Annotated in this window: 103 protein-coding genes, 4 tRNA genes and 2 pseudogenes (2 of these 109 running past the window's edge); 26 read left to right on the top strand and 83 right to left on the bottom strand. The window is 72.0% G+C overall.

Annotation, left to right across the window (positions count from 1 at the left end):
* The 46 genes and pseudogenes from gltB to ASG83_RS10755 form a co-directional block, all read right to left on the bottom strand.
* Positions 1-2,097, bottom strand: the start of a protein-coding gene (gltB, locus tag ASG83_RS10970) for a glutamate synthase large subunit (protein ID WP_055861215.1). The gene continues 2,487 nt to the left of window position 1, outside the view; 2,097 of the gene's 4,584 nt are visible here — the first part of the coding sequence; the start codon lies at positions 2,095-2,097; the stop codon falls past the left edge of the window.
* A gap of 115 nt (positions 2,098-2,212) precedes the next feature.
* On the bottom strand, positions 2,213-3,229 hold the full coding sequence (gene lgt, locus ASG83_RS10965) for a prolipoprotein diacylglyceryl transferase (protein WP_369813393.1): 1,017 nt from the start codon (positions 3,227-3,229) through the stop codon (positions 2,213-2,215).
* Between the two features lie 78 nt (positions 3,230-3,307).
* Positions 3,308-4,093 (bottom strand): tryptophan synthase subunit alpha, encoded by a 786-nt coding sequence (trpA, locus tag ASG83_RS10960; protein WP_055861212.1) that lies wholly within the window; start codon positions 4,091-4,093, stop codon positions 3,308-3,310.
* Entirely contained in the window at positions 4,090-5,349 is a 1,260-nt protein-coding gene (gene trpB, locus ASG83_RS10955) for a tryptophan synthase subunit beta (RefSeq protein ID WP_055861209.1), read from the bottom strand. Before trpB ends, trpA begins: the two co-directional genes overlap by 4 nt.
* Positions 5,346-6,122 carry an indole-3-glycerol phosphate synthase TrpC gene (trpC, locus tag ASG83_RS10950; protein WP_055861205.1) on the bottom strand — a complete coding sequence of 259 codons (777 nt, stop codon included), beginning with the start codon at positions 6,120-6,122 and terminating at the stop codon, positions 5,346-5,348. Before trpC ends, trpB begins: the two co-directional genes overlap by 4 nt.
* A 1-nt stretch (position 6,123) precedes the next feature.
* Positions 6,124-6,354 carry a DUF6704 family protein gene (locus ASG83_RS10945; protein WP_055861202.1) on the bottom strand — a complete coding sequence of 77 codons (231 nt, stop codon included), beginning with the start codon at positions 6,352-6,354 and terminating at the stop codon, positions 6,124-6,126.
* Between the two features lie 69 nt (positions 6,355-6,423).
* Positions 6,424-7,017, bottom strand: a complete 594-nt coding sequence (locus ASG83_RS10940) for a Trp biosynthesis-associated membrane protein (protein ID WP_055861199.1) — start codon at positions 7,015-7,017, stop codon at positions 6,424-6,426.
* A complete protein-coding gene (locus tag ASG83_RS10935; RefSeq protein ID WP_055861196.1) occupies positions 7,014-8,534 on the bottom strand; it encodes an anthranilate synthase component I in 1,521 nt (506 codons plus the stop codon). The genes ASG83_RS10940 and ASG83_RS10935 overlap by 4 nt, the downstream gene beginning before the upstream one ends.
* Positions 8,531-8,911 (bottom strand): phosphoribosyl-AMP cyclohydrolase, encoded by a 381-nt coding sequence (gene hisI / locus ASG83_RS10930; protein WP_055862101.1) that lies wholly within the window; start codon positions 8,909-8,911, stop codon positions 8,531-8,533. The genes ASG83_RS10935 and hisI overlap by 4 nt, the downstream gene beginning before the upstream one ends.
* A gap of 38 nt (positions 8,912-8,949) precedes the next feature.
* Positions 8,950-9,711, bottom strand: a complete 762-nt coding sequence (gene hisF, locus ASG83_RS10925; RefSeq protein ID WP_055861194.1) for an imidazole glycerol phosphate synthase subunit HisF — start codon at positions 9,709-9,711, stop codon at positions 8,950-8,952.
* Positions 9,711-10,550, bottom strand: a complete 840-nt coding sequence (gene hisG, locus ASG83_RS10920) for an ATP phosphoribosyltransferase (protein WP_055861191.1) — start codon at positions 10,548-10,550, stop codon at positions 9,711-9,713. The genes hisF and hisG overlap by 1 nt, the downstream gene beginning before the upstream one ends.
* A 92-nt stretch (positions 10,551-10,642) precedes the next feature.
* Positions 10,643-10,906 carry a phosphoribosyl-ATP diphosphatase gene (locus ASG83_RS10915; RefSeq protein WP_055861187.1) on the bottom strand — a complete coding sequence of 88 codons (264 nt, stop codon included), beginning with the start codon at positions 10,904-10,906 and terminating at the stop codon, positions 10,643-10,645.
* A 52-nt stretch (positions 10,907-10,958) separates the two neighbouring features.
* The gene (locus ASG83_RS10910; RefSeq protein ID WP_055861184.1) at positions 10,959-11,327 is read right to left on the bottom strand and encodes an FKBP-type peptidyl-prolyl cis-trans isomerase; all 369 of its coding nucleotides are present in this window, start codon (positions 11,325-11,327) and stop codon (positions 10,959-10,961) included.
* 46 nt (positions 11,328-11,373) lie between these two features.
* A complete protein-coding gene (gene rpe, locus ASG83_RS10905) occupies positions 11,374-12,036 on the bottom strand; it encodes a ribulose-phosphate 3-epimerase (protein WP_055861180.1) in 663 nt (220 codons plus the stop codon).
* The gene (locus ASG83_RS10900; protein ID WP_055861178.1) at positions 12,033-13,406 is read right to left on the bottom strand and encodes an RsmB/NOP family class I SAM-dependent RNA methyltransferase; all 1,374 of its coding nucleotides are present in this window, start codon (positions 13,404-13,406) and stop codon (positions 12,033-12,035) included. Before ASG83_RS10900 ends, rpe begins: the two co-directional genes overlap by 4 nt.
* A gap of 200 nt (positions 13,407-13,606) precedes the next feature.
* Positions 13,607-14,210, bottom strand: a pseudogene (locus tag ASG83_RS13260) (methionyl-tRNA formyltransferase); the annotation flags it as partial.
* 1 nt (position 14,211) lies between these two features.
* The coding region (locus ASG83_RS13255; protein WP_304437685.1) for a methionyl-tRNA formyltransferase at positions 14,212-14,540 on the bottom strand (329 nt) is incomplete at its 3' end.
* 5 nt (positions 14,541-14,545) lie between these two features.
* Positions 14,546-16,726, bottom strand: coding sequence for a primosomal protein N' (locus ASG83_RS10890; RefSeq protein WP_156711092.1), 2,181 nt, complete (start codon positions 16,724-16,726; stop codon positions 14,546-14,548).
* Positions 16,727-16,773: 47 nt separating this feature from the next.
* Positions 16,774-17,967: a methionine adenosyltransferase gene (gene metK, locus ASG83_RS10885; RefSeq protein WP_055861175.1), complete on the bottom strand. Its 1,194-nt coding sequence runs from the start codon at positions 17,965-17,967 to the stop codon at positions 16,774-16,776.
* Between the two features lie 61 nt (positions 17,968-18,028).
* Entirely contained in the window at positions 18,029-19,237 is a 1,209-nt protein-coding gene (gene coaBC, locus ASG83_RS10880; protein WP_055861172.1) for a bifunctional phosphopantothenoylcysteine decarboxylase/phosphopantothenate--cysteine ligase CoaBC, read from the bottom strand.
* 10 nt (positions 19,238-19,247) lie between these two features.
* Positions 19,248-19,505, bottom strand: coding sequence for a DNA-directed RNA polymerase subunit omega (gene rpoZ, locus ASG83_RS10875; protein ID WP_055861168.1), 258 nt, complete (start codon positions 19,503-19,505; stop codon positions 19,248-19,250).
* Between the two features lie 87 nt (positions 19,506-19,592).
* The gene (gene gmk, locus ASG83_RS10870; RefSeq protein ID WP_055861165.1) at positions 19,593-20,501 is read right to left on the bottom strand and encodes a guanylate kinase; all 909 of its coding nucleotides are present in this window, start codon (positions 20,499-20,501) and stop codon (positions 19,593-19,595) included.
* Complete coding sequence (gene pyrF, locus ASG83_RS10865; RefSeq protein WP_055861161.1) at positions 20,498-21,331, bottom strand: orotidine-5'-phosphate decarboxylase; 834 nt, start codon at positions 21,329-21,331, stop codon at positions 20,498-20,500. Before pyrF ends, gmk begins: the two co-directional genes overlap by 4 nt.
* Entirely contained in the window at positions 21,328-24,624 is a 3,297-nt protein-coding gene (gene carB, locus ASG83_RS10860) for a carbamoyl-phosphate synthase large subunit (RefSeq protein WP_055861159.1), read from the bottom strand. Before carB ends, pyrF begins: the two co-directional genes overlap by 4 nt.
* Before the next feature lie 3 nt (positions 24,625-24,627).
* On the bottom strand, positions 24,628-25,791 hold the full coding sequence (gene carA, locus ASG83_RS10855) for a glutamine-hydrolyzing carbamoyl-phosphate synthase small subunit (RefSeq protein ID WP_055861156.1): 1,164 nt from the start codon (positions 25,789-25,791) through the stop codon (positions 24,628-24,630).
* Positions 25,788-26,339, bottom strand: coding sequence for a hypothetical protein (locus tag ASG83_RS10850; protein WP_055861153.1), 552 nt, complete (start codon positions 26,337-26,339; stop codon positions 25,788-25,790). The genes carA and ASG83_RS10850 overlap by 4 nt, the downstream gene beginning before the upstream one ends.
* Complete coding sequence (locus ASG83_RS10845; RefSeq protein ID WP_055861150.1) at positions 26,332-27,672, bottom strand: dihydroorotase; 1,341 nt, start codon at positions 27,670-27,672, stop codon at positions 26,332-26,334. The genes ASG83_RS10850 and ASG83_RS10845 overlap by 8 nt, the downstream gene beginning before the upstream one ends.
* Positions 27,669-28,622 (bottom strand): aspartate carbamoyltransferase catalytic subunit, encoded by a 954-nt coding sequence (locus ASG83_RS10840; RefSeq protein WP_055861147.1) that lies wholly within the window; start codon positions 28,620-28,622, stop codon positions 27,669-27,671. The genes ASG83_RS10845 and ASG83_RS10840 overlap by 4 nt, the downstream gene beginning before the upstream one ends.
* A complete protein-coding gene (gene pyrR / locus ASG83_RS10835) occupies positions 28,619-29,149 on the bottom strand; it encodes a bifunctional pyr operon transcriptional regulator/uracil phosphoribosyltransferase PyrR (protein WP_055861144.1) in 531 nt (176 codons plus the stop codon). Before pyrR ends, ASG83_RS10840 begins: the two co-directional genes overlap by 4 nt.
* 67 nt (positions 29,150-29,216) lie before the next feature.
* Positions 29,217-30,158, bottom strand: a complete 942-nt coding sequence (locus ASG83_RS10830; protein ID WP_055861140.1) for an ABC transporter permease — start codon at positions 30,156-30,158, stop codon at positions 29,217-29,219.
* Between the two features lie 2 nt (positions 30,159-30,160).
* Positions 30,161-31,189, bottom strand: coding sequence for an aliphatic sulfonate ABC transporter substrate-binding protein (locus tag ASG83_RS10825; protein ID WP_055861136.1), 1,029 nt, complete (start codon positions 31,187-31,189; stop codon positions 30,161-30,163).
* Between the two features lie 72 nt (positions 31,190-31,261).
* Positions 31,262-32,077, bottom strand: a complete 816-nt coding sequence (locus ASG83_RS10820; protein ID WP_055861133.1) for an ABC transporter ATP-binding protein — start codon at positions 32,075-32,077, stop codon at positions 31,262-31,264.
* Between the two features lie 148 nt (positions 32,078-32,225).
* Complete coding sequence (gene nusB / locus ASG83_RS10815; RefSeq protein ID WP_055861130.1) at positions 32,226-32,651, bottom strand: transcription antitermination factor NusB; 426 nt, start codon at positions 32,649-32,651, stop codon at positions 32,226-32,228.
* On the bottom strand, positions 32,652-33,215 hold the full coding sequence (efp, locus tag ASG83_RS10810) for an elongation factor P (protein WP_055861127.1): 564 nt from the start codon (positions 33,213-33,215) through the stop codon (positions 32,652-32,654).
* A gap of 71 nt (positions 33,216-33,286) precedes the next feature.
* Positions 33,287-33,745: a type II 3-dehydroquinate dehydratase gene (aroQ, locus tag ASG83_RS10805; protein WP_055861124.1), complete on the bottom strand. Its 459-nt coding sequence runs from the start codon at positions 33,743-33,745 to the stop codon at positions 33,287-33,289.
* Positions 33,746-33,785: 40 nt separating this feature from the next.
* Positions 33,786-34,176 (bottom strand): annotated as a pseudogene (locus ASG83_RS13250) (3-dehydroquinate synthase); the annotation flags it as partial.
* A 1-nt stretch (position 34,177) separates the two neighbouring features.
* On the bottom strand, positions 34,178-34,814 hold a 637-nt coding region (locus ASG83_RS13245; protein WP_235460182.1), incomplete at its 3' end, for a 3-dehydroquinate synthase.
* Entirely contained in the window at positions 34,811-35,359 is a 549-nt protein-coding gene (locus tag ASG83_RS10795; protein WP_235451460.1) for a shikimate kinase, read from the bottom strand. The genes ASG83_RS13245 and ASG83_RS10795, both read right to left, overlap by 4 nt.
* A gap of 6 nt (positions 35,360-35,365) precedes the next feature.
* Positions 35,366-36,568, bottom strand: coding sequence for a chorismate synthase (gene aroC / locus ASG83_RS10790; protein ID WP_055861117.1), 1,203 nt, complete (start codon positions 36,566-36,568; stop codon positions 35,366-35,368).
* Positions 36,569-36,603: 35 nt separating this feature from the next.
* Positions 36,604-37,437, bottom strand: a complete 834-nt coding sequence (locus ASG83_RS10785; RefSeq protein WP_055861113.1) for a shikimate dehydrogenase — start codon at positions 37,435-37,437, stop codon at positions 36,604-36,606.
* 3 nt (positions 37,438-37,440) lie between these two features.
* Positions 37,441-38,676, bottom strand: a complete 1,236-nt coding sequence (mltG, locus tag ASG83_RS10780) for an endolytic transglycosylase MltG (protein WP_082599212.1) — start codon at positions 38,674-38,676, stop codon at positions 37,441-37,443.
* Positions 38,673-39,146 carry a Holliday junction resolvase RuvX gene (gene ruvX, locus ASG83_RS10775; RefSeq protein ID WP_082515057.1) on the bottom strand — a complete coding sequence of 158 codons (474 nt, stop codon included), beginning with the start codon at positions 39,144-39,146 and terminating at the stop codon, positions 38,673-38,675. The genes mltG and ruvX overlap by 4 nt, the downstream gene beginning before the upstream one ends.
* A 2-nt stretch (positions 39,147-39,148) precedes the next feature.
* The gene (alaS, locus tag ASG83_RS10770; RefSeq protein ID WP_055861109.1) at positions 39,149-41,806 is read right to left on the bottom strand and encodes an alanine--tRNA ligase; all 2,658 of its coding nucleotides are present in this window, start codon (positions 41,804-41,806) and stop codon (positions 39,149-39,151) included.
* Positions 41,807-41,898: 92 nt separating this feature from the next.
* Positions 41,899-42,123, bottom strand: a complete 225-nt coding sequence (locus ASG83_RS10765) for a hypothetical protein (protein WP_055861105.1) — start codon at positions 42,121-42,123, stop codon at positions 41,899-41,901.
* A gap of 137 nt (positions 42,124-42,260) precedes the next feature.
* Positions 42,261-42,890, bottom strand: a complete 630-nt coding sequence (gene rpsD, locus ASG83_RS10760) for a 30S ribosomal protein S4 (RefSeq protein ID WP_055861102.1) — start codon at positions 42,888-42,890, stop codon at positions 42,261-42,263.
* A gap of 153 nt (positions 42,891-43,043) precedes the next feature.
* On the bottom strand, positions 43,044-44,408 hold the full coding sequence (locus ASG83_RS10755; RefSeq protein WP_082599211.1) for a replication-associated recombination protein A: 1,365 nt from the start codon (positions 44,406-44,408) through the stop codon (positions 43,044-43,046).
* A gap of 108 nt (positions 44,409-44,516) precedes the next feature.
* Between ASG83_RS10755 and ASG83_RS10750 the strand changes: the two genes are divergently transcribed.
* From ASG83_RS10750 to ASG83_RS10740, 3 genes are all read left to right on the top strand, one after another.
* Complete coding sequence (locus ASG83_RS10750) at positions 44,517-45,308, top strand: peptidylprolyl isomerase (RefSeq protein WP_055861100.1); 792 nt, start codon at positions 44,517-44,519, stop codon at positions 45,306-45,308.
* A gap of 111 nt (positions 45,309-45,419) precedes the next feature.
* Positions 45,420-46,655 carry a DUF349 domain-containing protein gene (locus ASG83_RS10745; RefSeq protein ID WP_055861097.1) on the top strand — a complete coding sequence of 412 codons (1,236 nt, stop codon included), beginning with the start codon at positions 45,420-45,422 and terminating at the stop codon, positions 46,653-46,655.
* 97 nt (positions 46,656-46,752) lie between these two features.
* The gene (locus ASG83_RS10740; protein WP_055861094.1) at positions 46,753-47,349 is read left to right on the top strand and encodes a hypothetical protein; all 597 of its coding nucleotides are present in this window, start codon (positions 46,753-46,755) and stop codon (positions 47,347-47,349) included.
* Here the strand turns inward: ASG83_RS10740 and ASG83_RS10735 are convergent.
* The 11 genes from ASG83_RS10735 to pdxS all read right to left on the bottom strand — a co-directional run bounded on the left by ASG83_RS10735 (position 47,336) and on the right by pdxS (position 58,074).
* Positions 47,336-49,585, bottom strand: a complete 2,250-nt coding sequence (locus ASG83_RS10735; protein WP_055861091.1) for a bifunctional (p)ppGpp synthetase/guanosine-3',5'-bis(diphosphate) 3'-pyrophosphohydrolase — start codon at positions 49,583-49,585, stop codon at positions 47,336-47,338. The genes ASG83_RS10740 and ASG83_RS10735 overlap by 14 nt on opposite strands.
* A 37-nt stretch (positions 49,586-49,622) precedes the next feature.
* A complete protein-coding gene (gene secF / locus ASG83_RS10730; RefSeq protein ID WP_055861088.1) occupies positions 49,623-50,633 on the bottom strand; it encodes a protein translocase subunit SecF in 1,011 nt (336 codons plus the stop codon).
* On the bottom strand, positions 50,630-52,360 hold the full coding sequence (secD, locus tag ASG83_RS10725; RefSeq protein ID WP_055861086.1) for a protein translocase subunit SecD: 1,731 nt from the start codon (positions 52,358-52,360) through the stop codon (positions 50,630-50,632). The genes secF and secD overlap by 4 nt, the downstream gene beginning before the upstream one ends.
* A gap of 75 nt (positions 52,361-52,435) precedes the next feature.
* The gene (gene yajC, locus ASG83_RS10720; RefSeq protein ID WP_055861083.1) at positions 52,436-52,798 is read right to left on the bottom strand and encodes a preprotein translocase subunit YajC; all 363 of its coding nucleotides are present in this window, start codon (positions 52,796-52,798) and stop codon (positions 52,436-52,438) included.
* A gap of 88 nt (positions 52,799-52,886) precedes the next feature.
* The gene (gene ruvB, locus ASG83_RS10715) at positions 52,887-53,903 is read right to left on the bottom strand and encodes a Holliday junction branch migration DNA helicase RuvB (RefSeq protein WP_055861079.1); all 1,017 of its coding nucleotides are present in this window, start codon (positions 53,901-53,903) and stop codon (positions 52,887-52,889) included.
* A complete protein-coding gene (ruvA, locus tag ASG83_RS10710; protein WP_055861076.1) occupies positions 53,900-54,544 on the bottom strand; it encodes a Holliday junction branch migration protein RuvA in 645 nt (214 codons plus the stop codon). The genes ruvB and ruvA overlap by 4 nt, the downstream gene beginning before the upstream one ends.
* Positions 54,541-55,119: a crossover junction endodeoxyribonuclease RuvC gene (ruvC, locus tag ASG83_RS10705; RefSeq protein ID WP_055861073.1), complete on the bottom strand. Its 579-nt coding sequence runs from the start codon at positions 55,117-55,119 to the stop codon at positions 54,541-54,543. Before ruvC ends, ruvA begins: the two co-directional genes overlap by 4 nt.
* Positions 55,120-55,129: 10 nt before the next feature.
* Positions 55,130-55,894 (bottom strand): YebC/PmpR family DNA-binding transcriptional regulator, encoded by a 765-nt coding sequence (locus ASG83_RS10700; RefSeq protein ID WP_055861072.1) that lies wholly within the window; start codon positions 55,892-55,894, stop codon positions 55,130-55,132.
* 36 nt (positions 55,895-55,930) lie between these two features.
* Complete coding sequence (locus ASG83_RS10695; protein WP_055861069.1) at positions 55,931-56,554, bottom strand: hypothetical protein; 624 nt, start codon at positions 56,552-56,554, stop codon at positions 55,931-55,933.
* Between the two features lie 25 nt (positions 56,555-56,579).
* Complete coding sequence (gene pdxT, locus ASG83_RS10690) at positions 56,580-57,194, bottom strand: pyridoxal 5'-phosphate synthase glutaminase subunit PdxT (RefSeq protein ID WP_055861066.1); 615 nt, start codon at positions 57,192-57,194, stop codon at positions 56,580-56,582.
* Positions 57,184-58,074, bottom strand: a complete 891-nt coding sequence (pdxS, locus tag ASG83_RS10685) for a pyridoxal 5'-phosphate synthase lyase subunit PdxS (protein ID WP_055861063.1) — start codon at positions 58,072-58,074, stop codon at positions 57,184-57,186. The genes pdxT and pdxS overlap by 11 nt, the downstream gene beginning before the upstream one ends.
* 124 nt (positions 58,075-58,198) lie before the next feature.
* Here pdxS and ASG83_RS10680 point away from each other — a divergent pair, with 124 nt between their 5' ends.
* Positions 58,199-59,530: an aminotransferase class I/II-fold pyridoxal phosphate-dependent enzyme gene (locus tag ASG83_RS10680; RefSeq protein ID WP_055861060.1), complete on the top strand. Its 1,332-nt coding sequence runs from the start codon at positions 58,199-58,201 to the stop codon at positions 59,528-59,530.
* A gap of 16 nt (positions 59,531-59,546) precedes the next feature.
* Positions 59,547-60,398, top strand: coding sequence for a pyridoxal kinase PdxY (gene pdxY / locus ASG83_RS10675; protein ID WP_055861057.1), 852 nt, complete (start codon positions 59,547-59,549; stop codon positions 60,396-60,398).
* Between the two features lie 10 nt (positions 60,399-60,408).
* Here pdxY and ASG83_RS10670 read toward each other — a convergent pair whose 3' ends face one another.
* The 5 genes from ASG83_RS10670 to ASG83_RS10650 form a co-directional block, all read right to left on the bottom strand.
* Positions 60,409-60,984 carry an HIT domain-containing protein gene (locus ASG83_RS10670; RefSeq protein WP_055861054.1) on the bottom strand — a complete coding sequence of 192 codons (576 nt, stop codon included), beginning with the start codon at positions 60,982-60,984 and terminating at the stop codon, positions 60,409-60,411.
* Positions 60,985-60,998: 14 nt separating this feature from the next.
* A complete protein-coding gene (thrS, locus tag ASG83_RS10665; protein ID WP_055862084.1) occupies positions 60,999-62,906 on the bottom strand; it encodes a threonine--tRNA ligase in 1,908 nt (635 codons plus the stop codon).
* Positions 62,907-63,108: 202 nt separating this feature from the next.
* Positions 63,109-63,183, bottom strand: a tRNA-Val gene (locus ASG83_RS10660).
* 49 nt (positions 63,184-63,232) lie between these two features.
* A tRNA-Cys gene (locus tag ASG83_RS10655) sits at positions 63,233-63,303 on the bottom strand.
* Between the two features lie 36 nt (positions 63,304-63,339).
* Positions 63,340-63,411: transfer RNA gene (locus ASG83_RS10650), tRNA-Gly, on the bottom strand.
* Positions 63,412-63,563: 152 nt separating this feature from the next.
* Between ASG83_RS10650 and ASG83_RS10645 the strand changes: the two genes are divergently transcribed.
* Positions 63,564-63,639 (top strand) — tRNA-Val (locus ASG83_RS10645).
* Between the two features lie 8 nt (positions 63,640-63,647).
* Here the strand turns inward: ASG83_RS10645 and ASG83_RS10640 are convergent.
* The 4 genes from ASG83_RS10640 to zapE form a co-directional block, all read right to left on the bottom strand.
* A complete protein-coding gene (locus tag ASG83_RS10640; protein WP_055861050.1) occupies positions 63,648-64,712 on the bottom strand; it encodes an ammonium transporter in 1,065 nt (354 codons plus the stop codon).
* Between the two features lie 102 nt (positions 64,713-64,814).
* A complete protein-coding gene (locus tag ASG83_RS10635) occupies positions 64,815-66,083 on the bottom strand; it encodes an ammonium transporter (protein ID WP_055861047.1) in 1,269 nt (422 codons plus the stop codon).
* A gap of 206 nt (positions 66,084-66,289) precedes the next feature.
* Complete coding sequence (gene nhaA / locus ASG83_RS10630) at positions 66,290-67,645, bottom strand: Na+/H+ antiporter NhaA (RefSeq protein WP_055861044.1); 1,356 nt, start codon at positions 67,643-67,645, stop codon at positions 66,290-66,292.
* A 115-nt stretch (positions 67,646-67,760) separates the two neighbouring features.
* Complete coding sequence (gene zapE, locus ASG83_RS10625; RefSeq protein WP_055861042.1) at positions 67,761-68,789, bottom strand: cell division protein ZapE; 1,029 nt, start codon at positions 68,787-68,789, stop codon at positions 67,761-67,763.
* Between the two features lie 206 nt (positions 68,790-68,995).
* On the opposite strand from zapE, the gene ASG83_RS10620 reads away from it, so the two are divergent.
* The 3 genes from ASG83_RS10620 to ASG83_RS10610 are packed head-to-tail and all read left to right on the top strand — an operon-like array spanning position 68,996 to position 71,080.
* The gene (locus ASG83_RS10620; protein ID WP_055861039.1) at positions 68,996-69,895 is read left to right on the top strand and encodes a sulfurtransferase; all 900 of its coding nucleotides are present in this window, start codon (positions 68,996-68,998) and stop codon (positions 69,893-69,895) included.
* A gap of 10 nt (positions 69,896-69,905) precedes the next feature.
* Positions 69,906-70,352: a SufE family protein gene (locus tag ASG83_RS10615; RefSeq protein WP_055861037.1), complete on the top strand. Its 447-nt coding sequence runs from the start codon at positions 69,906-69,908 to the stop codon at positions 70,350-70,352.
* Positions 70,349-71,080, top strand: a complete 732-nt coding sequence (locus tag ASG83_RS10610) for a dihydrofolate reductase family protein (RefSeq protein WP_055861034.1) — start codon at positions 70,349-70,351, stop codon at positions 71,078-71,080. Before ASG83_RS10615 ends, ASG83_RS10610 begins: the two co-directional genes overlap by 4 nt.
* Here the strand turns inward: ASG83_RS10610 and ASG83_RS10605 are convergent.
* Entirely contained in the window at positions 71,001-72,290 is a 1,290-nt protein-coding gene (locus ASG83_RS10605) for a S9 family peptidase (RefSeq protein WP_235460179.1), read from the bottom strand. The two genes, ASG83_RS10610 and ASG83_RS10605, sit on opposite strands and share 80 nt — an antisense overlap.
* A gap of 35 nt (positions 72,291-72,325) precedes the next feature.
* On the opposite strand from ASG83_RS10605, the gene ASG83_RS10600 reads away from it, so the two are divergent.
* The 5 genes from ASG83_RS10600 (at position 72,326) to ASG83_RS10580 (ending at position 78,316) form a co-directional block, all read left to right on the top strand.
* Positions 72,326-72,916, top strand: coding sequence for a DUF3000 domain-containing protein (locus ASG83_RS10600; protein WP_055861031.1), 591 nt, complete (start codon positions 72,326-72,328; stop codon positions 72,914-72,916).
* A 97-nt stretch (positions 72,917-73,013) separates the two neighbouring features.
* On the top strand, positions 73,014-74,195 hold the full coding sequence (locus ASG83_RS10595) for an HRDC domain-containing protein (RefSeq protein ID WP_082515118.1): 1,182 nt from the start codon (positions 73,014-73,016) through the stop codon (positions 74,193-74,195).
* 97 nt (positions 74,196-74,292) lie between these two features.
* On the top strand, positions 74,293-75,477 hold the full coding sequence (locus tag ASG83_RS10590; RefSeq protein WP_369813330.1) for an acetyl-CoA C-acyltransferase: 1,185 nt from the start codon (positions 74,293-74,295) through the stop codon (positions 75,475-75,477).
* A complete protein-coding gene (locus tag ASG83_RS10585) occupies positions 75,478-77,637 on the top strand; it encodes a 3-hydroxyacyl-CoA dehydrogenase NAD-binding domain-containing protein (RefSeq protein ID WP_055861025.1) in 2,160 nt (719 codons plus the stop codon). It abuts the gene before it with no gap.
* A 136-nt stretch (positions 77,638-77,773) separates the two neighbouring features.
* Entirely contained in the window at positions 77,774-78,316 is a 543-nt protein-coding gene (locus tag ASG83_RS10580) for a dihydrofolate reductase family protein (RefSeq protein ID WP_055861022.1), read from the top strand.
* Here the strand turns inward: ASG83_RS10580 and dxs are convergent.
* The 5 genes from dxs to dut all read right to left on the bottom strand — a co-directional run bounded on the left by dxs (position 78,292) and on the right by dut (position 85,270).
* Positions 78,292-80,247 (bottom strand): 1-deoxy-D-xylulose-5-phosphate synthase, encoded by a 1,956-nt coding sequence (gene dxs / locus ASG83_RS10575; protein ID WP_055861020.1) that lies wholly within the window; start codon positions 80,245-80,247, stop codon positions 78,292-78,294. The two genes, ASG83_RS10580 and dxs, sit on opposite strands and share 25 nt — an antisense overlap.
* A gap of 162 nt (positions 80,248-80,409) precedes the next feature.
* Positions 80,410-83,223, bottom strand: a complete 2,814-nt coding sequence (locus ASG83_RS10570; protein ID WP_055861017.1) for an aconitate hydratase — start codon at positions 83,221-83,223, stop codon at positions 80,410-80,412.
* A 180-nt stretch (positions 83,224-83,403) separates the two neighbouring features.
* Positions 83,404-84,171 carry a DUF3159 domain-containing protein gene (locus ASG83_RS10565; protein WP_055861014.1) on the bottom strand — a complete coding sequence of 256 codons (768 nt, stop codon included), beginning with the start codon at positions 84,169-84,171 and terminating at the stop codon, positions 83,404-83,406.
* Complete coding sequence (locus ASG83_RS10560) at positions 84,168-84,806, bottom strand: DUF3710 domain-containing protein (RefSeq protein WP_055861011.1); 639 nt, start codon at positions 84,804-84,806, stop codon at positions 84,168-84,170. The genes ASG83_RS10565 and ASG83_RS10560 overlap by 4 nt, the downstream gene beginning before the upstream one ends.
* Positions 84,803-85,270 carry a dUTP diphosphatase gene (gene dut, locus ASG83_RS10555; RefSeq protein ID WP_055861008.1) on the bottom strand — a complete coding sequence of 156 codons (468 nt, stop codon included), beginning with the start codon at positions 85,268-85,270 and terminating at the stop codon, positions 84,803-84,805. Before dut ends, ASG83_RS10560 begins: the two co-directional genes overlap by 4 nt.
* A 32-nt stretch (positions 85,271-85,302) precedes the next feature.
* Between dut and ASG83_RS10550 the strand changes: the two genes are divergently transcribed.
* A complete protein-coding gene (locus ASG83_RS10550) occupies positions 85,303-85,761 on the top strand; it encodes a DUF3093 domain-containing protein (protein WP_055861005.1) in 459 nt (152 codons plus the stop codon).
* An 80-nt stretch (positions 85,762-85,841) separates the two neighbouring features.
* On the opposite strand, the gene ASG83_RS10545 is transcribed toward ASG83_RS10550, so the two are convergent.
* Positions 85,842-86,132: a DUF4193 domain-containing protein gene (locus ASG83_RS10545; RefSeq protein ID WP_055861003.1), complete on the bottom strand. Its 291-nt coding sequence runs from the start codon at positions 86,130-86,132 to the stop codon at positions 85,842-85,844.
* A 204-nt stretch (positions 86,133-86,336) separates the two neighbouring features.
* On the opposite strand from ASG83_RS10545, the gene sepH reads away from it, so the two are divergent.
* Positions 86,337-87,446, top strand: a complete 1,110-nt coding sequence (gene sepH, locus ASG83_RS10540) for a septation protein SepH (RefSeq protein ID WP_055861000.1) — start codon at positions 86,337-86,339, stop codon at positions 87,444-87,446.
* A gap of 4 nt (positions 87,447-87,450) precedes the next feature.
* Here the strand turns inward: sepH and ASG83_RS10535 are convergent, their stop codons facing one another.
* Complete coding sequence (locus ASG83_RS10535) at positions 87,451-88,581, bottom strand: alkaline phosphatase family protein (RefSeq protein WP_235451457.1); 1,131 nt, start codon at positions 88,579-88,581, stop codon at positions 87,451-87,453.
* Positions 88,582-88,593: 12 nt separating this feature from the next.
* Between ASG83_RS10535 and ASG83_RS10530 the strand changes: the two genes are divergently transcribed.
* On the top strand, positions 88,594-91,056 hold the full coding sequence (locus ASG83_RS10530) for a DNA topoisomerase (ATP-hydrolyzing) subunit A (RefSeq protein ID WP_055860994.1): 2,463 nt from the start codon (positions 88,594-88,596) through the stop codon (positions 91,054-91,056).
* 51 nt (positions 91,057-91,107) lie between these two features.
* Here the strand turns inward: ASG83_RS10530 and ASG83_RS10525 are convergent, their stop codons facing one another.
* The gene (locus ASG83_RS10525) at positions 91,108-93,189 is read right to left on the bottom strand and encodes a type IIA DNA topoisomerase subunit B (protein WP_055860991.1); all 2,082 of its coding nucleotides are present in this window, start codon (positions 93,187-93,189) and stop codon (positions 91,108-91,110) included.
* Between the two features lie 252 nt (positions 93,190-93,441).
* Here ASG83_RS10525 and ASG83_RS10520 point away from each other — a divergent pair, with 252 nt between their 5' ends.
* Together ASG83_RS10520 and ASG83_RS10515 are read left to right on the top strand one after the other, a co-directional pair.
* On the top strand, positions 93,442-93,663 hold the full coding sequence (locus ASG83_RS10520) for a hypothetical protein (protein WP_055860988.1): 222 nt from the start codon (positions 93,442-93,444) through the stop codon (positions 93,661-93,663).
* A 6-nt stretch (positions 93,664-93,669) separates the two neighbouring features.
* Positions 93,670-94,689, top strand: coding sequence for a sugar-transfer associated ATP-grasp domain-containing protein (locus ASG83_RS10515; protein WP_055860985.1), 1,020 nt, complete (start codon positions 93,670-93,672; stop codon positions 94,687-94,689).
* Between the two features lie 24 nt (positions 94,690-94,713).
* Here the strand turns inward: ASG83_RS10515 and ASG83_RS10510 are convergent, their stop codons facing one another.
* From ASG83_RS10510 to ASG83_RS10495, 4 genes are all read right to left on the bottom strand, one after another.
* Entirely contained in the window at positions 94,714-95,415 is a 702-nt protein-coding gene (locus tag ASG83_RS10510) for a coenzyme F420-0:L-glutamate ligase (RefSeq protein WP_055860982.1), read from the bottom strand.
* Positions 95,416-95,467: 52 nt separating this feature from the next.
* Positions 95,468-96,922, bottom strand: a complete 1,455-nt coding sequence (locus ASG83_RS10505; RefSeq protein WP_235460220.1) for an RNA polymerase sigma factor — start codon at positions 96,920-96,922, stop codon at positions 95,468-95,470.
* Positions 96,923-97,042: 120 nt separating this feature from the next.
* The gene (locus ASG83_RS10500; RefSeq protein ID WP_055860972.1) at positions 97,043-98,368 is read right to left on the bottom strand and encodes a nitrate/nitrite transporter; all 1,326 of its coding nucleotides are present in this window, start codon (positions 98,366-98,368) and stop codon (positions 97,043-97,045) included.
* Between the two features lie 70 nt (positions 98,369-98,438).
* Positions 98,439-99,365, bottom strand: a complete 927-nt coding sequence (locus tag ASG83_RS10495) for a proteasome assembly chaperone family protein (protein ID WP_055860969.1) — start codon at positions 99,363-99,365, stop codon at positions 98,439-98,441.
* A gap of 115 nt (positions 99,366-99,480) precedes the next feature.
* Between ASG83_RS10495 and ASG83_RS10490 the strand changes: the two genes are divergently transcribed.
* From ASG83_RS10490 to sucB, 3 genes are all read left to right on the top strand, one after another.
* The gene (locus ASG83_RS10490) at positions 99,481-100,974 is read left to right on the top strand and encodes a leucyl aminopeptidase (protein WP_055860965.1); all 1,494 of its coding nucleotides are present in this window, start codon (positions 99,481-99,483) and stop codon (positions 100,972-100,974) included.
* A gap of 96 nt (positions 100,975-101,070) precedes the next feature.
* Positions 101,071-102,444 (top strand): dihydrolipoyl dehydrogenase, encoded by a 1,374-nt coding sequence (gene lpdA / locus ASG83_RS10485; RefSeq protein ID WP_055860962.1) that lies wholly within the window; start codon positions 101,071-101,073, stop codon positions 102,442-102,444.
* A gap of 47 nt (positions 102,445-102,491) precedes the next feature.
* A complete protein-coding gene (sucB, locus tag ASG83_RS10480; RefSeq protein ID WP_055860959.1) occupies positions 102,492-104,051 on the top strand; it encodes a 2-oxoglutarate dehydrogenase, E2 component, dihydrolipoamide succinyltransferase in 1,560 nt (519 codons plus the stop codon).
* Between the two features lie 15 nt (positions 104,052-104,066).
* Here the strand turns inward: sucB and ASG83_RS10475 are convergent, their stop codons facing one another.
* A complete protein-coding gene (locus ASG83_RS10475; RefSeq protein WP_055860957.1) occupies positions 104,067-105,674 on the bottom strand; it encodes a hypothetical protein in 1,608 nt (535 codons plus the stop codon).
* A gap of 113 nt (positions 105,675-105,787) precedes the next feature.
* On the opposite strand from ASG83_RS10475, the gene ASG83_RS10470 reads away from it, so the two are divergent.
* On the top strand, positions 105,788-106,495 hold the full coding sequence (locus tag ASG83_RS10470) for a DUF4191 domain-containing protein (RefSeq protein WP_055860954.1): 708 nt from the start codon (positions 105,788-105,790) through the stop codon (positions 106,493-106,495).
* A 3-nt stretch (positions 106,496-106,498) separates the two neighbouring features.
* Here ASG83_RS10470 and ASG83_RS10465 read toward each other — a convergent pair whose 3' ends face one another.
* The gene (locus ASG83_RS10465; protein WP_055860951.1) at positions 106,499-106,903 is read right to left on the bottom strand and encodes a transporter; all 405 of its coding nucleotides are present in this window, start codon (positions 106,901-106,903) and stop codon (positions 106,499-106,501) included.
* A gap of 99 nt (positions 106,904-107,002) precedes the next feature.
* Between ASG83_RS10465 and lipB the strand changes: the two genes are divergently transcribed.
* The 3 genes from lipB (at position 107,003) to glnA (ending at position 110,246) form a co-directional block, all read left to right on the top strand.
* On the top strand, positions 107,003-107,668 hold the full coding sequence (gene lipB, locus ASG83_RS10460) for a lipoyl(octanoyl) transferase LipB (protein ID WP_055860949.1): 666 nt from the start codon (positions 107,003-107,005) through the stop codon (positions 107,666-107,668).
* Positions 107,665-108,681: a lipoyl synthase gene (gene lipA, locus ASG83_RS10455; protein ID WP_235451455.1), complete on the top strand. Its 1,017-nt coding sequence runs from the start codon at positions 107,665-107,667 to the stop codon at positions 108,679-108,681. Before lipB ends, lipA begins: the two co-directional genes overlap by 4 nt.
* A 140-nt stretch (positions 108,682-108,821) precedes the next feature.
* Positions 108,822-110,246: a type I glutamate--ammonia ligase gene (gene glnA, locus ASG83_RS10450; RefSeq protein WP_055860947.1), complete on the top strand. Its 1,425-nt coding sequence runs from the start codon at positions 108,822-108,824 to the stop codon at positions 110,244-110,246.
* A gap of 90 nt (positions 110,247-110,336) precedes the next feature.
* On the opposite strand, the gene ASG83_RS10445 is transcribed toward glnA, so the two are convergent.
* Entirely contained in the window at positions 110,337-113,255 is a 2,919-nt protein-coding gene (locus ASG83_RS10445; RefSeq protein WP_055860946.1) for a bifunctional [glutamine synthetase] adenylyltransferase/[glutamine synthetase]-adenylyl-L-tyrosine phosphorylase, read from the bottom strand.
* Between the two features lie 30 nt (positions 113,256-113,285).
* Positions 113,286-114,524 carry the 3' portion of a glutamine synthetase family protein gene (locus ASG83_RS10440; protein ID WP_055860943.1) on the bottom strand. Its footprint extends 99 nt past the window's final position, so only the last 1,239 of its 1,338 coding nucleotides appear in the window; its start codon lies off the right edge, out of view; the stop codon is at positions 113,286-113,288.

The following is a 114,524-nucleotide window of genomic DNA, read 5'->3' as shown; positions in this document are numbered from 1 at the left end:
CTCCATCGCGAGGTAGGGGTTGATCGCCGACGCGCCGTAGCCGATCAGCACGGCGCAGTGGTGGACCTCGCGGACGTCGCCCGCTTCGACGATAAGGCCGACCTGCATGCGCTTCTCGGTGCGGATGAGGTGGTGGTGCACTGCGGCGAGCATGAGCAGCGAGGGCACGGGGGCGAGATCGGCGGTCGAGTCGCGGTCGCTCAGCACGATGAACTCGGCGCCGTCGGCGATCGCCTCGTCGACCTCCGCGCACATCGCGGCGATGCGCTTCTCGAGGGCCTTCGGGCCCTTGTCGACGCGGTAGAGGCCCTTGATCGTCGTCGTGAGCGAGCTGCCGGGTCGCGAGTCGATGTGCTGGATCTTCGCGAGCTCGTCGTTGTCGATGATCGGGAAGTCGAGCACGACCTGCCGCGCGTGCCGCGGAGTCGCCGTGAGCAGGTTGCGCTCGGGCCCGAGGCCGAGCCGCATGGAGGTCACGACCTCCTCGCGGATCGAGTCGAGCGGCGGGTTCGTGACCTGCGCGAACTGCTGAGTGAAGTAGTCGAAGATCAGGCGCGGTCGCTCGGAGAGCACGGCTATCGGCGTGTCGGAGCCCATCGCGCCGAGCGGCTCGGCCCCCGCCGATGCCATGGGCGCCAGGAGGACGCGCACCTCCTCCTCCGTGTAGCCGAAGGTGCGCTGGCGGCGGACGATCGAGGCGGGGGTGTGCACGATGTGCTCCCGCTCCGGGAGGTCGCGCAGGTTGATGCGCTGAGCGTCGAGCCACTCGCCCCACGGCTCGGCGGAGGCGAGCTGCGACTTGATCTCGTCGTCCTCGATGAGACGGCCCTCGACCGTGTCGACGAGGAACATCTTCCCCGGGCGCAGGCGGCCCTTGCGGACGATGCGACTCGGCTCGATGTCGAGCACGCCGATCTCGGACGCGAGCACGACGAGGCCGTCATCGGTGACGAGGAAGCGCCCGGGGCGCAGTCCGTTGCGGTCGAGCGTCGCGCCGACGAGGGACCCGTCGGTGAAGACGAGCGCCGCGGGGCCGTCCCACGGCTCCATGAGCATGCCGTGGTACTCGTAGAAGTCGCGCAGAGCCGGGTCGATGTCGGTCTGGTTCTCCCACGCCTCCGGCACCATCATCATGATCGCGTGCGGGAGGCTGCGCCCGCCGAGGGTCAGCAGCTCCACGACCTCGTCGAAGGAGGCCGAGTCGCTCGCGCCCGGGGTGACGATGGGGAAGACGTCGCGGAGGTCGCCGAAGACCTCGCTCTCCAGCTGCGACTGCCGGGCGCGCATCCAGTTGCGGTTGCCCTGCACGGTGTTGATCTCGCCGTTGTGGGCGATCAAGCGGAAGGGCTGCGCGAGCGGCCACGAGGGGAAGGTGTTCGTGGAGTAGCGCGAGTGGACGAGCGCGAGCCGGGACGTGAAGCGCTCGTCGCTCAGGTCGGGGTAGAACGGCTCGAGCTGGAGGGTCGTGACCATGCCCTTGTAGACGAGGGTGCGGCACGACAGCGACGGGAAGTAGGAGCCGAGCTCGCGCTCGGCGCGCTTGCGAAGCCGGAAGGTCTGCAGATCCAGCGCGACGCCCGAGAACGGCTGACCGTCGGCGGTCGATCGCGTGGAGCGCACGAAGAGCTGCTCGAAGGCCGGCATCGCGGCGCGGGCGAGGTTGCCGATGTGCGAGGCGTCGACGGGCACCTCTCGCCAGCCGATGACCGCAAGCCCCTCCTGCTCGGCGATCGCCTCGATCCCCTCCTTCTCGCGAGCGCGCTCGGTGTCATCGATGGGGAGGAAGGCCGTTCCGACGGCGTAGCGACCGGCGGCGGGGAGCTCGAACGGCGCGACGGCGCGCAGGAAGGCATCGGGGATCTGCGTGATGATGCCGGCGCCGTCACCCGTTCCCGCGTCGGACCCGACCGCACCGCGGTGCTCGAGGTTGCGCAGTGCGTCGAGCGCGGCCTGGATGATGTCGTGCCCGGCCGTGCCGCGCAGCGTCGCGACCATGGCGAGGCCGCAGGCGTCGCGCTCGCGCTCGGGGTCGTAGAGACCCTGGGCGGCGGGAACACCCGAGAACCGCTGGTAGGGCTGCTGCTGGATGCGATCCATGGGGAACCGTCCTCACGTGGTGCTGGGGAGGCGGGACGTCATCGGCCCGATGGAAGAGGTGCGCGCGGTGCGCGGCGCGGCTGCGGGAGCCCGGGGGTCGTCAGGGTGCGGGCTCCTACGACCGAGTGGTGGCTTCGCTTGTGGCGCGTGACGATCCGGTGGTGGCGGAGACGAGCGCGGCGCCATTGCCGTCGTCGTCGGTCTCTGTGTAGACGTCTTCGGAGTCTACCCCAGCATCTTCCGTCCACTCGCGACCGGCGACGTAGGGGCTGGGCTCCGCTCCCGGGTGCCGGCGGCGCTGCACGATCACGATCACGATGCCGATCACGACGGCCAGCCAGGCGGCCCAGACGTTCACCCGGATCCCGAGGAAGAGCTCGCTGGGGTCGAGGCGGATCGACTCGAAGACGCTGCGGCCGACGCCGTACCAGATCAGGTAGCCGCCGAGAAGCTTGCCCCAGTGCACGCGGAGCCGGGCATCCAGCAGCAGCAGGACGGCGACGCCCGCGAGGTTCCAGATGATCTCGTACAGGAAGGTCGGGTGGAAGAGAGTGGACTCGGGCAGACCGATCGGGATGGCGTCGTTGGGGCGGTCGATCTCCAGGCCCCACGGCAGGTCGGTCGGCAGGCCGTAGAGCTCTTGGTTGAACCAGTTGCCCAGCCGCCCGAAGGCCTGCGCGAGGAGGAGCCCCGGCGCGAGGGCGTCGGCGAAGGACCAGAAGCGGATGCCCGTGACGCGGCAGCCGATCCAGACGCCGATCGCGCCTCCGATCAGCGCCCCGAAGATGGCCATGCCTCCCTCCCAGATGCGCAGCGTCGCCCAGAGGTCGGCCCCCTCGAAGAAGTAGTCGTCCGGGTGGGTGAGCACGTGGTACACCCGGCCGCCGATGATGCCGAGCGGAACGGCGAAGAGCGCGATGTCGAGCGTGATCCACGGCTCGGCGCCGCGACGCGAGAGCCGGTGGTTGGTCAGCATCGTGGCGGCCACGATGCCGAGGAGGATGCACAGCGCGTAGGCGTAGATCGAGACGTCCCAGGAGAACCAGGTCAGACCGAGGTCGCGCAGCCACTGGCCGAGGTTGAAGACCTGCCACTCGTCGCTCGGGCTGGGGATGCTGAGGGGGTGGATCACAGTGGGAGGACCTTTCCAGGTGGGAGGACGCGCATCAGCCTAGCGGCGCGCTCCGCGGGGGTTCGGCGACGGGGAGGGCTAGTCCTTGCCCGTCGCGAGCTCGGCGGCGATCGCGGCCACGGCGGGCACGCCGCCGTCGGCGAGAGCGGAGACCAGGCGCGACCCCACGATGGCGCCGTCGGCGTAGGTGAGCACATCGGCGACCTGCTCGGGCGTGGAGATGCCGAGCCCGACGCAGGCGCTCGTCGCCCCCGCCTCGCGGAGACGGGAGATGACGCTGCGGGCGGCGGCGTCGACGTCGGAGCGGGCGCCGGTGATGCCCATCGTGGAGACGGCGTAGACGAAGCCGCGGCTCGACTCGACCGCCTGCGTCATGCGAGCGGGGCTCGAGGAGGGCGCGGCGAGGAAGACGCGGTCCAGGTCATGGGCGTCGGAGGCGGTCAGCCACTCGGCGGCCTCGTCGGGGATGAGGTCGGGCGTGATGAGGCCCGCTCCCCCGGCGCTCTCGAGGTCGGCCGCGAAGCGCTCGACGCCGTACTGGATCACGGGGTTCCAGTAGGTCATCACCAGGAGGGGCGCGTCGACGCGGGAGCGGATGCGCTCGACCGCCTCGAAGCCCTGCTTGAGCGTGAAGCCGCCCTGGAGCGCCGCCTGCGTGGCGCGCTGGATGACGAGGCCGTCCATCACGGGGTCGCTGTACGGCAGGCCGAGCTCGACGATGTCGACGCCGTTCTCGATGAGGGCGACGGCCGCGTCGACGCTCGTGTCGAGATCGGGGAAGCCGACGGGCAGGTAGCCGATGAGGGCGCCCGAGCCCGCGTCGACGCGGGTGCGGATGACGGACTCGACGGGGCTCGTGGTCATGACTGCGCATCCTCCGCGGCGGTGGGGTGGGCGTCCTTCTCGGCGGCGCGCTCGGCGGCCTGAGCGTCGAGGAGGCCGAAGTAGCGGGCGGCCGTCTCCATGTCCTTGTCGCCGCGGCCCGAGAGGTTCACGAGGATGATCGCCTCCGGGCCCAGCTCGCGGCCGAGCTCGAGGGCGCCGTGGAGAGCGTGCGCCGTCTCGATGGCGGGGATGATGCCCTCGGTGCGGCTCAGCAGGCGCAGGGCATCCATCGCCTCGGCGTCGGTCACCCCGCGGTACTCGGCACGGCCGATCTCGTCGAGCCACGCGTGCTCGGGGCCGACGCCCGGGTAGTCGAGACCCGCCGAGATCGAGTGCGACTCGAGCGTCTGGCCGTCCTCGTCCTGCAGCATGAGGCTGCGGGCGCCGTGGAGGACACCCGGGCGCCCCTTGGAGATCGTCGCGGCGTGGAAGAGCGTGTCGATGCCGTCGCCCGCCGCCTCGAGGCCGACGAGGCGGACGCCCTCATCGTCGAGGAAGGGATGGAAGATGCCCATCGCGTTGCTGCCGCCGCCGACGCACGCGGCGATGACGTCGGGGAGGCGCCCGGTCAGGGCGAGCACCTGCTCGCGCGCCTCGATGCCGATGACCGAGTGGAAGTCGCGCACCATCGCGGGGAACGGGTGGGGGCCGGCGACCGTGCCGAGGAGGTAGTGCGTGGTGTCGACGTTCGCGACCCAGTCGCGCAGCGCCTCGTTGATCGCGTCCTTGAGCGTGCGCGAGCCGACCGTGACGGGCACGACATCGGCGCCGAGGAGCTTCATGCGTGCGACGTTGAGCGCCTGCCGCTCGGTGTCGACCTCGCCCATGTAGACCACGCACTCGAGGCCGAAGAGCGCCGCGGCCGTCGCGCTCGCGACGCCGTGCTGGCCGGCGCCCGTCTCGGCGATGATGCGGGTCTTGCCGAGGCGCTTGGCGAGCAGTGCCTGGCCGAGCACGTTGTTGATCTTGTGCGAGCCCGTGTGGTTGAGGTCCTCGCGCTTGAGCAGGATGCGGGCGCCGCCCGCGTGCTCGGCGAAGCGCTTGGCCTCGGTGATGATCGACGGGCGACCCGTGTACGTCCGGTGGAGCTCGGCGAGCTCCTCCTGGAACGCCGGGTCCTTCTTCGCCGCGGTGTACGCATCGTCGAGCTCGTCGAGTGCGGCGATGAGGGACTCGGGCACGAAGCGGCCGCCGAAGCTGCCGAAGTAGGGCCCGGTCATGCTGCGCAGGCTCATGAGACCTCCCGGAATCGTTGGAGTGCCGTGCGGGGGTTCCCGCCCGTCACGAGTGCTTCGCCGACGAGCACGGCGTCGGCTCCGGATCGGCGGTAGTGGACGACGTCGTCGATCCCGAGCACGGCCGACTCGGCGATCCTGACGGTGCCCGCGGGGATGAGGGGCGCGAGGCGGCCGAACAGGTCGCGGTCGAGCTCGAAGGTCGACAGGTTGCGGGCATTGACCCCGATGACGGAGGCGCCCAGGTCGACGGCGCGGCGGACCTCGTCGGCATCGTGCGTCTCCACGAGCGGCGTCATGCCGAGGTCCGTGATGAGCGCGTGGAGGCTCGCGAGGCTCGCGTCGTCGAGGGCCGCGACGATCAGGAGCACGAGATCGGCGCCCGCGGCGCGCGCCTCGAGCACCTGGTACGGCTCCGCGATGAAGTCCTTGCGCAGGAGCGGCGTGTCGACCGCGGCGCGCACCGCGACGAGATCGTCGAGGCTGCCGCCGAAGCGGCGCTCCTCCGTCAGGACGCTGATCGCGCTCGCGCCACCGGCGGCGTACTCCGCGGCGAGGGCCGCCGGGTCGGGGATGGCGGCGAGTGCACCGCGCGAGGGGCTCGCGCGCTTGACCTCGGCGATGACCTTGATGCGGTCGGCGGGAGCGAGCGCCGCGAGGGCGTCGCGCGCCGCGGGCGCCGCGAGGGCATCCGCCTCGACGGTCGCGAGCGGTCGCTGCTCGCGCCGGCGAGCGGCGTCGGCGAGGGCTCCGGCGACGAGGTCGCCGAGCACGTTAGTGGTGCGCCTTCGGCGAGTACCGCGGGCCCTTGACGCCGTAGCCCGCGCGCGCCATGAGGGCGCCCACGACGAGGCCGACGACGACGAGACCGGCGCTGGCCCAGACGAGGACGGGGACCTCGAACCAGAAGGCGAGGGTGCCGATCGCGAAGGCGATGAGGATGATCGTGACGGCCGTCCAGGCGGCGGGCGAGTGTCCGTGGCCGGGGTCGGACTGCGCGTTCATGGTTCTCCTCGAGCGTCGAGTTCTGGCGGGGATGCTCCCCGGTATGACGCTACGGGAGGCCTCCTGAGTCTACCCTGCCGTCGGGTCGCGGCCGTCGCTCAGGGCGTCCCACGCGTCGAGACGATCGGCGCGGCCCTCGCTCGCGGGATCCTCCGCGGGTGATGCTCGGACGGCGTCGTACTTGCGCACCCGATCGGGCCAGCGGCGCGCGGTCGCGGCGACGCCGACCCCCGCGAGAATCCCGACGATGCCCGCGAGGAGCGCCACGGGCGGCCAGACGGTGAGCACCGCCGCCTCCACGATCGCCCGCACCGATTCCTCCCCGTCGACGCCGCTCAGCTCGGTCACCGCGGCGGAGGCGGCTCCGACGGGATCCCCGAGAGCGATCGCCGCTGAAGTGAGGATGGCGGAGGAGAGCAGGGCGAGCAGGATGCCGAGCACGACGCGGAACACGGGACCGGAGAGCGCGAGGGCGGCGACGAGGGCGAGCGCGGCCAGGGCGAGGGCGGGCAGCGCCGGCGCTGCGACATCGCCCGCCGCCGTCACGGAGCGGTCGCCGTCGAGCACGGCATCGACCCACGGCTGGGTCCAGGCGAGCAGCGTGAGGGCAGCGACGACGAGCGGCGCGAGGAGGGCGAGAGCGCGGACGCGGCGCGGCGTCACGTCGTCGCCGCCCGCAGCGCGTTCGCGATCGCGACCGCGCGCAGCGGCGCCGCTGCCTTGTTCACGGCCTCCTGGTGCTCGGTCGCGGGGTCGGAGTCGGCGACGAGCCCCGCCCCGGCCTGCACGCGGGCGACGCCGTCGCGCAGGAAGGCCGTGCGGATCGCGATCGCGAGGTCGACGTCGCCGGAGAACGAGAAGTAGCCGACCACTCCCCCGTACACGCCGCGGCGGGCCGGCTCGAGCTCGTCGATGATCTGGAGCGCCCGCGGCTTCGGCGCCCCGCTGAGCGTCCCGGCGGGGAAGGTCGCCCGGAAGACGTCGATCGGCGAGGCGGTGGGCCGGATGTCGCCCTCCACGCTCGAGACGAGGTGCATGATGTGGCTGAAGCGCTCGACCTGCATGAACTCGGTGACCTCGATCGTGCCGGCGCGGCACACCTTCGAGAGGTCGTTGCGGGCGAGGTCGACGAGCATGAGGTGCTCCGCCTGCTCCTTCGCGTCGGCGAGCAGCTCCTCCGCGAGCTCCTGGTCGGCCTCGGGCGTCGCGCCGCGCGGGCGCGAGCCGGCGATGGGGTGCGAGTAGACGCGGCCGTCGGTGACCTTCACGAGAGCCTCGGGCGACGACCCGACGATCGCGTAGGGCTCGCCCGCGGCGGTCGTGAGCGTGAGCGCGTACATGTACGGCGAGGGGTTCAGGGCGCGCAGCACGCGGTAGACGTCGAGCGCGGATGCCGTGAGCGGGTGATCGAAGCGCTGCGCGATCACGACCTGGAACACGTCGCCATCGCGGATGAACCCCTTCGAGGCCTCCACGGCGGCCCGGTACTCCTCCGGGGTCGACCGCGGCTGCGGCGCGGGCGTCGTCGTGAGGTCGATGTGCGCGGGCTCGGTGCGGGCGGGGCGGCCGAGCTCGGCCTCGAGCGCGTCCAGGCGCTGCTGGGCGTGCGACCACATGGCGTCGGGCTCGTCGACGCCGTCGGCGAGCACCGACACGACGAGCGAGACGGTGCCCTGGCGGTGGTCCATCACGAGCAGCTCGCTGACGAAGGCGAAGGCGAGCTCGGGGCACGGGAAGTCGCTCGGAGGGGCATCCGGCAGATTCTCGACCTGCCGCACCGCGTCCCACCCGATGAAGCCGACGAGGCCGCCGGTGAGCGGCGGGTGGCTGGCGTCGCGCGGCGAGGCCCAGCGCGCGTAGAGGGCGTCGAGCGCGTCGAGGGTGCGCTCGGGGGCCTCGCCGCCGAAGGCGCGCTCAGCGGCCAGACCGTAGTCGAGCCAGGCGGTGCGGCCCTCGTTCTCGGTCAGCACGCCGAACGATCGCACGCCGATGAACGAGTAGCGCGACCAGATGCCGCCCTGCTCGGCGGACTCGAGCAGGAACCCGCCCGGTCGGTCCTCCGCGAGTGAGCGGTACAGGCCGACCGGGGTGAGGGCGTCGGCGAAGAGCTCGCGCACGACGGGCACGACGCGGGCGCCGCTCAGCTGGCGGTCGAAGTCGACGCGCGTCGTGGTGGTCATCGGGCGTCCTCCTCCGGGCGCGGCTGGGCGGTGAGCGGCAGGAACGGGTCGACGTCGAAGCACCGCTGGGCACCCGTGTGGCAGGCCGGGCCGATCTGGTCGACCTGCACGAGCAGCGTGTCGGCGTCGCAGTCGAGCTCGGCGGCGCGCAGCAGCTGGATGTTCCCGCTCGTGTCGCCCTTGCGCCAGTACTCCTGGCGCGAGCGGCTCCAGTACGTGACGCGGCCCGAGGTCAGCGTGCGTCGCAGCGCCTCGGCGTCCATGTAGCCGAGCATGAGCACCTCGCGCGAGTCCCACTGCTGGACGACGGCGGGCAGGAGACCGCGGTCGTCGAAGTGCGCGCGCGCCACGACGGCGGCCGCGGCATCCTCGTCGATCGTCACGGGAGCGCCGTGATCGTGGGCGGTCCGCTCGCTCACCGCACCATCACCCCCTCGGCCCTCAGGGCGTCCTTGACCTGGCCGACCGTGAGCTCGGCGTTGTGGAAGACGCTCGCGGCGAGCACGGCGTCGGCGCCGGCGCCGATCGCCGGGGCGAAGTGCTCCAGGGCCCCCGCGCCTCCCGAGGCGATCACCGGGACGACGGCGATCTCGTGCATCGCCGCGATGAGCTCGGTGTCGAAGCCCGCCTTGGTCCCGTCGGCGTCGATCGAGTTGACGAGCAGCTCGCCCGCGCCGCGCTCCATGGCCTCGCGCGCCCACGCGAGTGCGTCGATGCTCGTGCGGGTGCGGCCGCCGTGGGTCGTGACGACGAAGCCGCTCTCGGCGCTCGCGTCGCGCGTCACGTCGAGGGAGAGCACGCACACCTGCGCGCCGAACCGGTCGGCGATCTCATCGATGAGGCCGGGGCGCGCGATCGCGGCGCTGTTGACGCCGATCTTGTCGGCGCCGTGCGCGAGGAGCTTGGCGACGTCCTCGGTCGAGCGGACTCCCCCGCCGACGGTGAGCGGGATGAACACCTGCTCCGCCGTGGCCTGCACGACGTCGAACATCGTGTCGCGGTTGTCGACGGTGGCCTTGACGTCGAGGAAGGTGATCTCGTCGGCGCCCTGCTCGTAGTACCGGCGCGCGAGCTCGATCGGATCGCCCGCGTCGCGCAGGTTCAGGAAGTTCACGCCCTTGACGACGCGCCCGGCCGCGACGTCGAGGCAGGGGATGACCCGGACGGCGACGCTCATCAGATGCGGGCGGCGTGGATCGGCGTGACGAGGATGGCGCGCGCGCCGATGTCGTACAGCGCGTCCATGACGTGGTTGGTCTCGTGGCGCGGGACCATGGCCCGGACCGCGACCCAGTCGGGGTCGGCGAGCGGGCTCACGGTCGGCGACTCGAGGCCGGGCGTGACCGCCTGCGCCCGGGTGAGCAGCTCGCGCGGCAGGTCGTAGTCGATGAGCACGTACTGGCGCGCGACGAGCACCCCCTGGAGGCGGCGCTGCAGGGTCGCGATGCCGGGCAGCTCGGGCTTCGCCGAGATGAGCACCGCGGTCGACTCGAGGATGACGGGCCCCACGATCTCGAGCCCCTGCGCTCGCAGCGTCGACCCGGTCGAGACGACGTCGGCCACCGCGTCGGCGACCCCGAGCCGGACGGCCGACTCGACCGCGCCGTCGAGGCGGATGAGCTGGGCGGTCACGCCGTGGGCGGCGAGGAAGGAGCCGACGAGACCCGGGTAGCTCGTCGCGATGCGGAGACCCTGCAGGTCGGAGAGCTCGCGGACCGTGCCGGGGACGGCCGCGAAGCGGAAGGTCGAGTCGCCGAAGTCGAGCGACTGGATCTCGACGGCCTCCGACCCGGAGTCCAGGAGCAGGTCGCGGCCGGTGATGCCGACGTCGAGCGCGCCGGAGCCGACGTAGGTGGCGATGTCGCGCGGGCGGAGGTAGAAGAACTCGACCCCGTTGCGCGGGTCGGAGACGGTGAGGGCGCGCGGGTCGCGACGGCCGACGTAACCGGCCTCGACGAGCATCTCGACGGCGGTCTCGGAGAGGGAGCCCTTGTTGGGCACCGCGATTCTCAGCATGGGGGTCTCTTCGTCGGCCGCGGAGCGGGCTGCGGGGTGGTGAGGGGCTGCGGGGTGGAGGCGTGCTGCGGGGCGGCGGCGGTCATCGCGGCCTAGAGGTGCTTGTAGACGTCGTCGAGGGTCAGGCCCTTCGCGAGCATGAGCACCTGCAGGTGGTAGATCAGCTGCGAGATCTCCTCCGCGGTCGCCTCGTCGCTCTCGTACTCGGCCGCCATCCAGACCTCGGCGGCCTCCTCGACGATCTTCTTCCCGATCGCATGGACGCCCGCGTCCAGTCGCTCGACCGTGCCGGAGCCGGCCGGTCGCGTGCGTGCGGTCTCGCCGAGCTCGGCGAAGAGGGCGTCGAAGGTCTTCACGATCGACCAGGGTACCGGGCGGCGCTGGGCCTTCCGCGCCGCCCGGTGCGGCTCAGCTGACGCCGAGCAGGTCGATCACGAAGACGAGGGTCTTGCCCGAGAGCCGGTGACCGCCGCCGGCGGGGCCGTAGGCGAGGTGGGGCGGGCAGACGAGCTGACGACGGCCGCCGACCTTCATGCCGGGGATGCCCTGCTGCCAGCCGGCGATGAGGCTGCCCAGGGGGAAGTTGATCGACGATCCGCGGTTCCACGACGCGTCGAATTCCTCGCCGGAGTCGAACTCGACGCCCACGTAGTGGACGTCGACGGTCGAGCCGGGCGCGGCCTCCTGACCGTCGCCGACGACGAGGTCGGTGATGACGAGCTCCTGCGGAGCAGGGCCCTCGAAGAAGTCGATTTCGGGCTTGGTGAGTTCGCTCATGACTCCATCCAACCAGACGGTCAGGGGGCGGATGCCCGGCTCGGGCTCAGTGCGCGTGCGCGGCCGCCGCGGCCCGCAGCTCGGCGATCGCGCGCTCGACGTCGTCGGCTCCGTAGACGCTCGACCCCGCGACGAAGGTGTCGGCGCCCGCCTCGGCCGCGATGCCGATGGTGTCGACCGTGATGCCGCCGTCGACCTGCAGCCACACGTCGAGCCCGTCGGCCTCGACGACCTGCTTGAGCGCGCGAAGCTTGGGCATCATGTCGCCCATGAACGACTGGCCGCCGAAGCCCGGCTCGACCGTCATCACGAGCACCTGGTCGAACTCCGGGAGCAGGTCGAGGTAGCCCTCGACGGGCGTGCCCGGCTTCACGGCGAGGCCGGCGCGCGCGCCCCGCGCACGGATCGCGCGGGCGGTGGCCACGGCATCCGTCGCCGCCTCGGCGTGGAAGGTGACGGAGAACGCGCCGATCTCGGCGTACCCGGGCGCCCAGCGGTCGGCGTCGCTGATCATGAGGTGGACGTCGAGCGGGACGGGCGAGACCGCCTGGATGCGCTGCACCATCTGCGGGCCGAAGGTCAGGTTCGGGACGAAGTGGTTGTCCATGACGTCGACGTGCACGAGGTCGGCGGTGCCGATGCGCTCGAGGTCGCGCTGCATGTTGACGAAGTCGGCGGAGAGGATGCTCGGGTTGATGCGCACGGTCACGCGGGAAGCGTACCGAGCGCGGACGCCGTTCCCGGCGCGGGACGCTCGATGAGCTGGATGAACATCGCGTCGCCGCCGTGCCGGTGCGGCCAGAGCTGCACGGCCCCGTCGAGGTCGCCGAGATCGAGCGGCTCGCGCACGACGCCCGCGAGCACGCGGCCCGTGTCGACGCGGCGCACCCCCGTGGCCGCCGCGGCGTCGCCCGCGAGCACGCGATCGACGACGGCCGTGGTCTCATCGGGATGCGGCGAGCACGTCACGTAGGCGAGCAGGCCGCCGGGGCGCAGCGCTCCGATCGCGGCGTCGAGCAGCTCGGCCTGCAGCGCCGCGAGGCTCGGCACGTCGGTCTCGGTCTTGCGCCAGCGGGCCTCGGGTCGGCGACGCAGGGCGCCGAGACCCGTGCACGGGGCGTCGAGGAGGATGCGGTCGAAGCCATCCGGGTCGGTGCTGTCGATCGTGCGCCCGTCGCCCGTCCGGACTTCGATGCCGTCGCCGAGCGGCGCGAGGGCCTTGCGGACGAGATCGGCGCGCGCGGGCACGACCTCGTTCGCGACGAGGGTCGCGCCGCCCGCGATCGCCTCGGCCGCGAGGAGCGCGGCCTTGCCGCCGGGCCCGGCGCACAGGTCGAGCCAGCGCTCCCCCGCGACGACGGGGCGGGCCCGGCTGAGCGCGAGAGCGGCGAGCTGGCTCCCCTCGTCCTGCACGCGCACGCGGCCCGCGGCGACCTCGGGGTCAGCCGCCGGGTCGCCGCTCGGCGACAGATACCCGAGAGGCGAGTGGTGCGTGCGCGAGCCCTCGAGCTCGGGCGGGATGCCCGCGAGACCGGGCAGGGCGACGAGCGTCACGCGCGGGGAGACGTTGTCGGCCGCCAGGAGGTCGGGCAGCTCGTCACCGCGGCCCTCGCGCTCGAGCGCGGATCGGAGTGCGGAGACCACCCAGACGGGATGCGCGGTCGCGATCGCGAGGCGGGCATCCGGATCGGTCTCAGCGGTGAGCAGAGTGTCGATCCACTCCTGCTCGGAGCGCTGGGCGATGCGTCGCAGGACGGCGTTGATGAAGCCCGTCGCGCGGTGGGCGCCGATCGTCCGGCTGAGCTCGACGGTCTCGCCGACGGCGGCGTGCGCGGGGATGCGCATGGCCAGGAGCTGGTGCGCACCGAGGCGCAGGACGTCGAGCGCGTCGGCGTCGATGCGGTCGACCGCGCGCCCGGAGGCTTCGACGATGATCGCGTCGTACAGTCCGCGGCGGCGCAGCGTGCCGTACGCGAGCTCGGTCGCGAGTCCGGAGTCGGCCGGGCCGAGGCGGGCGCGCCGGATCGCCACGGGCAGCAGGAGGTTGGCGTAGGCGTCGTCGCGGGCGACCGCCCGCACGACCTCGAGGGCGACGCCGCGGGCGGTCGCGGGCGGGCGGAATCGTCGGGCCGATCGCTCCGCGGGAGCGCCCGCACCCGTCGGCGTCGGGCTTCCGCTCCTGCCGGCGCCGCTCCCGCGAGCCGCGCCGCCGCCCCGAGCAGCACCGCCCCCGGGGGCCGCGCCTCCGCTGCGGGGGCCTCCCCCGCCGCGCACGTTCCTCACGAGAGCGCCGGCAGTGCGTCGGGTCCGAGTCCGCGCGCCCAGTCGCCCGCGCTCATCGCCGAGCGGCCGGCGGGCTGCACGCGGAGGAGCTCGAGCGGCGCGCTGGCCGTGCCGACCAGCACGCGCCTGCCCTCGAGAGCGCAGACGCCCGGCGCGAGGGGGCGCGCGTCGCGCGCGGGCGCCGCCTCGAGGATCTTGAGCACGGCGCTGTCGGCGCCGGCGGAGAACGCGCCCGGCTCGGGCGTCACGCCGCGGATGCGCGCGTGCACGGCCTCGACGGGCTCGCCCCAGCGGATCCGGGCGTCGTCGCGCGCGAGCTTGGGGGCGAAGGTCGGCTCGCCCTCCTGCGGTCGCGCGGTCAGCGCGCCGACGGCGAGGCCGTCGACGACGCGACGGGTGAGAGCGGCGCCCGACACGCTGAGGGCATCCAGCAGCGCGCCGGCCGTGCGATGCGCGCCGATCGTCTCGCGCTCCTGCGCGAACCAGTCGCCCTCGTCGAGCCCGGGCGTGAGCTGGAAGACCGTCGCCCCCGTGACCTCGTCACCCGCGATGATCGCGTGCTGGACGGGCGCCGCGCCGCGCCAGCGCGGGAGGAGGGAGNGGGAGGAGGGAGAAGTGCAGGTTGACCCCCCCGAGCCGCGGCCAGCTCAGCAGCGGCTCGCGGACGAGCCCGCCGTAGGCGACGATGACGCCGAGGTCGACCTCGAGCGGCAGCAGCTCGGGCTCGAGCTCTGCCAGTCGCGTCGTCTCGAGGACGGGAAGACCGAGCTCGGTCGCGCGCGCGGCGACGGGCGTGGGCGTGAGGACGCGCTTGCGGCCGAGCGGCGCCGGCGGTCGCGTGATGACGCGGACGATCTCGTGCTCGCTCTCGGCGAGTGCGTCGAGGGTGGGCACGGCGGCCGGGGGGCTGCCGGCGACGACGAGGCGCAGGGCGGTCATCCCTCCATCCTCCCGGACGTGGCGCTGGTGCGGGCGCCGGGCGGTGCTCCGCCGGGATCGTCGAAGGGCTCCTGGTCGTCGAACCGCACGCGGAGCGGCACGGTGCGGCGCCGCGGAGGCGACCCGGGGATGCGCGGCGCCCGGCTCGTGGCCGCCCTGACGAGAGCGGCCTTGAGCAGCCGGGCGACCTCGTCGCCGCGCGCGTAGTCGAAGCGCACGATCGCCCGCACGCGGTCGTCGCCCAGCTCCACGGGGCCGAGCACGTCGACGCCCTCGAGCGCGGCGACCTCGGCCGAGGCGCGCGCGACCGCCGCGGGCTCGCCCGCGATCGCCGCGACGCGCACGGCGGGCGGGAAGCGGAGCGTGCGCCGATCGGCGAGCTCGGCCGCGGCGACGCGCTCGGGCTCGCCGAGCGCGAGCGCCTGCGCGACCGACCCTCCGACGCCCACGAGCAGGACGGGGGCGTCGGGCGCGGCGAGGGCGGCGGCGGTGCACCACCAGCGGACGCAGTCCTCCACGACGCGGAGAGACTCGCGCGCGAGCATCCGCTCGCCGTCGAGGAGCAGGACCGCGCGGTAGCCGCCCTCCGCGACCGGCTCGGCCCCGCGCGTCGCGACGACGACCGTGCGGCCGGATGCGACGCTCTGCACGGGCGTGTCGCCGTCGGAGACGACGATGCGCGCGCCGGGGAAGGCGCGCCCGAGCTCGTCTGCGGTGCGGGCCGAGCCGCGACCGACCGTCCGCCAGCGCGTCGACTCGCACGTCGAGCAGGCCCAATCGACCGCGAGGGCGCCGCACCACTGGCAGGACGGCGCGGTGCCGCTGCGGCGCAGCGCGAGCGGGCCGCGGCACGACCGGCAGCGCGCCGTCTCGCCGCACTCGGTGCACGCGAGCCGCGGTGCGTACCCGGGGCGCGAGACCTGCACGAGCACGGGCCCGGTGTCCAGGGCATCCCGCACGGCCCGCCAGGCGGTCGAGGGGATGCGGGCCTGCGCGGCAGGCCCGTCGGCGCCCACCTGCTGCGCGGTCGGCGTGATGCGCCGCCGATGCCGGCCGGCCGGAGCGACGGCGCGCACGTAGCCGACCTCCAAGAGCCGCTGCACCTCGGTGCTGCGAGCGTGCGCGGCGAGCACGAGAGCGCAGCCCGCGTCGGACTGCCGCAGGAGCGCGAGGTCGCGCGCGTGCACGCCCGGCGCGTGCTGCTCGGCCATGAGCGCGTCGCCGTCGTCCCACAGGGCGATGAGACCGAGCGCGTGGGCGGGGGCGGCGGGCGCCGCGCGCGTGCCGAGGATCGCGAGCGGACGAACCTCGAGGGTGCGCAGGAATCCGCGGTAGCGGTCGGCGGAGGACTGGCCGGCGTCGACGCGCGCGATGTCCTCCGGTGGCAGGAGCGCCGCGAGCGCGTGGGCGACGTGCTCGACGTCGCGGTAGTCGGGCACGGAGATGATCGCCGAGCGGCCGGAGGCGACGCAGGCGGCGGCGAGCTCGGCGAGCGTGCGGGCCGCGGCGGGCATCCAGCGCCCCGCGACCTCGACGGGGTGCGCGATCGCGGTCAGCGCGATGCGGCGATCGGGCTCGGGCGCGTCAGGGTCGAGGAGCCGCGCGAGGGCCTCGGGGGCGTAGCCGGTGAGGGCGCGGCCGGCGGGTTCAGCGGGTGCGGCGGTGGGCTGGGCCGCGGCCGCCTGGGCTGCCGCTTCCTGGGCCGCGGTCGCCTGCGCCGCGAGCCACGCCTTCTCGACGCGCACCTGCCGGGAGGGGATCACGAGCCGCGCGAGGTCGCTCGCGGTGCCGGAGGCGCGATCGGCGGCGCGGCGGATGAGGCGGTAGACCGCCGGATCGAGGACGCGCGCGTCGGAGACGACGTCGCCGAGCTCGCTGAGGACGCCCTCGAACGACTGCGCCTCCGCGATCTCGACGATGTATCCGGCCGCCTGTCGTCCCGCGGCCCGCAGCGGCACGGTGACGCGGACGCCCGGGACGGCGCGCTCGCGCAGGTTCTCGGGAACGCGGTAGTCGAACAGCCGGTCGAGCTGCGGGAGCGGGGAGTCGAGCAGCACGCGCGCGATGCGCTGCGGGCCCCCGATGACGCCTGGCGGCGGGGTCGGCGACGGCGACCCGGCGCGCGCGGAGGTCGGTGCGGCGGGCGCGAGCCCGAGGCCGTCGAGCTCCGCGCTCATCCCCCCGCTCCTCTCGCCCGGGTCGTCGCCGGCGCCGATCGGCGCGTTCAGAGCCCCGCGGCGGCGCGGAGGTCGTCGACGCGGTCGGTGCGCTCCCATGTGAAGCCGGGCAGCTCGCGCCCGAAGTGCCCGTAGGTGGAGGTCTGGGCGTAGATCGGACGCAGCAGGTCGAGGTCTCGGATGATCGCCCCGGGGCGCAGATCGAACACCTCGCGGATCGCGCCGATGATGCGGCTCTCCGGCACGTGGTGCGTGCCGAAGGTCTCGACGTAGAGGCCCACGGGCGCGGCGGTGCCGATCGCGTAGGCGACCTGGACCTCGAGCCGGTCGGCGAGACCGGCGGCGACGGCGTTCTTCGCGACCCAGCGCATCGCGTAGGCGGCCGAGCGGTCGACCTTGGACGGGTCCTTCCCCGAGAAGGCACCGCCGCCGTGACGGGCGGCGCCGCCGTAGGTGTCGACGATGATCTTGCGGCCGGTGAGGCCCGCGTCCCCCTGAGGGCCGCCGATCACGAAGCGACCGGTGGGGTTGATGAGAACCCGCGGCGCGTGGTCGCCGAAGCCGTGCTCCTCGAGCACGGGACGGATCACGCGGGCCTCGACCTCATCGCGCAGCTGCGCGGTGGAGACGCGCTCGGCGTGCTGCGTCGAGAGCACGACGGTCTCGATCGTCCGAGGGGTGTGGCCCTCGTAGCCGACGGTCACCTGCGTCTTGCCGTCGGGGGCGAGGTAGTCGAGCTCGCCCGTCTTGCGCACCGCCGCGAGGCGCTCGGCGAGGCGGTGGGCCAGCCAGATCGGCAGCGGCATGAGCTGCGGGGTCTCGCGCACCGCGTAGCCGAACATGATGCCCTGGTCGCCCGCGCCCTGAGCGTCGCCCGCGTCGGCGCTCGACTGCTCGCGGTGCTCGAACGCGTCGTCGACGCCCTGCGCGATGTCGGGCGACTGGCCGCCGATCGAGATCGAGACGCCGCATGAGCGCCCGTCGAACCAGACGTCGGAGGAGGTGTAGCCGATGTCGGTGACGCGCTTGCGGACGATGCCGGGGATGTCGACGTAGCCGGAGGTCGTGACCTCCCCCGCGACGTGCACGAGGCCCGTCGTGACGAGCGTCTCGACGGCGACCCGGGCGTTCTCATCCACCGCGAGGAGCGCGTCGAGGATCGAGTCGGAGACCTGGTCGCAGATCTTGTCGGGGTGCCCCTCCGTGACGGATTCGGAGGTGAAGAGGCGGAGATCGGACATACCGAGATGGTCCCGTCGTGTGTCGAGGAGGATGGTGGGGTGCCGCGCCCTGCGCGGCGATTCAGTCGAGCGCGTCGAGGATACGGTCGGCCACCGACAGCTTGTCGCCCGAGGCTGTGGAGACCACGCTACCGGCCGCGTCGAGGATCATGACGTCGTTGGTCGTGGTGCCGAAGCCCTCGCTCCAGCCGACGCGGTTGACCACGAGGAGGTCGACGCCCTTGCGCGCGGCCTTCGCCGCCCCGAGAGCCCGCAGGGCCTCGGCATCCGCCTCGGTCTCGGCCGCGAAGCCGACGATGCGCTGGCCGGCCGCCCGCTGGGAGGAGAGTGTCTGCAGGACGTCGGGCGTGCGCTCGAGCGCGAGCGTGAGCGTCTCGCCGATCGCGTCCTTCTTGAGCTTGCCCTCGGCCACCTCGCGGGGCCGGAAGTCGGCGACCGCGGCCGCCATGATGATCGTGTCGTGCGCGGGCGCGAGCCGGCGCATGGTCGCGAGCAGCTCCTCCGTCGTGCTGACCGCCTCGACGATCGCGCCGTGCGGCGCGTCGACCTCGAGGTGCGCGGCGACGAGGGTGACCTCGGCCCCGCGGGCGAGCGCAGCCTGCGCGAGCGCGACGCCCTGCCGGCCGCTGGAGCGGTTGCCGATGAAGCGCACGGGATCGAGGGGCTCGCGCGTGCCCCCGGCCGAGATGAGGATGCGGCGGCCGGCGAGATCGCGCGGGCCCGCCGCGCGCAGGGCGACGGCCACGATCTCGTCGGGCTCGCTCATGCGGCCCGCGCCGGAGTCCTGGCCCGTCAGCTGGCCGGAGGCGGGGCCGACGATCACGACGCCGCGCGAGCGCAGCGTCTCGATGCTCGCGCGCGTCGCCGCGTTCTCCCACATCTCCGTGTGCATCGCGGGCGCCACGACGAGCGGGGCGCGGGAGGCGAGGACGGTCGTGCCCAGCAGGTCGCCGGCGAGGCCGGCGGCGAGCGATGCGAGGGTGTGCGCCGTCGCCGGAGCGATGACGATGAGGTCGGCGCGCTGGCCCAGGGCCACGTGCCGCACCTCCGCGACGCCCTCGTAGAGGTCGGTGTGCACCGGGTTGCGGCTGATCGCCTCGAGGGTCGGGCGCCCGACGAAGCGCAGAGCGCCCTCTGTGGCGACGACGTGGACGTCGTGCCCCGCGAGCACGAGAGCGCGGACGACGCCGACGGCCTTGTAGGCCGCGATGCCGCCGGTGATGCCGACGACGATCGTGAGGCGCCGCGCGGCGCCCTCGACCGCGGTCACGCGATCAGCCTCAGTCGGCCAGGCGGGTGAGGACGAGCTTGTCCTCGCTGATCTCGTGGAGCGCGACGGAGAGCGGCTTGTCGTCGACGGTCGAGTCGACGAGCGGGCCGACGTTGTCGAACAGGCTGCCCTCGTGGAGGTCAGCGTAGTAGTCGTTGATCTGGCGCGCGCGCTTCGAGGCGAAGATCACGAGCTGGTACTTCGAGTCGACCTTCGAGAGGAGCTCGTCGATGGGCGGGTCGATGATTCCCTTGGACTTGTCAGCCATGTCTGCTCCGTAGATCGTTCGTTCCGTGGCGTGCCGCTGGCCTCGTGGGCCGGTCGGCGGTGCTGCCGAGGGGCGGCGTGCGAGCGCTCAGGCGCGCGACGGCGCTCCGGGCACTGCGAGCAAGTCTACGACCTCTGCGGCCGCGCGGCGCACATCGTCGTTCACGACGAGCACGTCGAACTCGTCCTGGGCGGCGAGCTCGACGCGCGCGGTCTGAAGTCGACGGGCCTGCTCCTCCGGGCTCTCGGTGCCGCGACCGACCAGTCGGCGCACCAGCTCCTCCCAGCTCGGCGGCAGCAGGAACACCAGTGTCGCCTCCGGCATCGCAGCCCGCACCTGCCTGGCGCCGTCGAGATCGATCTCCAGGAGCACGCTGCGGCCGCTCGTGAGGGCCTCCTGCACGGGCCCGCGCGGCGTGCCGTAGCGCGAGAGGTTGTGCACGACGGCCCACTCGAGGAACTCGCCGCCGTCGACCATGGCGTCGAATCGGTCGTCGTCGACGAAGAAGTAGTGCACGCCGTCGACCTCGCCGGGGCGCGGACGGCGGGTCGTCGCCGACACGCTCAGGTGCACCTCGGGGAAGTTCTCACGGATGAACGTCGACACCGTGCCCTTGCCGACCGCGGTCGGGCCCGCGAGCACCACGAGCCGGCCGTGGCCGGGCACGGCCGAGCGCTGCTTGAGCCACGCGCGCAGCGCCGCGCGCTGACGATGGCCGAGTCCGCCCAGGCGCTTCACGGGCGCGATTCCCAGTCGGTCGAGGACCGTGAGCGTGCGGGCGGGGCCGAGGCCCTTGAGAGTGCCGAGGAGGTCGCGGACGCGCATCCCCCCCTCGACGCCGCTCGGATCGCGCCAGGCCGCCTCCGCGACATCGAGCGCGGAGCGGCGGGCGGCACGGACGTCGTCCTTGACCCCGGCGCGCGCCCGTCGCGCGGCCACCGCCGCGCGCGAGGCGGCGGCGCGGTCGACCTCGGGCATGCCGTCGGCGGCGCTCATGCTGCGAGCTCCGAGCGGTGAGCGTCGATCGCGGTGGCGACCCCGTCGGGGCCGGCGGCGAGCACGCTGCGGGAGACGCTCGGGATGACCGTCCCGGCGGCCGCGCCGAAGATCGAGCGGATGTCCGCGAGCCGGGCGCCCTGCGCGCCGAAGCCGGGGGCGAGGATCGGGGTCGAGGAGAGATCGACCCCGTCGATGCCGGAGTCGCCGAGCGGGCGCGTGGCGCCGATGACGAGGCCGATGTCGCCCCACTCCCCCGCGTCGGCCGAAGGCGCGTTGCGCCGGGACGCCTCGAGCGCGATCGCCGCGGCGACCGTGCCGCCCTCGCTCGTGCGAGCGGACTGGATCGCGACGCCCTCGGGGTTCGAGGTCGAGGCGAGGACGAACACGCCGTTGCCGGCCTCCTGCGCGATCCGGATGAGCGGGTCGAGCGCGCCGAGGCCGAGGTAGGGCGCGACCGTCAGCGCGTCGCTCTCGAGCGGGGCGCCGGGGGCGAGCCACGCGGCCGCGTACCCCTCGGCGGTCGAGCCGATGTCGCCGCGCTTGGCGTCGCCGATCACGATGAGGCCCGCGGCGCGCGCCGAGCGGATGACCTCCTCCAGCACGGCGATGCCCGCCGAGCCGAAGCGCTCGAAGAACGCCGCCTGCGGCTTGACGATGCCGATGCGCGGCGCGGCGGCGTCCACGACCCTCAGGGCGAGCTCGCGCGCGCCCGCGGCGGTGTCGGGCAGACCCCAGGCGCGCAGGAGGGCGGCGTGCGGGTCGATGCCCACGCACAGCGCGCCCCGCGCATCCGTCGCCGCCCGCAGGCGCGCCCCGAGACCGATCATGCGCGCGCGGCCCGGGCGATCGCGTAGTCCTGCAGGCTCGTGACGGTGATCGGCTCGTCGCCGCTCTCGAGCGAGGCGACGGCCGCGCCGACCTGCGCGATCGTCGTGAACAGCGGGCGGTCGGCCGCGACGGTCGCGGTGCGGATCTCGAAGCCGTCGGCGCGCGCGCTGCGGCCGCTGGGCGTGTTGATGACGATGTCGACCTCGCCGGCGTTGATGAGGTCGACGACCGACGGCTCGGCGCCCTCGGGCGCCTGCTGGCCCTCGAAGTGCTTGCGCACGACGCGCGTGGCGATGCCGTAGCGCGCGAGGACCTCCGCGGTGCCCTCGGTCGCCCAGATCGCGAAGCCGCGCTGGGCGAGCCGCAGGACGGGCAGCACGATCGCGCGCTTGTCCCGGTCGGCGACCGACACGAACACGACACCCGAGTCGGGCAGGCCCCCGTAGGCGGCAATCTGGCTCTTCGCGAACGCCCGCGGGAAGTCGCGGTCGATGCCCATGACCTCGCCGGTCGAGCGCATCTCGGGGCCGAGCACGCTGTCGACGATGCGACCCTCGGCGGTGCGGAACCGCTTGAACGGGAGCACGGCCTCCTTGACGGCGACGGGCGAGTCGAGCGGGACGACCGAGCCGTCCGTCTCGGGCAGCAGACCTGAATCGATGAGCGAGCGGATGCTCGATCCGGCCATCACGAGGCTCGCAGCCTTGGCCAGGGGGATCCCGAGGGCCTTCGACACGAAGGGCACGGTGCGCGAGGCGCGCGGGTTCGCCTCGAGGACGTAGAGGACGCCCGCGCCGATCGCGAACTGCACGTTGAGGAGGCCCCGCACCCCGATGCCCTCGGCGATCGCCTGGGTCGCCTCGCGGACGCGGTCGATGATGCCGCGGCCGAGCGTCACGGGCGGGAGGGTGCACGCGGAGTCGCCGGAGTGGACCCCGGCCTCCTCGATGTGCTCCATGATGCCGCCGACGTAGAGCCGCTCGCCGTCGTAGAGCGCATCGACGTCGATCTCGACCGCGTCGTCCAGGAAGCGGTCGACGAGCAGCGGCATGCCGGGGCCGATGATGGCCTGGTCGCGCACGCGATCGAAGTAGTCCACGAGGGAGCCGGAGTCGTAGACGATCTCCATGCCGCGGCCACCGAGCACGAAGCTCGGGCGGACGAGGACCGGGTAGCCGATCTGCTCGGCGACGGCGACCGCCGAGTCGACGTCGGTCGCGGTGCCGTTGCGCGGGGCGATGAGTCCCGCCTCGTCGAGGATGCGCGAGAAGGCGCCGCGCTCCTCCGCGAGGTCGATCGCGTCGGGGCTCGTGCCGAGGATGGGGATGCCGGCGTCGGCGAGGCCGTGCGCGAGTCCGAGCGCTGTCTGACCGCCCAGCTGCACGATCACTCCCACGAGCTCGCCGCTCTGCGACTCGGCGTGGATGACCTCCAGGACGTCCTCGAGCGCGAGCGGCTCGAAGTAGAGCCGGTCGGAGGTGTCGTAATCGGTCGACACCGTCTCGGGGTTGCAGTTGATCATGATCGTCTCGAAGCCCGCGTCGCGCAGCGCGAAGCTCGCGTGCACGCACGAGTAGTCGAACTCGATGCCCTGGCCGATGCGGTTGGGGCCGGAGCCGAGAATGACGACCTTGCGGGCCTCGCTCGGGGCGACCTCCGTCTCGAGGTCGTAGCTCGAGTAGTGGTACGGCGTGAGAGCGGGGAACTCGCCCGCGCACGTGTCGACGGTCTTGAACACCGGGCGGAGTCCGCTCGCGTGGCGGATGGCGCGGATGTCGCGCTCGGTCAGGCCGCGCAGCTCGGCGAGCTGGGCGTCGCTGAAGCCCTGCTCCTTCGCCTCCCGCATGAGCTCGGGGTCGAGGGCGTCGGCGGTGCGGACCACCTCCGCGAGCTCGTTGATCGCGACGATCTGGTCGACGAACCACGGGTCGATGCCCGTGGACTCGAAGACCTCGTCGATGGTCGCCCCCGCGCGAAGCGCCTGCTGGACGGTGACGATGCGGCCGTCGGTGGGCGTCGCGGCGATCGCGAGCAGCTCGTCCTTGTCGCCGGGCTCGCCGGCCCAGTGGAAGCTGCTGCCGCGCTTCTCGAGCGAGCGGAGCGCCTTCTGCAGCGCGGTCGCGTAATTGCGACCGATCGCCATGGCCTCGCCGACGCTCTTCATGGTCGTCGTGAGGCCCGCGTCGGCGGCCGGGAACTTCTCGAACGCGAACCGCGGCACCTTCACCACGACGTAGTCCAGGGTGGGCTCGAAGCTCGCCGGGGTGACCTTCGTGATGTCGTTGGGGATCTCGTCGAGGCGGTAGCCGATCGCGAGCTTCGCGGCGATCTTCGCGATCGGGAAGCCCGTGGCCTTGGAGGCCAGCGCGCTCGAGCGCGAGACGCGCGGATTCATCTCGATGACGATGATGCGGCCAGTGGCGGGATCGACGGCGAACTGCACGTTGCAGCCGCCGGTGTCGACGCCCACGTCGCGGATGATGCGGATGCCGATGTCGCGCAGCTTCTGGTACTCGCGGTCGGTGAGGGTGAGCGCCGGCGCGACCGTGATCGAGTCGCCCGTGTGCACTCCGACGGGGTCGACGTTCTCGATCGAGCAGACGACGACCGTGTTGTCGGCGCGGTCGCGCATGAGCTCGAGCTCGTACTCCTTCCAGCCGAGGATCGACTCCTCGAGGAGGACCTCGGTCGTGGGCGACTGGTGGAGGCCGTCGGCGACCATGCGCTCGAGCTGCTCGCGGTCGTAGGCGAAGCCCGAGCCGAGGCCGCCCATCGTGAACGAGGGGCGGATCACGAGGGGGTAGCCGAGGTCCTCGGCGAAGCCGATCGCCTCGTCGACCGTGTGCGCGATGTGGCTGCGCGCGACATCGGCGCCGGCGTCGAGGACGAGCTGCTTGAAGAGCTGGCGGTCCTCCGCCTTGTGGATGGCGTCGAAGGAGGCGCCGATGAGCTCGACGCCGTACTTCTCGAGGATGCCGCGGTCGTGCAGGGCGATCGCGGCGTTGAGGGCCGTCTGGCCGCCCAGCGTGGGGAGGACCGCGTCGGGCTTCTCCTTGGCGATGATCGCCTCGATCACCTCGGGGGTGATGGGCTCGATGTAGGTCGCGTCGGCGAAGTCGGGGTCGGTCATGATCGTCGCCGGGTTCGAGTTGACCAGGATGACGCGGATGCCCTCGGCTCGCAGTACGCGGCAGGCCTGAGTCCCGGAGTAGTCGAACTCGGCCGCCTGGCCGATGACGATCGGCCCGGAGCCGATCACGAGCACGGAGGTGATGTCGTCGCGCTTGGGCATGTCTCAGGCGTCCTTCTGGTCGTCGCGCTCCGCCGCGCGGCCGACGTGCTCGAGCACGACCTCGCGGAAGCGGTCGAAGAGGTAGGTGGAGTCGTGCGGGCCGGCGGCCGCCTCGGGGTGGTATTGCACCGAGAAGGCCGGGATGTCGAGCGCCCGCAGGCCCTCGACCACCTGGTCGTTGAGGCCCACGTGGCTCACCTCGACGCGGCCGAAGCCGGCGGGGCTGTCCACGACGCCCTCGACGGGCGCGTCGACGGCGAAGCCGTGGTTGTGGGCGGTGATCTCGATGCGGCCGGTCTGCTTGTCGAGCACCGGCTGATTGATGCCGCGGTGGCCGAAGGGCAGCTTGTAGGTGCCGAAGCCGAGGGCGCGGCCGAGCAGCTGGTTGCCGAAGCAGATGCCGAAGAAGGGCGTCCCGTCCTTCAGGACGTCCTGCAGCAGGCTCACGTGGGCGTCGCTCGCGGCGGGGTCGCCGGGGCCGTTGGAGTAGAACACCGCGACGGGGTCCAGGGCGCGCAGCTCGTCGATCGTCGTCGACTGCGGCAGCACGTGCACCTCGAAGCCGCGCTCGGCGAGGTGGCGCAGCGTCGAGGCCTTCACGCCCAGGTCGAGCACCGCGAGGCGCCCGATGCTCTCGCCGACGGCGGGCACGACCATCGCCTCGTCGACCGAGACCTCCGCCGACAGGCTGCGGCCGCTCATCGCCGCGCTCGCGCGGACCTCCGCGAGCTGGGCGTCGGGGTCGAGGGCCGCGTCGTCGCCGGAGAAGATCCCCGCGCGCATGACGCCCGCATCCCGCAGTCGGCGCGTCAGCGCGCGCGTGTCGATGCCGCTGATGCCCACGATGCCCTGGGCCTCGAGCTCGTCGTCGAGGCTGCGCTGCGCGCGGTGGTTCGAGACGATGCGCGAGGGGTCGCGGACGACGTAGCCGTCGACCCAGATGCGGCGGCTCTCCGGGTCCTCGTCGTTCATTCCCGTGTTGCCGATGTGCGGCGCGGTCTGCACGACGATCTGGCCGGCGTAGCTGGGGTCGGTCAGGGTCTCCTGGTAGCCGCTCATGCCGGTCGCGAAGACGGCCTCGCCGAGCGCGCGGCCGCGGGCGCCGTACGCGCGGCCCCGGTAGCGGGTGCCGTCCTCGAGCACGAGGTAGGCGGGAGCGTGGGTCACGAGGGGTGCCTTTCTGTCGGGGCGGGCGTCTCCGGCGATTCCTCGGGCGGGATGCTCGGCGCGAGCGTCGCCAGGGCGGCGAGCAGCTCGTCCGTGGCGTCGATCGCCCGAGCGTCGGTGACGCGGAAGTAGCTGTCGACCTCGGCGTCGCCGAGGCGCCAGGCGAGCATGACGAGCCCGCCCTCCTCGACGACTCGGTCGATGGTCCAGGTGGCGCGGCCCGAGCCGCGGACGTCCGCTCGGGCGACGAGCCAGGGCTCGCGACCGTCGATGGCGATGACGGCGCCCTCGGGGTGCACGGCGACCTCGCCGCGCGCGCGGAACCCGAGACCGTGCACCGCGACGCGGTCGAGCGGGTCGCCCGCGCGCGTCGTCGCGACGTACAGAACGGGCACGCGGATGCTCGCCTCGCCGATCGTCGCAGGAACGGGCCGCGGCGCGCCGATGTCGCCCTGCCGGGCCGCGCGCCGCCGCCAGCCGAGCAGCATGAGCGCGAGCGCCAGGAGGATGATGGCGACGATGATCGCGGTCGAGACGCCTCTATCCACGGGCGTCCTCCCGGAGGCCGGCCCAGGCGGCGACGACCTCGTCGGCGGGGCGGAGGTCGCCGTCGAGCACCGTGGCGACTCCCCCGTGGACGGTCGCGACGATGGTGCCGGCGAGCTCGACGCCCGTGTACGGCGTGTTCCTCGAGCGGCCGCGCAGATCGTCGGTCGACCAGGTGCGTCGGGCGGCGGGATCGACGAGCGTCACGTTCGCCGGCGCGCCCTCGGTGAGCGGGTCGGCGTAGCCGTCGAGGCGCCCGATGGCCGCGGGAGCGCTCGACATGACGCGGGCGAGATCCTCCCAGCCGAGCATCCCCGTCTCGATCATGGTCGTCTGCAGGACGGGCACGGCCGATTCCAGGCCGACCATGCCGAAGGCCGCCTCAGCCCACGTGCACTCCTTCGCCTCGGCGGGGTGCGGGGCGTGGTCGGTCGCGACGATGTCGATCGTGCCGTCGGCGAGCGCCTCGCGCAGGGCGCGCACGTCGTCGTCGCGGCGCAGCGGCGGGTTGACCTTGAAGCGGGCGTCGTAGCCGCGCGCGAGGTCCTCGGTGAGCAGCAGGTGGTGCGGGGTGACCTCCGCGGTCACGGCGATGCCGCGGGCCTTCGCCCAGCGGATCACCTCGACGCTGCCCGCGGTCGAGAGGTGGCAGACGTGCAGGCGCGCTCCCGTGTGCTGGGCGAGGAGGACGTCGCGGGCGATGATCGACTCCTCGGCGACGGCGGGCCAGCCGGCGAGGCCGAGCTCGCCCGAGAGCGCGCCCTCGTTCATCTGGGCGCCCTCGGTCAGGCGGGGCTCCTGCGCGTGCTGGGCGATGACGCCGTCGAAGGTCGCGACGTACTCGAGCGCGCGGCGCATGAGGAGCGCGTCGTGGACGCACCTCCCGTCGTCGCTGAAGACGCGCACGCTCGCGCGCGACCGCGCCATCGCGCCGATCTCGCTCAGCCGCTCGCCCTCGAGGCCGACGGTGACCGCGCCGATCGGGCGCACGGTCGCGTACCCGTGCTGCAGGCCCAGAGCGTGCACCTGCTCGACGACGCCCGCGGTGTCGGCGACGGGCGAGGTGTTCGCCATCGCGAAGACGGCGGTGAAGCCGCCCGCGGCCGCGGCTCGGGTTCCGGTGAGCACCGTCTCGCTGGCCTCGCCCCCGGGCTCGCGCAGGTGGGTGTGGAGGTCGACGAGGCCGGGGAGCGCGACGAGGCCGTCGGCGTCGATCACGCGCTCGTCGAGCTCGGGGGTCAGGCGGCCCGTCGCGGCGATCCGGCCGCCGCGGATCCGGATATCCTCCCGCGTCTCGCCCAGGAGGGTCGCGCCGCGGATCAGCAGACCGGTCATGCCCGCTCCTCCGACGATCCGGCGACGAGGAGGTAGAGCACTGCCATGCGGATGAACACCCCGTTCGTGACTTGAGCGAGCACCGTCGACGCCGAAGAGTCGGCGGCCGCGGACGAGATCTCCAGCCCCCGATTCATCGGGCCGGGGTGCATCACCATCGTATCGGGGCCGAGGAGGGCGAACCGCTCGGCCGTGAGCCCCCACTCGCGCGCGTACTCGCGGCCGGAGGGGAAGAAGGCGGCGTGCATGCGCTCCTGCTGGATGCGCAGCATCATGACGACGTCGGGGCCGAGCGCGAGCGCCGGCTCGAGGTGCTCGTGCACCGTGACGGGCCAGGTCTCGACGCCGCTCGGCAGGAGCGTGCGGGGCGCGACGAGGTGCACCTCGGCGCCGAGCGTCGACAGCAGCCACACGTTCGAGCGCGCGACCCGCGAGTGCACGACGTCGCCGACGATGACGACGCGTATCCCGGCGAGGTCGCGCTCGCGGGAGTCGGCGCCGTAACGCCGCTGCCGCATCGTGAAGGCGTCGAGGAGCGCCTGCGTCGGGTGCTCGTGCGTGCCGTCGCCGGCGTTGAGCACGTGCGCGTCGATCCAACCGGCGTGGGCGAGCAGGTGGGCGGCGCCCGAGCCGTGGTGCCGCACGACGATCGCGTCGGCGCCCATCGCCTGCAGCGTCTGCGCGGTGTCCTTGAGGCTCTCGCCCTTGGAGACGCTCGAGCCCTTCGCGCTGAAGGTGATGACGTCGGCGCTCAGGCGTTTGGCGGCCGACTCGAACGACAGGCGCGTGCGCGTGGAGTCCTCGAAGAACAGGTTGACGACCGTCTTCCCGCGCAGAGTCGGCAGCTTGCGCACCTCGCGGTCGGCGGTCCGTGCCATGTCCTCCGCGATGTCGAGGATGCTCACGGCCGTCGCGCGGTCGAGGTCGCGAGTGCTCAGAAGATGCTTCACGGCTCGATCGTCACCTCCTCGACGCCGTCGACGTCGGCGAGTCTCACGCTCACGCGCTCGCTCATCGAGCTCGGGAGGTTCTTGCCGACGAAGTCGGCGCGGATGGGCAGCTCCCGGTGGCCGCGGTCGACGAGAACCGCGAGGCGCACGGCCCGGGGCCGGCCGTGGTCGGCGAGGGCGTCGAGCGCGGCGCGCACGGTGCGGCCCGAGTAGAGCACGTCGTCCACGAGGACGACGATCGCGTCGTCGATGCCCTCGTCGGGGATGCGCGTCGGTGCGGGCGCCCGCGTCGGCGTGCGGGCGAGGTCGTCGCGGTAGAGCGTGATGTCGAGCGAGCCGACGCTCGAGGTGCCCGGCTCGATCTCATCGACGATTCGCTGGATCCGCTCGGCGAGAACCGTGCCTCGCGTCGGGATGCCGAGGAAGACGAGCCGGCCATCGCCCCGCCGGGATTCCAGCACCTCATGGGCGATGCGGCGCAGAGCGCGCGTGATGTCAGCGTCGTGGAGCACGATGCGTGCTGTCACTCCTGACCTCCTTCCCCGACTCACAGGACGGTGCTTAAAGCAGGTCGAACGTGCTCAGTCTAGCGGGTCAGCTCCAGCGCTTGAGCAGGGCCCTCTCCCCCAGACCGACGAGGGCGTCGGAGGTCTTGCCGAGGATCGCCAGGAGCAGGATCGCGAGGAAGATGCGGTCGGTGCGACCGTTGTTCGCCGAGTCGGTGAGCAGGAAGCCGAGACCCATCGAGGAGGCCAGCAGCTCGGCCGCCACGAGGAACAGCCACGCCTGCGCGAGAGCGAGCCGCAGACCGGAGATGACGGACGGCACGACGGCCGGCAGCTGCACCGTCGTCAGGAGCGACAGACGTCCGAGCCCGAAAGCGCGCCCGGCCTCGACGAGGTGGGGGTCCACGTGACGGAGCGCGGCCGAGACCGTCGTGTAGACGGGGAACGCGGCGCCGATCGCGATGAGCGTGATCTTGGGCGTCTCGAAGATGCCGAGGAACACCGTGAGCAGCGGCAGCCACGCGAGCGACGGCACGGCTCGGATCGCGCCGAGCGTGGGCGCGAGCATCCGGTCGGCGACCCCCGAGAGCCCGACGACCGCACCGAGCGCGAGACCGATGCTCGCGCCGATCGCGAAGCCCAGGAGCACGCGCTGGAGCGAGATGAGGATGTACGTGCCGAGCAGGCCCTGATTCGCGAGCTCGACCCCTGCACCCACGACCTGCGCGGGCGACGGCAGGAGGTAGTCGGGGATCGGCGTCAGCTCGGACGCGAGCAGCCAGACGAGGAGAAGGACGCCCGGAACCACGAGTCCGAGCAGGACGGTGCCGACGCTCACGCGACCGGCCCCTCCACGGCCCAGGCCCGTCCCCGCGGCGGAGAACCCTTCGAATCCGGCCCAGCCGAACAGCGTCACCCGACGGCCGGCGTTCGCACGTTCCCCGTCGGCCGGTTCTCGCGACGCGGCTTCGCGCCCCTCCGTGGTGGAGGGGCGCGAGACCGGAGCGCCGCCGCGCTCGTCGAAGCTCATGCTCAGCCGACCTCGTCCGGGTCGGCGGCCGTGGCGAACTCGTCGTTGAAGAGCGACTCGAGCGCCGCATCGATCTGCTCCTGGCCGGCGACGTCGCCGCTCTCGACGAAGATCGGGCCGATGATCTCGAGAACGTCGCGCTGAGCGTCGCCGGGGACGTTGTCGATATCGATCACGGTGCGCTCGATCGTGGCTTCGGCGATCGCGACGTCGATGCCCGCGACCTCGGCGAGGATCGCCGCGGTCTCCTCCGGGTTCTCCAGCGCCCAGGCGCGCGCCTTCTCGTAGGCGTTCACGACGAGCTGCGCGAGGTCGGGGTGGTTGGTGATGAAGTCCTCTGTGGCGTTGAGGAAGCCGTAGGAGTTGAAGTCGACGTTGTCGTAGATGATCTCGGCGGCGCCGTTCGCGACGGAGGTCGACAGCAACGGGTCGAGGCCCGACCACGCCTCGACGGCGCCGGTCTCGAGGGCCGTCTTGCCGTCGGCGTGCTGCAGGTTCTGCAGGTTGATGTCGGAGAGCGACAGGCCCGCCTCCTGCAGCGCCTGCAGGAGGAAGAAGTACGGGTCGGTGCCCTTCGTGGCGGCGACCGTGCGGCCGGCGAGGTCGGAGACCTCATCGATGTCGGAGCCGGTCGGCACGAGGATCGCGGACCAGTTGGGCTGCGTGTAGATGTCGATCACCTGGATGGGGCTGCCGTTCGACCGCGCGAGGAGCGCGGCCGAGCCGGCGGTCGAGCCGACGTCGATGGCGCCGGCGCGCAGCGCCTCGTTGGCCTTGTTCGAGCCGGCCGACTGGACCCACGTGACGGTGACGTCGTCGCCGAGCTGGTCCTCCAGCCAGCCCTGCTCCTTGATGATGAGGCTCAGCGGGTTGTAGGTCGCGAAGTCGAGCGTCAGCTCGGTCGATGACCACTCTGCGCCCTCGGTCGGCCCAGGAGCAGCGGCCCCCTCCCCCGCGACGCAGCCGGTCATGGCCATGGCCGCCGCGGCGAGCGTCGCGGTGAGCAGGGTCAGACGGGAGCGGGTGGTCATCGTGGTGCCTTTCGGTTGTCGGTCGAGCGACCGGCGGTGGTGGTGTGGGGTGGGATGGTGCGGTCGTGCGGTCTAGCGGTCGTGGTGGCTCGGGACCCCGAGGGCGTCGAGCAGCTGCGCCCGGAGGCGCGCGAGCACCGTCGAGGCGCGGTCGCGCGGGCGCGTGCCGGGGACCTCGAGGATGCGGCTGATGGTCGCGCCCGGGCGGTCGAAGCGCGTGCCCAGGAGGACGATGCGATCGGCGAGGGTGAGCGCCTCGTCGACGTCGTGCGTCACCAGCACGATGGTCGTGGGCTCGGCGCGGTGGATGTCCACGAGGAGGTCCTGCATCGTCAGGCGCGTGAGCGCGTCGAGGGCGCCGAACGGCTCGTCGAGCAGGAGGACCCCCGGGTTGCGGGCGAGCGCGCGGGCGAGGGAGACGCGCTGGGCCATGCCGCCGGAGATCTGGCGAGGCTTCAGGTCGGCGGCGTGCGAGAGCTGGACGAGCTCGAGTAGCTGGGCGACGCGGGCGCGACCGACGGCGCGGTCGGTGCCGCGCGGGAGACCCAGCTCGATGTTGCGAGCGACGGTGCGCCACGGCAGAAGCCGGGGCTCCTGGAACGCGACGGCGCAGCGCTGGTCGGCGGCGGCGATCCGCGTGCCGTCGATCGTGAGCGTGCCCGACGTCGGGCGGTCGAGACCGGAGATCTGCCGCAGCAGCGTGGACTTGCCGCAACCGGAGGGACCGAGGAGCGCGACGATCTCACCGGGGGCGATCTTCAGCTCGACGTCGCGCAGCACGAGCCTCTCGGGCTCGCCCGGCGCTCCCGGGAAGGAGCGGCCGACGCCGTTGAGCGACACCGGCAGGGCCGGGGTCGTCTGCGCGGGAGCGATCGCGGTCGAGGTCATGCGTTTCACGGTACGGATGCCTCGTGACCGTGACAAAGGCGGTCGCAACGCGGGGAAACGCGACGACACACGGCGTCACATTCCGTCGCGATGACGCCCCGCGGATCCGCCCCGGTGGCAGTGCCCCCGTCGCGTCGCGGGCGCGCCGCTAGGAGGCCGAGCGGTGCAGGTCGTCGGCGATCGCGCCGAGCACGCCGTTGACGAAGCCCGACGACTCGTCGGTGGAGAGCACGGTCGCGAACTCCACCGCCTCGTCGATCGCGACCGCCGCGGGCACGTCGGGGTTGTGCACGAGCTCCCACACCGCGACGCGCAGGATGGCGCGGTCGACGGCGGGCATGCGGCCGAGGGTCCATCCGACGGCGTGCGATTCGATCAGCCGGTCGATCGCGACCGCGTTGTCGGCGACGCCGCGCACGATGTCATAGGCGTACGGCCAGCTCGACGAGCGCTGCGGCTGGGCGGCCGCCCGCTCGCCCTCCTCGCGGAGGATCTCGTCGAGCGACGACTGCCGGACGTCGGCGATGAAGAGCATGTCGAGGGCCCGCTTGCGGGCCTTCGTGCGGGCGCCCACCTACTCGGTGACGCGGCCGAGGTAGTCCCCGGATCGCGTGTCGACCTTGACCTTGGTGCCGGTCTCGAGGAAGAGGGGCACCTGGATCTCATAGCCGGTCTCGACCGTCGCGGGCTTGGTGCCGCCGGTCGAGCGGTCGCCCTGCAGGCCCGGCTCGGTGTAGGTCACCTCGAGCACGACCGAGGCGGGCAGCTCGACGTAGAGCGCCTCGCCCTCGTGCATCGCGATCGTGACCATCTGATTCTCGAGCATGAAGTTCTTGGCGTCGCCGACGATCGCGGCCGGAACCGTGACCTGGTCGTAGTCCGTGGTGTCCATGAAGACGAAGTCGGCGCCGTCCTGGTACAGGTACTGGTAGTCGCCGCGATCGACGGTCGCGAAGTCGACCTTGAGTCCGGCGTTGAAGGTCTTGTCGACGAGCTTGCCCGAGCGGACGTTGCGCATCTTGGTGCGCACGAACGCGCCCCCCTTGCCGGGCTTGACGTGCTGGAACTCGACCACGTTCCAGAGCTGCCCGTCGATGCTGAGAACGCTGCCGTTCTTGATGTCGTTCGTCGTGGCCATGAGCGTTGGGGTATCCGTTTCCGTGCTGGTCTCGACGTGGGTGCACGCCGACGTGGAAGTCTAGTCGAGACCTAGAGCGCGCCGGTGATGCGGGCGAGAGCGAGGCGGTACGAGCCGAATCCGAAGCCCGCGATGACGCCCGTCGCGACGCCCGAGATGACGCTCGTGTGCCGGAACTCCTCGCGGGAGTGCGGGTTCGACAGGTGGACCTCGATGAGCGGGAGCCCCGCCTTCGTCACGAGCGCGGCCGCGTCGCGCAGCGCGTACGAGTAGTGCGTGAAGGCCGCGGGGTTGAGAATGACGGCGCTGCCGGTGTCGACGGCCTCGTGCAGCCAGCCGATCAGCTCGGCCTCGTCGTTCGTCTGCCGTAGGTCCAGGGCGACCCCCTCGGGCGCGGCGCCCGCGAGCTCGGCGCGCAGGTCGTCGAGCGTCCCGGTGCCGTACACGTCGGGCTCGCGCGTGCCGAGCCGGTTGAGGTTCGGCCCGTTGAGCACGAGCACGCGACCGGGGCGGGGGGCGGGGTCGGTCATGCGCTCACTGTACCGAGCAGCGAGGCCGGGGGACGCCCGGTCACTCCCCCACCTCCTGGTAGGCGGCGAACAGCATCGACTCGTCGGTGCCGTTGAGCACGCGGGGCCGCCCGATGTCGTCGAGGATGATGAAGCGCAGCATCCCGGCGCGGGCCTTCTTGTCGCGCTGCATCGTGGCGAGGAGCGTCTTCCAGCGCCCGAGCGGGTAGCTCGTCGGCAGCGTGAGCGAGGCGAGGATGCGCCGCGTGCGGTCGACGGCCTCCGCCGGCAGCGAGCCGGCGAGGTGCGAGAGCTCGGCGGCGAAGACCATCCCGATCGCGATCGCGGCGCCGTGCCGCCAGCGGTAGCGCTCCGCGTGCTCGATCGCGTGCCCGAGCGTGTGGCCGTAGTTCAGGATCTCGCGGAGGCCCTGCTCGGTGAAGTCGTCGCTCNCGGTCGCGATCGTCACATCGGCCTCGAGCAGATCGAGGATGACGGGGTCGGCGATGAACCCCGCCTTCGCGACCTCGGCGAACCCGGCGAGGATCTCGTTCTGCGGCAGGCCGTCCAGGAGGTCGAGATCGACGATGACGGCGCGCGGCGCGTAGAAGGCGCCGACGAGGTTCTTGCCCTCCGCGGTGTTGATGCCGGTCTTCCCGCCGACGGCGGCGTCGACCATGCCGAGCACGGTCGTGGGAACCTGGATGAGCGGGACGCCGCGCAGCCACGTGGCGGCCACGAACCCGGCGAGGTCGGTGGTCGCGCCGCCGCCGAGCCCGAGCACGGCATCCGTTCTCGTGAAATCGGTCTGGCCCATGACCTGCCAGCAGAAGGCGGCGACCTCGACGCGCTTGGCGCCCTCGGCGTCGGGGACCTCGGCGAGGAGCACTTCGATGCGCCCCGCGAGCTGCTCACGCAGGCGCTCGGCGACGGGCGCGAGCGGCGGGGCGTGCACGACGAGTATCTTCGCGACGGTCGGCGGCAGGTGCGCGTCGATCGTGCCGATGAGCCCGCGGCCGACCGTGATCGCGTAGGGGTCGACGCCCGCGACCTCGATGACGGTGGGGGCGGTGCCGGTGTCGGTGCTCATGCGGGGTCTCCTGCGGGGTCGGGATTCTCGCGCACGGTCGCCCAGTCGGCGATCTCCGCGGCGATGCGGTCGATGGGGCGGGTCGAGGTGTCCCAGACGGCTGCGGCGAGCCGCTCGTACACGGGGCGGCGCCGCTCGACGAGCGCGACCCAGGCCTCCACGCTCGCGCTGAGCGGCCGGGAGCTCTTCTCGAGGCGCCCGGCGACGGCGTCGGGCGTCGCGGTGAGAAGGACGACCGGGAGCCCGGAGAGCTGCGCCTGCGTGTCGGGGTCGAGCACGGCTCCCCCGCCGAGCGAGACGACGGCGCGGTGCCGGAGGGCGTCGGCGACAGCGGCGCGCTCGAGCGCGCGGAAGTGCGGCTCGCCGTGCTCGGCGAAGATCTCGGGGATGGGCCCGTGCGCGGCCGCCACGACCTTGTCGGTGTCGATCACCGGCAGGTCGAGGATGCGCGCGACGCGCCGGCCGACGCGGGACTTGCCGGCGGCCGGCGGTCCGATGAGCACGACGGCGGGCACGCCGGGGGCGGCGCCGACGCTCTCAATCACGCGGCTTCACTCCCCCGTGCTGACGGCGGTCGCGAGGTTCCCGGGCATCGCGGCGAGGTAGCCCTCGAGGTTGCGGCGGGTCTCGGCGACGGAGTCGCCGCCGAACTTCTCCAGCACGGCCTCGGCGACGACGAGCGCGACCATGGCCTCGGCCACGACGCCGGCCGCGGGCACGGCGCACACGTCGGAGCGCTGGTGATGGGCGGGGGCGGCGTCGCCCGTCGCGACGTCGATCGTGCGCAGGGCGTGGGGCACCGTCGCGATCGGCTTCATGCCCGCGCGGACGCGGAGCACCGTGCCGGTGGACATGCCGCCCTCCGTGCCGCCGGCGCGGTCGCTCACGCGCTCGATGAGGCCGTCGCCGACGACGAGCTCGTCGTGGGCCGCCGAGCCGCGGCGCCGGGTGGTCTCGAAGCCGTCGCCGACCTCGACGCCCTTGATGGCCTGGATGCCCATGAGCGCGGCGGCGAGCCTCGCATCGAGTCGGCGGTCCCAGTGGACGTACGATCCGAGACCCGGGGGCACTCCGTAGGCGAGCACCTCGACGACGCCGCCGAGCGTGTCGCCGGTCTTGTGGGCGTCGTCGACCTCGGCGACCATCCGCTCGCTCGTCTCGGGATGCAGGCAGCGCAGCGGGTCGGCATCGAGGCGGTCGACGTCGTCGGGCCGCGGCAGCGGCGCGCCGTCGGGCACCCGGACGGGGCCGATCGAGAGCGTGTGGCTCACGAGACGGATTCCGAGCTCGCCGAGGAACGCGCGCGCGACGGCCCCGAGGGCGACGCGGGCGGCGGTCTCGCGCGCGCTCGCGCGCTCGAGGACGGGGCGCGCCTCGTCGAAGCCGTACTTCTGCATGCCGACGAGGTCGGCGTGGCCGGGCCGGGGGCGCGTGAGCGGCGCGCCGCGCCCGCCCGAGAGCTCGGCCGGGTCGACCGGGTCGGGGCTCATGACGGTCGTCCACTTGGGCCACTCGGTGTTGCCGATGCGCAGTGCGACGGGGCTGCCCATCGTGCGGCCGTGCCGCACGCCGCCGGAGATCGAGAGCTCGTCCTGCTCGAACTTCATGCGCGCGCCGCGGCCGTACCCGAGCTTGCGGCGCTGCAGGTCGGTCTGGATGGCCTCGCGCGTCACCGGAACATCGGCGGGCAGGCCCTCGATGACGGCGATGAGCTCGGGTCCGTGGGATTCTCCGGCGGTCAACCAGCGCAGCATGGCTCCATCCTCCCACGCAGCGGATGGGGCTCCGGTCACGCGAGCGCGGCCGCCATCGCGGTCTCGACCTCCGCCTCGCGGTCGAGCGGATGCTCGGTCTGACCCGAGACGAAGAACCGCACCTGGCGCACCGCCTGGTGCAGCAGCATGTCGCGGCCCGAGGCGACGCGACCTCCGGCCTCGAGCCACTGCGCCGCGAGCGGGCCCGGCCAGGGGTGGTAGGTCACGTCGAGCGCAACGGCCTCGCGCCGCGCGCTCTCCGGAAGGTCATCCGTGAGCTCGACGCCGTTGGGGAGCGTCCAGGCCACGACGTCGGCGCCCTCGACGACGTACGCCAGCTGGTCGAGTCGCACGGCGTCCAGCTCGAGCATCAGCTCCTCCGCGAGGTCGCGCAGCCCGCCCGCTCGCGCGGGCTCGCGGACCGCGACGGTGACCGAGCGGAGGCCGAGCCCGTCGAGCGCGACGAGCACCGAGCGTGCGGTGGCTCCGGCGCCCGCGATCACGGCGTGCTCGGCCCTCTCGAGGCCGGCGTCGCGCAGCGCGCGCTCGACCCCGGCGACGTCGGTGTTGCGCACGATGCGCCGTCCGTCGTCCGCGAGCAGCAGCGTGTTGGCGGCGCCCGTGAGTGCGACGATCCGGTCGCACTCGTCCGCCAGGCGCGCCAGCTCGTCCTTGAGCGGCATCGTCGCCGAGATGCCGCGCCACGAGCCATCGAGTCCGTCGACGAAGCCGCGCAGCTCGTGCTCGCGCACCTCGTGCCGCTCGTAGACCCAGTCGAGCCCGAGCGCCCGGTAGGCGGCGGCGTGCAGCGCTGGGGAGAGGGAGTGCGCGATCGGCGAGCCGACGACGGCGAGACGGCGGATGCTCATCCGCTAGTCGCAGTACACGGTGCGGTTCTCCTCCGAGGAGTTGCACCACTCCTGCAGCTGACGCACGGCCGCCTCGTGCTGCGCGAGCGTCTCGGAGAAGACCGTCTCGCCGGTGGCGAGATTCACGGTCACGAAGTAGAGCCAGTCCCCCTCGGGCGGGGCGGCGGCGGCCTCGAGCGCGGCGTCGCCGGGGGCGCCGATCGGTCCGACGGGCAGTCCGGGGTTGGCGTAGGTGTTGTAGGGGTTCGACGCGTCGGCCCGCTCGGCGTCGGTCGTGAAGACCGAGTCGAAGTCCTGCGTGCCGTAGTGCACGGTCGCGTCGCTCTGGAGGAGCATCCCCTCGTCGATGCGGTTCGTGAACACGCGCGCGACCCGACCGAAGTCCTCCAGGTCGCCGCCCGCTTCGCGCTGCACGACCGATGCGAGCGTGAGCACGCGGTACCGGTCCTCCGGCGCGACGCCCAGGGCGTCCAGCCGCGCCGTCATCTCACTCACGAGGCGCTCGATGACCTGCTCGGCCGTGACCCCGGGGTCGAAGGTGTAGGTGGCCGGGAACAGGTAGCCCTCGATCGACGGCGCCTCCGCCGGCACGCCGTAGCGCGTCGGGTCGGCCACCGCGGCCTGGAAGTCCTCCACCGGCAGGCCCGTCCCGAGAGCCAGCAGCTCGAGCGTGCTGCTCAGCACCTCGCCCTCGCGGATCAGGACCGTGCTCTCCACCCGGTTGGCGGGGTCGAGGAGCGCATCGAGAGCCGACTGCGCCGACATCTCGCCCTGCAGCGCGTAGGTGCCGGGCTGGAAGGCGATGGACGAGTCGGCCAGGAGGAGGTCGTAGAAGGCGCTGAAGCTCATCGTGACGCCCGCGTCCTGCAGGGTGAGCGCGATGTCCTCGCCGATGTCGCCGGGCCGGATGGTGACGAGGACCTCCTCCCCGTTCCCCTCGCCCTCGTAGTCGTCGGGCAGCTCGATGCCGAGCACCTCGCGGATCTGCGGCTCGAAGTTCGACCACGCGAACCATGCGGAGCCGGCGCCGAGGCCCAGCAGGAGGGCGATGATGCCGATGACGACAGGAGCGCGACCGCTGCGACGGCGGGCGGGGCGATCGAAGCCGGAGCGCCGGGCGCGCCGGGTGGCGGGTGCAGCGTCGGGCTCGGGAGCGGTGGCGGAGCGGGCGCCGCGGCGGTCGGAGTCGGGCTGGGTGGCGAAGATCTCGGCCCAGGTGTCGTCGTCGTTGTTCGTCACGGTGCGGGGGGACCTCCGTCGGGATCCACGATCGTGCCGGGAGCCTCGCCCCGCGACTTCTCGTGGTCGAGCGCGTGCTGGAGCAGGATAACAGCGGCCACCTGGTCCACGACGGACCGCGAGTTCCTCGCATTCCTGCCGGAGTCGCGCAGCGCGCGCGCGGCCGTGACGGTCGTGAGCCTCTCGTCGACGAGCCGCACGGGAGTCTCGGGCATCGCGGTCGCGAGCTGCGCCGCGACCTGCCTCGAGTCCTCCGTCGAGGCGGTGTCGGCGCCGCTCAGCGACAGCGGGAGGCCGACGACCACCTCGATCGCCTCGTGCTCGAGAACGAGGCGGCGGATGCTCTCCACGACGTCGTCGCGGCGCGCGAGCGTCTCAACAGGCGTCGCGAGGATCCCGTGGTGATCGCTGCGGGCGACCCCCACTCGCGCCTTCCCGACGTCGACGCCCAGGCGCACCCCCACCCGCACGATCAGCCGCGGAGCTCGCGCAGCACGGCCTCGAGCGCCGCGGGGATCGCCGACGGGTCGGTTCCGCCGCCCTGGGCGAGGTCGTCCTTGCCGCCGCCTCCGCCGCCGAGCACGCCGGAGGCGGTGCGGGCGAGCGCGCCCGCCTTCGCTCCGGCCTCGCGCGCGGCCGGCGTGGTGGCGACGATGACGGTCGCCTTGCCGCCGACCTCGGCCGCGAGCACGACGACGGCCGGCTGCGCGGCGAGCCGCTCGCGCACGCTCGTCGCGAGCGAGCGCACGTCGTCGGCGGAGCCGAGCGCGCCGAGGTGCTCGGCCACCACGGTGTACGCGCCGACGCTCGTGGCCGACTGGGCCAGGGCGGGGACGCGCTCGCTGAGGCGGCTGGCTTCGAACTGGGCGATCTTCTTCTCGGCGGACTTCAGCTGCGCGCTCAGGTCGGCGATGCGCTCGGCGAGCTGATCGCGCGGGGTCTTGAGGCTGCTCGTGAGCTGCTGGACGAGCGCGCGCTCGGCCGCGAGCTCGCGGAAGGCCTCGAGGCCGACGAGCGCCTCGACGCGGCGGTTGGTCGATCCGACGCTCGACTCGCTCACGAGGCTGATCATGCCGATCTCGGCCGAGGCGCCGACGTGGGTGCCCGCGCAGAGCTCGCGCGACCAGGGGCCGCCGATGTCGACGACGCGCACGGTGTCGCCGTACTTCTCGCCGAAGAGCGCCATCGCCCCGAGCGACTTCGCCTCGTCGAGCGCCATGATGCGGGTGTCGACCGGGAGGTTGTCCCGCACGGCGATGTTGCTGATCTCCTCGATCTCGCTGCGCGTGGCGGCGCTGAGGGCCTGGTTCCAGCTGAAGTCCAGTCGCATGTAGCCGGCCTTGTTGTACGAGCCCGACTGGTGGGCGTCGTGCCCGAGCGTCTGGCGCAGCGCGGCGTGGATCACGTGCGTCGCGGAGTGCGCCTGCGTCGCCGAGCGGCGGTAGACGGGGTCGACCTGGGTGCGCGCAGGGTCGCCGACGTGCACCTCGCCCGAGCGCACCTGCACGGTGTGGCTGATGAGGCCCTTGACGGGCTTCTGCACGTCGAGCACCTCGAGGTCGAAGCCGGTGCCGACGATCGCGCCCTCGTCGCTGTCCTGTCCGCCCGACTCCGCGTACAGGGTGGTCTCGGCGAGGATGACCTCGGCGATGTCGCCCGCCTGAGCGAGGGGCACGCTCTGGCCGCCGACGAGGATGCCGAGCACGGTCGTCTCGGTCTCGAGCTCGTCGTAGCCGAGGAAGGCCGTCTCGCCGGCCGCACGGAACGCGCCGTAGACGCTCAGATCGGCGAGGGCGCCCTTCTTCGACTTGGCGTCGAGCTTCGCGCGCGTGCGCTGCTCGGTCATGAGCCGGTCGAACTCGGCGCGGTCGACGGTGAGGCCGTTCTCCTCCGCCATCTCCAGCGTGAGATCGAGCGGGAAGCCGAAGGTGTCGTGCAGCTGGAAGACCGTGTCGCCCGGCAGGGTGCTCGCGCCTGCCGCGGTGGTCTGCGCGACGGCGAGGTCGAGGATCGTCGTGCCGGCCGCGAGCGTGCGCAGGAAGGCCTCCTCCTCGCCGAGCGCGAGGCGCGAGACGCGGTCGTAGTGCTCCGTGATCTCCGGGTAGGCGGCGCTCATCGCGTCGCGCGAGGCGGCGAAGAGCACCTCGAAGCTCGGCGCGTCGACCCCGAGAAGGCGCATGGCGCGGATGCTCCTTCGGAGCAGGCGGCGCAGGATGTACCCCCGCCCCTCGTTGCCGGGTGCGACGCCATCGGTCATGAGCATGAGGCTCGAGCGCACGTGGTCGGCGATGACGCGCATCCGCACGTCGTCGCCGTGGTCGGCGCCGTATCGGCGACCGGACATGGCGGATGCCGCGTCGAGGACGGGTCGCACCTGGTCGATCTCGTACATGTTCTCGACGCCCTGGGTGAGGAAGGCGACGCGCTCCATGCCCATGCCGGTGTCGATGTTCTTGTTCGGCAGCTCGCCGAGGATCTCGAAGTCGTTCTTGCCGGTGCCCTCGCCGCGGAGGTACTGCATGAAGACGAGATTCCAGATCTCGACGTAGCGGTCGTCGTCGGTCGCGGGGCCGCCGTCGACGCCGTAGGCGGGGCCGCGGTCGAAGAAGATCTCCGAGCACGGGCCGGCGGGGCCGGGCTGCCCGGTCGACCAGTAGTTGGTGTCCATGTCGAGCCGCTGGATGCGCTCGTCGGGCAGGCCCGCGATCTTCTTCCAGAGCGCGATCGCCTCGTCGTCGTCCTTGTAGACGGTGACCCACAGGTCCTTCTCCTGGAAGCCCAGGCCGCCATCGCTCTGCGAGGTCGTCAGCAGCTCCCAGGCGTAGCCGATCGCTCCCTCCTTGAAGTAGTCGCCGAACGAGAAGTTGCCGTTCATCTGGAAGAACGTGCCGTGGCGAGGGGTCTTCCCGACCTCCTCGATGTCGTTCGTCCGGATGCATTTCTGCACGCTCGTTGCCCGCGGGTACGGCGCGGGCACGACCCCGGTGAGGTACGGCACGAACGGCACCATGCCGGCGACCGTGAAGAGGAGCGTCGGGTCGTCGCTGACGAGCGAGGCGGAGGGGACGACGGTGTGGCCGCGAGTTCCGAAGAAGTCGAGCCAGCGGCGCTGGATGTCGGCGGTCTGCATGGAGGTTCGAGGAGTCCTGTGATCAGTGGGGCGTGAACGTGCCGGGTACGGCGCGTCGCCCCGATGGGGGGCGCGGATGCCCGGCGAGGGTCTTAGGAGCGGCGCTCGAGGTCGGCGATCGTCGCCTCGGCCTCGGCGACGGCCGCGCGGAGCTCGGCCTCGCGCTGCCGGTACCCGTCGAGGACGGCCTCACCGAACCCGCGCGCCTTCGCGTCGACCTCGTCGAGGAACTGGCGGCCCTGGGGCGACTTCTCGACCCGGTGGGCGGCGAAGAATCCGATGGTGATGCCGATGACGAGCCAGACGGCGTTTCTCATGGGGGTCTCCCTCAACTGCGGCGGCGGCGGCCCGGGGTGCCGGGCGCGGTTCCACCTTAGCGCCGGTGCCGGAACGCCGAACGGGGGCCCGGCGTGCGCCGGACCCCCGTTCGTTCGCTCCTGCGGAGCGGCCGGTTCTATCGAGCCGCGTAGTACTCGACGACGAGCTGGACCTCGCAGGTCACGGGGACCTCGGAGCGCTTCGGGCGGCGCACGAGGCGCGCCTGGAGCTTGTCGAGCTCGACATCCAGGTAGGCCGGGACCTTGGGGAGGACGTCGACGTGACCGCCGGCCGCGGCGACCTGGAACGGCTCCATCGACTCGCTCTTGGGCTTGACGTGGATGAGCTGCTCGGGCTTCACGCGGAAGGACGGGCGGTCGACGATCTTGCCGTCGACGAGGATGTGGCGGTGCACGACCATCTGGCGGGCCTGCGCCGTGGTGCGGGCGAAGCCGGCGCGCAGGACGAGGGCGTCGAGACGCATCTCGAGGAGCTCGACGAGGTTCTCACCGGTCAGGCCGGCGGTGCGGCGGGCCTCCTGGAAGATGATGCGCAGCTGGGCCTCGCGGATGCCGTACTGGGCGCGGAGACGCTGCTTCTCGCGAAGACGGACGGCGTAGTCGCTGTCGGCCTTGCGCTTGGTGCGGCCGTGCTCGCCCGGAGCGTAGGGGCGCTTCTCGAGGTACTTGGCGGCCTTCGGGGTGAGGGCGATGCCGAGCGCGCGGGAGAGGCGGGTCTTGCTGCGGGTGCGTGACTTGGTGGACACGTTTTCCTTCCATGCTCGTGGCCGCGACTGTCACGGCTCACGGACGTACACCGCTCCGTCCGGTCCGAAACGCACGCCGAGGCGTTCCGGTGGAGACTGCGAGGGAGGGTGTGCCCATATCTGACGGGCCGGTAGAGCTTAGCAGACGGCCGCTCAGTCGCCCGAGCCGCGGCGTCCGCGGAGGATCGCGCGGAGTTTCTCCAGGCGCGCCGAGATCTCCCGCTCGTGACCGCGCTCGCTCGGCCGGTAGTACTCGGTACCGGCGAGCGGGTCGGGCAGGTGCTGCTGCTCGACGACGCCGATGGGCTCGTCGTGCGGGTAGACGTAGCCCTTCCCGTGGCCGAGGCGCTTCGCCCCGGGGTAGTGCGCGTCGCGCAGCGGCTTCGGGACGCGACCGATGCGGCCCGATCGGACATCCGCGATCGCCTCGTCGATGCCGCGGTACGCGGCGTTCGACTTCGGCGCGGTCGCGAGGTACACGACGGCCTCGGCGAGCGGGATGCGCCCCTCCGGCATGCCGATGAGCTGGACGGCCTGAGCGGCGGCGACCGCGATCGGCAGGGCCTGCGGGTCGGCGAGGCCGATGTCCTCCGAGGCCGAGATGATGACGCGGCGAGCGATGAAGCGCGGGTCCTCCCCCGCCTCGATCATGCGCGCGAGGTAGTGCAGCGCCGCATCGGGGTCGCTGCCCCTGATCGACTTGATGAAGGCGCTGATGACGTCGTAGTGCTCATCGCCGTTCTTGTCGTAGCGCAGGAGGGCGCGGTCGACGGCGGCGGCGACGATCTCCGCCGTGATGACCGGATGCTCGGCCGCGGTCGCGCCCTCGCTCGAGCCGCGATCGCTGGCCGCTGACTGCGCGGCCGCCTCGAGCGCGGTGAGGGCGCGACGGGCATCCCCCGAGGCCAGGCGGACGATCGCCTCCCGGGCCGCCGGCTCGAGGGCGACGGCACCCTTGAGCCCCCGCGGGTCGGCGACGGCGCGGTCGACGAGGGTGCCGAGGTCGTCGTCGGAGAGCTGCTCGAGGGTCAGCAGGAGCGAGCGGCTCAGCAGCGGCGCGATCACGGAGAACGACGGATTCTCGGTCGTCGCGGCGATGAGGATGACCCAGCCGTTCTCCACGCCCGGCAGGAGCGCATCCTGCTGCGCCTTCGTGAAGCGGTGGATCTCGTCGAGGAAGAGCACGGTGGAGGAGCCGTACAGGTCGCGGTCGGCGAGGGCCCGCTCCATGACCTCGCGCACGTCGCGCACGCCCGCGGTGATGGCCGACAGCTCGACGAAGCGGCGGCCCGACTGCCGGGCGATCGCCTGGGCGAGAGTCGTCTTGCCGGTGCCGGGCGGGCCCCAGAGGATCACCGAGACCGCGCTCGGGGCGCGGCCGTCGTCGCGGGCGAGGCTCACGAGCGGAGAGCCCGGCCCCAGGAGGTGCGACTGGCCCGCGACCTCGTCGAGGCGCGTCGGACGCATGCGCACCGCGAGGGGGACGGCGGCGGAGCCGAGCCCGGGGCGAGCATCCATGCGAAGGAGACTAGCGCCGCCCCCGGACAGCGAGTCGCCGCGGACGTCGGGCGGCGGAGTCGCGCTCGGCTAGAGTTCCCCACGGAAATCGACCTCGAGGAGGCCCGAGTGGCACGCAGCACGTCGACGAGCGAGCGCGAGGCGCGCGAGCGCCTGCGCCGGTACCAGGCGCGGCAGACCCTGCACGAGTCCCGCACCGCTCGCCGAGTGCGCGACAACATCGGCGCCGTGATCGCGCTCGTCGTGGTGGCCGCGGTCGCCACGATCGGCCAGATCGTCTACTTCAGCGCGGGTCCCGGTGCCCCGGAGCCCGTCGCGAGCGCCTCGCCCTCTCCCTCGTCCGGCGCGAGCGATGAGGCGGAGGGGGCCCAGCCGCCCTCCCCCGAGGTGAGCGAGTTCCGCGAGTGGTCGGGGACGATGACGATCAACGAGAGCATCCCTCTCGAGCTCACCCTCGACGGCATGGCGGCCCCGCAGGCCGTCGCGTCGTTCGTGCAGCTGACCCAGGACGGCTTCTACGACGGCCTCACCTGCCACCGGCTGACGACCTCGGGGATCTTCGTCCTGCAGTGCGGCGACCCCGTCGGCGACGGCACCGGGGGCCCCGACTACCGCTACGGCCCGATCGAGAACGCCCCGGCCGACGACGTCTACCCCGCAGGCACCCTCGCGATGGCGCGCCAGGGCGGCGACGGCGCGAGCATGGGCAGCCAGTTCTTCATCGTCTACGAGGAGTCCACGATCCCCTCCGACGCCGCGGGCGGATACACGGTCCTCGGCGAGATCACGGGCGGGCTCGAGGCCCTCATCGACGAGGTCGTCGCGGGCGGCGTCGAGGGCGGGGCGACGGATGGCCGCCCCGCGACCGCGGCGACGATCACCTCCATCACGATCGAGTAAGAATCACCGATCAGCGTCCGACCGCCTGATGGCCGGTCGGCCCGGTGCAATATGCTGAACAGCCGTCCGACCACCGAGGCCGTCGGACGCAGTCGATGAGGATGATGCGCCGTGGCAGTGAATGAGCAGACGACCGTGTGGGGCCGGGTCGATAAGACCGGCACCGTGTACGTGACCGATCGCGGCGTGGAGCGCGCCGTCGGGCAGTACCCCGACGGCTCGGCCGAGGAGGCTCTCGCCTACTTCACGCGCAAGTTCTCGGAGCTCGAGGGCCAGGTCCGGCTCGTGGAGCAGCGGGCCAAGGGCGGCGCCCCCGCCGCCGACGTCGCGAAGACCGTCGCGCACCTGACGCACGCGCTCGAGGAGGCGGCCGCGGTCGGCGACCTCGAGGCCCTCCGGACCCGACTCGCCGCGCTCAGCGGCACCGTCGAGAAGCTCACGGAGGAGCAGCAGGCCGAGCAGCGCGCGGCCGTGGCCGCCGCCGTCGAGCAGCGCACCGCGATCGTGACCGCCGCCGAGGCGATCGCCGCGAAGGATCCGCAGTCGCTGCAGTGGAAGCAGGTGTCGGCGACGCTCGACGACCTCTTCGCCCAGTGGAAGGACCACCAGCAGAACGGCCCGCGACTGCCGAAGAAGGAGGCGGACGAGCTCTGGAAGCGCTTCCGCACCGCTCGGAGCGCGGTCGAGGGCCACCGCCGGGCGTTCTTCGCCGGGCTCGACGCCGAGCACAAGGAGGCGAAGACGCGCAAGCAGCAGCTCGTCTCCCAGGCCGAGGCTCTCGCCGGACAGGGCACCGCGGGGATCCCGGCGTACCGGCGCCTGCTCGACGAGTGGAAGCTCGCCGGCCGCGCCGGCAAGAAGGTCGACGACGCCCTGTGGGCGGCGTTCAAGGCCGCGGGCGACGTGCTCTACGCCGCCAAGGCCGAGGTCGACGCGCGCGAGAACGAGGAGTTCGCCGGCAACCTCGAGGCCAAGCTCGCACTCCTCACCGAGGCCGAGCCGCTGCTGAAGGCGACCGACCGCGTCGTGGCGCGCAACACGCTCACCAACATCCAGCGCCGCTGGGACGCGATCGGGAAGGTCCCGCGCGACCAGGTCAAGGTCGTGGAGGATCGACTGCGCCGCATCGAGCAGGCCGTCAAGGCGCTCGAGGAGGAGCACTGGCAGAAGAACGACCCCGAGAAGAAGGCGCGCTCGCAGGGCCTCGCCGCCCAGCTGCACGACGCGATCGCCGCTCTCGAGGCCGAGATCGAGACCGCGCGCGGAGCGAAGGACTCGGCGCGCGTCGCCGAGCTCGAGGAGTCGCTTCAGGCCAGGAAGGCGTGGCTCGCGGCCGTCGACCGCTGAGCCGCCGTTCTCCCCAGCCCGGGCGGCGCTGCGGGTTCTCCACCGTTCCGCGCTGCGACGGCGCGGGGGGTGACTGACTGGGTCCATGCTCCCCCGCATGACTCCGCGACTGCCCCTCATCCTCGATGACCGCGATCTCCCCGCCGTCGAGCTGCGTGCCGCCCAGCTCGACGGCGAGCTCGACGCGCTCGGCGAGGCGTTCCTCGTCACCGATTCCCCCGTCACGCCGGTCGCCCGGGCGGCGAGCCTGGCGACGCGCATCCCCGACCGCACCATCCTGCACGGCCGCAGCGCCGCGTGGGTGTGGGGCTGGTCGCCGGAGCCGGCGCCCCTGGCTCTCTGCGTGCCTCTGACCGCGCGCATCGGCTCGGCGACGAGGCGCGCACTGAGGGTGCGGGAGGTCTCGATCGACCGGGACGAGGTGCACGAGCTCGCGGGCGTCGCGGTCACGAGCCCGGAGCGGACCCTCATCGACCTCGCCCGCTTCGACGAGAGCGACGGCATCGTGCAGCTGCTCGCCGCCGGCATGGTGATCGGCCGCATGACCGACGACGTCGTCGCTGCCGCGCTCGACCGTCGGCCGGCCTCGGCCGGCCGTCGTCGCGCCCGGGAGCGACTCCGGACGGCGCGCGCGCTGCTCGAGCGCGGCGGGGCCGGGGCGATCGGGGCTCTGGGCGGGGCTAGCCGTTGCTGACGCGGTAGACGTCGTACACGGCGTCGATGCGGCGGACGGCGTTGAGCACGCGATCGAGGTGCGTGACGTCGCCCATCTCGAAGACGAAGCGGCTGAGAGCCAGGCGGTCGCGGGAGGTGTTCACGCTCGCGGACAGAATGTTGACGTGGTGCTCCGACAGCACGCGCGTCACGTCCGAGAGCAGACCGCTGCGGTCGAGCGCCTCGACCTGGATCTGCACGAGGAACAGGCTCTTGGAGGTCGGAGCCCACTCGACCTCGATCATGCGATCCGGCTCCGCGAGCAGGGACTGGACGTTCGTGCAGTCGGCGCGGTGCACGCTCACGCCCGTCCCGCGGGTGACGAAGCCCACGATCTCGTCGCCGGGAACGGGCGTGCAGCACTTCGCGAGCTTGACCAGGATGTCGGGCGCGCCGCGGACGAGCACGCCCGAATCGCTCGTCCGCACCGGGGTGCGGCCGCGCGTGGGGACGACGAAGGGCTCATCGTCGCTCTCGGCATCGACGTGGAGGCCCGCGACGATCTTCTCGATGACCGACTGCGTGGACACGTGGCCCTCGCCGACGGCGGCGTAGAGGGCGTCGACGGTCTCGTAGCGCAGCTGCGAGGCGACCTCGGCGACGGAGTCCTGGGTCATCAGCCGCTGGAGCGGCAGATTCTGCTTGCGCATCGCGCGCGCGATCGCGTCGCGTCCCTGCTCGATCGCTTCGTCGCGGCGCTCCTTCGTGAACCACTGGCGGATCTTCGAGCGGGCGCGCGTGCTCGTGACGAAGTTGAGCCAGTCCTGGCTCGGCCCCGCATCGGGGTTCTTGGAGGTGAACACCTCGACGGAGTCGCCCGAGTTGAGCACGCTCTCCAGCGGGACGAGGCGCCCGTTGACCTTGGCCCCCATCGTCCGATGGCCGATCTCGGTGTGGACGGCGTAGGCGAAGTCGACCGGCGTCGCGCCGGCGGGCAGGCCGATCACCTTGCCCTGCGGGGTGAAGACGTAGACCTCCTTCGCGCCGATCTCGTATCGGAGGTTGTCGAGGAACTCACCGGGATCGCTCGTCTCCGCCTGCCAGTCGGAGATGTGGGCGAGCCACGCCATGTCGGTGTCGCTGCGCCCCTGCTCGACCGCGCCGCGGCCGGAGTTCATGCGCTCCTTGTACTTCCAGTGCGCGGCGACGCCGAACTCGGCGCGCTGGTGCATCTCGTGGGTCCGGATCTGGATCTCCACCGGGCGACCGCCCGGCCCGAACACCGTCGTGTGCAGCGACTGGTAGAGGTTGAACTTGGGCGTGGCGATGTAGTCCTTGAACCGACCGGGCATGGGGTTCCAGCGCGCGTGGACGGCGCCGAGGACGGCGTAGCAGTCGCGGATCGTGTTCACGAGGATCCGGATGCCCGTGAGGTCGTAGATCTCCTCGAAGTCGCGGCCGCGGTTCACCATCTTCTGGTAGATCGAGTAGTACTGCTTCGGCCGGCCGATGATCTGGGACTTGATCTTCGACTGCCGCAGGTCGCTCGTGATCGCGTCGATCACCTGCTGGACGAAGGCCTCGCGCTCAGGCGTGCGGTTCTTGACCAGGCTCTCGATCTCGACATAGATCTTCGGGTGGAGGACGGCGAAGGAGAGATCCTCGAGCTCCCACTTGATCGTCGAGATGCCCAGTCGATGGGCCAGCGGCGCGTAGATCTCGAGCGTCTCCTGCGCCTTCCGACGCGCCGAGTCGCTCTCGACGAAGCCCCACGTGCGGGCGTTGTGGAGGCGGTCGGCGAGCTTGATGAGCAGCACGCGGATGTCCTTCGACATCGCCACGATCATCTTCCGGACCGTCTCCGCCTGCGCGCTGTCGCCGTACTTGACCTTGTCGAGCTTGGTGACGCCGTCGACGAGCATCGCGATCTCGTCGCCGAAATCGGCCCGCAGCTGGTCGAGCGTGTACGGCGTGTCCTCCACCGTGTCGTGCAGCAGCGAGGCGGCGAGGGTCTTCACTCCGATGCCGAGGTCGGCGAGGATCTGCGTCACGGCGACGGGGTGAGTGATGTAGGGCTCGCCGCTCTTGCGGGTCTGGCCGCGGTGCGCCTGCTCGGCGGTCTGGTAGGCGCGCTCGAGGAGCGCGATGTCGGCCTTGGGGTGCTGGGCGCGCACCGTCTTGACGAGCCCGTCGAAGCCCCCGATGGGCTGCGCCCGGGAGAACAGCCGGGGAAGGAGCGCGCGGAGGGTCGCCGTGTTCTGCGTCGTGTCCGTCATCGGCGGCCTCCCCGTCGCGATTCTACGCGGGCTCGGCTCAGCGGACGGCGCCGGACTCCGGGACCGCTCGCTTCTCCCGGCCGCCCTGCTTCTTGACCTCGGGTTCGCTCTCGCGCAGGTGCACGTAGAGCGGCGCGGCGAGGAAGATCGAGGAGTACGTGCCGACGATCGTTCCGACGAAGAGCGCGAGGGCGATGTCGAACAGCGTTCCGGCGCCGAGCAGCAGCGCACCGATCAGCAGGATGGACGCGACCGGCAGAGTCGCGACGATCGATGTGTTGATCGAGCGGACGAGGGTCTGGTTGACGGCGAGATTCACCGACTCCGCGAACGTCCGGCGCGACTCCAGGCCATCTTCCCCCGTGTTCTCGCGCACCTTGTCGAACACCACGACGGTGTCGTAGAGCGAGTACCCGAGGATGGTCAGGAACCCGATGACCGCGGCCGGCGTGATCTCGAAGCCGAAGATGCCGTAGATGCCCACGGTGATGATGAGGTCGTGCACGAGAGCGACCATCGCCGCGAGCGACATCTTCCAGGTGCGGAAGTACAGCGCCATGACCAGGCTCGCGAGCAGGAGGAACACCACGAGCGCGATGATCGCCTGACGCGTGATGTCGCCGCCCCACGTGGCACCGATGAAGCTCGTGCTGATCTGCGTGGCATCGACGTCGAAGGCCGTCGCGAGCGAATCGGCGACGTCGGTGGTCTCCTCCGGCGTGAGCTGCTCGGTCTGGACGCGGACGGAGTCTCCCCCGACCACGGAGACGCGCGGGTTCGAGCCGTCGACGACGTCGCTGACCGCCTGCGAGGCGATCTCCGTCGTCGACGCGGTGTCCATCGACGCCTCGGCGACCTGCGAGACGCGGAACTCGGACCCGCCGCGGAACTCGATCCCGAAGACGAACCCGCCGCGGAGAGCGGTGAGACCGATGGCCAGGATGACGGCGACGGCCGCGATCAGGTACCAGGTGCGTCGGCGGCCGACGAAGTCGAACGAGCGGGCGCCCGTGTACAGATCGTTGCCGAAGGCCGTGAAGTTGCTCATCGGGCGTCCTTCCCCTCGCCGCTCTGCTCGGCGGCCTTGCGCTCGGCGATGGTCTGGCGGCGCTGGGCCTCCCGGCTCGACGACGCGCGCTTGGTGGCGCTCACCGCCGCCGATGGCCGGAACTGCGCTCGACCCCGGTACACGGCGCCGAGCGCCTTCGGGTCGAGCCCGCTGAGCGGGTGCCCGCCGGAGAAGAACGACGTGCGGCCGAGCAGCTGCATCATCGGGTGGGTGAAGAGGGCGACCACGACGAGGTCGACGACCGTCGTGAGGCCGAGGGTGAACGCGAAGCCGCGCACGTTGCCGATCGCGAGGACGAAGAGCACCACGGCGGCGATGACGTTGATGACATCGGAGATGAGGATCGTACGGAAGGCGCGCTTCCATCCCGCCTCGACGGCGCCGTCGACCCGGCGGCCGTCGCGGAGCTCGTCGCGGATTCTTTCGAAGTAGACGATGAACGAGTCCGCGATCACGCCCACGGCGATGATCAGACCCGCCACGCCCGCGAGCGAGAGCCGGTAGCCCTGCTGGTTGGACAGGTAGGTGATCAGCAGGTAGGTGACGATTCCCGCGATGATGAGCGAGGCGATCGTGACCCCGCCGAGGGCGCGGTACTGCAGCAGCGAGTAGAGGACGACGAGTGCGAGGCCGACGAGGCCCGCGATGATGCCGCTCTGCAGCTGCGAGACGCCGAGCGTCGCGCTGATCTGATCCTGCGACTGCAGCTCGAAGCCGATCGGCAGAGCGCCGAACTTCAGCTGGTCGGCGAGCGTCTTGGCGCTCTCCTGCGTGAAGTTCCCGGTGATCTGCGGCTGACCGTTGGTGATCGCGCTGATCGTGCGCGGCGCGCTGATGACCTGGCCGTCGAGGACGATCGCGAACTGGTTGCGCACGCCCTCGAGGCCTACGAGCCGCTCGGTCACCTCGCGGAACTGGTCGGTGCCCTCGCCGTCGAACTCGAGGAAGACGCCCCACTCGTTGGTGCTGACGCCCGTCGACGACTGGATGAGCCCGGAGGACGCGTCGGCGATCCGGGCACCGGTCACCTCGACCGGGCCGAGGATGTACTTGAGCGACGAGTCGGCCTCGCACGTGACGAGCGGCTCGTCCTCGGGGGCGACGTTCGCGCCGCTCTCGGTGACCGTCGCGCAGTCGAAGTCCTCGAACTGCTTCTGCAGCTCCGGCGTGATCCAGTTCGGGTCGCTCGCGTCGGTGGGCGATGCCGACGGGCTCGGCGCCGCGCTCGGCTCCTCCGACGGCTCGCTGCTCGGACTGGGGCTGGCGCTCGGGTCGCCCGCCGCGCCCTCCTCGCCGATGGTGCTGGATGAGGCCAGGTCGGCCGTCAGGACGGCCCGGAACTCGAGCTTCGCCGACGACCGGATCCGCTGCAGCGTGGCCTCGTCCGGGGTGCCCGGGATGGACACGACGATGTTCTGGCCGCCCTGCGTGTTGATCTCGGACTCGCTCACGCCGGCCGCGTCGACGCGCTGGCGGATGATGCCGACGGCCTGATCGAGCTGCTCCTGCGAGACGCTCTGCCCGGAGGACAGCTGCGGGGTCAGCGTGAGCTGGGTGCCGCCCTCGAGGTCGAGGGCGAGGCGGGGAGCCCACGACCCTTCGTTCCACAGCACGCTCGCCGCATTGCCGCCGATGAGGGCGACGATGATGACGAGGAGCCAGACGAGGGAGCGCAGCGCGCGGCGCTCGGGTGTGCTTCGTGCCACCTCAAGTACTCATTTCTGCTGGCCGCACGCTCACGACCGCCCGAGGGCGGTGCGCATGCGGCGCGGGAGGTTCGGTCAGTCGTTCTTCGCCGGGGTGCCGGGAGCCTCGGGCGTCGCGTCGGCATCGGCGGTGACGGCGCCCTCCTCGGCATCGTTCTGCCCGGCGTCCGACCGGTCGGTCTCGTCGACGACGCGGGCGAGGGTCTGGCGGTGCACCTTGACGGCGTTGCCCGGGCTCGTCTCGATGACGGCGATGTTGTTCTCCTCGTCGATCGAGAGGAGGGTCCCGAACAGGCCGAAGTTGGTCATGACCTCGGCACCGGGCACCATGGACTCCTGGAGCTTCGCCAGCTCCTCCTTGCGCTTCTTCGAGTTGCGCCACATGAAGAAGATGAGCATGGCCAGAACGGCCAGCATGACGAGAGTCAACGGGTCCATGGGGTGGTGAGCCTTTCGGGGACGTCTGCCGCGAGCGCGGAGTCAGAGGGGCGGCGGCGAGAGGATGCTCCCGCGCAGCCTCGCACAACTATAGGTCATCGGCGGAAGCCGACCGGGGCTCACGCCCGAGGTGGCGCCATGCCTCCGCAGTGGCGACGCGCCCACGCGGAGTCCGGGCGATGAGCCCGGTCCGGACGAGGAACGGCTCGACGACCGCCTCGATCGTCTCCGCCTCCTCGCCGACCGAGACGGCGAGCGTCGACAGGCCGACCGGCCCGCCGTCGAAGCGGTCGACGATCGCGTGGAGGACGGCGCGGTCGAGCCGGTCGAGCCCCTGCTCGTCGACGTCGTAGAGGTCGAGGGCGGCGCGCACCGCGGTCGTGTCCGCCCGCCCGCCGTGGACGAGGGCGAAGTCGCGCACGCGGCGCAGGAGCCGGTTGGCGATGCGCGGGGTGCCCCGGCTGCGTCCGGAGATCTCGCGCAGGGCATCCGTGTCGATGTCGAGGCGGAGGAGCGCGGCCGCGCGCTCCAGCACGCGGTGCAGCTCGGCGGGCTCGTAGAACTCCAGGTGCGCGGTGAAGCCGAAGCGGTCGCGCAGCGGGTTCGGCAGCAGGCCCGAGCGGGTCGTCGCGCCGACCAGGGTGAACGGCGCGAGCTCGAGCGGGATGCTCGTGGCGCCGGCGCCCTTGCCGACCATGATGTCGACGCGGAAGTCCTCCATCGCGAGGTAGAGCATCTCCTCCGCCGAGCGCGCCATGCGGTGGATCTCGTCGATGAAGAGCACCTCGCCCGGCACGAGTGAGGACAGCACGGCCGCGAGGTCGCCGGCGTGCTGGATGGCCGGGCCGCTCGTCATGCGCAGGGGCCGCTGCCCCTCGTGCGCGACGATCATCGCGAGCGTCGTCTTGCCCAGGCCCGGGGGGCCGGCGAGAAGGATGTGGTCGGGCGCGCGGTTCTGCAGCGTCGCGGCCTCGAGCAGCAGCTGCAGCTGCCGGCGCACCTTCTGCTGACCGACGAACTCGTCGAGGCTCTGCGGGCGCAGTGCGCCCTCGAACGCGAGCTCGGACTCGCTCTCGGGGCTCGCCCGCAGGATGTCGTCGCTCACGCGCGCCCTCCTCGGTCATCGGGGCGGGATGCCCGGGGCCCGAGCTGGGCGAGCGCGCGGCGCAGCAGCACGGGCAGGGGGCTGCGCTCGGCCGCGGGCTCGGCGGCGATCACGGCCTCGGCGGCATCGACGGCCGAGCGCTCGGGCCAGCCGAGCCCGGTGAGGGCCTCGACGAGGGCGAGGGTCGTCGCACCGTCGCCCGCCGGGGCGACCGCCGCGCGACCGGCCGCGGCCCCCGCGGGAGCGGTGATCTTGCCCGCGAGAGAGACGACGATGAGCTTCGCGGTCTTCGGCCCGATGCCGCTGACCTTCCGGAAGGGGGCGTCATCGTCGTCGTGGATGGCGCGAGCGATCGCTGCGGGCTCCATCTGGCCGAGGACCCCGAGCGCCGACTTCGGGCCCACCCCCGAGACCGTGCGCAGCAGGTCGAAGAGGTGCAGCTCGGTCTCGTCGACGAAGCCGAAGAGACTCACGTCGTCCTCCCGCACGACCATCGCCGTGTGCAGGAGGATGCGGTCGTCGACGCGCAGCTCGCGCGCGCAGCGCTCGGTCACGGCGACCGCGTAGCCGACGCCGGAGACCTCGAGCACGGCGCGGCCGGGGCCGAGCGCGATGACGGTTCCGCGCAGAGAGGCGATCACCTGTCGAGCCTAGGGGCGGCCGCCGACTTCTCGGCCGCGCGCCACGCGCGCTGCGCGGGCGTGAGCGCGCCTCCCCCGTCGGCCTCGGGCGCCGAGACCGCGCCCCTTCGCCAGCCGTGGCAGATGGCGAGGGCGAGGGCGTCGGCGGCGTCCGCGGGCGCGGGCGGGGCATCCAGTCGCAGGATGCGCTGCACCATCGCGGTGACCTGCTTCTTGTCGGCGGCGCCGTGCCCCGTGACGGCGGCCTTGACCTCGCTCGGGGTGTGGAGGGCGACCGCGAGGCCGCGGGCGGCCGCGGCGTGCAGCACGACGCCGCTCGCCTGCGCCGTGCCCATGACGGTGCGCACGTTGTGCTGGGCGAAGACGCGCTCGAGGGCGACGACGTCGGGCCGGTGCTCATCGATCAGCGCGGCGACGCCCTCGGCGATCGCGAGCACTCGCTGCTCGAGCGGCATCGCGGGCTCGGTGCGGACGACCGAGACGTGCACGAGGGTCGCCCGGCGCGTCGGGTCGATGTCGACGACCCCGATGCCGCAGCGCGTGAGCCCTGGGTCGACGCCGAGCACGCGCAGCACGGGCGGACCGCTACTCGTCGTCGGCGTCGAGCTCGGCGCGGATCTCGTCGGTGAGCGAGATGTTCGTGTACACGTTCTGCACGTCGTCGAGCTCGTCGAGCGCGTCGACGAGGCGGAACACCTTCCGCGCGGTCTCGGCGTCGGTCTCGATCTGCACGCCCGCGACGAACTCGGCCTCGGCGGAGTCGTACTCGATCCCGGCCTCGGTGAGCGCGGCGCGCGCGGCGAGCAGCTGTGAGGGGTCGGTGATGACCTCGAAGCCGCCGCCCTGGTCGACGACCTCCTCGGCGCCCGCGTCGAGCACGGCCAGGAGGATGTCGTCCTCCGTGAGGCCGTCGGTCTTCGTGATCGCGATGACGCCCTTGCGGTGGAAGTTGTAGGCGACGCTGCCGGGGTCGGCCATCTGGCCGCCGTTGCGCGTCATGCCCGTGCGCACCTCGGCGGCGGCGCGGTTGCGATTGTCGGTGAGGCACTCGATCAGCAGCGCGATGCCGCCGGCGCCGTAGCCCTCGTACATGATCGTCTGGTAATCGACGGCGTCGCCGGTGAGACCGGCGCCGCGCTTGATCGCGCGGTCGATGTTGTCGTTGGGGACGGAGGTCTTCTTGGCCTTCTGCACGGCGTCGACGAGCGTCGGGTTGCCGCTCATGTCGGCGCCGCCGATCTTGGCGGCGACCTCGATGTTCTTGATGAGCTTCGCGAACGACTTCGCACGGCGCGCGTCGATGACGGCCTTCTTGTGCTTGGTCGTCGCCCACTTGGAATGGCCGGACATCTCGCTCCTCGTCGCTCTCGGGGACAGCGCTCCAGTCTAGGACAGGGCGCCGGGAAGGACGGTCGGGAGGACGCCCGCGCGCCGCAGCTCGAGACCGGCGAGGGCGCGGACGACGTCCGGGTCCCCCGCCCTCCAGGCCGCAGCGGGGTCGGGGTGCACGCCGACGAGCGCGCGCAGGGGCTGCCGTGCGAGGGCGCGGGCGGCGAGCGTGTCGGCCGTGAGGCCCTGGGCGAGCATCCGTCGCACCAGACCCGATCGGCGCGCGAACAGCACGCGCGGCAGGGCCCAGACGAGAGCGAGCACCAGCAGCGGCAGGAGCGCGACGACCCACCCCGCGCCGACGGCGATGGCCTCGACGAGCTCCTGCTGGCCGCGGCCGGCGTCCGCGACGGCGCCTCCCGCTCCGGCGGCCGCATCCAGCGGGGCGCGGATGCCCTCGCCCACGAGCGGGATCGCCCCGAGCTGATCGCCCGCGTCGGCGAGGCCGGTGGCGAACGACTCCCCCGCCGCTTCCAGGTCGCGCCCGAAGGACGCGAGCGCACGGATCGCGGTCGTCACGCTCACCGCCGTGATGATGACGAGGATGACCGCCGCGAGCCCGACGAGGTCGGCGATGATCTGCCGCGCTCGCTGAGCCAGGTAGCTCGAGTACCAGTTCATGCCCCCATGGTGGCGGGCGGGACACCTACCGGGTGCGCGACGCGACCGAGTCGGCGACCTTCTGCAGGAAGCGCTCGTGGAAGCGGTGCTCGCCCGTGACCTCGGGGTGGAAGCTCGTGCCCATGAGCGGACCCTGCTCGACGGCGACGATGCGGCCGTCCTCGAGGCGCCCGATGACCTCGACGCCCTCGCCGACGGACTCGACGACGGGTGCGCGGATGAAGACGGCGTGCACGGGCTCGTCACCGAGAGCGGGCATCGCGATGTCGGTCTCGAACGAGTCGAGCTGCGTGCCGAAGGCGTTGCGGCGCACGACGACGTCGAGGCCGCCGAGGGTCTCCTGGCCGGCGATCGCGTCTCGGATCTCGTCGGCGATCATGATGAGCCCCGCGCACGTGCCGTACACGGGCATCCCGTCGGCGATGCGGTCGCGCAGCGCCTGCTGGACGCCGAAGGCGCGCGCGAGCTTGTCCATGACGCTCGACTCGCCTCCCGGGATCACGAGGCCGTCGATGGCCTCGATCTCCTCCGGCCGGCGCACCGGGCGCGCGTCGGCGCCCAGCGCGCGAAGCACGGCGAGGTGCTCGCGAACATCCCCCTGGAGGGCGAGGACGCCGACGACCGGTGCGCTACCAGCCACGCTCGGCGAGGCGGTGCGGCGCGGGGAGGTCGGCGACGTTGATGCCGACCATCGCCTCGCCGAGACCGCGCGAGGCCTCCGCGACGACGGAGGGGTCGTCGTAGAAGGTCGTGGCCTTGACGATCGCGGCGGCGCGCGCTGCGGGGTTGCCCGACTTGAAGACGCCCGAGCCGACGAAGACGCCGTCGGCGCCGAGCTGCATCATGAGTGCCGCGTCGGCGGGCGTCGCGACGCCGCCGGCGGTGAAGAGCACGACGGGGAGCTTGCCGGTCTCGGCGATCTCGACGACGAGGTCGTAGGGCGCCTGGAGGTCTTTCGCGGCGACGTACAGCTCGTCCTTCGTCATCGACGTCAGACGGTTGATCTCGGCCGAGATGGTGCGGATGTGCTTGGTGGCCTCGGAGACATCGCCCGTGCCGGCCTCGCCCTTGGAGCGGATCATCGCCGCGCCCTCGTTGATGCGGCGAAGGGCTTCGCCGAGGTTGGTCGCGCCGCACACGAACGGGACCGTGAAGGGCCACTTGTCGATGTGGTTGACGTAGTCGGCGGGGCTCAGCACCTCCGACTCGTCAATGTAGTCCACGCCGAGCGACTGGAGGATCTGCGCCTCGACGAAGTGGCCGATGCGGGCCTTCGCCATGACGGGGATGGAGACCGTCGCCATGATCTGCTCGATGAGGTCGGGGTCGCTCATGCGCGCGACGCCGCCCTGAGCGCGGATGTCCGCGGGGACGCGCTCGAGTGCCATGACGGCGACCGCGCCGGCGTCCTCCGCGATGCGCGCCTGCTCGGCGTCGACGACGTCCATGATGACGCCGCCCTTCAGCATCTCGGCGAGGCCGCGCTTCACGCGGCTCGAACCGGTCTCGGCAGTGCTCATGAGGGAGTCCCTTCGATGGAGGGCGCGCGCCCGCGCGCGGGTGTGTGGCCACGACGTCGCAATGACCTAGGCCAAAAGATAGCATGGCGGGGAACACCATCCCTGACCCGAGACGGACCGACGCATGACGCCTGAGATCACCGGCCGAACGGCCGCCGAGATCGTGGCGAGCGTGCGCGAGCTCATCGAGCGCGGGTCGCTGCGCCCGGGCGATGCGCTGCCCTCCGTGCGCACCCTCGCCGACGGGCTCGGCGTGAATCGCAACACTGCCGTCGCCGCCTACCGGCAGCTCACCCAGGCGGGGCTCGTGATGACGCTCGGCCGCGGCGGCACGCGCGTCGCCGACCGCTCCCCCGTCGCTCAGGAGGGCTTCGCCCCCGACAGCGTCCTGCGGGACGTCGCGACCGGCAACCCCGACCCCGACCTGATCCCCGACCCCTCGACCGCCCTGGCGGGGGCGGCGGGTCTCCGTGTCCTCTACGGCGAGCCCGTCATCGATCCCGGTCTCGAGCGCTGGGCGGACGCGTGGATGCGCGCCGATCTCGCACCGGCCGACATGCGCCTCACCGTCACGAGCGGAGCGGGCGATGCCGTCGAGCGGTTGCTCGCGCAGGCGCTCGTGCGCGACGACGGGGTCGCCCTGGAGGACCCGTGCTTCCTCACGAGCATCCACACGGTGCGCGTGGGCGGGTACCGCGCCGTCCCCGTTCCGGTCGACGACGAGGGGATGACCGTGGCGGGGCTGCGCGCAGCGCTCGCGCAGGGCGTGCGCGCCGTGGTCTCCACGCCGCGCGCGCAGAATCCGACGGGCGTGAGCCTGTCGGAGCGGCGGGCTCGTGAGCTCCGCGCCGTGCTCCGCGACCATCCCTTCGTGCTCGTCATCGAGGACGACCACTTCTCGATGCTGTCGCGAGCGCCCTTCCGCTCGCTCATCGGGCCCGACCACCGACGGTGGGCGCTCGTGCGGTCGGTGTCGAAGTTCCTCGGCCCCGACATGTGCCTCGCGGTCACCGCCTCCGACCCCGACACCGCCGAGCGCCTCGCGATGCGCCTGACGCCGGGCACGACCTGGGTCAGCCACCTCCTGCAGCGCCTCGCGCTCGCCCTCGTCACCGATCCGGCGGTCACCGCGGGCATCGCTCGCGCGGGCGCGCACTACGCCGACCGCAACCGCGTCTTCGCCGAGCTGCTCAGCGAGCGCGGCGTGCCCGCGACCGCGGGCGACGGCCTCAACCTCTGGGTCGCGCTGCCCGTGCCCGCGCGCGAGGTCTCGGACCGGCTCATGAGACGGGGCTGGCTCGCGCGCACGGGCGACGAGTTCTCGCTCGGAACAGTGCCCGCATCGCACCGACTGCGGCTCACCGTGCACGACCTCGACGATGCGGAGGCCGAGCGCCTGGCGGCCGACATCACGACGGCTGTGGCGGCGGCCGGCGGCGAGCTCCGGTCGGTCTGAGTGCGATGATCGAGAGGTGAAGGTTCTCTCGATCCAGTCCGCCGTCGCCTACGGCCACGTCGGCAACTCCGCGGCCGTCTTCCCCCTGCAGCGCATCGGCGTCGAGGTGATGCCGGTCTACACCGTGAACTTCTCCAACCACACCGGCTACGGAGCGTGGCGCGGGCCGCTCATCAGCCCCGACGACGTGCGCGAGGTGATCACCGGCATCGAGGAGCGCGGGGCGTTCCCGCAGATCGACGTCGTCCTCTCCGGCTACCAGGGCTCGGAGGGCATCGCCGATGTGATCCTCGACGCGGTCGCCCGCATCAAGCAGGCGAACCCGGCCGCGATCTACGCGTGCGACCCGGTGATGGGCAATGCGAGGAGCGGCTGCTTCGTCGCCCCGGCCATTCCGGTGCTGCTGCGCGAGCGCGTCGTGCCCGCCGCGGATCTCATCACCCCCAACCAGTTCGAGCTCGGCTACCTGACCGGCACCGAGCCCGACTCTCTCGAGTCGACGCTCGCGTCGGTGGACCTCGCTCGCGTCATGGGCCCGCGGACCGTTCTCGTGACGAGCGTCGAGCGCCCCGACCGCGAGGAGGGCACCCTCGAGATGCTGGCCGTCGACGACCGCGGCGCATGGATCGTCACGACCCCGCAGCTGCCGATGAAGGCGAACGGCTCGGGCGACGTCACCGCGGCGCTCTTCACCGCGCACTACCGCCGCACCGGCGATGCCGCCGATGCGCTCGCCCGCACCGCCTCGAGCGTCTTCGATCTGCTCACCGCCACGCTCGAGTCGGGCGAGCGCGAGCTGCAGCTCGTCGAGTCGCAGGAGGCCTACGCGCACCCGCGCATGCAGTTCGCGGTGCGCCAGGTGCGCTGAGTCCGCCGGATCAGCGCGGCCAGGCCGCGGCGATCTCGTCGCGCACCTCGCCGAGCAGCCGGGGCACGGCCTTGGTCTGGGCGACGATCGGGAAGAAGTTCGAGTCGAGCGCCCACCGCGGGACGACGTGCTGGTGCAGGTGCGCGGCGATTCCCGCGCCGGCGATACGGCCCTGGTTCATGCCGATGTTGAAGCCGTGACAGCCGCTCGTCGCGGTCAGCACGCTCATCGCCGTCTGCGTCAGCTCGCCGATCTCGGCGACCTCCTCCCGGCTCGCCTCGTCGTAGGTCGCGATGTGGCGGTACGGGCAGACGAGCAGGTGCCCGCTGTTGTACGGGTAGAGGTTGAGCAGCACGTAGGCGTGCTCGCCGCGCGCGACGATGAGCGCCTGGACGTCGTCGAGCTCGGGGGCGCGGCAGAACGGGCATGCGTCGTCGTCCGGCTGCTGGCCGTTCTCGATGTAGACGAGGCGATGCGGCGTCCAGAGCCGCTGGAACGAGTCGGGCACGGCGGCGAAGCCGGCCGACGACTCGGCCGCGACTCCGTCGATCGACGGGGCCGGGGCATCCCTCTCGTTCTCGATCATGACCGGATGCCCGCCTACAGCTCGGCCGAGCGCGAGCTGATCGCGCCGGTGATGCGCGCGATGACCTCGTCGACGGGAACCCCGTTGACCTGCGTGCCGTCGCGGAAGCGGAAGCTCACGGCGCCCTTCGCGCGATCCTCCTCGCCCGCGATGAGCTGGTACGGGACCTTCTGCATCGTGTGGGTGCGGATCTTCTTCTGCATGCGGTCGTCGCTGCGATCGAGGTCGGCGCGGACGCCCTGGGCCCGCAGCCGGTCGATGACCTCCTGCAGGTAGGGGGCGTACTCCTCGGCGACGGGGATGCCGACGACCTGCACGGGCGAGAGCCAGGCCGGGAACGCACCCGCGTAGTGCTCGAGCAGGATCGCGAAGAAGCGCTCGATCGAGCCCAGCAGCGCGCGGTGGATCATGATCGGGCGCTGGCGCGAGCCGTCGGAGGCGGCGTACTCGAGCTCGAAGCGCTCGGGCTGGTTGAAGTCGAGCTGCACGGTCGAGAGCTGCCAGGTGCGGCCGATGGCGTCGCGCGCCTGCACCGAGATCTTCGGGCCGTAGAACGCGGCACCGCCCGGGTCGGCGACGAGCTCGAGGCCCGACTCGGTCGCGACCTCGCGGAGGGTCTCGGTCGCCTGCTCCCAGACGTCGTCCTCGCCGACGTACTTGTCGGGGTTCTTCGTCGACAGCTCGAGGTAGAAGTCGTCGAGGCCGTAGCCGCGCAGGGTCTCGAGCACGAACTCGAGCTGGCTCGCGACCTCGGCCTTGACCTGGTCGGGCGTGACGTAGATGTGGGCGTCGTCCTGGGTGAGGCCGCGCACGCGGGTGAGGCCCGAGAGCGTGCCGCTCTTCTCGTAGCGGTAGACGGTGCCGAACTCGGCGAGGCGCAGGGGCAGTTCGCGATAGCTGCGGCCGCGCGCGCGGAAGATCAGGTTGTGGAACGGGCAGTTCATGGGCTTGAGGTAGTAGTTCTGCCCCTGCTTGGTGATGTTGCCCTCGGCGTCGCGCTCCTCGTCGAGGTGCATCGCCGGGAACATGCCCTCCTCGTACCACTGCAGGTGGCCGCTCGTCTCGAACAGCTGACCCTTGGTGATGTGGGGCGAGTAGACGAGCTCGTAGCCGTTCTCGAGCAGGCGCTGGCGCATGTAGTTCTCGATCTCGGCGCGGATGATGCCGCCCTTGGGGTGGAAGACCGAGAGCCCCGAGCCGATCTCGTCGGGGAAGGAGAACAGGTCGAGCTCGACGCCGAGCTTGCGGTGGTCGCGCTTCGCGGCCTCCTCCAGGCGCGAGCGGTACTCGCGCAGCGCGTCCTTGCTCGGCCACGCGGTGCCGTAGATGCGCTGCAGCTGCGGGTTCTTCTCCGACCCGCGCCAGTAGGCGGCGGCGACGCGCATGAGGGCCCAGCCGTTGCCGATCATGCGCGTGTTGGGCAGGTGCGGGCCGCGGCAGAGGTCCTTCCAGTGGACCTCGCCGGTCTTCGGGTCGACGTTGTCGTAGATCGTGAGCTCGGTGCCGCCGACCTCGACGCTCTCGCCGTCGGCGCCGTCGGCGGCGGCCCCCTTGAGCCCGATGAGCTCGAGCTTGTACGGCTCGTTCGCGAGCTCGGCGCGCGCCTCGTCCTCGGTGACGACGCGGCGGATGAACCGCTGCCCCTGACGGACGATGCGCTCCATCGCCTTGCTGAGCGCGGCGAAGTCGTCGGTCGTGAACGGGGATGCGACGTCGAAGTCGTAGTAGAAGCCGTCGGTCACGGGCGGGCCGATCCCGAGCTTCGCCTCGGGGTTGATCGACTGCACGGCCTGCGCGAGGACGTGCGCGGCCGAGTGCCGGAGGATCGCGAGGCCGTCGGGGCTGCCGATCGTGACGGGCTCGACGCGGGCGCCGGGCTCGACGTGATGGGCGAGGTCGCGCAGCTCGCCGTCGACGCGCATCGCGACGACGGAGCGGTCGGTGAAGAGCCCGAATCCGTCGGTCGTCGTCTCGGCCACGACCGCCTCGAGGGTGGGGGTGGACTGCTCGGCGACGGGCTCGGACACGGTGCTCCTTCTGCAGGGTCTGCGGGACCGCACCAGCCTACCGGCGGCGAAAACGCGAAAACCCCCGCGGGAGCGGGGGCTGTTCTCGCGAAACTCGTGGTGGGCGATACTGGGATCGAACCAGTGACCTCTTCCGTGTCAGGGAAGCGCGCTACCGCTGCGCCAATCGCCCAAGGTGGTGCTGGTGGTAGTGGTACCGCCTCGGATCTCCGGGGAGTGCGAGGTGGCGACGGGATTCGAACCCGTGTGCACGGCTTTGCAGGCCGCTGCCTCGCCTCTCGGCCACGCCACCGTGGGTGCAACCCCCACTACCGAGGGGCCGTACTCGAGCGGATGACGAGATTCGAACTCGCGACCCTCACCTTGGCAAGGTGATGCGCTACCACTGCGCCACATCCGCATTTTCGCCTGCCGTTTCCGGCGTGCATGGAAACCATAGCCGACCTCTCGGGGGGATGCCAAACCGGGCGGACCGGGCGTGTCACCCCGCGGTATCGACGGCCGCGAGCGGTGCACGACGGCCTGAGGACTTATGGCAAGATGGACGCGCACGGGCGATTGGCGCAGTTGGTAGCGCGCTTCCTTCACACGGAAGAGGTCATCAGTTCGAGTCTGGTATCGCCCACCACTCTCCCCTCAGTGCTCGGTCACGAATCGCTTCGACGCTCTCACCGCGACCCACGCGATCACCCAGCAGACAAGGCCGCCGAGCGCCGCGAGCAACGTCACCGCCAGCACCGCTCCGAGCTGCGCCGCCGCGAGGACGAGCGTGCCGGTCGCGGCGAGGCCGAAGCCGTCCGCGAGGAGCGCGACGATGATCCCGCCCGTCGCGGTCGCCCCGATCGCCCCGATCGTCCACGAGCGTCGCGGCGCGGCATCCGCGTCATCGCGGGCTCCTGCGCCGCTCATCGCCGAGCCGACGGCCCCGCCGAGCACGGCCGCGGCTCCCAATGCGGGCGGCGCGAGGAACGGTGCCCCGACGCCGATCGCCGCCCATCCTCCCCAGGCGCCGGCGACGAGCACCGCGGGGGTCAGCCGGTTCCAGCCGATCTTCTCGATGAGCGACCACGTGAGGGCTGCGACGGCGATCCCGATGTCCGCGTTGGCGACGATGCGGCCCGTCGCCTCGTCGACGACGCGCTCCACTCCTGCGAGCCAGGCTGTGCCGCCGACGATCACGAGAGCGGCGGCGAGCACCGCGCGCGGCCAGCCCACGGATCGGGCGACGAACGCGAAAGAGACGACGCGACGTGGCGCGGGCAGCAGATGCACGACGAGGAGCGCGGCCCCGGCAGCGACATGCGTGGCGAGGACTCCGGCGAAGTCGACCGCGCCGATGAGCGACTGCACGAGCGCGGGGAACTCCCCCACGACGGCCCCCACTACGGGCTGGTAGACGAGCGCCGACCACGAGCCGGCGAGCACGACGCCGCCGACGGAGCCGAGCCGGCGGGCGGCGAGGGTCGCCACGATCGCCGTGACGGCGGCCGCGATGGCGGCGTCGAGGACGCGCGCCGGGAGATCCGTGATCGGGCCGGCCAGGGCATCCCCCGCGATCGAGGCGACGGCGCCGGCCGCGCCGGCGACGAACGCGGTCAGCACGCGTACGCGCTCCGCTCGCCCGGTGCCGAGAAGCACTCCGGCCGGGGCTGCGAGCACGAGAAGCGCGGCGACGAGCTGAAGGCCGGGATCGCTCGTCACGTGCCGTCTCCTCGCGTCGGGACCCCCGTGCAACGACGACGGGGCGCTACTCGAATCGAAGAGTAGCGCCCCGCGCGCGCCCGGAGGCGATGGGTCAGTCGATCAGCGCGTGCCCTCGAGGACGTAGCCCTCCTCGCCGTGCACGATCGGGTCGATGCCCGCGAGCTCGTCCTCCTCCTTCACCCGGAAGCCCATCGTCTTCTCGATCGCGAGACCGATGACGAAGGCGAGGGTGAACGAGTAGATCATGACCGCGAAGGCGGCGATGGCCTGCACCATGAGCTGCGTGAGCTCCCCGCTGTAGAGGAGGCCGGTGCCGTTGGCGAAGACGCCCAGGTAGAGGGTTCCGACGAGGCCGCCGACGAGGTGGATGCCCACGACGTCGAGTGAGTCGTCGAAGCCGAACTTGAACTTCAGGTCGACCGCGAGGGCGCAGACCGCGCCCGCGACGAGGCCGAGCACGATCGCCCAGCCCGGCGTGAGCGCGGCGCACGCGGGGGTGATCGCGACGAGACCGGCGACCGCGCCCGAGGCGGCGCCGACCGAGGTCGGCTTGCCATCCTTGATCTTCTCCACGACGAGCCACGCGAGCAGGGCTGCGGCCGGCGCGGCGATCGTGTTGATGAAGGCGAGCGCTGCGGTGCCGTCGGCGGCGAGCTCCGAGCCGGCGTTGAAGCCGAACCAGCCGAACCACAGCAGGCCCGCGCCGAGGAGCACGAACGGCGGGTTGTGCGGCACGTGAGCGCCCTTGGCGAAGCCGATGCGCTTGCCGAGGACGAGCGCGAGGGCCAGTGCGGCGGCGCCCGCGTTGATGTGGACGGCGGTGCCACCGGCGAAGTCGATCGCGCCGACCCCGAAGGCCTCCTGCATCCCGTACGTGATCCATCCGCCGTCGGTGAACGCGAGCGTCTCGGGGTCGAGCGTGAAGTTGAAGACCCAGCTGGCGACGGGGAAGTAGACGACCGTCGCCCAGACGCCCGCGAACACCATCCACGCGCCGAACTTGGCGCGGTCGGCGATCGCGCCCGAGATGAGGGCCACGGTGATGATCGCGAACGTCGCCTGGAAGGCGGCGAAAGCGAGCGGCGGGAACGCGGCACCCTCGGGGACCTCGAGAAGGCTGGTGAGGCCGATCGCGCCCGTGTCGATGCCGATGACTCCGTCGATGCCGACGTTGTTGGCGAAGGCGATCGCGTAGCCGTACAGAACCCAGAGGACGCCGATGAGCCCGATCGCGCCGAAGCTCAGCATCATCATGCTGATGACGCTCTTGGCCTTGACGAGTCCTCCGTAGAAGAACGCCAGGCCGGGGGTCATGAGCAGGACGAGTGCGGCGGCGACCAGGATGAAGGTGGTGTTTCCCTGATCCATGTGGAACCTCTCTTGCCGTGGGGAATGAGGCGCCCGACTCGGAGGCTCGGATGTAGGGTCACCGGCCTCCCGGCGAGGACCGGGCGCTCTTGAAGTGTCGGCGCGCGAGATTTCGCGAGAGGTGTCGCGGTATTTCGAGCGGGTTACACGCCGGCCGGTGATGTAAACATCGCGTTACGCGAGGCGAGGAGCTCGCCCGGGCTCCCCTATGCGCGGACCGTGTCCTCGAAGGCGTCGGGGATCCCGTCGCCGTCCGAGTCGCGCTCGTCCTCCTCGCGCCGGCGCCGGTAGTGGCGATTGCGGGTGCCGAGCAGGATTCCCGCAGCGACCGCGGCGATGAGCGAGCCCAGGAGGATCCCGACCTTGGCGACGTCGTCCAACGGGTCGCCCTGCCCGTAGCTGAGCTCGCTGATGAGCAGGGAGACCGTGAAGCCCATGCCCGAGAGCATCGCGAGGCCGACGACGTCGATCCATCGCACGCCCCGGGGCAGGGTGACGCCCGGCAGCCGGGTCACGAGCCAGGAAGCCAGCGTGATGCCGATCGTCTTGCCGACGACGAGCCCGACGACGATCCCGATCGCCACGGGCGATGTGATCGCCTCGACGAGCCCGTCGAGACCGCCGACCGCGACCCCCGAGGAGAAGAACGCGAACACCGGCACCGCGAAGCCCGCCGAGATCGGGCGCAGACCGTGCTCGAACTTCTCAGCGAGACCCTCCCGGCCGCCGAGCCCGTCCTCCTCGCCCCCGCGGGCGAGGACGGGCACGGTGAACGCCAGCAGCACTCCCGCGACGGTCGCGTGCACGCCCGAGGAGTACATGAGGAACCACACGACGATGCCGATCGGGGCGAGGATCGCGATCGCCGCGGTCGAGCGCAGGCGGAAGAGCTCCTGGTACCTCTGCGCGATGAGCCCGAAGATCGCGAGCCCGATGCCCGCCAGCACGAGATACAGCGGCTGGAGGTCGTCGGTGTAGACGAACGCGATGACGGTGATGCCGATGAGGTCGTCGACGACCGCGAGCGTCAGCAGGAAGGTGCGCATCGCGATCGGCAGCGAGGTGCCCACGACCGCGAGCACTGCCAGGGCGAAGGCGATGTCGGTCGCGAGCGGGATCGCCCACCCGCGCAGCACCTCCTGCCCCTGGGTGAGGTTCACGAGCGTGAAGATCACCGCCGGCGTCGCGGCTCCGCCGAACGCGGCCGCGACGGGAACGAGCGCGCGGCGAGGGTCGCGCAGCTCGCCGGCGACGAACTCGCGCTTGAGCTCGAGGCCGGCGAGGAAGAAGAAGATCGCGAGCAGACCGTCGGCGGCGAGGTGGCCGACCGAGATCTCGAACACCGCGTCGCCGAATCCGAGGATCACGGAGGTGTCGCGCAGCGCGAAGTAGCCGTCGGCCGCGGCCGAGTTGGCCAGGGCGACCGCGATCACCGTCGCGACGAGCAGCAGGATCCCGCCCACCGTCTCCTTGCGGAGGATCTGCTCGATCCAGAGGCTCTCGCGGTAGCGGTCGGCACCCGTAGGGGCGCCGGAGGGCGTTCCGGTGGGCGTTCCGGTCATGGGGTCTCCTCGGGGTCGTCGGCGCGGTTCCGCCCCCGCGACGCGGCAGGCGGGCCGACCAGACTTCCCGGCGCTCCGGTGACGATCCTATCGGCGCGTCCGCGCGCGACCCCGGTCAGGACGCCGTGGTCAGAGCGATCATGCGCGAGGTCGCCCGCAGGTACTTCTTCCGATACCCGCCAGCGAGCATGTCGTCGGTGAAGACCTGATCGAGCGGGGTGCCCGTGGCGAGGATGCGGATCTGGGCGTCGTAGAGGCGATCGACGAGCGCGACGAGGCGCAGGGCATCCGTCTGATTGCGCAGCGGCGAGACGTCGGTGAGCGCGATCGCCGACAGCCCGTCGATGAGGCCGATGTATCGGCTCGGGTGCACGGTCGCCAGGTGCGCGAGGACCGCGTCGAAGCGGTCGACGGTGACCGTGCCCGTCTCGGCGGCGAGGCGCGCGTCGAGCTCCTCCGGGCTCAGCGCGACCGCGTGGCCCTCGATGTCTCGCTTGCGGTAGTCCTCGCCGTCGATGCGGCGGATGTCGAAGCGGTCGGCGAGGGCGTTGATCTCGCGCAGGAAGTCCTGGGCGGCGAATCGCCCCTCGCCGAGCGCGTGCGGAGGCGTGTTGGAGGTCGCCGCGATGCGCGAGCCGCTCGCGACGAGCTCGCCCAGCAGGCGCGACATCACCATCGTGTCGCCCGGGTCGTCGAGCTCGAACTCGTCGATCGCGATCAGGCGCGCCCCGCGGAACTGCTGCACCGCCTGCTGGTAGCCCAGCGCCCCGACGAGCGCCGTGTACTCGATGAACGTGCCGAAGTACTTGCGACCGCCGACGCGGTGCCAGAGCGCCGCGAGCAGGTGCGTCTTGCCCACGCCGAAGCCGCCGTCGAGGTAGATGCCGGCCTTCTCGGCCACGACCGGGGTGCGGCGCGCGAAGAGGCCGCGCAGCCCGGTGGGCGCCTCGTCGGGAGCGCCGTCGGCGAAGCGACGGATCGCCTCGACCGCCTCCGCCTGCGAGGGGTGCGCCGGGTCGGGCACGTAGTTCTCGAGGCTCGCGTGAGCGAACTGCGGCGGCGGGGTCAGGTGGCCGAGCAGCTCGGAGGCCGCGAGGGTCGGCTGACGGTCGGTCAGGCGCAGGGTCGTCGGCGCAGGATTCACTAGGGGCCGTTCGCTCGCGGGGGTCGCACTCTCCGCCCTGCCGCGCCGGGTGGCGGGACGAGGCGCGGCGCGCTCGGAGTGCGTAGATTCGAGCGCGCGCGGCGTGTCCCAGAATACCGGCGGCCCGCCGCGCGTTGCTCCCCGCACAGGCTCGCACCGTGGCGCCGCTCCTCGGCAGCCGCCGTTCCCCCATCGAGAGGTCACCCATGCCCGTCTCCCCCGATCCGTCCGAGAAGTTCCAGGCGTACGCCCACCCCGAGCGGCTCGTCTCGACCGCGTGGCTCGAGGAGCATCTCGACGACCCCGGCCTCGTCGTGGTCGAGTCGGACGAGGACGTCCTGCTGTACGAGACCGGGCACATCCCCGGCGCGGTGAAGATCGACTGGCACACCGACCTCAACGACCCCGTCGTTCGCGACTACATCGAGGGCGAGGCGTTCGCCGAGCTCATGGGCCGCAACGGCATCGCGCGCGACACGACGATCGTGCTCTACGGCGACAAGAGCAACTGGTGGGCCGCCTACGCGCTGTGGGTCTTCACGCTCTTCGGCCACGAGGACGTCCGGCTGCTCGACGGCGGCCGCGACCGCTGGGTCGCCGAGGGCCGCGCGATGACGAAGGACCGCCCGAGCCGCGAGGCCGTCGAGTACCCGGTCGTCGAGCGCGACGACAGCGCGATCCGCGCCTTCAAGGAGGACGTGATCGCGCACTTCGGCAAGCCGATCATCGACGTCCGCTCGCCCGAGGAGTACAGCGGAGAGCGCACCCACATGCCCGCCTACCCCGAGGAGGGCGCCCTCCGCGGCGGCCACATCCCCTCGGCGCGCAGCGTGCCGTGGGCTCGCGCTGCGAACGAGGACGGCACCTTCCGCGGCGCCGACGAGCTCGCCGCGATCTATCGCGAGGATGCCGCGATCGGCGAGGCGGAGGACGTCGTCGCCTACTGCCGCATCGGCGAGCGATCGAGCCACACGTGGTTCGTCCTGACCCACCTGCTCGGCGTGCCGCGCGTGCGCAACTACGACGGGTCGTGGACGGAGTGGGGCAGCGCCGTCCGGGTGCCGATCCAGACCGGCGGCGAGCCCGGCGACGCGCCCCTCCGGTAGCGTGACGGCGATGACCGACGCCCCGACTCCCGCCCTCCCACCGTCGCTCGCGGAGATCCGCGACGACTTCCTCGAGCTCGGCGAGTCCGACCGCCTGCAGCTGCTGCTGGAGTTCTCCGAGGCGCTGCCCGAGCTCCCCGAGCGGTTCCGCGACCACCCGGAGCTCCTCGAGCGCGTCGAGGAGTGTCAGTCGCCCGTCTTCATCGTCGTCGAGGTCGACGGCGGCGCGGTCGCGGTGCACGCGACGGCCCCCGCCGAGTCGCCGACGACGCGGGGCTTCGCGTCGATCCTCGCGCAGGGTCTCAGCGGCCTCGAGGTCGCGACGGTCCTCGCGACCCCCGACGACTTCCCGTTCGAGCTCGGCCTCACCCGCGCAGTGAGCCCCCTGCGCCTGCGCGGCATGACGGGCATGCTCGCACGCATCAAGCGGCAGGTGCGCGAGGCGGCCGCGGCGTGATCCTCCGCCGAGTCCACCCCGCGGGGGCGGCCGAGGAGGTCGCGCTCGACACCGAGAGCCCGGGAGCCCGGGATCGGCTGCTCGAGTGGTACGCGCCGGGCGACGGCGAGCGCATCCGACTGAACTTCGTCGCGACGCTCGACGGACGCGTGACGGGCGAGGACGGCACGTCCGGCTCGCTCACCGCGGGCGCCGACCGCATGATCCTCGGCGTCATCCGCGAGCACGCCGACGTGATCCTCGTCGGGGCGAGGACCGTGCGCGCCGAGTCGTACCGGCTCCCCCGCCGCACGCCGCTCGCCATCGTGACGACCTCGGGCGACCTGACCGGGCACGGCTTCGAGCCGCGCGAGGGCGCGCCCGAGGTGCTCGTGATCGCGCCCGAGACGGCGACGGATGCCGTGCGCCGCTCCCTGAGCGGCATCCGGAGCACGATCCTCCCCCTCCCCGATCGCGGCGAGGCGGCGACCGCGCTCGAGATCCTGGGCGCGCTCCGCGCGCACGGCGCCGAGCGGATCGTCTGCGAGGGCGGCCCCGGCCTCGCCGGGCTGCTGCTCGCCGCGGGGCTCGTCGATGAGGTGTGCCTGACGACGGTTCCGCGCCTGGGCGGGTCGGGCATCCGCCTTCTGGCCGATGACGACCCGGCGATCAGCCGGTGGGCTCCCCGTCAGCTGCTCCTCGACGACGAGGGCGTGCAGTACGCCCGCTGGACGCGTCGAGCCGGCTGATCCAGGCGCGGATCACGCCCTCCCAGCGCTCGGGGTCGAGGTTCCACAGCCGCGTGTGCCGCGCGCGGGCGAACCGCTCGAGCGTCACGAGGTCGGGTCGGGCGTCGGCGAGGGCGAGCGAGGCGTCGATCGGCACGTAGCCGTCGTCGTCGCTGTGCAGGATGAGAACGGGAACGCTGAGCTCGTCAGCGCGGGCGACGAGATCGAGCGAGGCGAGATCGATGGGCTCGGCGCTGCCGACGAGAGGCGTGACCGCCGTCGTGCCGAGCAGCCCCATCGCGACCTCGCCGACCGACCTGGGCAGCCCCGAGAGGGCTGCGTGGAACCGCAGCACCGTCCGCCAGTCGATCACGGGCGAGTCGAGCACGAGGCCGTGGACGAGTCCCGCGAGCTCGGATCGGACGAGCAGCTGCAGGGAGATCGCGCCGCCCATCGACCAGCCCATGACGACGATGCGGCCGGCTCCCGCATCCCGCGCGTGCGCGACGGCCGCCTCGAGATCGCGCCACTCGGCGGCCCCGAGCGCGTACCGACCGTCGGCGCTCGCGGGGGCGTCGCCATCGTTGCGGTAGCTGATGAGGAGGCTCGCCCAGCCGAGCTCGCGCGCGAGCGGGATGGCGCGGATGCCCTCGGCGCGCGAGGCCCCGCGCCCGTGCACGTGAATGATCCAGTCCTCGCCGGCGCCGCTCCCGCCGTCGACGGACGGCACGAACCACGCGGGCGCGTCGCCGACGGGGGTGCGGATGCTCGTCTCGACCGCCGCGACGCCCAGCTCGCCCGGCTCGAGCCAGTACCACCCGCCCCAGCGCCCCGCGGGCGCCGACTCGAGCGTGCCGCGCTGCACGGACTCGAGCACGCGCGTGACCGAGCCCGCGTCCTCATGGAGGACGCGGCCGACGCGCGCGTGGCCGCGGCCCCCGGCGAACCAGAAGCCGTATCGCCCGGGAACGGCGGAGTCGGCCGTGCGACTGAGGCGGATCGTCGCGCGCGCGGTGTCGACGGCGAGGACGCGGATGTCCTCGGGCCGCTCGCGCACCGGAGTCACGACTCGGCGCGCCATCGTGATCGCCGCAGCGGCGGATGCGGCCAGCGCGGCGATCCCGGCACCCGCGACTCCCGCCGCGATCGCGACGGCGAGCCCGCGGCGTCGGCGCTCGGTCGTCCCCCGTGCGCCTCGGCGCACGGCTCCCCTCAGGTCGGCGCGTCCCACGCGTCGAACGTAGCAACTGCTCTTAGTCTTCAGGGGTGCCCCTCTCTCCCGCATCGCCGCAGGAGGTGTTCGACGCACTGATCGCCTCCGTCGATCGGGCCGTCCTCCGCCCCGAGCTCGACGTGCGCAGCATTCCGGCGCCCACCGGGCTCGCGCCCTTCTCGTACGCGCTCGCGGCGGACGTCAACCCCGCGCGGCACGTCGACGACTCCGACCTCGGCACCGGTCGTCTGCTCGTCCTCTTCGATCCGGAGGCGCCGGCCGGCTGGAACGGCACCGTGCGCATCGTCTGCTTCGCCCAGGCGCCGCTCGAGGTCGACATCGGGCTCGATCCGTTCGTCGCCGATGTCACGTGGGCGTGGCTCGTCGACGCCCTCGAGACCCGGGGCGCCGAGTACACGGCCGCGAGCGGCACGGCGACCAAGGTCCTCTCGACCGGCTACGGCGAGCTCGCCGCTCAGGGCAGCGGGGCGCAGCTCGAGCTCCGCGCCTCCTGGACGCCTCTCGACGACGATCTCTCGGCGCACGTCGAGGGCTGGTCCGAGCTCCTGTGCATGATCGCGGGCTACCCGCCGGCTCCCGAGGGCGTCGCCGTCCTCCCGACCAGGCGGGCATCGCGTGGCTGACGCGCAGTCGCCCGATCCCGATGGCGCGGTCGCGCCCGCGGGCGAGCCGGCCGCGGCTCCCCCGCTGCCCACCGCCGTCCCGGCCGTGACCCCCGTCGTGATCGATGATCGGGAGCACTATCTGGTGGCCGTCGAGGCCCTCGCGGCCGGCGAGGGGCCGGTCGCCGTCGACGCCGAGCGCGCGAGCGGCTTCCGCTACTCGCAGCGCGCCTACCTCATCCAGGTCTTCCGCCGCGGAGCTGGCACCTTCCTGTTCGATCCTCCGGCGATCGGCTCGTTCGTCGAGCTGCAGGAGGCGATCGGCGAGGCGGAGTGGGTGCTGCACGCAGCGAGCCAGGATCTCTCGTGCCTCCGCGAAGTCGGTCTCGACCCCGTGACGATCTTCGACACCGAGCTCGGGGCCCGCCTCGCCGGTCTGCCTCGCGTCGGTCTCGGCGCGGTGGTGGAGTCGACCCTCGGCCTGCACCTGGCCAAGGAGCACTCGGCCGCTGACTGGTCCACCCGCCCGCTTCCCGCATCCTGGCTCACCTACGCGGCCCTCGACGTCGAGCTGCTCGTCGACGTGCGCGACGAGATTGCCGCTCTGCTCGCCGCCGACGACAAGCTCGAGCTCGCCGAGCAGGAGTTCGCGGCCGTGCTCTCCCGCGAGGCGCCCGAGCCCCGTACCGACCCGTGGCGACGCCTCTCCGGTCTCCACTCCGTCCGCGGTCAGCGCGCGCTCGCGGTCGCCCGCGAGCTGTGGCTGGCGAGGGATGCCTATGCGCGCGAGATCGACAGCGCACCCGGCCGCCTGCTCCCCGACGCCTCCCTCATCGTCGCGGCCCGCGCGATGCCGGCGAGCAAGCGCGAGCTCGCCGCGCTGCAGGGCTTCCACGGGCGTGCGAGCCGCTCGCAGATCGACCGCTGGTGGGCCGCCATCGAGGCGGGTCGCACGACCGAGGACCTCCCCGTCCTGCGCTCGACCGAGGAGGTCATCCCGCCTCCCCGCTCGTGGGCCGATCGCAACCCCGAGGCGGACCGCCGGCTCAAGGCCGCCAAGCCCGCGGTGCAGCGCGTCGCGGAGGAGCGGCGGATCCCGCTGGAGAACGTCGTGATCCCCGACCACCTCCGCCGGCTCGCCTGGAACCCGCCTGCCGAGACGACCGTCGAATCGATCGCGGAGGCGCTGCGCGCGCTCGGCGCCCGCCCCTGGCAGATTGACGCAACGGCACAGACGATCGCCCAGGCCTTTGTCGATGCGAGCCAAGGGCCCGTCGAGGGCGCCGAGAGCGCTTCGTAGGAACACGCAGTCGAATCCCCGCCTCGCGGGCTGGCCTCCTAGGTTGGTGGAGTTGACCACCGACAAGGGAGGCACTGTGGCCGATCGAGCCGAAGTCGTGTTCGTCGACGGAGTTCGCACTCCGTTCGGACGAGCGGGCGAAAAAGGGATGTACTGGGGCACGCGAGCCGACGATCTGATCGTCAAGGCGATGATCGGGCTCCTGGAGAGGAACCCGTCGCTGCCGAAGGACCGCGTCGACGACGTCGCGATCGCGGCGACGACGCAGGAGGGCGATCAGGGGCTCACTCTCGGTCGCACCGCGGCGATCCTCGCCGGGCTGCCGATGTCCGTCCCCGGGTACGCGATCGACCGAATGTGCGCCGGCGCGATGACCGCGGTCGCGACGACCGCGGGCGGCATCGCCTTCGGCGCCTACGACGTCGCGATCGCCGGAGGAGTCGAGCACATGGGCCGCCACCCGATGGGCGGCAGCGCCGACCCCAACCCGCGCTTCCTCGCCGAGAAGCTCGTGAGCGGCGACGCTCTGAACATGGGCATGACCGCCGAGCGCCTGCACGACCGCTTCCCGCAGCTCACGAAGGAGCGCGCCGACCGATTCGGCATGCGCAGCCAGCAGAAGGTCGCCGCGGCCTACGCCGCCGGGCACATCCAGCCCGACCTCGTTCCCGTCGCTCTCCGCAGCGAGCAGGGCTTCGGCCTCGCCACCATGGACGAGGGCATGCGCCCCGAGACCACGATGGAGGGTCTCGCCGGGCTCAAGACCCCCTTCCGCCCGCACGGCCGGGTGACGGCCGGCAACGCCTCGCCCCTCACCGACGGCGCCACCGTGAGCCTGCTCGCGAGCGCCGGCGCGGCCAAGGAGCTCGGGCTGCAGTCGAAGATGCGCCTGGTGAGCTTCGCCTTCGCGGGCGTGCAGCCCGAGGTCATGGGCATCGGGCCCATCCCCTCGACCGAGAAGGCGCTGAGGAAGGCCGGCCTCACGATCGAGGACATCGGTCTCTTCGAGCTCAACGAGGCGTTCGCCGTGCAGGTGCTGAGCCTGCTCGACCACTTCGGCATCGACGACGACGACCCGCGCGTCAACCCCTGGGGCGGCGCGATCGCGATCGGCCACCCGCTCGCGAGCTCGGGCGTTCGGCTGATGATCCAGCTCGCGCGTCAGTTCGAGCAGCACCCCGAGGTGCAGTACGGCCTCACCGCGATGTGCGTCGGCCTCGGCCAGGGCGGATCGATGATCTGGGAGAACCCGCACTACCGCGGCGGACGGAAGGGCAAGTAGATGACCAGCGCCATCGCGCAGTACTCGGCCGAGCAGTTCGAGCCGCTGCTCGCGCTCGCCGACGACGAGGTCGTCACGCACTCCTTCGTGCGCGACGTCGCCCTCCCCAGCGGGGGCACCCTCGCCCTCGTCACGATCGATAACGGCCGTGACCACACCCGACCGAGCACGCTCGGCCCCCAGGGGCTCCTCGAGTTCGCGCGCGTCATGGACGAGCAGGCCGGCCGCGCCGCGCGCGGCGAGATCGCGGCCGTGGCCGTGACCGGCAAGCCGTTCATCCTCGCCGCGGGCGCCGACCTCTCGAAGGTCGAAGGCATCCCCGATCGCGCATCGGGCAAGCTCATGGCGCAGCTCGGCCACTACGCGCTCGGCAAGCTCGGCGAGCTCGGCGTCCCGTCGTTCGTCTTCATCAACGGCCTCGCCCTCGGCGGCGGCGTCGAGGTCGCGCTCAACGCCGACTACCGGACGATCGACCGGAACGCCGCCGGCATCGCCCTGCCCGAGGTCTTCCTCGGCATCATCCCCGGCTGGGGCGGCGCGTGGCTCCTGCCGAACCTCATCGGCATCGAGAACGCGCTCAAGGTCGTCGTCGAGAACCCGCTCAAGAACAACCGCATGCTGACCGCCGAGCAGGCGTTCGAGCTCGGCATGGCCGACGCGATCTTCGACTCGGCGACCTTCCTCGAGAGCTCGATCCGCTGGGCCGACGGCGTCGTCGCCGGGCGCACGAAGGTCAAGCGCCCGAACCAGCCCGGCAAGATCGAGCGGGCCGTGAAGTGGGATGCCGCCATCGGCGTCGCACGGAGCATGCTCGAGAAGCGCATCGGCTCCGTCGCCCGCTCACCCTACGTCGCGCTCGACCTGCTCAAGGCGGCGAAGAGCAGCGACAAGGCCGCGGGCTTCGCGGCCGAGGACGAGTCGCTCGCCGATCTCATCTCGGGCGACCAGTTCCGCGCCTCCATCTACGCCTTCACCCTCGTGCAGAAGCGCGCGAAGAAGCCCGCGGGGGCCCCGGACAAGTCGCTCGCGACGCCCGTCACGCGCATCGGCGTCCTCGGCGCCGGTCTCATGGCGAGCCAGTTCGCGCTCCTGTTCGTCCGCCGCCTGCAGGTCCCGGTCATCATCACCGACCTCGACCAGGAGCGCGTGGACAAGGGCATCGCGTACATCCACGGCGAGATCTCGGCGCTCGAGAAGAAGGGCCGTCTGCACGCGGACGACGCCAACCGTCTGCGCTCGCTCGTGACGGGCACGACCGACAAGGCCGACTTCGCGGGCTGCGACTGGGTCATCGAGGCCGTCTTCGAGGAGCTCGCGATCAAGCAGTCGGTGTTCGCCGAGATCGAGAAGCACGTCTCGCCGACGGCCGTCCTCGCGACGAACACCTCGTCGCTCTCGGTCGAGCGGATCGCGGAGAAGCTCGAGCACCCCGAGCGCGTCGTCGGCTTCCACTTCTTCAACCCGGTCGCCGTCATGCCGCTCATCGAGGTCGTCAACGCGCCCGCGACGAACGAGGCGACCCTCGCGACCGCGATGGTCACGGCTGCGGCGCTCAGGAAGAACGCGGTCATAACCGCCGACTCCCCCGGGTTCGTCGTCAACCGCATCCTCGCCAAGCTCCTCGGCGAGGCGATGCACGCGGTCGAGACCGGCACGCCGTTCGAGGACGTCGTCGCCGCCCAGCGCCACTTCGGGCTCCCGATGGACCCGTTCGTGCTGCTCGACCTCGTCGGCCTCAAGGTCGGCGCGCACGTGCTGGACACGCACCACGCGGCGTTCCCCGAGCGGTTCTTCGAGTCGCCCGCGCTCCACGAGCTCGCCGAGGCCGGCGTGCTGCTGGAGAAGGACGCGAAGGGCAACCCGAAGGGCATCGACAGGAAGGCGATCGCGATCGTCGCGAAGCACCGCCCGGCGGGCTCGACCCCGGCGACCGTCGAGGAGCTCACGCGGCGCCTCGAGGACGGCCTCGCCCACGAGGTCCACCGCATGCTCGAGGAGGGCGTCGTCTCCGCACCGGAGGACATCGACCTCTGCATGATCCTCGGCGCGGGCTGGCCCTTCCAGATGGGCGGCGTCACGCCGTTCCTCGACCGGGTCGGCGCCTCCGAGCGCGTCTTCGGCGGCACGTTCCACACGCCGCCCATCCGCGGCTCGCACTGACCGCGGGCACCGTTCCGCCGGTCTCGGCCCCGGGCGTCCGTCACGGATGCCCGGGGCCGTCGCCGTTCCCGCTCCGCTCCCGACGGCGCAGCCCCGGTGCCCCGCCGATGTCGGCGCATCGCCGTAGCGTGGCCGCATGAGCACCGTGCAGTACTACGTCGCCCAGAGCCTCGACGGCTTCATCGCCGACGCCGACGATCGCATCGACTGGCTCCTCGCCTTCGGCTTCGAGGCCTTCCAGGAGGGCTACGACCGATTCTTCGCCGGAGTGGGCGCGATCGTCATGGGAGCGGGGACTCTGCGGTTCCTTCTCGAGGAGGGCGCACCGTGGGCCTACCCCGGACTCCCGGTGTGGGTCCTCACGCACGGCGAGGTCCCGAGCATCGAGGGCGCCGACATCCGCGTCGTGAGCGAAGACGTCGGTCGCGTGGCGCGCGAGGCGCGTGCCGCCGCGGGCGACCGGTCGGTGTGGCTCGTCGGAGGCGGCGCGACCGCCGCCCAGTTCGCCGAGATCGGAGAGATCGACGAGCTCATCGTCACCGTGATGCCGCTCACGCTCGGTTCAGGTGCCCGACTGATGCCGACGACGGGCGAGCCGCATCACTGGAAGCTCACGGGCACCGCGACGTTCGAGAACGGCGCGGTCGAGCTGCGCTATCGGCGGCGGTCGGTGGGCTGATCGCTCGAGGACTCGATCGCGGCGTCCTCCGGCAGAGGCCGAGCGACCGGGATCCGCGTGCCGAGCACCTGGGCGACTAGGTCGCGGGCGATCGCCTGCGGCGTGAGCCCGACCTCCTCGAGGATCTCATCGCGGCTCGCGTGGTCGAGGAACTCGTCCGGCAGACCTAGCTCGTCCACGGCGGTGTCGACCCCGGCCGCGCGCAGCTCCTGACGGATCCGCGTGCCGATGCCGCCGACGCGGATGCCGTCCTCGATCGACACGACGATGCGGTGATCGCGTGCGAGGTCGATGATGCTGCCGGCGACCGGGACGACCCAGCGCGGGTCGATGACGGTGGCGCCGATGCCCTGCGCGGCGAGCCGCTCGGCCACCTCCAGCCCGATCTTGGCCATCGGGCCGACCGTGACGATCAGGACGTCCTTGTGCGGGGCCTCGCGGAGGACGTCGACGCCGTCGGCCGTGCGACGGACAGCATCGAACTCGGTGCCGACCGAGCCCTTCGAGAAGCGCAGCACGGTGGGGGCGTCCTGCACCGCGACGGCCTCGGCGAGCTCCTCGCGGAGCCGGGTGGCGTCGCGCGGAGCCGCGAGACGGATGTTGGGCACGACCTGCAGGATCGCGAGATCCCAGATGCCGTGATGGCTCGGGCCGTCCGGTCCGGTGACGCCGGCGCGGTCGAGCACGAAGGTGACGCCCGCCTTGTGCAGCGCGACATCCATGAGCACCTGGTCGAAGGCCCGATTGATGAAGGTCGCGTAGACCGCCACGACCGGGTGCAGCCCGCCGAAGGCGAGGCCGGCGGCCGAGGTCACGGCGTGCTGCTCGGCGATGCCGACATCCAGCACGCGGCCGGGGTGCTTCTCAGCGAGCTTGTGCAGGCCGGTGGGCCGCAGCATCGCCGCGGTGATGCCCACGATGCGCTCGTCGCGGTCGGCGAGCGAGACGAGCTCCTCGGCGAAGACGCTGGTCCAGGAGGGACGGGTGGCGACCTCCATCGACTCCCCCGTCTCGGGGTCGATCTGCCCCACGGCGTGGAACTGGTCCGCGACATCGGCGAGGGCCGGCTCGTAGCCCTTGCCCTTCTGCGTGATCGCGTGGACGATGACCGGCGCGCCGTACTCCTTCGCCTGACGCAGCGCGCGCTCCATGGCTTTCAGGTCGTGACCGTCGACGGGGCCGACGTACTTGATGTCGAGGTTCGAGTAGAGCGCCTCGTTGTTCGTGAATCGCGAGAGGAACCCGTGCAGACCCCCGCGCACCCCGCGGTAGAGGGCGCGGCCGGGAGCACCGAAGTGCGCGAAGAAGCTCTCGCTCGAGCGGCGCAGGCGGCGATAGCCGCGTCGCGTGCGCACGTCGGAGAGGAACCGCGCCATCCCGCCGATCGTCGGCGCGTAGGAGCGCCCGTTGTCGTTGACGATGAGGACGAGGTTGCGGGAGTTGTCGTCGCTGATGTTGTTGAGGGCCTCCCACGTCATGCCACCTGTGAGAGCGCCGTCGCCGACGACCGCGACCACGTGACGATCGTTCTGACCCGTCATCTCGAACGCTCGGGAGATGCCGTCCGCCCAGCTGAGGGAGCTCGACGCGTGCGAGCTCTCGACGATGTCGTGCTCGCTCTCGGAGCGCTGCGGGTAGCCGGCGAGGCCGCCCTTCTGGCGGAGCCGCGAGAAGTCCTGGCGGCCGGTGAGGAGCTTGTGCACGTACGACTGGTGACCGGTGTCCCAGACGATCGCATCGCGCGGCGACTCGAACACGCGGTGAATGGCGATCGTCATCTCCACGACGCCCAGGTTCGGGCCGAGGTGGCCGCCGGTCTTCGAGACCTCGGCGACGAGGAATCGGCGGATCTCATCGGCGAGGGCTGCGAGCTCGGACTCCGTCAGGCGATCCAGATCGCGCGGGCCGTGGATCGTCTCGAGCAGTGCCATTCCAGCACTCTACGCGAGCACGACCGCGGGCGCCCTGATGCCGTGCCGCCCGCCGCCTGGTCGTTCGCTGTGTGCGGACCGTACGCGACAGGCGGGCATCCGGGAACGCGGAGCGGGCCCGATCGCGCACGGCGATCGGGCCCGCTCCCGGGATGGCGCGGTCTAGACGAGGCTGCGCAGCACGTACTGCAGGATGCCGCCGTTGCGGTAGTAGTCGGCCTCACCGGGGGTGTCGATGCGGACGACCGCGTCGAACTCGATCGTCGACTTGCCCGCGGGCGAGTGGGCGCTCGGCTCGGCCGTCACGCGGACGGTCTTCGGCGTGCGCCCCTCGTTGAGCTCCGTGATGCCCGAGATCGAGACGGTCTCGGTCCCGTCGAGCCCGAGGCTCTCCGCGGTCTGACCGGCGGGGAACTGCAGCGGGACGACGCCCATGCCGATGAGGTTCGAGCGGTGGATCCGCTCGAAGCTCTCGGCGATGACGGCGCGGACTCCGAGGAGGCTCGTGCCCTTCGCGGCCCAGTCGCGGCTCGAGCCGGAGCCGTACTCCTTGCCGGCGAAGATCACGAGCGGGACGCCCGCGGCCTGGTAGTTCTGGCTCGCGTCGTAGATGAACGACTGCGGGCCATCGGCCTGCGTGAAGTCCCGCGTGAACCCGCCCTCGACGCCGTCGAGGAGCTGGTTCCGCAGGCGGATGTTCGCGAAGGTGCCGCGGATCATGACCTCGTGGTTGCCGCGGCGTGAGCCGTAGGAGTTGAAGTCCTTGCGGTCGACGCCGTTCTCCATGAGGTAGGCGCCCGCGGGCGAATCGGCCTTGATCGAGCCGGCCGGACTGATGTGGTCCGTCGTGACCGAGTCGCCGAGCTTCGCGAGCACGCGAGCGCCGGCGATGTCGGTCACCGGGCTCGTCTCGATCGTCATGCCGTCGAAGTACGGGGGCTTCCGGACGTAGGTCGACTTCGCGTCCCATTCGAACGTCGCGCCGTCCGGCGTCGGGAGCGAGCGCCAGCGCTCGTCGCCCTCGAACACGGAGGAGTACTGCGTGTCGAACATCGCGGTGTCGATCGACGAGTCGATCGTCGCCTGCACCTCCGCCGCGTCGGGCCAGATGTCGCGGAGGAAGACCTCGTTGCCCTCGGAGTCCGTGCCCAGGGCATCCTTCTCGAAATCGAAGTTCATGGAGCCGGCGAGAGCGTACGCGATCACGAGCGGCGGGCTCGCGAGGTAGTTCATCTTCACGTCGGGGTTGATGCGGCCCTCGAAATTCCGGTTGCCCGAGAGGACGGCGGTCACCGCGAGATCGTTCTGGGCGATCGCGGAGGAGATCTCGTCCGCGAGCGGACCGGAGTTGCCGATGCAGGTCGTGCAGCCGTAGCCGACGGTGTAGAAGCCGAGGGCCTCGAGGTCGTCGGTGAGACCTGCCTTCTCGTAGTAGTCGGTCACGACCTTCGAGCCCGGCGCGAGGGTCGTCTTGACCCACGGCTTCGCGGTGAGGCCCCTCTTCACCGCATTGCGGGCGAGCAGGCCCGCGGCGAGCATCACCGAGGGGTTCGAGGTGTTCGTGCACGACGTGATCGCCGCGATCGTCACGGCGCCGTGGTCGAGCGTGAACTCGGTGCCGTCCACCGTGACGTCGATCGGCGCGGACGCCGTCGCCGGCGCGTGCGAGCGGTGGCGGTGCGACAGCTCGTGCGCCGTGTCCTCGTCCTGCGCGGTGAAGCCGACGGGATCGGAGGCGGGGAAGGTCCCCTCGACGGCCGCGTCGACCATCGAGTGGTCGTGGCTGGTGTAGTCGACGAGCGCGGTCTCGAACGCGGACTTGGCGTGCGTGAGCTCGATGCGGTCCTGCGGGCGGCGCGGGCCGGCGATCGAGGGGACGACGGTCGACAGGTCGAGCTCGATGTACTCGCTGAACACGGGCTCGACGCTCGGGTCGTGCCAGAGGCTCTGCATCTTCGAGTAGGCCTCGACGAGGGCGACCTGCTGCTCGCTGCGGCCGGTGAGGCGGAGGTAGTCGAGCGTGACGTCGTCGATCGGGAACATCGCCGCGGTCGAGCCGAACTCGGGGCTCATGTTGCCGATCGTCGCGCGGTTCGCGAGCGGGACGGAAGCGACACCCTCGCCGTAGAACTCGACGAACTTGCCCACGACGCCGTGCTTGCGGAGCATGTCGGTGATCGTGAGCACCACGTCCGTCGCGGTCACGCCCGTCGGGATGGCGCCGGAGAGCTTGAAGCCGACGACCTTGGGGATGAGCATCGACACGGGCTGGCCGAGCATCGCGGCCTCGGCCTCGATGCCGCCGACGCCCCAGCCGAGCACGCCGAGGCCGTTGACCATCGTCGTGTGCGAGTCGGTGCCGACGCAGGTGTCGGGGTAGGCGCGCAGCACGCCGTCGACGGTGCGCGTGTAGGTGACCTTGGCGAGGTGCTCGATGTTGACCTGGTGCACGATGCCCGTGCCCGGGGGCACGACCTTGAAGTCGTCGAACGCGGTCTGGCCCCAGCGGAGGAACTGGTAGCGCTCGCCGTTGCGCTCGTACTCGATCTCGACGTTGCGCTCGAGCGCGTCGGCCGTGCCGAAGAGGTCGGCGATGACCGAGTGGTCGATGACGAGCTCGGCGGGGGCGAGCGGGTTGATCTTGTTGGGGTCGCCGCCGAGCGCCGCCACGGCCTCGCGCATCGTGGCGAGGTCGACGATGCAGGGCACGCCCGTGAAGTCCTGCATGACCACGCGCGCGGGCGTGAACTGAATTTCGGTGTCCGGCTCGGCCGAGGGCTGCCAGGCGCCGAGCGCCCGGATCTGCTCGGCGGTGACGTTCGCGCCGTCCTCGGTGCGGAGGAGGTTCTCCAGCAGCACCTTGAGGCTGAACGGGAGCTTCTCGTAGCCCGGCACCGTGTCGATGCGGAAGACCTGGTACTCGTCGTCACCGACCCGGAGGGTGTCGATGGAATCGAAACTGTTCACTGCGGACACTTCGCCGTCTCCTCTTGACTCTGCCGGGCGCATCCCGCGCTCGCACGTCGGCCAGCCTAGCCTCCGACGCGGCGCGCGGCACCGGCTCGATCGACCTCGACGACGGTGCGGATGCGGCGCTATTTATCTTGATGTCGAGATACTTCATGGTAGCACCGGCGGGCGATCGCCAGGCGAGGATCAGGCGGCGCGGCGCGCGTAGACAGCGCGAACCATGAGCCAGGTGACCCAGAGCAGGGCGGCGTAGAGCGGCACGCCCATGATGAGCTTCGTCGCCGCGAGGGCGGCGGCCTGCGAGGACATGTAGAGGGGAACCTGGACCCCGAGACGCAGAGCGAACATCCCGACCCACAGCCAGGTCGTGACGGTCAGCACCGCACGCTTCGCCGGGTCGCCCCTCCAATCGTGGTCGCCCGTGAGGAGCCCGGCGATCACGCCCACGAGGGGGCGGCGGGCGACGAGGCTGACGAGGAGCGCAACGAGCCAGACGGCGTTGATGACGAATCCGAGGACGAAGTTCTCCTCCGCCCGTCCCGTGATGAGGGCGAGGCCTGCCGAGAGCGCGATGCCGACGAGGCCGACGACGGCCGGGAGGATGGGCGAGCGCGTGACCGCGCGGACCACGACGAACAGCACGGCGACGGCGGCCGGGATGAGGACCGACGGGGCGACCTCGCCGGTGATCGTGAAGACGATGAGGAAGAGGAAGCCGGGCAGCAGCGACTCGAGGAGCCCCCGGACCCCGCCGACCGCAGCCCAGAGAGCGTGCGCGGTCGGGCGCTCCCCCGGCGTCACGAGACCGAAGCCGGACTGCCGCGCCGCGGCGGCGAGGGCCTCTCGGACCTGCTCGCGCTCGTCGCGGTCGGGTGCGGCGGAGGTGCGGTCGAGCCCCGCGTCGTCGCAGTCGCGCTCGCCCGGGCTCTCGGCTCCCGTCGGGGTGCCCGTCATACCGAGGCGGTCGGCGGCACCGCGGCGGGGCCGCCCGCGGTCGCGCCGGCCGGCACGTGGAGCGGGATCAGGTCGCGCGGCGGCATCGGGGTCGAGCCGCGCACGACGACGATGCTGCGGAAGACGTCGTCGATCTGCTCGGCCGCCGCGGCATCGACGGCGCCCTGGCCGGCCACGACGCCGCGGAGGAACCAGCGCGGGCCGTCGACGCCGATGAAGCGCGCGATTCGCGTGGAGCCGCCCGCGTCGCCGACGACGGGGATCCGGGCGAGGATCTCGGGCCCGAAGGGGCCTTCGCGCTCGGTCGTCTCGCCGCCCTGCTTCTGGATCTGCTCGATGATCTGCGCGCGCACCTCGTGCCACAGACCGCTCGAGCGCGGCGCGGCGAAAGGCTGCACCTGCAGGGTCGAGCCCGCGAAGTCGATGCCGACCGCGATCACGCGCTGGGAGCCCTCCTCGACCTCGAGCCGCAGCTGGAGCTCGGGGCGGGGGACGATCTTGACCCCGCCGAGGTCGACGTAGGGCCGGACGGCGTTCGCCTCGCTCTCGTCGAGCGGACCTGCCGTGGGGCGGTCCTCCGGGGCGGATTTCGCGTCGTCGGGCAGGGGCCCGTCGGTCGAGATCGGATCGCTCACGCGGTGACTCCTTCAGTGGTGTCGGTCGCTCCACGGTAGCCCGTCGAGCCGAAGCCCTGCTCCCCGCGGTGCGAGCCCGGCAGCGAATCCACCGGGACGAAGCGCGCGCGGACGACGCGCTGCACGACGAGCTGCGCGATCCGGTCGCCGGGGCGGACCTCGAACGGTGCGGCCGGGTCGGTGTTCAGCAGCGTCACCCGGATCTCGCCCCGGTAGCCCGCGTCGACCGTGCCGGGCGCGTTGACGATGGTGATGCCGTGCCGGGCGGCGAGGCCGCTGCGGGGCATGACGAAGGCGGCGAAGCCGTCGGGCAGGGCGATCGCCGTGCCCGTTCCGATCGTCGCGCGCTCCCCCGGAGCGATCACGACGTGCTCGGCCGCGACCAGATCGGCCCCCGCGTCACCGGGGTGGGCGTAGACCGGGAGGTGGTCGCCGGTGATCAGGACGTCGGCGGAGTCGGGCACGCGTCGAGGCTAGTGCATGGTCGAATGGAGGCATGTCGAGCTATCGCGAGCGCCTCTGGCCCGCCGCCTGGATGTACCTGGTCATCGCCCTGATCGTGCCCGCGACCATGCTCGTGTTCACTCCGATCAGCCTGATCGCGGGCGTCATCACCGCGGCCGCGCTCGTCGCGGCGTGCGTGGGGCTGCTCATCGCCTCGGCCCCGACGATCGCCGTGGAGGACGGACTCCTGCGAGCGGGGCGGGCGAGCATTCCCCTCGATCTGGTCGGGGATGCGTCGGCTGCGCACGGCGAACAGGCCCGCCACGAGCGGGGCCCCGGCCTCGACGCTCGGGCCCACCTCGTTCTGCGCGGCTGGGTGGACCCGGTTCTGCGCGTCGAGATCCTCGACCCGGACGACCCGGCGCCCTACTGGCTCGTGTCCACCCGGCGGCCGGAGCAGCTCGCCGCCGCGATCGAGGCGGAGCGCGCGGCGAGGCCGAGCGGCGCCTGACGGCGCCCTCGCGTTAACGACGCAGCCGCCGCATCCCCTCACGGGGTGCGACGGCTGGGACGACAGCGGCGCGCGATGGACTACGCGGCGCACTCCGTGCACACCGGTCCGAGCTTGACCTCGTGGTCGAGCTGCGAGCGGTGCTTGACGAGGAAGCAGCTGACGCACGTGAACTCGTCGGCCTGCGGCGGGAGGACGACGACGTCGAGATCGAGGTCGGCGAGGTCCTGGCCGGCCAGCTCGAAGCCCGGATTGTCGGCGTCGTCGACGTCGACGACACCCGACATCTTGTCGGGAACGCGCTCCTGCAGAGCCTGGATCGAGTCGGTGTCCTCGTCCGTCTTGCGGGGGGCGTCGTAGTCGGTAGCCATGCTGCTCGTTTCGTCGAATGGTGCTTCGGGGCCGCGCTCGGCGGCGATAGTTTGCAGGAACCCCGACCGAAACGCAAACCACTGAGAGCGTGGGTGTTCGGCGGTGCTTCCCGGGCAACTTCCGACCCGCCCGGTCTATTCCCGGGTGCGGGGGCATCGGCATGGAACACTGAGCCGACCGGTTGCGAATGAGAGGGCCACGTCATGGACGAACTCACCGTCATCGGCGCCGAGAACGGCGCCCTGATCGTGGTCTCCGAGGACGGGAACCGCTACCGCGTGCCCATCACGGAGGCCCTGCACACCGCCCTGCGGCAGAACCGACCGGCGGCGCCCGCGGCGCACCGCGTCAGCCCCCGCGAGATCCAGGCGATGATCCGCGCCGGCAAGTCCGCCGCAGAGGTCGTGGCCGAGACCGGCGAACCCGCCGAGTACGTGCAGCGCTTCGAGGGGCCGGTCATCGCCGAGCGGGAGTACGTCGTCACGGCGGCGCGCAGCGTTCCCGTCGCCGTCGTCGCCGAGACCGAGTCGGGCATCGCCTCGCACACCTTCGGCGGGGTCATCGACTCCCGTCTCTCCGAACTGTCCGCCACGGACGTCCGGTGGTCGAGCTGGAAGACGGATCTCCACTGGATCGTCACCGTCGCCTTCCTCGACGCGGGCGTGGAGCGCGAGGCGCGCTGGACGTTCGACCCCAAGAAGGCCACGCTCATCCCCTCCAACCACGAGGCCCAGTCGCTCTCCCAGCAGGGCGAGGCTCCTCCCACGCTGATCCCGCGCCTGCGCGCCGTGCCGATCCAGCAGTCGGAGGACCGCACCCGGTTCGACAGCGGCGCCTTCCTCCTCGACGACGACATCGCCGGGATCGGCTCGCCCGCAGCCCCGTCATCGGGCGCCTCCGCGGGCTCCGCGAGCATCCCGAGCGCGCCGCTCGCCCCGGCCGCTCTGCCGCACAGCCGAATGGGGGTGCGCACCGCGGGCGACGACGCCGACACCGCCGATGTGAGCCAGACCGCGGACCTGCTCGAGGCCCTCCGCCGACGCCGGGGCGAGCGCGAGGCCGCTCCGCGCGATGAGCTCGAGGCCGCGAAGGCGGCGCACCCGTCGACCGGCAGCATCCGCATCGTCGACGTCCCTCTCGACTTCTCGGCCGATTCCGCCCCCGAGCCCGACGAGGCGCCGCGGGCGACGGCGCCCACCGCGATCGGCGCGAACGATACCGGGCCCGTCAAGAGCGCGCGCCGCGGCCGGGCAGCGATGCCGAGCTGGGACGAGATCGTCTTCGGCGCTCGCCCGGACGACGACCCCGCCTGATCGCTCAGGGCGCGAAGGCGCCCCATCGGGCGAGGGGGATGCGCGTCTCCTCCGGCGAGAACGATCCGTGCTGGCCGACCATGGCGAGCGATCGCGGCGATGCCGTGCGCTCGTCGTAGTAGGCGACCCGGCTCCGCGCCGCCACGATCACGTCGCCGATGCGCTCCTCGACCCCCGGCGCCACCGCCCCGAACCAGCCGGCGGCGATCGCCTCGTCCCGGCTCACGACCCATGATCGCGCGCTCTCCGCCGCGCGCCAGCGCTCGAGCACCTCGACGGCATCGGCGTCGGGCTCGAGCGCGAGCTGCAGGCATCGCGGCTCACCTGCGACGTGCCGCACGCCGCTCCAGAGCGCGCTGCGCGCGTCGATCACCAGTCGCTGGTGCTCGGGCACGTCGAGCATGCCGTGATCGGCCGTGAGGTGGATCCCGGCATCGCGCGGCACCCGTCGTGACAGCGGCTCGAGAGCGGCGTCGAGCTCCTCCAGCCTCTCGATCCAGGCCTCCGACTCGCTGCCCTGCGCGTGGCCGGCCATGTCGAGCTCCGGGATGTAGCAGTAGACGAGCGCGGGTTGCGCCGCGCTCAGCAGCTCGACGGTCGTGCGGATGCGATCGGCGATCGAGGGCTCGGCCAGGAAGCGAGCCCCGCGCAGCACCGCGTCGGTGAAGCCGGTGTCGCGATAGCGCTCCGCGCCGACGACCACCGCGTCGATGCCGGAGGCCGCGGCAGACTCGAACACCGTCGGGTGCGGCTGCCATTCCGCCGGCCGCATCCCGTCGTCCCATCCGGTGAGCTGGTTGACGACACGGTCGCCCGCGCGATCGACGGCGGTGTAGCCGACCAGGCCGTGGGTGCCGGGCTCGAGCCCGGTCGTGAGGGTGGCGAGCGCGGCAGCGGTCGTGGTCGGGAAGCCCGCGTCGATCGCCCCCCGCTTGCTGGGGAGGGCGGCCAGCAGGCGGCGGGCGTGACCCGCCCGCGCGCGGAGGGCGGACATCCCGAGACCGTCGACGAGGATGACGGCGGCGCTGCGGACGGGAGCGCTCCCGAGGCGGTTCTCCTCGCCCCGCATCGCCGCGAGCGCGCCCGTCAACACGTGCCCGAGTGACGGGGCGTCGCGTCGGGGCGCCGGTAGCATGGGGGCCATCCTATGACTCCCCCTCCTGCGCCCCGCTCGACCCAGCCCGACCTCGACGAGACCCCCGGCGAACGCATCGACGACGTCGATCTCGCCGACGAGATGCAGGGGTCGTTCCTCGAGTACGCGTACTCGGTCATCTACTCCCGCGCGCTCCCGGACGCGCGCGACGGCCTCAAGCCCGTGCAGCGGCGCATCCTCTACATGATGAGCGAGATGGGCCTGCGTCCCGACCGCGGGCACGTGAAGTCGGCGCGCGTCGTCGGCGAGGTCATGGGCAAGCTTCACCCGCACGGCGACGGCGCCATCTACGACGCGCTCGTGCGCCTCGCTCAGGACTTCACGCTGCGAGTGCCGCTCGTCGACGGGCACGGCAACTTCGGCTCGCTCGACGACGGACCCGCCGCCTCGCGCTACACAGAGGCGCGCATGCGGGCGGCCGCGCTCGCGATGGTCGACGACCTCGATGAGGACGTCGTCGACTTCATCCCGAACTACGACAACCAGCTCGTGCAGCCCGCCGTCCTCCCGGCGGCCTTCCCGAACCTCCTGGTCAACGGCGCGAGCGGCATCGCGGTCGGCATGGCCACCAACATGGCCCCGCACAACCTCATCGAGGTCGCGGGCGCCGCGCGTCACCTCATCGAGAATCCGGGCGCGACGCTCGAGGAGCTCATGGCGTACGTGCCAGGCCCCGACCTGCCGACGGGCGGCACGATCATCGGCCTCGACGGCATCAAGGACGCCTACGCGACCGGCCGCGGCTCGTTCAAGACGCGGGCGAAGGTCTCGATCGAGCCGGTCACGCCGCGCAAGACGGGCATCGTCGTCACCGAGCTGCCCTACCTCGTCGGCCCCGAGAAGGTCATCGAGAAGATCAAGGACGGCGTCCAGTCGAAGAAGCTCGCCGGCATCAGCGACGTCACCGACCTGACCGACCGCAAGAACGGCCTGCGGCTCGTCATCGGCATCAAGACCGGCTTCAGCCCCGAGGCAGTGCTCGAGCAGCTCTACCGCTACACCCCGCTGGAGGACGGCTTCTCGATCAACGCCGTCGCTCTCGTCGAGGGCCGCCCGCGGACGCTCGGTCTGCGGGAGCTCCTGCAGGTCTACGTCGATCACCGCATCGAGGTCGTCACGCGCCGCAGCCGCTACCGGCTCGCGCGCCGCCGCGAGCGCCTGCACCTCGTCGAGGGCCTGCTCATCGCGATCCTCGACATCGACGAGGTCATCCAGGTCATCCGCGCCTCCGACGACGCCGAGCAGGCTCGCACGCGCCTCATGGAGGTCTTCGACCTCAGCCAGCTGCAGAGCGATTACATCCTCGAGCTGCGCCTGCGCCGCCTGACGAAGTTCAGCCGCATCGAGCTCGAGGCCGAGCGCGACCAGCTGCGCGCCGAGATCGCGGCGCTGGAAGCGCTGCTGGCGGACCCGGCGCGCGTGCGCATCGTCGTGGGCGATGAACTGGATGCCGTGGCCGAGCGATTCGGGACGCCCCGCCGGACCCTCCTCACCGAGGCGAACCCCTCCATCGCCGCGCCGCGATCGCGGGGTGCGGCGCCCGTGCTCGAGATCGCCGACACCCCCTGCCGCGTCCTCCTCTCGACGACGGGCCGCGCGGTGCGGGTCGAGCTCACCGACGAGCCCCTCGTCCCGCCGGCGCGCCGCAGCAAGCACGACGCGATCCTCTCCGCCGTCGACTCCACCGCCCGCGGCGACCTCGCGGCGATCACCTCCCGAGGTCGTTTCGTGCGGTTCACGCCCGTCGGGCTTCCCGCAGTCCCGGCGAACTCTCTGCAGCTGGGCGCGGGCGCGAGACTGCGCGACTACATCGGTCTCACTGACGCGAGCGAACGGATCGTCGCGATCGTCGACCCCGCGTCGACGACGCCGCTCGCTCTGGGAACCCGCGACGGCGTCGTCAAGCGCGTCTCCCCCGGCTCCTGGCCGGCGCGCCCCGACGGCGAGGTCATCGGGCTCAAGACCGGCGACGAGGTGGTCGCCGCCGCGCCCGCGGCCGACGATGCCGAAGTCGTCTTCGTGACGTCGGATGCGCAGCTCCTGCACTTCGGAGCCGATCAGGTCCGCCCGCAGGGCCTCCCCGCCGGGGGCATGGCGGGCATCAAGCTCGCTCCGGGCGCGCGAGTGGTGCACTTCGGCGTCGTGGAGCCCGCGACGGCCGAGGTCGTCACCGTGAGCGGGTCGACGGAGACGATCGCGGGCACCGATCCCGGCCGCGCGAAGGTCTCGGCCTTCGCCGAGTTCCCGGGGAAGGGGCGCGCCACCGGCGGCGTCCGCGCCCACGCATTCCTCAAGGGCGAGGATGCCCTGCAGCTCGCCTGGGTCGGCACCGACCCGCTCGCCGTCGGCGCCGACGGCTCGGCGCGGGCGCTCCCCGCGGGCGGAGCGAAGCGCGACGGCTCGGGCACGCCGCTCGACGCCGTGATCGGATCGATCGGCGCGCGCCCGTCCTGACGCGTCGGCCGCGCTCGGCCGATCCGGGCATCCCCCCGTCGTCGATCCGGGCTAGACGTCGATGCGGTCGCGGTCGAGCCCCTGGCCGGCGATGATGAAGTCCTTGCGCGGGGCGACGTCGTTGCCCATGAGCAGCTCGAAGACGCTCGACGCCATCTCCGCGTCGCTCACGCGCACGCGCCGCAGCGTGCGGTGCTTGCGACTCATGGTCGTGTCGGCGAGCTGGTCGGCGTCCATCTCGCCGAGGCCCTTGTAGCGCTGGATCGGGTCCTGGTAGCGCCGACCGGACTTCTTCAGCGCCGCGAGCACGCCCTGCAGCTCCGCCTCGCTGTAGGTGTAGATCGTCTCGTTCGGCTTCGTGCCGGGGTTCATGACGATGACCCGATGCAGGGGCGGCACGGCGGCGAAGACCCGGCCCTCGTCGATCATCGGGCGCATGTAGCGGAAGAAGAGCGTCAGCAGCAGGGTGCGGATGTGCGCGCCGTCGACGTCGGCGTCGCTCATGATGATGACCTTGCCGTAGCGGGCCTGCGCGAGGTCGAACGAGCGGCCGGAGCCGGCGCCGATGACCTGGATGATCGACGCGCACTCGGCGTTCGAGAGCATGTCGCTCACGGAGGCCTTCTGCACATTGAGGATCTTGCCGCGGATCGGCAGCAGCGCCTGGAACTCGCTGTCGCGAGCGAGCTTCGCCGTACCGAGCGCGCTGTCGCCCTCCACGATGAACAGCTCGCTGCTCGCGACGTCGTTCGAGCGGCAGTCGACGAGCTTCGCCGGGAGCGAGGACGACTCGAGCGCATTCTTGCGACGCTGGGTCTCCTTGTGCGCGCGCGCCGAGATGCGGCTCTTCATCTCGGCGACGACCTTGTCGAGCAGGAGGGCGGTCTGCGCCTTGTCATCGCGCTTGCTGGAGGCGAAGCGCTCCTTGAGCGCCGACTGCAGCACCGAGGCGACGATCGCGCGCGCGGCGGGAGTGCCGAGCACCTCCTTCGTCTGGCCCTCGAACTGCGGCTCGGCGATGCGCACCGTCAGCACGGCCGTGAGGCCGGCGAGGACGTCGTCCTTCTCGAGCTTGTCGCTGCCGGCCTTGAGGCGCCGCGCGTTCTTCTCGACCTCGGCGCGCAGGGTCTTCAGCAGCCCCTGCTCGAAGCCGGCCTGATGCGTGCCGCCCTTGGGGGTGGCGATGATGTTGACGAAGCTGCGCAGCACCGTCTCGTAACCCGTGCCCCAGCGCAGCGCGATGTCGACGACGCATTCGCGCTCGAGCTCGGTCGGCACCATGTGGCCGTTCGCCTGGAGCACCGGCACGGTCTCGGTGAAGGTTCCGGTGCCCTGGATGCGCCAGGTGTCGGTCACGCCCGAGTCGGGCGCGAGGAACTCGGCGAACTCGCTGATGCCGCCGTCGTAGCGGAAGGCCTCGGCGACCGGCTCGTCGCCTCGCTCATCGGTGATCGAGATGGCGAGGCCGGGGACGAGGAACGCGGTCTGGCGCGCACGGCCGACGAGGTCATCCGTCTGGAAGGTCGCGCCGCGGCTGAAGATCTGCGAGTCGGCCCAGTAGCGGATGCGCGTGCCGGTGACGTTCTTCCCGACCTTCCCGACGACGCGCAGCTCGCTGTTGTCGGTGAACGGGGTGAAGGGTGCGTCGGGACGAGGGCCGTCGGGGCCGTCGGCGAACACGCCCGGCTCGCCGCGGTGGAACGACATCGCCCAGGTCCTGCCGTTGCGGTCGACCTCGACGTCGAGACGCTCGGAGAGCGCGTTGACGACCGAGGCGCCGACGCCGTGGAGTCCGCCCGACGCGGCGTACGAGCCCGACCCGAACTTGCCGCCCGCGTGCAGCTTCGTGAACACGACCTCGACGCCCGAGAGCCCCGTCTTCGGCTCGATGTCGACGGGGATGCCGCGCGCGCGGTCGCGCACCTCGACGCTGCCGTCGCGGTGCAGGTGCACGTCGATCGTGTCGCCGTGACCGCCGAGCGCCTCGTCGACCGAGTTGTCGATGATCTCCCACAGGCAGTGCATGAGCCCGCGGGAGTCGGTCGAGCCGATGTACATGCCCGGTCGCTTCCGCACGGCCTCGAGGCCCTCCAGGACCGAGAGATGGTGGGCGGTGTAATCGGACTGGGCCACGGGTGAGTGCCTCGCGATGCTCGTGAATCAGGATGCTGCGGGCGCGCCCGGCGGCGAGCCCACGACAGCCTAAACCGGCCCGCCATCGCGGCCGGCCTCCCACGCCCGTCGCGAGCGCTCCCGGTCGCGGGTGTTCGCCCTCGCCTACGCGTTCAGCGAAATGGCAGGCGAATGGCACCGATCCGCTGGCGGCGTGTGTTCGAATAGGGGTCACCAGGTACCACGACGATTCAAGGAAGTGAGGGACACCCCATGACGCAGCTCACCACCGAGAGCCCCGAGATCGTCGTCGCGCAGCCGCTCACCGTCTCCGACCGCTGCGACAGCTGCGGCGCTCAGGCCTACGTGCGCGTGACCCTGGCCACGGGCGAGCTCCTGTTCTGCGCGCACCACGCCGCGCGCTTCAAGGAGAAGCTGAGCACGGCCGCCCTCGCCTGGCACGACGAGACCGACCGCCTGACGGCCGACGCCTAGGCCCGCGTGGCAGGCCTCGGCCTGAGCCGGCGGCTCCGGTACCTCGCGAAGCGCGCCGCGGCCGTCGACACCGCGAACCTGTCGAGGCTGGCCGGACGCATCGCCACCTCGAGCGGTCGACCCAAGCCCGTCATCCTCGGCGACATGCTGTGGTCGTCGGTGCGCCACGAGACCGGCTTCCAGGACTACTACGACTGGGACTTCCACCTCCTGAACCGGCGCGAACGTCGCACGTTCATGACGCACCCGAAGTCGAACCACCTCGCCCAGAAGCTCAACCGGCCGGAGCACCGGGCTCTGTTCGCCGACAAGTCGCGCTTCAACGCCCGTTTCGGCGATGCGCTCCATCGCGAGTGGCTCGATCTGCGCGTCGCGTCCTCCGAGGAGCTGACCGACTTCCTCGGGCGCCACGACCGGGTGATGGCGAAGGTGGCGGACAGCCTCGGCGGCGACGGGATCCAGGCGTTCGCGACCGCGGACATCCCCGATCCTGAGGCGTGGCGCACGGCGAGGCTCGCCGCGCGCCAGGTGCTCGTCGAGGAGTTCCTCACCCAGCACCCCGTGATGGCCTCGCTCAACCCGTCGAGCGTCAACACGCTGCGCATCATCACGTTCCGCGACGACCAGGACCGCGTGCACACGCTCGCGCGAACCCTGAAGATGGGGAACGGCGGCGACGTCGACAACTTCAGCGACGGCGGCATGTACACGATGCTCGACGAGCACGGGGTCGCCCATCACCCCGCCTTCGACGGCGAGGGGCGCGTCTTCTCGGTGCACCCGCTGTCGGGCACGTCGATCGTCGGCTTCGCGGTCCCCCTGTGGGAGTCGGTGCAGGCGCTCGTCGAGCGGCTCGCGCGCGAGGTTCGGGAGATCCCGTACGTCGGGTGGGACATCGCGATCACGCCCGAGGGGCCCGCCGTCATCGAGGGCAACTACAACACGGGCGTGTTCCAGCTGAAGCCGAGCGTCACGGGCGTCCGCGAAGGGCTTCTGCCGGTGTACCAGCGGGCGATCGGGTTCTGAGCGCCGGAGCGCTCCTCCGATCGGCTAGTCGACCGGGCGGATGACGCCGAGCGGCGTCGACTGGTGGCCCTGACCGAGCGGGTTGTCGCCGAGGATCCGCGCGAGGCGCGCGTGCCCGGCCTTCGGCAGGGTGGCCCCGAGGATGTTGCCGCCGAAGTCGTTGATGTCGACGATCGCGACGTCGGCGATGTCGCCGAGAGCCGTCTTGATCTCGGCGGCGACGGCATCCGGGTTCTCGGGGACCAGGACGACCTGCGTGTTGTACGGCGGGATCGTGTTGTGGGTCGGGCCGTCGATGCCGCGCGCCTTGGGGCCGGCGATGCGGTAGAAGTCGCCCTTGCGGCCGATCGCCTTCGAGACGGCGGCGACCGCCGCGGCGAGGAGGATGCGCGGCGTTCCGACCTCGCGGAGGGCCATCTCCATCGTCTCCGGCATGCCGAGGCCGATGCCGTGCGAGGTCTTCGTCACGTACTTCGAGAGGGTGTGCGCGAGCGGGCGCGCATCGATGTCGCCGACGGGGTACGAGCGCCCCTGCGTGATCGCGACGATCTTCTCGGTCACGAACAGGACGTCGCCGGGCTGGACGACCCCGGTGGCGTAGCGGGTGACGACCTCGATGATGTCCTCCCCCGCGACGACGACGTGCGTCTTGATCGGGATGCGCTGCCAGCGCTGCCCGTCGATGTCGACCTCGAGCGCCTTGCCCTCGTTCGCCTGAGCGGTCATGTCGGTTCTCCCTCGCGGTGTCGCGTGCCGGATCTCGTTCGGGCGCGGCGGTCTACTCGAGGTAGTCGCGCAGCGCCTGCGAGCGCGACGGGTGCCGCAGCTTCGCCATGGTCTTCGACTCGATCTGGCGGATGCGCTCGCGCGTCACGCCGAAGGTGTCGCCGATTTGGTCGAGCGTCTTCGGCATGCCGTCGCCGAGGCCGAAGCGCATTCGGATCACGCCGGCCTCGCGCTCGGAGAGCGAGTCGAGCAGGCTCTCGAGCTGCTTCTGCAGCATCGTGAAGCCCACGGCGTCGGCCGGCACGACGGCCTCGGTGTCCTCGATGAGGTCGCCGAACTCGCTGTCGCCGTCCTCACCGAGGGGCGTGTGCAGGGAGATCGGCTCGCGGCCGTACTTCTGCACCTCGATGACCTTCTCGGGCGTCATGTCGAGCTCGCGGCTGAGCTCCTCGGGCGTGGGCTCGCGGCCGAGGTCCTGCAGCATCTGGCGCTGGACGCGGGCCAGCTTGTTGATGACCTCGACCATGTGCACGGGGATGCGGATGGTGCGCGCCTGGTCGGCCATGGCGCGCGTGATCGCCTGACGGATCCACCACGTGGCATAGGTCGAGAACTTGAAGCCCTTGGTGTAGTCGAACTTCTCGACGGCGCGGATGAGGCCGAGGTTGCCCTCCTGGATCAGATCCAGGAACTGCATGCCGCGACCGGTGTAGCGCTTGGCGAGCGAGACGACGAGTCGGAGGTTCGCGCCGAGGAGGTGGTTCTTCGCACGCTGCCCGTCCTTGGCGACCCAGGCGAGCTCGCGACCCAGCTGGGTGCGCTTCTCCTTGTCGCTCATCTGACCGAGCTTCTCCTCCGCGAAGAGGCCGGCCTCGATGCGCATGGCGAGCTCGACCTCCTCCGCGGCGTTCAGCAGCGGGACCTTGCCGATCTGCTTCAGGTAGTCCTTGACCGGGTCCGCCGTGGCGCCCGTGATCGTCGAGGAGTAGACGGGGACCTCGTCGTCATCCTTCATCGACAGCACGATGGCGCCGGTGGGGAGGTCGACGATGGGGGCGGAGGTCGCGCCGTCCTCACCGCTCTCCTCGGCATCGGCGTCGTCGGACTCGTCGGAGGCATCTTCCGCGGCGGCGGGGACCACCGCGTCCGCGTCGACCGCGTCGGCGCTGTCGTCGATCTCGACGGGCTCGGCGTCGTCGTCCTCGGCGGGCTCGGTGACGCTCGAGGTCGTGCCGGCCGCCGCCTTCTTCGAGGCGGGCTTCCTCGTTGCGGGCTTCTTGGCGGCGGGGTTCCTCGCCGCAGGCTTCTTCGTCGCCGTCGCGGCGGTGGTCTCGTCTGCCGACGCGGTCTTGAGGGTCTCCTCCTCGACGACGGCGACGGCTGCGGTCTTCGTCGCGGCGGGCTTCCGAGCGGGAGCCTTCTTCGCGGCGGTCGTCGTCGAGGCAGTGGTGGTTCGGGTTGCCATTCGGACCCTCTTTTCCGTTCTCCGGGCAGTACAACGACCCATGTCAAGTCGCTCTTCCCGCGCGCTCTGCATGAGCGAATGAGAGTGGGCGACCGACCGGGTCGTGAGCGTCAAGTATCGCACAAGTTCGCGGTCACCCGATGCAGGCCACCGAGCGGGCACTCACTCCCCGCGTCGCTCTCGTCGCGCCCGACGACGACGGACGATCGCGACCCACAGCGGGCCGACGGCGATGCCCTCCTCCTCGGCGAGGAGCCGCCGTGCGCGCCCGCGGGAGACGAGCATCGCCGCGACGGTGGCCGCGACGACCGGGTACTGCACGGCGAAGGCGATCCGGAAGCTCTCCCACGAGTACAGGAGCGCCGGATCCGGCGAGTCGCTCCGCGCATCGAGCACCAGGCCGACGAGCAGGAGGAGTGCGACGGAGGTCGCGAAGCCGCCCACGTTCACGAACCCGGAGGCGGCTCCCTGGCTCGCCGGAGGGTTGAAGGTGCGCGCGAAATCGAATCCGATCAATCCGCCCGGACCGCCGACGGCGAGCACGACGAGGAGCGCGATGACGGCGGCGAGGGGCGGGCGCTCGGGCCACAGCAGGACGACTCCCCACGCCGCCGCCGTGAGACCGACGATGAGGAGAACGACGTTCGAGCGCCGGTAGGGGTAGCGAGCGGAGAGCAGGCCGATGACGGGGCCGCCCACGGCGCCGGCGATGACGACGATGCTGAGCAGGGCGCCGGCGCTCGCGGGCCCGTACCCGAGCCCGACCGAGAGCGCGGGGAACCCCCACAGGATCACGAACATCGTCGCACTCGCCTGGCTGGATGCGTGCGCCCAGAATCCGAGTCGGGTCCCCGGTCGCCGGAGGCTCTGACCGAGCTGCTGCAGGGCGACCCGGAAGGTCGCCGCACGCAGTCTCTCCGTCCCGGGAGGGGTGTCGCGGACGCCGAACCAGACCGCCGCGCTCGCGGTGGCCGAGATCGCCGCGAGACCGATGAACGACGACGACCAGCCGATCTCGTGCAGCGCTATCGAGAGCGGGATGGCGGAGAGCAACTGACCGGTCTGCCCGAGCGTGCCGACCCACTGCGAGAGGAGCGGGAGGCGCCGCGGCGAGAACCACGCGCCGAGGAGCCGGAGGACGGAGATGAACGTCATCGCGTCCCCCGCGCCCACGAGGACGCGTCCGGCGATGGCGACGGAGACATCGGGGGCGAGGGCGAGCACGAGCTGACCGAGTGCCATGACGGTCGCGCCGACGCCGATGAGGGCGCGAGGACCGAAGCGGTCCACCAGCACGCCGACGGGGATCTGGAGCCCCGCGTAGACGAGGAGCTGCAGGATCGCGAGCGAGGAGAGCGTCGTCGCATCGATCGCGAAGCGCTCGGTTGCCGCCACTCCGGCGACGCCGAGGGATGTCCGCTGCATGACGCCGACGATGTACGCGAAGCCGCCGACGGCGAGGACGATGATCGCGCGGCGGGAATCCACGCTCCCAGCGTAGGTCCCGCGGCCGATCAGCCGGGTCGGGCCCGTCGCCGCGGACGGGGCCCCCGACCGCTCAGCCGACGATCGGCGGCTCGTCGCTCGGGCGGCGGAACGCGAGGAACTTCTCGAGCTCGGCGGCGATCGAGTCGGCGCTGGGCAGCTCGCCGTCCTCGTCCGTCAGCGGGGAGCGGAGCGGGTTGTCCTCCATGTAGCTGTCGTGACGCTCCTCCAGCGTGCCCACGAGTCGGGCGAGCTCGGTGTTGCCCTCGACCTGCGACTCGATCTTCGCGAGGAACTCGCGACCCTCCTCGCGCAGCCGGTCGGTCGGGAAGAGCAGCCCGGTCGCCGCGGTGATGCTCTCGAGCGCGGTGACGGCCGCCGAGGGGAACTCGGTGTCGGCGAGGTAGTGAGGGACGAGCAGCACGAAGCCGGCGGTCGAGTGCCCCGACTGCTGCAGTCGGAACTCCAGCAGGTGCAGCACGTTGCCCGGCACCTGGGTGCGCGGGCGCCACACCGACAGGGCCTCGATGAGGTCGTCTCGATTGCCGCTCACGGTGACGCCGATCGGCCGCGTGTGCGGCACCGGCATCGGGATGGCGTGGACCCACGTGGTGCTCGACACCTCGAAGCGCTCGATGATGTCGCGCACCGCCTGCGTGAAGCCTTCCCAGAGGAAGTCCGGCTCGTACCCGCTCAGCAGAAGGAACGGCGCCCCCATCTCGTCGGTCATGAGGCGCACGGCGAGCGAGGGCATCGTGTACTCGGCGATACGGGTCTCGTCGAAGAAGAGGACGGGACGGCGCGCGCGCCAGTCGAGCAGCTCGTCGTTGTCGAAGACGACGACGTCACGGTGGTCGAGAGTCGAGAGGAGGTACTCGGTGACCTGGCCGACAGCGGTCCCCGCGTCGGCGAAGCCCGTGAGCCCGGCGACCAGCGGGAGCCCGCGCGGCACCTCGTGATCCGCCATGACGACGGAGTAGAGAGAGGAGGGTTCGCGCATGCCTCCATGGTAGGTCTGCGCCTCCGGGCGAGGTCGCCGCACAGGACCTGCCGAGAGCGAACAGGCCCCCTGGCGTCCCCGATCCGGGCCAGGAGCCGCCCGTAGGATTGCCCGCATGACCCCTCCCTCTCTCCACGTCTCCGCCGTGCCCGCCCGCGAGATCCAGGCCGACGTCCTCGTCGTCGGGGTCGTGAAGGGGGCAGATGGGCCGCGCGTCGAGGGACCGCTCGCGGAGGAGCTCGGTGCCCTGGGAGCCGGGCTCGCCTCACTGGGCCTGACCGGAGCGGCCGACGAGGTCTCCCGCCAGGTCGCGCCCGCGGGCCTCGCGGCCGGGAGCGTGCTCCTCGTCGGGCTGGGCTCGGGCCCCGCAACCCCGGACTCGCTGCGCAGCGCGGCCGGGACCGCCGCGCGCTCCGTGAGCGGGGCATCCCGCCTCGCGATCGCCCTCCCCACCGCGGACGGTGCCGACGTCCAGGCAGTGCTCGAGGGCGCCGCGCTCGGGGCGTACCGGTACACCGCCTACCGCTCGGGCGACGCGCCCGCGCCCGTGGCCGAGATCGTGCTCGCGACCGACGTCGACGGTGCGGATGCCGCGCTCGAGCGGGCGCGCATCGTCTCCGAGGCGGTCGTGGCCGTCCGCGATCTCGTCAACGCCCCGCCGAACGACCTCTACCCGGAGAGCTTCGCGGCTCGCGCCCGCGAGCTTTCCGAGGGCCTCCCCGTCGAGCTGCAGGAGTGGGACGTTCCCGCGCTGCAGGAGGGCGGCTTCGGCGGGATCCTCGGCGTCGGTCAGGGCTCCTCGCGGCCGCCGCGGCTGGTCGCCGTGCGCTACGCGCCGGAGGGCGCGACGCAGCACCTCGCGCTCGTCGGCAAGGGCATCACCTTCGACTCCGGCGGTCTCTCGCTCAAGCCAGCGGCCGCGATGGTCGGTATGAAGTACGACATGACCGGCGCCGCGACCGTCCTCGCCACCGCGCTCGCCGTCGCGCGGCTCGGTCTGCCGATCCGGGTCACCGCCTGGCTCTGCCTCGCCGAGAACCTCCCCTCGTCCACCGCGATGCGGCCCAACGACGTGCTGACGATCCGCGGCGGCACCACGGTGGAGGTCCTGAACACCGACGCCGAGGGCCGGCTCGTGCTGGCCGACGGGCTCGTCGCCGCGAGCGAGGAGCGTCCTGACGCGATCGTCGACGTGGCCACTCTCACGGGCGCCGCCCGCGTCGCGCTCGGCGACCGCTACGCCGCCGTGATGGGCGCCGACGATCTGGTTCGATCCGTCCAGGAGGCGGCGGCGGCGACCGGCGAGCTCGTCTGGCCGATGCCGCTCCCGGCCGACCTGCGCTCGATCCTGCAGAGCGAGGTCGCCGACATCGCCAACGCCAAGCCGGGCAACACGGCCGCGGGCATGCTGCTGGCGGGAGTCTTCCTGCAGGAGTTCGTCGGACGCACCGGTGACGATCAGGATGCGCCGCGCATCCCCTGGGCGCACCTCGACATCGCCGGCCCCGCCAGCAACGGCGGATCCGGCTACGGCTGGACCCCGAAGGGGCCGTCCGGCGTGACGGTGAGACTGCTCGTGAAGCTCGCTGAACGGCTCGCCGGTCAGTAGTAGGCTCGACCGCGGTGCGCGACGCGTGCCGCCCTCCAGGTCGACTGCCACCGTCTAGATCGGCCTCCGCACGAAATCCTCAAGGGAGTCTCCTCGGTGTCGGAACACACTTTTGACCTCGTCATCCTCGGTGCCGGCAGTGGCGGCTACGCGGCCGCCCTCCGCGCCAGCCAGCTCGGCATGACCGTCGGTCTGATCGAGAAGAGCAAGGTCGGGGGCACCTGCCTCCACGTCGGCTGCATCCCCACGAAGGCGCTGCTGCACGCGGCGGAGGTCGCCGATGCGGCCCGCGACTCGGCCAGGTTCGGTGTGCGCGCGACGCTCGAGGGGATCGACGTCCCCGCCGTCACCGCGTACCGCGAGGGCATCATCGCGAGCAAGTACAAGGGCCTCCAGGGCCTCATCAAGGCGCGCGGCATCACCACGATCGAGGGCGAGGGGCGCCTCACCTCTCCGACGACCGTCCAGGTCGGCGAGAACACGATCACGGGTAAGAACGTCGTCCTCGCGACGGGCTCCTACTCGCGCAGTCTCCCCGGGCTCGAGATCGGCGGCCGCGTCATCACCTCCGAGCAGGCCCTCCAGCTCGACTACGTGCCCAAGAAGGTCGCCGTGCTCGGCGGCGGGGTGATCGGCGTCGAGTTCTCGAGCGTGTGGCGCTCGTGGGGCTCGGAGGTCGTCATCATCGAGGCGCTCCCCCACCTGGTCCCCAACGAGGACGAGGCGATCTCGAAGCAGTTCGAGCGCGCCTACCGCAAGCGCGGGATCGACTTCAAGCTCGGCGTGCGCTTCCAGGGCGTCACGCAGGACGACAACGGCGTGGTCGTGACCCTCGAGAGCGGCGAGACGATCGAGGCCGACCTGCTGCTCGTCGCCGTCGGCCGCGGCCCCATGACGGCCAATCTCGGATTCGAGGAGGTCGGGGTCGCGATGGACCGCGGCTTCGTGCTCACGGACGAGCGGCTCCGCACCAACGTGCCGGGCGTCTACGCCGTCGGCGACATCGTGCCCGGCCTGCAGCTCGCCCACCGCGGATTCCAGCACGGCATCTTCGTCGCGGAGGAGATCGCGGGCCTCGACCCGGTCGTCATCAGCGACGTCAACGTGCCGAAGGTCACCTACAGCGAGCCCGAGGTCGCGTCGGTCGGCCTGACCGAGGCCAAGGCGAAGGAGCAGTACGGCGAGGCGCAGATCGCGTCGTACGACTACAACCTCGCCGGCAACGGCAAGAGCCACATCCTCGAGACCTCCGGGATCATCAAGGTGATCCGCGTGGTCGACGGTCCGGTGGTCGGCGTGCACATGATCGGCGCCCGCGTCGGCGAGCTCATCGGCGAGGCGCAGCTCGCCGTGAACTGGGATGCCCACCCCGAGGACATCGCGCCCCTGCTCCACGCGCACCCGACGCAGAACGAGGCGCTCGGCGAGGCGTTCCTCGCTCTCGCCGGCAAGCCCCTGCACGGCATCTGATCCGCCCATAAGCTGAACAACCACCGGTTTCCAAAGGAGCATCACTGATGAGCGAATCCGTCAACCTCCCGGCGCTCGGGGAGAGCGTCACCGAGGGCACGGTCACCCGCTGGCTGAAGAACGTGGGCGACCGCGTCGAGGTCGACGAGCCGCTGCTGGAGGTGTCGACCGACAAGGTCGACACCGAGATCCCGTCGCCCGTCGCCGGCGTGATCGAGGAGATCCTCGTCGCGGAGGACGAGACGGTCGAGGTCGGCACTCCGCTCGTCCGCATCGGAGACGGCAGCGGCGGCGGCGAGTCCGCGCCGGCTGACGCTGCTCCCGCGGACGCCGCTCCTGCGGCCGAAGCCGCTCCTGCGGCCGAAGCCGCTCCTGCCGAGCAGCCCGCGCCGGCGGCGGAGGCCCCGGTCGAGGCCGCTCCGGCGGAGCAGGCGCCCAGCACCGAGCAGCCCGAGGCAGCGGCTCAGCCCCCCACCGAGGCACCCGCCCCTGCCGAGGCGTCCGCCGCGTCCGCCCCGGCGGCACCGGTTCAGGAGGCACCTGTTCAGGATGCGCCGGCCCCCGCGCCCCAGACGCCCCAGCCGACGGAGGCGCCCGCCGCGCAGCCGGCGGCCGAGGCCCCGGCGGCGGCCGCCCCCGCCGCTCCGTCCGTCGTCTCGACCCCCGCCGCGGAGCCGGCTGACGCATCCGATGCGAACGGAAGCGCCGGATACATCACCCCGATCGTGCGCAAGCTCGCGCAGGAGAAGGGCGTCGACCTCGCGAGCGTGAGCGGCACGGGCGTCGGCGGCCGCATCCGCCGCCAGGACGTCCTCGCCGCCGCCGAGTCCGCTGCGGCTCCCGCGAACGCCACCCCGACCGCCGCACCGCGGGCCGCCGCGGAGGTCTCCCCGCTGCGCGGAACGACGACCCAGATGTCGCGGCTGCGCAAGGTCATCGCGGAGCGCGCCGTCGCCTCGATGCAGTCGACGGCCCAGCTCACGACGGTCGTCGAGGTCGACGTGACCAAGGTCGCGGCCCTCCGCACCGCTGTGAAGGACGAGTTCCAGAAGGCGACGGGCGTCAAGCTCTCGTTCCTGCCCTTCTTCGCGAAGGCGGCGACCGAGGCGCTGCGCTCGTTCCCGATCATCAACGCGACGGTCGACGGCGACTCGATCGTCTACCCGGAGACCGAGAACCTCTCGATCGCGGTGGACACCGAACGGGGCCTGCTCACCCCCGTCGTCCGCAACGCGGGAGATAAGTCGATCGCCGATCTCGCGAAGGACATCGCGGACCTCGCCGCGCGCACGCGCGACAACCAGCTGAAGCCCGACGAGCTCGCTGGCGGCACGTTCACGCTGACCAACACCGGCTCGCGCGGCGCGCTGTTCGACACGCCCGTCGTGTTCCTCCCGCAGGTGGCCATCCTCGGCACCGGCGTCGTTGTCAAGAAGCCGGCGGTCGTGACCGTCGACGGCACCGACGCGATCGCCATCCGGTCGACCGTCTACCTGGCCCTGTCGTACGACCACCGCATCGTCGATGGCGCCGACGCCGCTCGCTTCCTCAGCGCCGTCAAGGCGCGCCTGGAGGAGGCCGACTTCGACGGCGACCTCGGCATCTAGCCGACGCCGTCCGCCTCACGGCATCACGGCGCGAACGCGCCACCCGGCCTCGCTCCTCACCACGAGGAGCGAGGCCGTCGCCGTCTCCGCCTCCAGCAGGTCCACGAGCGCTGCGGCGCCCATGCGATCCACGACGATGAGCGTGCGCTCCCCGCCGGCCCACTCCTGCAGCGCGGACAGCGCCTCCACCGATGCGGTCGCCTCAGCGCCCGCCATCAGAGCCTCGTGCGCCGAGGAGCCGGCGTGCGCCACCGACGCCGCGCAGTCCTCCGACGGCGACGGAGCGCACGCGATCCAGCGGTCGACGAGCTCCCCGACGAGCGGGCTCCACTCCTCCGGCGTGGGATCGTCGAGCGACTCCGGCAGGGCGGCAGCGCTTCGCTGCTCAGCGGCGGCGGTCGATGCGGCGGGCCTCGGCGTCGCCTGCCGGCCCTGAGCCGCCGGATCCGACGGGGGTGCCGGCGTGCCCGGCGCCGACGACGCCGACGTGCTCTCGGCCGAGGCGAGGGCGCCCGCTGCGAGAAGGGCCACGAGGCCCGCGGCACCCACCAGGACCACTCCCCTGCGCGGGCGGGGCCCACCGGCGACTCGGGTGACGAGAGCCCGACTCGCTCGCACCCTGCTCCCGACCGCGCCCTGCGCCGACCGCAGGGCCGCGCCCACGGGCCGAAGGAGCCCGGCGGGGAGCCCGATCGCCTGGGAGACCCGATCGACTCCGCTCGCGACCTCCGGAGGATCGGACGGCACCACCGGGAGGGTCTGCCGGCGAGAGGTCGGGAGCTCTGCCGGGACCTGACCCCGGGGAGCGGGTGTCGGCGCAGAGCGCCGGAGTTCCGCGGCCCGGGAGTCGTCCCCGTCGGGCTCCTGGAGGAGCGACTGCAGCGGGAGCGGCGCGGCGCAGTCGAACAGGGCGAGCTCGAGCGCGCGCGGCTCCCCGGCGCTCGCGAGAGCCGCGCGCACCGCATCCCGCTCGCGCTCGTGGACGCGGTCGGCGAGCGCGTCGCCGAAGGCGCGCAGCGCGGCGCGATCCGCGCGGATGGCCGGCTCCCGATCGCGGAAGCGCTCCGGCAGCGGCGCGGCGACGCCGGCCGCTCCGAGGGCGACGACGATGGGCGCTCCGGAGGAGTCGAGTCGGATGCCTGCGGCGTCGAGGCGACCGAGAGTCACCCCGAGCTCATGGGCCCCGTCGAGGAGGGCCGCGATCGGGGCGAGGATCGTCGTCACGTGACCGGCGCGCAGGGGGCTGGTCGCTCGAGGCAGGACGTCGCTCAGGAGCGGCCCGACCACCGCGGCGATCACGGGCACCGGCCGGCCGTTGCGCGACGTCGCGACGTCGAGCAGCTCGGGCACGTGCCCGTCGTGCAGCCGCTCGCGCGCGCCGAGCTCGGCGTCGATGCGCGCATCGGGTGCGGAATCCCGGAAGACCCGGAGCACCACCGTCTCCTCGCCGCCGCGGGCGAGCCAGGTGACGACGGCCTCGTCCTCGTCGAGTCGCCGCACGAGGCGGTAGCCCCCGACCGCCGCGGGGTCGCCCGGAGCTGCGGGCAGCCCCGATGACGGGGGCGCGGGGAGCGATGCGGAGCGGTGCTCGTGCGGGTCGGACGAGGAGAGGGCGCGCGGCATGCCGGTCAGGGTGCCGGGGACACGGCGGATCCGCGCCGCAACGGTGCGACCTGGGGAGGAACGAGCGTGAAGCCCGTCAGGGGACGACCCGCGCCGGGCCCTATTCTGGAGGCATGGCCCGCCCCTCCGCATCCACGCCCGCCAAGGAACCCGGTCGCATGACGCAGCTGTGGCAGGTGTTCCGCATGACCATCCGGAACGACCGCGCCGCACTGTGGCTGATGCTCGCGGGTCTGCTGCTGCCGATCGCCGCGGGCATCGTGCTCGCGATCGCGTTCTCCAACGACAACGTCATCGGCATCGTGCTCTACGTCATCACCGGCGTCCTGGGCGGAATCCTTGGCCTGCTCATCGTGCTCGGGCGCCGCGCCGAGCGCGTCGCCTACCGCCAGATCGCCGGTCAGCCCGGCGCCGTCGGCGCCGTGCTCAAGAGCTCGCTGCGCCGCGCCTGGCAGGCGAGCGAGATGCCGGTGGCCGTCACGAAGTCGCAGGACGCGGTCTATCGCGCCGTCGGCAAGCCCGGTGTCGTGCTGATCGGCGAGGGCCCGCACTCGCGGACGCGTCGCATGCTCGAGGAGGAGCGCCGCAACGTCGCGCGCATCATCCCCAACGTGCCCATCCACCTCCTGCACGTCGGACCGGACGGCGAGAGCATTCCGCTGGAGCGTCTGCCGAGGACGCTCAACCGCCTCAAGAAGTCGATCAGCAAGGCCGAGGTCCTCGCGATCAACAACCGGCTCGTGTCGCTCAGCCGGAGCAGCAGCCTGCCCATCCCCAAGGGCATCGACCCGACGAAGGTCCGGGCGCCCAAGCCCCGCTGACGCCTATCGGCGCAGCAGGATCGTGCGGACGGCGCGATCGTGGAGCCCCCGCTGGTCGTTGTCGACGATGAGCGCGGGAATCACGAGGCCCAGAAGCACCGAGCGCACGATCGGGCGCCAGGCCCCGAGCGCGCCGCCCTCGATGCGCTGGAGGCGCATCCCCAGCAGAAGATGGCCGACGCTGGCGTTCAGCAGCACGAGCGGCACGATCTGCAGCAGCACGAACAGCCCCTGCAGCACGAGAGCGTCGTACTGGAAGAACGCCACCGCGAGCAGGACGGCGAGCGCCCAGTCGATCGCGACGGCCGCGAGCCGGCGACCGTAGCGGGCGATCGAGCGCGGCCCGGACTCGGGGAGCCCGAGGTGCTGGCCGGGCCACTGCGGGAAGGCGGGCGGGGTCTCGGGCACGGCTCCGATCCTAGGCGGGGTGCGGCTGGGCGAGCACGCACAGCAGGCGCGGAGCATCCACTCGCATGACCGTCGGCGCCGCAGGCGTACACTGACGACGTGATCGACTACGTCGACACGGGGCTAAGCGCCAACTCCGTGCCGTATCTGTCGGGTCTCGAGCAGCAGCGTGCACGGCACGCCGCCGTCGTCGAGGGCCGGGCGCCTGATTCCGTCCTCCTGCTCGAGCACGAGAGCGTCTACACCGCCGGCAAGCGCACCGAGCCGCACGAGCGGCCCGTCGACGGCTCCCCCGTCATCGATGTGGACCGCGGCGGCAAGATCACCTGGCACGGCCCCGGCCAGCTCGTCGGCTACCCGATCATGCGCCTCGCCGAGCCCGTCGACGTCGTCGCGTACGTGCGCGCCCTCGAGGGGATGCTCATCGCTGTGCTCGAGGAGCTCGGCGTCGATGGCGCCGCACGCGTCGAGGGCCGCTCCGGCGTCTGGCTGCGCGGCACCGACAAGATCGCGGCGATCGGCATCCGCGTCGCGAGCGGCGTCACGATGCACGGCTTCGCCCTCAACTGCTCCAACGGCTTCGAGGCCTACGAGCGCATCATCGCGTGCGGCCTGACCGACGCGAGCGTCACGAGCGTGAGCCGCGAGCTCGGCCGCACCGTGACGCCCGCCGACGTCGCCCCCCTCATCCAGCGGCACTTCGCGCCGCTCGTCCACGCACGCGTCGGCGTGCCCGCCCTCCAGGATCAAGGAGTCCCCGCATGACCGCCCTCGACGCGACCACGAGCCCCACCCACCCCGGCGAGGGACGCAGGATGCTGCGCCTCGAGGTGCGCAACGCGCAGACCCCCATCGAGAAGAAGCCCGAGTGGATCAAGACACGGGCGAAGATGGGCCCCGAGTACACCGAGCTGCGCGCCCTCGTCGGCGAGAAGCAGCTGCACACGGTGTGCCAGGAGGCCGGCTGCCCCAACATCTACGAGTGCTGGGAGGATCGCGAGGCGACCTTCCTCATCGGCGGAAGCCAGTGCACGCGCCGCTGCGACTTCTGCCAGATCGACACGGGCAAGCCCGCCGACTACGACCGCGACGAGCCGCGCCGCGTCGCCGAGAGCGTGCGCGAGATGAACCTGAGGTACGCCACCGTCACGGGCGTCGCGCGCGACGACCTGCCCGACGAGGGCGCGTGGCTGCACGCCGAGACCGTGCGCATGATCCACGAGCTCAACCCCGGCACGGGCGTCGAGATCCTCGCGACCGACTTCAGCGGCAACCCCGACCTCCTGCGCGTCGTGTTCGAGTCGCGGCCCGAGGTCTTCGCGCACAACGTCGAGACGGTGCCGCGCATCTTCAAGCGCATCCGCCCCGCCTTCCGCTACGACCGCTCGCTCGACGTCATCACGCAGGCGCGCGACTTCGGCCTCATCACGAAGTCGAACCTCATCCTCGGCATGGGCGAGACGCGCGAGGAGGTCAGCCAGGCGCTGCGCGACCTGCACGACGCGGGCACCGACATCGTCACGATCACGCAGTACCTGCGCCCGACGCCGCGCCACCACCCCATCGACCGCTGGGTCAAGCCCGAGGAGTTCGTCGAGATCAAGGCCGAGGCCGAGGAGATCGGGTTCCTCGGCGTGCTGGCCGGCCCGCTCGTGCGCTCGAGCTACCGGGCGGGGCGTCTGTGGGCGCAGTCGATGGTCGCGAAGGGGCGTGAGATCCCGGATGCTCTGCGCGGGCTCGCGGAGCCGAGCGCCGGCTTCGCCCAGGCCGTGGGCTGAGCATCCGTCGCCGCTGCGCCGGGCCAGCGCGGCGCGTAACATCCCCGAAACAATCGGGACACCGCGGGGAAACGCCCGCCCCGTAACGTCAGTCGCGGTTGCGCTCGCAGCCGTCCGGTACTTACCCAGGAGACCATCACATGTTCAGTGATTCTTCCGAGGTCCTGAAGTTCATCAAGGACACGGACGTCAAGTTCCTCGACATCCGCTTCACCGACCTCCCCGGCGTGCAGCAGCACTTCAACATCCCTGCTGCCAGCGTCGACGAGGACTTCTTCACCGTCGGCCAGCTGTTCGACGGCTCGTCGATCCGCGGCTTCCAGTCGATCCACGAGTCGGACCTGCAGCTCATCCCCGACGTGTCGACGGCCTACGTCGACCCCTTCCGGGCCGAGCGCACGCTCATCATGGTCTTCGACATCTACAACCCGCGCAACGGCGAGATCTACGGCCGCGACCCGCGCCAGGTGGCCAAGAAGGCCGAGAAGTTCCTCGCCTCGACCGGCATCGCCGACACCGCGTTCTTCGCCCCCGAGGCCGAGTTCTACATCTTCGACGACGTGCGCTACGAGGTGAAGCAGAACAAGAGCTTCTACGAGGTCGACTCGAGCGAGGCCGCGTGGAACTCCGGTCGCGTCGAGGAGGGCGGCAACCTCGCCAACAAGACCCCCTACAAGGGCGGCTACTTCCCCGTCTCCCCCGTCGACCAGCACGCCGACATGCGCGACGACATCGTCGTCAAGCTCATGGAGGCGGGCCTCGAGGTCGAGCGCAGCCACCACGAGGTCGGCACCGCCGGCCAGGGCGAGATCAACTACCGGTTCGACACGATGGTCTCGGCCGCCGACGACATCCTGAAGTTCAAGTACATCGTCAAGAACACCGCCTCCGAGTGGGGCAAGGTCGCGACCTTCATGCCGAAGCCGCTCATGGGCGACAACGGCTCGGGCATGCACACCCACCAGTCGCTCTGGAACGACGGCAAGCCGCTGTTCTACGACGAGGCCGGCTACGGCGGGCTCTCGGACATCGCGCGCTGGTACATCGGCGGCCTGCTCAAGCACGCCCCCGCGGTCATGGCGTTCACGAACCCCTCGGTCAACTCGTATCGCCGACTCATCCCCGGCTTCGAGGCGCCCGTCAACCTCGTGTACTCGGCGGGCAACCGCTCGGCCGCGATCCGCATCCCGATCACGGGCACGAACCCGAAGGCCAAGCGCATCGAGTTCCGCGCCCCCGACGCGGCGAGCAACCCGTACCTCGCCTTCGCCGCGCAGATGATGGCCGGCATCGACGGCATCATCAACAAGATCGAGCCGCACGAGCCCGTCGACAAGGACCTCTACGAGCTCCCGCCCGAGGAGGCCAAGACGATCCCGCAGGCTCCCGCCTCGCTCGAGGCGGCGCTCGCGGCGCTCGAGGCCGACCACGACTTCCTGCTCGCGGGCGGCGTGTTCACGAAGGACCTCATCGAGACCTGGATCGACTACAAGCGCGAGAAGGAGCTCCTCCCCTTCGCGCAGCGCCCGCACCCGTTCGAGTACGAGCTGTACTTCTCGGTCTAAGCGCTCCTGCACCACAGCGCCCGAGGGCCGCATCCGATTCGTCGGGTGCGGCCCTCGTGGCGTTGCGGGGCCGTGGCGTTGCGGGGCTCGTCAGGCGGTCGGCGGCGCGGCGTAGAAGCCGCGCTCGAAGACCTGGCGCGCGAGGCGCGTCGTGCGGAGGTAGTCCTCCTCGAGACGCGCTGCGCCCCCGGGCCCGTACCCCAGGAGCCGGGCGACGCCGTCGAGCTGACGGCGGTCGGTCGGCAGGACGTCGGCGGTCTTCGCCGTCCACAGCGTCATCGCCGACCGGGCGCGGGAGGCGATGAGCCACGCATCGCGCAGCCGCTCGGCGTCGCGCTCCGGGATGAGTCCGGCCTCCACGCCTGCCGCGAGGGCCCCCAGCGTCGAGGGCGTGCGCAGGCCCGGCGTCGCGGCGGCGTGCTGCAGCTGCACGAGCTGGACGAACCACTCCACGTCGCTCAGCGAGCCGCGGCCGAGCTTGAGGTGCCGCGCGGGGTCGGCCGCTTGGGGAAGCCGCTCCGATTCCACTCGCGCCTTGATGCGGCGGACCTCGCGGGCATCCGTCTCGGCGAACGCGGCCGGGTACCGGACGCCGTCGGCGAGGGCGGTGAAGTCGGCCGCGAGCGCCTCATCGCCGGCGATGACGGCCGCGCGCAGCAGCGCCTGAGCCTCCCACGTGAGCGACCAGCGCTCGTAGTAGGCGCGGTACGAGTCGAGCGAGCGGACGATCGTGCCGTTCCGGCCCTCCGGCCGCAGGCCCGCGTCGAGCTCGAACGGCAGGCGGAGGTCCTCCGTGAGACGGACGAGCTCGCGCACGACGAGCTCGGCGCGCTTCTGCGCCGCGTCCCCGGCCCCCGCGTCGCGGTAGACGTACATGACGTCGGCATCGGAGCCGAACCCGAGCTCTCGGCCGCCGTACCGGCCCATGGCGACGATCGCGAACTCGATGCCCGCGGCGTCGCGGCGCGCGAGTGCGAGGGCACCCGTGAGCAGCGTCGTCGTGATGTCGCTGAGCGCGACCCCGAGCTCCTCGATCGTGATGACGTCGAGGATGCCCGCGAGGGCCGTGCGCAGGATCTCCCTCCGTCGCGCGGTGCGCAGCGCCTTCGCCGCACCCTCCACGTCGCCCGCGTGGCGCGCCAGGGTGGCGCGCGCCTCGTCGAGCAGCGCATCGAGAGGACGCGGCCTCAGCTCCTCCTCGTTCTCGAGCCACGCCGCACCGTCGGGGATCCGCTCGAAGAGCCCGCCGACGTACCGCGACGAGGCGAGCACGCTCGTCAGGCGCTGGGCGGCGCCGCTCGAGTCGCGGAGCATCCGCAGGAACCAGTACGCCTCGCCGAGGTCGTCGCTCAGGCGGCGGAAGGCGAGAAGGCCGTAATCGGGGTCGGCGCCGTCGGCGAGCCACTGCAGGATGACGGGCAGCAGCGTGCGCTGGATCTGAGCGCTCCGCGAGACGCCCGTCGTGAGCGCCGCGATGTGGTGCAGAGCTCCGCGCGGGTCGACGAAGCCGATCGCGCGCAGCCGCGCCTCGGCCTGCGCGCTCGTGAGCGCGAAGCCCTCCTCCGGGAGCGCGGCGACCGCCGAGAGCAGGGGACGGTAGAAGAGGCGCTCGTGCAGCGAGCGCACCGCGAGGCGCGTCTGCTGCCAGCGCACCGTGAGCTCCTCCGCCGTCGAGAGGAACCCCGTCGCGCGGGCGATGACCCGCAGCTTCTCCGGATCGCGCGGCATGAGGTGCGTGCGCCGCAGCCCGTCGAGCTGCAGCCGGTGCTCGATCACCCGCAGGAGGCGGTAGTCGCTCGAGAACTCGGCGGCCTCGGCGCGGCCGATGTAGCCGCGCTCGGCGAGGGCCGCGAGGGCGTCGATGGTCGAGCGCGCCCGCACCGAGTCGTCGAGGTGCCCGTGCACGAGCTGCAGGAGCTGGATCGTGAACTCGACGTCGCGCAGCCCGCCCGGCCCGAGCTTGAGCTGCACGTCGACCTCGTCGGCGGGGATGTGCGCGGTCACGCGCTCACGCATCGCCTGCACCGACTCCACGAAGCCCTCGCGCTGCGAGCTCTGCCACACGAGCGGCGAGACCACGCCGAGGTAGTCCTCGCCGAGCTCCTCGTCCCCCGCGATCGGGCGGGCCTTCAGCAGCGCCTGGAACTCCCAGTCCTTCGCCCACCGCGCGTAGTAGGCCCGATGCGAGTCGAGCGAGCGGACGAGCGCTCCGTCCTTCCCCTCCGGGCGCAGATTCGCGTCGACCTCCCACAGCGGCGGCTCGATCGCCGGCTCCTGGATGCCCCGGGCCGTCGCCTGCGCCAGTCGCGTCGCGATCTCCACCGCCCTCGCCGTCTCCAGCCCGGAGGAGCCCTCCGCCACGTAGATGACGTCGACGTCGCTGAGGTAGTTGAGCTCGCTCGCCCCGCACTTGCCCATGCCGATGATCGCGAGCCGCGTCCGCGCGACGTCCTCGGCCGGGAAGGCGCTCTCGCGCCGGGCGATGTCGAGCGCCGCCTCGAGGGCGGCGCCGGCGAGGTCGGCGAGGGCGGCGCCCACGCGCGGCATCGCGGCGAGCGGGTCGGGGTGCTCGAGATCCCACACCGCGAGACGCAGCAGGTGATGGCGGTAGCGGACGCGCAGCGCGATGACCGCCGCGTCACCCGAGCTCGCCACGACCGCCGCCCGCAGGTCGTCGCGGTACCCGAGCGCCGTCAGGGGCTCGGGCAGCGGGTCGCGGAGCGCCGTCAAGTGAGCCGGACGGCGGCGGAGGAAGTCGAACAGCCCGTCGCTCGCGCCGAGAGCGCGGATCAGCCGCCTCGCCCAGTCGGCGTCGCCGAGGGCGGCGGCCACGGCATCCCCATGCAGCTCGTGGAGGCGCCGCAGCGACCGCAGCGCGCGGTCGGGGTCGGCGGCGAGCCCGAAGGCCTCGAGGTGCTCCTCGTAGCCGTCGAGGCCCGCGCGCGCGTCGCTGAGCTCGGTGAACCCGAGCCGGGCGATGGATGAGAGCGTCAGCGGTGAGCGCGTCATGGTGTGCGGGGGCGCGGAGCGCGCGGCGAGCTAGAGGATCTCGAGGTTGCTCTTGAGCTCGTACGGCGTGACCTGCTCGCGGTACTCCTTCCACTCCGCGCGCTTGTTCAGCAGCACGTAGTTGAAGACCTGCTCGCCGAGCGTCTCGGCGACGAGCTCGCTGTTCTCCATCAGGCTGAGCGCGCGGTCGAGGCTCGCCGGCAGCGCCTGGTAGCCGAGTGCGCGGCGCTCGGCCTCGGTGAGCGCCCACACGGTGTTCTCGGCCTCGGGAGGAAGCTCGTAGCCCTCCTCGATGCCCTTCAGACCCGCCGCGAGAAGGAGCGAGTAGGCCAGGTACGGGTTCGCGGCCGAGTCGACGCCGCGGTACTCGATGCGAGCGCTCTGGCCCTTGCCGGGCTTGTAGAGCGGCACGCGGACGAGAGCCGAGCGGTTGTTGTGGCCCCACGTGACGTAGCTCGGGGCCTCGTCGCCGCTCCACAGCCGCTTGTACGAGTTGACGAACTGGTTGGTCACGGCGGTGATCTCGGGGGCGTGGGTGAGGATGCCCGCGACGAACTGGCGGCCGATCTGAGAGAGCTGGTACTGGCCGGCGGGATCGAAGAACGCGTTCGAGTCGCCCTCGAAGAGCGACAGGTGCGTGTGCATGCCCGACCCGGGGTGCTTCGCGAGGGGCTTCGGCATGAACGTCGCGTAGACGCCCTGCTCGATCGCGACCTCCTTGATGACCGTGCGGAAAGTCATGATGTTGTCGGCGGTCGTGAGCGCGTCGGCGTAGCGGAGGTCGATCTCGTTCTGACCGGGGCCCGCCTCGTGGTGGCTGAACTCGACCGAGATGCCGAGGTCCTCCAGCATGCGCACCGCACGGCGGCGGAAGTCGTGCGCGGTGCCGCCGGGCACGTTGTCGAAGTAGCCGGCGGAGTCGACGGGCTCGGGGCCCTCGGGGCCGTACTTGCTGCTCTTGAGCAGGTAGAACTCGATCTCGGGGTGCGTGTAGAAGGTGAAGCCGCGGTCGGCGGCCTTCGCGAGCGCGCGCTTGAGCACGTGCCGCGGGTCGGCGGCGGCGGGCTGGCCGTCGGGCGTCGTGATGTCGCAGAACATCCGCGCGGTCGGGTCGACCTCGCCGCGCCACGGGAGGATCTGGAACGTGGTCGGATCGGGGTGCGCGAGCACGTCGGCCTCGAAGGCGCGCGTGAAGCCCTCGATCGCCGAGCCGTCGAATCCGAGGCCCTCGGCGAAGGCGCCCTCGACCTCCGCGGGGGCGATCGCGAC

The sequence above is a fragment of the Yonghaparkia sp. Soil809 genome (assembly GCF_001429705.1).
Taxonomy (GTDB): Bacteria; Actinomycetota; Actinomycetes; order Actinomycetales; family Microbacteriaceae; genus Microcella.
Note: the sequence above shows the minus strand (reverse complement) of the source record. Positions and strands in the feature narration are given on the sequence as shown.

Excerpts from the sequence above, each read along its gene's own strand:
- trpA (WP_055861212.1), bottom strand. The coding sequence starts at position 4,093 with ATGACCACGAGCCCCGTCGAGTCCGTCATCCGCACCCGCGTCGACGCG.
- trpB (WP_055861209.1), bottom strand. The coding sequence starts at position 5,349 with ATGAGCCTGCGCAGCATGACCGGGCCCTACTTCGGCAGCTTCGGCGGC.
- ASG83_RS10945 (WP_055861202.1), bottom strand. The coding sequence starts at position 6,354 with ATGAACGCGCAGTCCGACCCCGGCCACGGACACTCGCCCGCCGCCTGG.
- ASG83_RS10935 (WP_055861196.1), bottom strand. The coding sequence starts at position 8,534 with ATGACCACCACGACGCGCGTCGACTTCGACCGCCAGCTGAGCGGCGCC.
- hisF (WP_055861194.1), bottom strand. The coding sequence starts at position 9,711 with ATGAGCGTCGCCGTCCGGGTCATCCCCTGCCTCGACGTCGCGGCCGGG.
- hisG (WP_055861191.1), bottom strand. The coding sequence starts at position 10,550 with ATGCTGAGAATCGCGGTGCCCAACAAGGGCTCCCTCTCCGAGACCGCC.
- ASG83_RS10910 (WP_055861184.1), bottom strand. The coding sequence starts at position 11,327 with ATGAGCGAACTCACCAAGCCCGAAATCGACTTCTTCGAGGGCCCTGCT.
- ASG83_RS10890 (WP_156711092.1), bottom strand. The coding sequence starts at position 16,726 with ATGAGCGCGGAGCTCGACGGCCTCGGGCTCGCGCCCGCCGCACCGACC.
- metK (WP_055861175.1), bottom strand. The coding sequence starts at position 17,967 with ATGTCCGATCTCCGCCTCTTCACCTCCGAATCCGTCACGGAGGGGCAC.
- rpoZ (WP_055861168.1), bottom strand. The coding sequence starts at position 19,505 with ATGGCTGACAAGTCCAAGGGAATCATCGACCCGCCCATCGACGAGCTC.
- gmk (WP_055861165.1), bottom strand. The coding sequence starts at position 20,501 with ATGAGCGCCGCCGACGGCATGCCCGAGGTCGACCGCGCCGCCGCCTCG.
- pyrF (WP_055861161.1), bottom strand. The coding sequence starts at position 21,331 with ATGATCGGTCTCGGGGCGCGCCTGCGGGCGGCGACGGATGCGCGGGGC.
- carB (WP_055861159.1), bottom strand. The coding sequence starts at position 24,624 with ATGCCCAAGCGCGACGACATCACCTCCGTGCTCGTGATCGGCTCCGGG.
- ASG83_RS10845 (WP_055861150.1), bottom strand. The coding sequence starts at position 27,672 with ATGACCGGTCTGCTGATCCGCGGCGCGACCCTCCTGGGCGAGACGCGG.
- ASG83_RS10830 (WP_055861140.1), bottom strand. The coding sequence starts at position 30,158 with ATGAGCTTCGACGAGCGCGGCGGCGCTCCGGTCTCGCGCCCCTCCACC.
- ASG83_RS10825 (WP_055861136.1), bottom strand. The coding sequence starts at position 31,189 with ATGACCACCCGCTCCCGTCTGACCCTGCTCACCGCGACGCTCGCCGCG.
- ASG83_RS10820 (WP_055861133.1), bottom strand. The coding sequence starts at position 32,077 with ATGACCTCGACCGCGATCGCTCCCGCGCAGACGACCCCGGCCCTGCCG.
- efp (WP_055861127.1), bottom strand. The coding sequence starts at position 33,215 with ATGGCCACGACGAACGACATCAAGAACGGCAGCGTTCTCAGCATCGAC.
- aroQ (WP_055861124.1), bottom strand. The coding sequence starts at position 33,745 with ATGACCGACCCCGCCCCCCGCCCCGGTCGCGTGCTCGTGCTCAACGGG.
- aroC (WP_055861117.1), bottom strand. The coding sequence starts at position 36,568 with ATGCTGCGCTGGTTGACCGCCGGAGAATCCCACGGACCCGAGCTCATC.
- ASG83_RS10785 (WP_055861113.1), bottom strand. The coding sequence starts at position 37,437 with ATGAGCATCCGCCGTCTCGCCGTCGTCGGCTCGCCGATCGCGCACTCC.
- alaS (WP_055861109.1), bottom strand. The coding sequence starts at position 41,806 with ATGCAGACCGCCGACATCCAGCGCCGCTGGCTCGACTTCTTCGGAACT.
- ASG83_RS10765 (WP_055861105.1), bottom strand. The coding sequence starts at position 42,123 with ATGAGAAACGCCGTCTGGCTCGTCATCGGCATCACCATCGGATTCTTC.
- ASG83_RS10755 (WP_082599211.1), bottom strand. The coding sequence starts at position 44,408 with ATGGATGCTCGCCCCGGGCTCGGCTCCGCCGCCGTCCCCCTCGCGGTG.
- ASG83_RS10740 (WP_055861094.1), top strand. The coding sequence starts at position 46,753 with ATGACTCCGCGACTGCCCCTCATCCTCGATGACCGCGATCTCCCCGCC.
- ASG83_RS10735 (WP_055861091.1), bottom strand. The coding sequence starts at position 49,585 with ATGACGGACACGACGCAGAACACGGCGACCCTCCGCGCGCTCCTTCCC.
- secF (WP_055861088.1), bottom strand. The coding sequence starts at position 50,633 with ATGAGCAACTTCACGGCCTTCGGCAACGATCTGTACACGGGCGCCCGC.
- yajC (WP_055861083.1), bottom strand. The coding sequence starts at position 52,798 with ATGGACCCGTTGACTCTCGTCATGCTGGCCGTTCTGGCCATGCTCATC.
- ASG83_RS10700 (WP_055861072.1), bottom strand. The coding sequence starts at position 55,894 with ATGTCCGGCCATTCCAAGTGGGCGACGACCAAGCACAAGAAGGCCGTC.
- ASG83_RS10695 (WP_055861069.1), bottom strand. The coding sequence starts at position 56,554 with ATGAACTGGTACTCGAGCTACCTGGCTCAGCGAGCGCGGCAGATCATC.
- pdxS (WP_055861063.1), bottom strand. The coding sequence starts at position 58,074 with ATGAGCACTGCCGAGACCGGTTCGAGCCGCGTGAAGCGCGGCCTCGCC.
- ASG83_RS10680 (WP_055861060.1), top strand. The coding sequence starts at position 58,199 with ATGACGCCTGAGATCACCGGCCGAACGGCCGCCGAGATCGTGGCGAGC.
- ASG83_RS10670 (WP_055861054.1), bottom strand. The coding sequence starts at position 60,984 with ATGATCGAGAACGAGAGGGATGCCCCGGCCCCGTCGATCGACGGAGTC.
- thrS (WP_055862084.1), bottom strand. The coding sequence starts at position 62,906 with ATGCGCGTCGACGGCGAGCTGCGCGACCTCGCCCATCACGTCGAGCCC.
- ASG83_RS10635 (WP_055861047.1), bottom strand. The coding sequence starts at position 66,083 with ATGGATCAGGGAAACACCACCTTCATCCTGGTCGCCGCCGCACTCGTC.
- nhaA (WP_055861044.1), bottom strand. The coding sequence starts at position 67,645 with ATGACCGGAACGCCCACCGGAACGCCCTCCGGCGCCCCTACGGGTGCC.
- ASG83_RS10620 (WP_055861039.1), top strand. The coding sequence starts at position 68,996 with ATGCCCGTCTCCCCCGATCCGTCCGAGAAGTTCCAGGCGTACGCCCAC.
- ASG83_RS10615 (WP_055861037.1), top strand. The coding sequence starts at position 69,906 with ATGACCGACGCCCCGACTCCCGCCCTCCCACCGTCGCTCGCGGAGATC.
- ASG83_RS10585 (WP_055861025.1), top strand. The coding sequence starts at position 75,478 with ATGACCAGCGCCATCGCGCAGTACTCGGCCGAGCAGTTCGAGCCGCTG.
- ASG83_RS10580 (WP_055861022.1), top strand. The coding sequence starts at position 77,774 with ATGAGCACCGTGCAGTACTACGTCGCCCAGAGCCTCGACGGCTTCATC.
- dxs (WP_055861020.1), bottom strand. The coding sequence starts at position 80,247 with ATGGCACTGCTCGAGACGATCCACGGCCCGCGCGATCTGGATCGCCTG.
- ASG83_RS10565 (WP_055861014.1), bottom strand. The coding sequence starts at position 84,171 with ATGACGGGCACCCCGACGGGAGCCGAGAGCCCGGGCGAGCGCGACTGC.
- ASG83_RS10550 (WP_055861005.1), top strand. The coding sequence starts at position 85,303 with ATGTCGAGCTATCGCGAGCGCCTCTGGCCCGCCGCCTGGATGTACCTG.
- ASG83_RS10545 (WP_055861003.1), bottom strand. The coding sequence starts at position 86,132 with ATGGCTACCGACTACGACGCCCCCCGCAAGACGGACGAGGACACCGAC.
- sepH (WP_055861000.1), top strand. The coding sequence starts at position 86,337 with ATGGACGAACTCACCGTCATCGGCGCCGAGAACGGCGCCCTGATCGTG.
- ASG83_RS10535 (WP_235451457.1), bottom strand. The coding sequence starts at position 88,581 with ATGCTACCGGCGCCCCGACGCGACGCCCCGTCACTCGGGCACGTGTTG.
- ASG83_RS10530 (WP_055860994.1), top strand. The coding sequence starts at position 88,594 with ATGACTCCCCCTCCTGCGCCCCGCTCGACCCAGCCCGACCTCGACGAG.
- ASG83_RS10520 (WP_055860988.1), top strand. The coding sequence starts at position 93,442 with ATGACGCAGCTCACCACCGAGAGCCCCGAGATCGTCGTCGCGCAGCCG.
- ASG83_RS10510 (WP_055860982.1), bottom strand. The coding sequence starts at position 95,415 with ATGACCGCTCAGGCGAACGAGGGCAAGGCGCTCGAGGTCGACATCGAC.
- ASG83_RS10505 (WP_235460220.1), bottom strand. The coding sequence starts at position 96,922 with ATGGGTCGTTGTACTGCCCGGAGAACGGAAAAGAGGGTCCGAATGGCA.
- ASG83_RS10495 (WP_055860969.1), bottom strand. The coding sequence starts at position 99,365 with ATGCGCGAACCCTCCTCTCTCTACTCCGTCGTCATGGCGGATCACGAG.
- ASG83_RS10490 (WP_055860965.1), top strand. The coding sequence starts at position 99,481 with ATGACCCCTCCCTCTCTCCACGTCTCCGCCGTGCCCGCCCGCGAGATC.
- sucB (WP_055860959.1), top strand. The coding sequence starts at position 102,492 with ATGAGCGAATCCGTCAACCTCCCGGCGCTCGGGGAGAGCGTCACCGAG.
- ASG83_RS10475 (WP_055860957.1), bottom strand. The coding sequence starts at position 105,674 with ATGCCGCGCGCCCTCTCCTCGTCCGACCCGCACGAGCACCGCTCCGCA.
- ASG83_RS10470 (WP_055860954.1), top strand. The coding sequence starts at position 105,788 with ATGGCCCGCCCCTCCGCATCCACGCCCGCCAAGGAACCCGGTCGCATG.
- lipA (WP_235451455.1), top strand. The coding sequence starts at position 107,665 with ATGACCGCCCTCGACGCGACCACGAGCCCCACCCACCCCGGCGAGGGA.
- glnA (WP_055860947.1), top strand. The coding sequence starts at position 108,822 with ATGTTCAGTGATTCTTCCGAGGTCCTGAAGTTCATCAAGGACACGGAC.
- ASG83_RS10445 (WP_055860946.1), bottom strand. The coding sequence starts at position 113,255 with ATGACGCGCTCACCGCTGACGCTCTCATCCATCGCCCGGCTCGGGTTC.